The following is a 91193-nucleotide window of genomic DNA, read 5'->3' on the forward strand; positions in this document are numbered from 1 at the left end:
GATGGCAAAAACTTATTAGAAACCTCTATCAAGTCCAAAGGTGGAAGGGTTTCTAAACAGGGTACAGTTGCTACATTTAATGAATTAGATTTAGGGATAAAGTCTATAGAAACAGATAATACGGGAGATGCCACAGCAGTAGCAGGAGATATATTAAGTGGTAAAACTGCTTATGTGAAAGGGAAGAAGTTAACAGGTACTATGCCTAATAGAGGAAGTAAAACATTCAGTCCTTCAAAATCTAAACAAACAGCAGATAGCGGATATTATAGTAGTATCACAGTGAATCCTATATCAAACGGTTACTATGGTATTGGAGACATTTTGACATCGGATAAATTTGAAGTAACAGGACCTGATCAAGTATGGTCTTTTGCGTTCCCTGTTTCAAATGAAATTGTAAATGCAGTAGCAGTTGACAACGAGGGTAACGTTTATAGTGGAGATTATGGGATAGTAAGAAAAATATCACCAAGTGGTAAACAAATATGGGTTTTTACGGGACATTCTGGTTCTGTGAATTCAGTAACAGTTGATGATGAAGGTAACGTTTATAGCGGAAGTAGTGATAGGACACTAAGAAAAATATCATCAAGTGGTAATGAAATTTGGAAGTTTACAGGTCATACCGGTTCTGTGAATTCAGTAACAGTTGATGATGAAGGTAGCGTTTATAGTGGAAGCAATGATTATACAGTAAGAAAGTTATCTCCAAGTGGTAATGAAATTTGGAAGTCAGAGCATGGAAAAACTGTATTTTCAGTAGCTGTTGATAGGAACCGCAACGTTTATAGTGGAAGTGATGATGGGATAGTAAGACGCTTGCATCCAAGTAGCGGTAATGAAATTTGGAGATTTACAGGTCATACTGATAGTGTAAGGGCATTGGCAGTTGATAATAAAGGTAACATTCGTAACATTTATAGTGGAAGTAATGATTATACTTTGAGAAAAATATCACCAGATGGTAAGGAGATTTGGAAATTTACAGGGCATACCGGTACTGTAATGGCAGTAGCGATTGATAACAATGGTAATATTTATAGCGGAAGCGGTGATAAGACAGTGAGAAGGTTATCACCAAGTGGTAAGCAAATGTGGTCTTTCATGGAACATACCCAGCCTGTATACACAGTAGCGGTTGATAATGAGAATAACATTTATAGTGGAGGCTATGATAAGACATTAAGAAAAATAAGCGATATCAAGATTAAAATAATCAGGTAGGAGGAATTGAAATGAATTATCTATTTTATGAAAAAGAAACAGACACAAGAGCAAAGGTGATGCTGATTTATTATACAGAACCACCTCAAGAACTAATGGATAGAGGGAATTATATTATGGTAGAAAACTTAATTGAGCCTAATGTAATAGAGGGGAAAACTTCACTACCTTATTGCAATCCTCAAACTGGAGAGTTTTGGTATGAATATGTAGATAGACCACTTGCAGAAGAAGAAATAAATAGTAAAAAACTAAATGAATTAGAAGGTACTATAATGGAATTAACAACTATCATAGCTCAACTACAAGGAGGTAATTAATATGACCTTTACAGAAAACAGTTATTTGGTAAAGTTTTATATAAGAAAAATTAATGAAGGTACTATAAATAAAGATGATGTACCTAGTTTATATAATTTAAAAGAAGAAGTAAATAAATTGATATAACACCTAGAAGGGTGTATTTTTATGCCCTTCTTTACTAAATTTCAGGAGGTAGGAGATGAGCAATGAGGTTACAGTAGCATTAATAACGCTAGTTGGTTCAGCTATGGGAACCATTGGGGGAATTGTAGTCACAAGTAAATTAACAAATTTTAGATTAGAACAACTAGAAAAGAAAGTAGATAAGCATAATTCAGTAGTAGAAAGAACCTTTATTTTAGAAGAGAAAATGAAGGTGGCTAATCATAGGATTGATGATCTAGAGAAAGGGAGGGGTTAATATGGTAAGGATATTATTAGCAGCAGGACATGGAGCAGGACCCGCTCATAATAGAGGGGCTATTTACTTCAATGAAGGAGATAACAATTATATTTATAGTTTAGAATTAAAAAAAGAACTAGAAACTTACGAGAATATAAAAGTAGATTTATTAAGAAAAAATATAACAGATGATCCAACTTTAGCAGATAGGGCAAAAGCAGGGCAAGGATATGACTTATACCTTTCCATACACTCAAACGCCACTACAAATGATGATGTGAGAGGTACGGAGGTATGGGATAGTGTAGAAAAACCTAATGTGACACTTGCTAAATTAATATGCGATGCTACAGCAGAAGTATTTAATCACAGAAATAGAGGTGTGAAATATAAAGAAGGGCAAAAAGGTTATAATTGGTATGGCGAACTAAGATTCAATCAAGCCAAATCTGCTATGATAGTTGAAAATGGCTTTCATACAAATAAAGAAGATTGTTTATTCTTCAAAGATAGTCATAAAAAAATTGCAGAAATACAAGCTAGAGCAATAGCAAGTTACTATAGCTTAAAGAAAAAAGCTATAAAAGAAGATAAGCCCCATTGGGCAGAAGAACATTACAACAATCTTAAAAGTAGAATCAACATTACAGACAAGCGTTTTGACGATAAAATTACACGAGGAGAAGCTATGGCTCTTGTAGATAAAGCATTAGATTATATAGAAAAGGGAGGAAAATAATATGTTAGAATTTATAAAATTAAATTTAAGTTCAATCATGGTAGCTCTAGTTATAACAATAGGGCTACTTTTTATTTATAAAAGAGGTAAGAAAGAATTTGTTAGGCAAGTAGTGTTATCTTTAGTAGTGCAAGCAGAAAAGGCTCTAGGAAGTGGAACGGGAGAACTAAAGTATATGATGGTAGTAGAGAATGTATATAAAATATTGCCACCTATATTGAAATTATTAATATCTAAAAAAGAATTGGATACACTAATAGAGGATGGGGTTGTGTATTTAAAAGAGTACTTAAAGCAGGGGAAAGACCTATTGGGGTATGAGGATGAATATAAAAAAGTTAGTTTTTCAAGTGAATTACAAAGGAAGATTCAGTAGTAAGTAAAAGGTGATAACAACGAATCATTTTAACCTCTTATTAAAGACCAGGATTAATTTCTTGGTCTTTTTTTAATCTTAAAACTAAATTTTATACTATAACGACATATTTTATTATTAGATAGCATATTTATAGTAATGAGTAGGGTGGTGGTTGTAGACATTAAAAACATGTTTCTTCTGGCACAAATACATGGGTTGTATCTTTTTCTATTTTTCTATAGGAGACGTACTATTTTTAAAAAGACAATTGTTAAAAGAACAAAAAATAAGTAACACTTTTTAAACCACATCCTTTCACTAGACCTGGATTAAGTTCCAGGTCTTATTAATTTATATTATAGTAACGTTTTTGTCAGACTGGAATATACTTATAGTAGGAGAAAACATCAAGCGACCTTAAATACTAAGAACACGTTTGTTCCTATTTGAAATATAAAAATAAGTTTTTCCCTTCTTTCTATAGGAATTGTGTCAATTATTTATGATCACCTCTTTATCAATTAGGCTAGGATTAAGTTCCTGGTCTTTTTTTATTTTTTGAAACTTTTTTATTTACATGGGACATAAATGAGCAACAAACGGGCGAACATGGGCTTTTTTTGAATCGAACATATGTTAATATACTAATACAGATTATTTTAAAAAATGTATCTTATAATTTAATATACAGAGTAAAGGGTTACAAAGAATCTCACCTGTTTTTTAGGTGAGGTTTTTATTTTTCAAGATATAAAATCCGTACTGTAACAAATAGTATTTGACCTATGTAAAATATTATTTAACTTTTGTCAAAAAAATAGAGGAGTTTCGTGTATAATGTAGAAGTATTATTAATAATGTATTGCAATTTGCAATACATTATTAATACCAGGTAAATGATAGATGTACAAACTAACACCGACCCTTTTCTCATGTTTAAGTATTACTTTATAGGCAACACTCATATTATATACAGAGAGGAGTGGTGGTATGGGCAATGTTGTTTACCTTTTTAAAGGAGGGGACAAAATGCATAAGGAGATATCTGTTTTTGATGTCGCTAGTACTTTGTTGACTTTTGAAAAGATGACAAACAAGAAACTGCAAAAATTATGTTATTACGCACAAGCTTGGCATTTAGCGGTATTTAAGGAGCCGTTGTTTGGTGAAAAGTTTGAAGCTTGGGTTCACGGACCAGTATGCAGAGAACTTTATGGTGTTTATAAGGTTTATGGCTGGAATGACATAACACAGTCACACATGGGAAGTGTTATTTGTGATGAAGAAAAATTGGAATTTTTAGAAATGATACACGACACATACGAAGATTTCGACGGAGACGAACTAGAAGCTTTAACTCATTCTGAACTTCCATGGCAAGAAGCAAGGAAAGGGCTTGAGGAATGGGAACCATCCAATGAACTTATTAGCGAAGAAACTATGAAAACATTCTATTGGAACATATATGAACAAGCACAAAACGACTAAGAAAAAATTTAATCCTAAAACCTTTAAAGCACCTAAGCCAAGTAAACCACAAAAACAAAATAAAGAATTCCCTATTCCGGAAGAAGAATTAGAAAAAATAAAAGCTTTAAGTGATCAAAAACTAGTTTTTTCTTTTAGGTTTTTAGAGTTAAACCACGAAGCTTTCAACCTTGGTGGAACATGCAATAGATGGGGAAATGATTTATTTAATTTATTTAATCAATTATCGAAAATTACAAGGAATGAATTTGTAAACGAGCTAAGAGAACACTATCGAAGTCATACTCATTGTTGGGACGAGCTTGATTACAAGTATAATTTTGATGATGATTTTTTAGAACAAATAGAATGCAGGCAGGCTAGAATTTCTACAAGCAAAGGCGGCATTCACGGATTTATTATAGGAAATAGGTTTTACATAGTTTGGTTGGATCCTCACCATAATTTGTATCCTAGTGAGCGACATGGAGGGCTAAAGATATTTCAACACCCAAATACTTGTTGTGGAGATAGAGAATTAGAGATACAAGAATTGAAATCACGAATAAAAGAATATGAGGAGCTATTAGAAATAACCACTTGTCCAAATTAAAAATATAATGGGAGGTGGTTATTTTTATATTTTATCTTTAATTTATTGTACATGAAATCTACCTAATACATTAACCTTATACAAGCTTTTATACATACATTGATAGAATTACTATACTACATACACAAAACCTTTCTATAAGCCTATACAAGCCTTAAAACAGCATATCAATTATTTTACTATATTTTAGCAGGAATTATTAATTACTTGTTAAGAATAATTTTAGGCTTGATAAATTTATTTGGATTTAAATTTATTAATTTTATGATAAGATAAAGAAAGGGACTGTTTAGTCCCTATTTTGTTTGACGTCAAAAAATCGTCAAAAATAAATAAGTTAATATGGTTTGAAATAGTATTCTTATAAAGATATAATTATTTTTTAAATGGCTACTTTACTTAATTTGATGTAAAATAATATAAAATGATTTTACTTTTCAGCTAGATTTGGATTTATTTAGTATATCAAATTTTAAATTTAATTCAATCTACTAAAGGAGTTTTTAAAAACATAAAGAATAATAGTAGTAGAGGTGGTAGCTATGGAAGAAAATAAGAAAAAAGGAAATAAAAAGTTTAAAATATTCATTATTATCTTTATTATAGCAATATTGTTTTTTTCTCAAAAAGAGAATCAAGAAAAGTTAATAGAAATTTTGAATTCCTTAAAAATTAATCAGAAGACCCTTAAATTAATAGAAAGTTTTCCTGTTGAAGAAGATGTAAAAGATTTAGATTTACATGATAAAAGTATTATGAAATGGAGAGATAATAAGTTATCTTTTTTAGAACTAGATGGAACTTTATCTTGGGAAAAAGAATTTAACCTTGAAGAACCTTATATATTTTTTGGAGAAAAGTATATTTATGGAATAGATAAAAGTTCGGGAGATATTTATTTTTTAGATAAAAAGGGAGAGACTATAAATAGAGTTCAACTTAAAACTCAGATTTTCAATATAAAGGAAAGTCATAGTAATTTAATTTCACACATAAGAAATCTAAATATGGAAAGTATAAACATATTAGATAAAGATGGCAATCTAATAGGAAATAATCTTGTGAAAGATAAAAATATATTAACCTACTCAACTAATAAAGATGGATCTAAATATGTATTGTCTTTATTAAATTTAAAAGAAGGAGCTCTTAAAAGTCAAATAGAAATATTTGATATAAACGGAGAAAAATTAGCTTCTATAGATTTAGAAAAAGAGATAGTAATTAATTCAGAGTTTACAGATAATGAAGAAGTAATAATTTTAACAGATAAAGGGCTTTATTATATTAAGGACAATAAAATCTTATGGAAGAAACAATTTGATTTAATCAAAGATATCTACTTGGACAAAGATAAAATATATGTACTTTATAGCAATTATCTAGAGAGTATATATTTCAATGGAAGAACAAAAAGTAAGATGAGTTTTTCTGAAGAGTATAAGAAGATATTATCATCAGATAAACATATTTTTCTTTATGGAGATAAGTATATAGTTGGAATTCAGGATGAAAAAGAGATACTAAAATATGAATCTGATGAAAAAATATTGGGGCTTTATGGAGCAAAATCTAATTTAATGATTTGGAATCCAAATAAAGTTAATATATTTAGTATAACAAATAAAAAGTAAGTATAAACTTTAGGCATTGAGTAGATATTTGGTTATAAGGGTATATAAAATATAAATATTAAAGTATAATATTTATAATAGGTTTTACGGACTTTATGAGGAGGGATTGTATGGAGAGAAATAATTATTCTTTTGGGGTAATCCTCATATTTATAGGTTTTATGTTTCTATTACTAAATTTAAAAGTACTTACTTTTAATTGGATTCTGTTTATTTTAGCTATTGGTTTAATAATAGGTTACTATCTAAAAGAAAATATGGGGTATTTAACTGCTGGTCTAATTTTACTTGCTATATCTTCGGTATCCTTGCTGAATGAATATGTATTTACCAGTATTAATATAAAAGGGTTTGTTTTCTTATGGATATTTGGAATCATGTCTCTGGCATTATATTCAAAGCAAAAGAGTAAAGGACTTTTAATATTTGGAGTATTGTTACCTGCTTTGGGAACTTATAATTTAATTGAGGAAATAGCTAGAACAGATGTAGGATGGGTAATGTTTCTTTTATTTGCTATAGCTTTCTATATAGCTTATGTAGTAGGCTATAGACAAGAAGGAAATGACTGGCCTAAACATTTATCAATAATCATGTTAATTATTTCAGGTTTGTTTTTGCTATCATCTAAATCTTTACTTAAATTTGGATTTTGGAAGTTCATATCTTATCTATGGCCTATTTTACTTATAGGAATTGGTATAAAGATAATATATAATGTGATAAAATTAAAAAGATAATCCCACCATTCGGTGCATGTGATAAGGAAGTAATCTCAAATAAACATTGGATAGTCGGTAAACGGTATTGTAAATAAGCTGGAAATAGCAACTACAAACGTATTGGAGGCTAAACATATGAAAGAGATTACTTATTCACAAGTTGGAGACTACCTACTGTCGGATTTAGCTTTGCCTAAAACAGAACACGCCGCAATCGGTAAATACGGTATGCTGCGCCACACTTAGCTAAAAATGCATAAGCACGAATTGTATGCAAAGCTATTGTTGTCAGGAGAATTATATACTCATCTCGCCAAAGTGGATTTACTGGCAAGGAAAATGGTTCAGGATATTGTGAATCAAGCCATTCGAAAGAGAACTTTGCCGGACGAAGTCAACCCGGCAGCTGGAATGGGCAGGCGCAATGAACGAGCTGAAGCATGAAGCAGAGGAAAGTATTTTTTAAAATATAGTATTTAGGTAGTGTTAATGTAATTAAAACAAGTGCTTATCCGATTTAGATTGGATAAGCACTTGCTTTGTCTTGTATATTTCGGATAGAAGAAATATAATAGATGTATTGGAGGGAAAGAGTATGGATTATATAACGACCAAAGACGCCGCCGCTAAATGGGGCGTTACCGATAGAATGGTGCTTTATCATTGCACCTCCGGCCGAATTGACGGAGCAATAAAGATGGGGAATACATGGCTTATTCCTAAAGATGCCGTCAAGCCGGAGGACAAGAGATACAGGAGGGAAAGACATGCCAAATAGAGTTTTAATCATAGATGATGATACAGAGCTTTGCACATTGATGAAAAAATGTGTTACGCAAGAGGAATTGGAAGCCGATATTGCCTATACCGGCAGGGCCGGGTTATCAAAAATCGCAGAACAAAATGACGCATACTGCCTTGTGATTCTGGATGTTATGCTGCCCGGTATGGACGGATTTCAGGTTTTATCGGAAATACGAAAAAGCAGTACGGTTCCCATACTTATGCTGACAGCCAAAGGCGATGAAATAGATAAAGTGACCGGCTTGCGTCTCGGCGCGGACGATTACCTGACAAAGCCGTTTAGCATCAATGAGCTAATGGCACGAATGGAATCCCTGATACGGCGATACACAACTTTTAATCAAACTGCGCCGATGGATATTCTTAACCTCAAGAACATGGTGATTGATAAGGAAAACCGGACTGTATGCGTACATGGAGAGTCGGTTGACCTTACAGGCAAAGAATTTGATTTGTTGGCGTTTCTGGCCTCCAACAAAGGGCGTGTATTTACGAAAAAACAAATCTACACGCAGGTTTGGGAGGACGAGTATGCCTTTGACGATAACAATATCATGTCCTTTATCAGTAAGCTACGGAAAAAGATTGAGCCGGATGCGGAACACCCCTTTTATATTCTGACCGTACACGGCGTTGGCTATCGCTTTAATAAGGAGGCGTAGCGCATGAATTGGACACTGATTTTTCTTTTCGCCACCCTTCTATGTATTTGTATTATTGTCTATCTCGCAACGAAGTTCTGTCGTGTAAAAGAACAGCTTTCAATTATTAAAGCTGCCTTGGAGGATATAAAAAAAGGAAACCTCAACCGACGCATCCTTACAAGAAAAAACGATATGACAAAAACGATTTGCTACAACATCAATGAAATCGCCATCAACGATCAGGCACAGCTTATCAGACTCAAACAATCGGAGCAAGCCTATAAGCGCCTCATGACAAGCCTTTCCCATGATGTCAAAACGCCCTTAACTTCCTTAGTGGGCTATTTGGAGGCCATACAGGAAAAGATTGTGACGGAAGAAGAAAAAGAGGAATATATCGGAGTAGCTTTGGACAAGGCCCACCATCTGAAGGACTTTGTTGAATCCCTGTTTGAGTGGGTAAAGCTGGATGCCAAAGAGCAGATATTCCAATTTGAAATCTGTGATTTGAATGAGCTTTCCCGCAATGTTATAGCGGACTGGATACCGACGTTAGAGGATAAGCAGTTTACTTACGAAATTGACATTCCTGATGCGGAATACAGTATACGGTTAGACCGCAATGCCTATATGCGCATACTCAACAATTTGCTTCAAAATGCACTTTTGCACAGCGGAGGCGACAGAATCGGCCTTCAAATTTCCGAGAATGAAAAGCAAGCGAATATCATCGTAACGGATAATGGCAAAGGGATACCCCAAAAGGATCTCCCGCATATTTTTGAACGGCTGTATCAAGGCGATGAATCCCGCAGGACCAGTGGAAACGGTCTTGGGCTATCCATTGTTCGGGAGCTTGTCACCGTACACGGCGGCACGATTTGCGCAGAAAGTCCCCCCCATGGCAGTACAACTTTTACTATAACACTTCCGAAGGCCCTGTGACGATACAGGGCTTTCCTAATTGGGAATACAACAAGGTTTCCGGGACCCATCCGCAACCTTTGATTGTGTTGATGGGTAGGGTCTTATTTCAAAACAAGAAACAAGCAAGATACCGGCAAGGTTTTGGCAAGGTTTCTGCACTATACTGAAAAGTGGAAAGGAGAAAAGTTATGTGGACAATTATTCAGACGGAATTAGCAAAACTGAAACGCAAAAAAATGATGCTGGGTATCTGTATTTTGACAACGCTGCTCGCTGTTTTTGCGATTGAACGTGCTTGCAGTATTTCCAGAAGCAGCAGTTATATGGATAGCTTTGGGGATTTATATACACTGGCTTTCAAAAACCTTGGGATGGTTTATCTTCCCATTGTGCTTGGCATGTTCGCAACCTCATTATTCTTCGACGAACATAAAAACGATACGCTGAAAGAATTGCTGATTATCCCTGTTTCTAAAGCACAACTATATTTTTCTAAAGTCATAACTGTATTTTTGCTGTCCTTGGGACTGTGTTTGTACACATATGCACTTACGGTATTGGGCGGATTTATCGCGGGCGGTTTTCCAGACCTGAATACGCAAACAATCTGGCAGTCGTTCATTTTATTTGCCGAAGGCGGTATTCTTGTTCCGCTTGCCATGCTGCCCATCGTTTTTTTAGCCGTGCTGGGACAAAAAAGCTATCTCCTGCCGATTGGAGCAACCCTGCTGTATCTGCTTCCCGTCATTATTCTGCCTGCCCCTCTCATGGGCATTCACCCTTTGGCAAGCGCATTATGCGTTTACAGTTTTTCATCCCCGATGGCGGCAGATATGGTATACAGCTTATCGCAGGTGACGGAGGGAATATCATCGATTCCCGGATATGGAGTATGCCTAATCAGTATGGTGGTAGTCGGCGTTATATCCAGTGTGCTTTCCGTTGTAGCACTCAAAGAACAAAACCTTTGAATGGAGGAAAATTATGAAGAAAACTTTTGTATTATTGCTATCAAGCCTAATGATATTTTCGTTATCAGCCTGCCAGAAAGCGGTTGAGCCATCGGATGCTCCTGATGAAAATGTGATTATTCAAAATGCGACGGAATATTTTGAACAGATGTGTTCCGGTGATTTTGAAACAATTTATAACGCCTTACCGGAAGGCGTGAAAAAACAGACCAAATCCGCGCAAACCATACAAGATTCCTGGGATGAGGCTGTAACAAAGGCAGGCGGATTGCCAGAGGACAGTGAACCGGAAGTGTCCTGTTATCGCCCGGAGCATACGGAACAAATACGGGTAGAGTTTGTTATTCCCTGTGAAAAGGGCGATTTTAAGGTGTTTATCAACTATGACAGCAACGGTAATTTATATAATTACGTTGTCTGGAAAAATAGCTAAGAGAGGAAATCAAAATGGATAATCTTATGATTGAAACCCGGCAGTTGACGAAGGTATATGGGGAGCAAACTGCCGTAAATAAAGTAAATCTCCATGTGCAGAAAAGCCGCATTTACGGACTGCTTGGCCGCAACGGAGCGGGTAAAACTACCGTTATGAAAATGATTTTAGGACTTACTTCCGTTACCTCCGGCGAAGCCTATGTTTTTGGTCAAAACATTAAAGGCAACGAGAAACGCATTTATCCCCGTATTGGGGCAATTATCGAAACACCCGGCTTTTATCCCAATCTGACGGGGACGGAGAATCTTCAAATTTTTGCGAAACTGCGTGGGACCTCAAAACCGAATGCAGTTAAGGAGGCTCTTGAAGTTGTCGGATTGCCTTATAAGGACAAAAAGGTGTTCAGCAAATATTCCCTTGGCATGAAGCAGCGCCTTGGAATCGCCAACGCAATCCTGCATGACCCTGAGCTTCTCATATTGGATGAACCGACAAATGGACTTGACCCTATCGGAATTGCCGAAGTCAGGAACTTCATTCGGGATTTATGTGTGGAACGGGGAAAAACAGTTTTAATTTCCAGTCATATTCTTTCTGAAATTGCGTTGCTGGCCGATGATATTGGCATTATCCATGAAGGCGTTTTGTTGGAGGAAAGCAGTTTGGCGGAGCTTCAAAAGAAAAACAGCAAGTATATCCTGCTTCAAGTTTCCGATACAGCAAAGGCTGCTTTGGTATTAGAGCGCCAATTTCATGTGAAAGAATACTCGGTGCAGGATACCCATACGCTGCGGATCTATGACACGACCCTTGACATGGCTGAAATCAACAAAACGCTAATGCTTGAGAATATTTCTGTAACCAGCTCACAGCTTTGCAATGATACTCTGGAGGATTATTTCAAAAAGGTCACGGGAGGAGAAGGCATTGCTTAACCTTGTTCAGACGGAGTTTCTAAAGCTCCGGCGCAGAAAATTTGTCTGGCTAATGCTCCTTGCCGCTTTGCTCATGTCACTTGTTGCCATATTCTATTTTGGTGCGGCAAATACAGTAGAAATCACGCCTATGCAGTTTTACAAGTGGACGGCCTTTTCCTATACGCCTTGGATTATCCTTCCCCTTGTGCTTGGAATGCTCTGCACAATGTTGATGTACGATGAAAACCAAAATGATATGCTAAAACAGCTATGGATTATCCCTGTCAGCAGGATGAGATACTTTTTCAGCAAATTTATGGTAGTCTTGTTCTATTCCATCTGTTTTATGCTACTTACTGCCGTGAGTTCCATTTCGGCGGGGGTCATACCTGGAATGATTGCGTTTACAAGCGACAGCGTTTCTTTTTTATTCATCAAGTGTTTGGAAATCGGGATTTTAACACCCTTCGCTATGATACCTGTACTTACTGTCGCTGCTTCGCAGAAGAGCTATATCTTGCCGGTATGCGTGACCATCGTTTATACATTCCTTGGTTTTATTCTGCTCATGGTGAATATGTACGTCCACCCCCTTTCAAGCACAACGGCCATTTTCATGCGGAATATTTCGGGAGTTGTTATGAAAGAGCCGGTACATTTGGGTAAATCCTTCTTATGTATTGGCATATGGGCAGCAACCTCAACGATTTGGGCTAAGGTTGCTCTTAACACAGGAAAGTAGGTGGGTGAAATGAAAACATTATTATGGGCAGAGAGATTAAAACTAAAACGCTCAAGAATTCTATGGATTGCTGTCTTTTCTGGCATCATGGTAGCAATTATCGTATTTATGCAGGGACAGTTTCAATATTACGGTCAGCGTTATGTAGACGGAGCTACATGGTATATGACCGCGACACAGTCCTTGGGGAGCTTATATGTGTTCCCGGCAATCATTGCCCTGATCGGCAGCTATATGATTTGCAGGGAGGATCAAGATGATACGATGAAATCCCTTGTCCTTGTTCCTGTCAGCGTTTCCAAATTAGTGGGGGCAAAGATGATTGTCGCAGCGGTTTTTTCCGTTGCTCTGTACGCTTTCCTGTTTGCGGTTACATTTACCGTAGAGGCGGTACTTCATATCTCTTTGCTTGATTTGGGTACGGTGCTTGGCTTCGCAAAAATATATCTCTTAGAAGGAATTGGCCTATTTCTTGCGGTATCTCCTATCATAGCTATTGTATACAGGTTAAAAAAGGGATACTGGCTTGCTCTGATATTCGCCGAAGTGTATTCGTTCCTTGGTCTTTTTGTCGGGATGCAAAGCACAATGCGCTCTATTTATCCAATCACAGCGGTCTTTTGTGTGGCAGGTTATTATGAAACAACATCTGTTCAGTTTATTGTCAGCCTGTTCAGTCTGTTAATTTGCGGAGGTTTATCGTTATTGCTTTTACACGGACTGAATAAAAAACGTGCTATTTATTAAGTGCGTCGCAAAATGTATTTGTAAGGAAACTTCACCCGCCAAATAAAAAACGTGAGTTTAGCAGGGATTTCTCCATGCTCGAACAATCTATCCCTCCAAGCTCGCTGGTTTGGAGGGTATTTCTTATGCGCTAATACGAGGACAGCGCATCTGGGCAGCTGTCCGAGGAACGCTACGAAAAGCTGTCGGCGGACTACGAGGCCGAGCAAAAGGATTTGCAGGACAGGATTGCTGATTTACAAACAGAACTGGCCGCGGAGGAACAACAAGCTGAGGACACTGGACGGTTTCTGCAACGGTCAGGAAATACACGGACATACAGGAGCTTACGTCGACAATTCTCAACGAGTTTATCTCTAAGATCATTATCCATGCACCTGACAAGAGCAGCGGGAAGCGGAAGCAAAAGATTGAAATCGTCTACAACGGCGTGGGTATCCTGGACATCCCCGAACTGACCGATGAAATGTTACGCAGAAACAGAGAAACGGCATAGCCTTCCGGCTGCACGTTCCCTGTTAATAATACTTCCTTATGAACCGCCCTCTTTGGTGGGATTATTCTATTACAATTTCAACTCTTTCTCCATTTTTGCTATCTACATCTACTATCTTTCCAGTAGCACCACCTTTGATGGCATCAAATATTTCATTCATGTCTTTTTCGCTTAAACCAGCTTCTTTAAATTCAGGAGAGAATTTTCCAGCCAATTTAACTCCTAAATTTATTAGTGTAATAGGTAAAGTTACATTAACTTTAGTATCTTCATCAGGATCGAAAACTCTAATTTTTAACCATTTGGCACTACTATTAGACTCATTGATTTCTTCTTTGTTATTCTCTAAAGCTTCTAACAATGTAATACCTTCTTCTGGAGAAACTTTGCCTTCTTGAACCATATTAAGTATTTGAATTTTTTCTTCCTTTAACATAATTTTCACCCCTTAATATATTTTTATAGAACCATTAGAAGTTGAAGCTATAAACATCAGATGATTTTCTTCTTCTTTATAGGCGATACTATGAGCAACGATTTTTCTTATGCCTAATTTAGCTTGCTTATTAATCTTATATACTAAGTTAGGTATTTCTAAGTTAATGCTTCCAAGAGATGTTTCTAAATCAAAATAACTATTTTTTTCTACTTCTCCAATATTTGAATTAATGGAAGCATTTGAAGTAATTAGTTTAATTTCTTTAATCTTTTCCTCATCAATATCATCGCAAGTAATCTTTCCATTAGAAGTAGTTAAATTTAATATTTCACAACTAATATCATTAACGTCAATAGAACTATTAGAAGTACTTCCAATAATAGATAATGAAACTACATCTTCTATAACGATTCTTCCATTTACTGTTGAAACCTCTAAGTTTGTGCTATTTATATCTCTTAAGCTAATATTTGAATTGGTACTATTTGCTTTAATATTAGGAGAAGATACATCTTTTATACTGATTTTACCATTTCTGGTTACTAATAAAACATTGTCAGCAGCAATATCTGATATACCTATTGAAGAATTAGAAGTATCACATTTTAAAGTATTTAAATTAAAATCATCAATATCTATTCTGCCGTTAGACGTGGTTAATGATATTTCTTCATATTTTTTTTCTGGTAGATAAACTTCTAGTCTTATAGAAATATTGCTAGAAAAAGCAGGGCTAAATACTATTTTATTGCCATCTTCGTAAAAATTATAAAAAGTATCATTTTCGTTTAGTTTTCCATACTTATATTGGCAAGTAACTTTAATTAATAAGTTTTCTTGGTCCCAAGAGTTAACTATTATGTTTCCATTAACACCTCTAAAATCGATAATAGGATTTTCCATATGAGAGATATCTTTTTCTAGAGTTGTATTTATTGTTTCATAATTGCTTGTGAAATTAACTGAATTTCCCATATCCTTTAGACCACTAAACATATTGGATATTTTATTTCCAATATCAGAACCAAGGGTTTCAACCTTTTTACCTTGCTCCTTAATAACTTTTTCTATTTCTTCTACTTTCTTTATTGTTTTATCCATATTTATTAATCTATCTTTCTTTTCTTCAATAGGAGTGTCGTCAGAAAAAGTAACTACCTCCTCTAAAGCTTCCATTAATTTTACAGCTTCTTCGCTTGTAATTTTGCCTTCCTCCAACATGGATAGAATCATCATTTTTTCTTCTCTCATAACAACCCCTCCTATTCCTCTCCTTTAAGAAGCTTAACTGCTTCTTCAGAAGATATTTCTCCTTTATTTAATCTTTCTAGAATCTCTTTTTTATTTACTTCAGGAACATTATACTTAGGACTATATCCTAAAGATTCAATTACATTTTCTAACTTATTTCTTACAGTAGGATAAGATATGCCTAATTCTTTTTCTATTTCCTTTATATTACCTCTGTTTTTAATAAAGACTTCTACAAAGTTCTTTTGTTCATCTGTAAGCTTACAGAATTTACAAAGGGAAAAGCTACCTTCAATACTTGTATAGCAATTATGGCAACCAAGTCTAGTTACCTCTAATTCATCCCCACATACTGGACATTTACCTAAAACTTCTCTTTTCATAAATTCACCTTCTTTATATTTTAAAGTATAGAAATCTTAACTATTGTCCCATCTCCAGTTGATATATCAACTAAATCAAAAGGACCATGTTTTTTAAATTCTTTTATTAAATCTTTTATATCTCTACTATCTAATTCTTCTAGAAATCTCTTAGAATATTCGTCTAAGCCATCGGAGTTTTTTAAAGCTATAGACTTAAACTTCATTCCAATAGAACTTAAGAAAGATATTAACCAAAAAGGTATAGCTGGTAATCTTAAATTAGAATTACTTTTTTTATCAATTACTATAATTTTAATTTTAGATGCATTTCTATTATTTCTATATATAATTTTTCCTGTCTCTTCCACCAAAACCCCTCCTTAAAAAAATATATTTTAAAATCAAAATTATTTATATAATTTAATTAGGGTATAATAAAACTTAAAGCATCTTTTATTATTCTATCTTTAACCTAATAATAATATTAAAAATTAAATATGTCAATATCGAAATTAAAAATATTAATAAATAAATTAAAAATATTAAAGCATATATTAAAAAATTAAAATCAGTATTAGATTCATACTATAAAGGTTAAATATTATCTATATAAAATTAATTATTATAACATTTATCTATAGTTTTGTTGATTATAGTGAAAAATTAGTATAATATAATTAATTGAACAAATAGGAGGTAATATTGATGAGAATAGAAGTAGATGCTAGAGGTCAAGTTTGTCCGAAACCAGTTATTATGACTAAAAAGGAATTAGATAATTTATCAGAGGGCATATTAACTACTATAGTAGATAATGAAGTGGCAAAGGAAAATGTATCAAAGTTAGCGGGAAGTCTGGGCTATGAGTTTTCTGTTGATAAGGGCAAGGATAATGAATATTATATCCATATTAAAAAAGGTGAGGTTAATGGAGAGGTAAGTGTATGTATTCCTGATACTTTTAAAGATTTAACCATTGCTATTGGTTCTAATAAAATGGGTAGTGGAGAAGAAAAATTAGGAAATATTCTTATGAAAAGTTTCATATATACAGTAAGAGAAACCACACCATATCCTTCTTCTATAGTATTATTTAATAGTGGAGTTTATTTAACTTGTGAAGGATCAGAAGTTCTTGAAGACTTAAAGGCTTTAGCTGATGAAGGTGTTGAAATTCTTTCCTGTGGAACTTGTTTAGACTATTATAATATTAAAGACAAGCTTCAAGTAGGAGGAATAACAAATATGTACTCTATTTATGAAAAAATGAGAAATGCAAATAACACTGTAAATATTGGATAGGAGAGACTTATGAAGAAAGATGAATTTGGAGTTGTTACTTTTAAATCTACCCACCATGCTATTCAAGGAGAAAGTATATTTAAGAAAAAGGAAATAAGTTTTAGAACTATACCTACACCAAGAGAGATTACTGTTAGTTGTGGATTAGCCATTAAATTTGATTTATCTGCAATGGATAGGGTAAAAGAAATGATAGAAGGAAATGAATTAGATTTTGATGGAGTTTATAAATATGTAAAAAATAATGGAAACTATAGTGCAGAGAGAATCATTTAAATTGAGGAGAGAGGATCAATGGAGTGGTTGAATTATTTTCTTAATTTTTTTAAAAATGATATAGGAGAGTTAAATTTCTTAGGGAAGGCTGCTAAAATATTCATAATTTTTTTTGTTATTAAAATTATAGTAAGAATAATAAATACAATTATAGATAAATTTTTAGAAAAACAGAAAAAAACCAAATTTTCCATAGATGAAAGAAAAGCAAATACTTTAAATGGAGTATTAAAAAATATAGTAAAGTATGTCCTCTATTTTATAGGTTTTGTGATGGTGTTAGAAATGTTTGATATAAACACTAGTTCAATAATAGCTACAGCAGGAATAGGAGGATTGGCTATAGGTTTTGGTGCCCAAAGTTTGGTGAAAGATATAATAACGGGTTTCTTTATCTTATTTGAAGATCAATTTGCCGTAGGAGATTATGTAACTATTGGTAATTATGAAGGTATTGTGGAAGAATTAGGAGTAAGGGTTACTAAGATTAGAGATTTTTCTGGAGAACTCCATATTATACCCAATAGTAATATTCAGATAGTTACTAACAAAACTAGAGGTGCTATGAGAGCCTTAGTTAAAATATCTGTATCTTATGAAGAAAATATTGATAAGGTAGTTAAAGTATTGGAAAAGGTATGTGAAGAGGTAAAATCTTCTAGTGAAAGTATATTAGAAGGACCTACTATATTAGGAGTAACAGACTTAGGTGAATATGAGGTGGTTCTTACAATAGTGGCAAAGACAAAACCCATGGAACAATGGGCTGTAGAGAGGGAACTTAGGAAAAAAGCTAAAGAAGCCTTTGAAAAGGAAAATATTGAAATACCTTACCCAAAACGAGTAATATTTGGAGGTAAAGAAATATGATATTGAAATATGATGTAGGAGATATAATTACACTAAAAAAAGGTCACCCTTGTGGAGAAAATAAATGGGAGATTTTAAGGACAGGTGTGGATATTAAGTTAAAATGTTTAGGCTGTGATAGACAAATATGGATACCTAGAATAGATTTTGAAAAAAGGGTTAGAAAGATTTTAGTAGATGAAAAATGGATTAGTATAATTCACCATAAAGGGAAAGGTAGTGAAGAATAAGAAAAGCTATTTTCTAGCTTAAACCTTGCTAGAAAATAGCTTTTCTTATATTTATTTGATTAACCACACAAACCCCTAAAAATGATTATATATTTACATTAATGAACAAAATAAACCAATAAAGATGGACTGCTTCTTATTCTTTCTTTCATCTATATAGAGTACAAATGAAATAAGAAAGTTCCAATTATTTTAAAATAATTGGAACTTTTTCCAAACTTTTATACTCTATATAAGTGAATACAATTTAAGGGGGAATTTATATGTTAAAAAAAGTATGGGTTTTTATGATTTCTTTAGTATTGGTTTTTAGTTTAGTTCCAAGGTCTCACGCTAGTGGGATGGGTGAGAATCATTACACCAACAAAATAAATATAAGATATAGTATACAGGATCATAAATATATTGATTTATATAATTCGGAGATCTCAAATTTAGATAATAATCAAATAAAAATAAAAGTTAAAACTGTAACTAGTAGTAAGGTAGAAACTATAAAAATGGATGTTTATTTAGAAAAGTGGAATGGTAGCTCTTGGATTCAAATTTCTTCTTGGGATGGGAGCAAGTCTAATACAAATAGCTTTGAAAAAATAATTTATTATTCTGGAACTGCAAATTCAAAATATAGAGTAAAGACTACTCATACTGTTAATCACAATGGATATACGGAATCTGGTACGAGTGTATCCTCTTCTATAATAATAAGGTAAGTGTATAACAATAAGGTAGATGGAAGTAGTCACCCATCTACCTTATGCTATCAGCCATTTTAATCATATCTTCTTCTAGAGAGGTACCTTCTAATGTATATTTAACTTCATTCTTATCCCATAAAAGTATCTTGAAATCATTTTTAAAGAAAATAATATGGTAATCGGTATTACCTATTGATATTTTTTTAATATCTCCAGTACTTTTATTTATACTTATATCACTTGTATATTCTCCTAATATATTTTCTTCATGTAATTCTAATTTTTCTCCATCTTTGTTTTCATAAAAAATTTTAATATCTGTTATCAAATCACCTACAGTATAAGCTACGGCTTCTTTAAATTTATAACCTTCTGGTATATAAGTAGGCAGAGTATATTTGCTGTACTCATCTTCAATTATTTTATTTAATTCTTCAAAATTTAATTGAACTTCGGGTACTTCCATTAAAACTTCTTTTGGACTTTCTTCATTTGAAGAAATACTTATTTTATATGTGTTGTTTTCACCTTCAGATATATAGTATTTAAGAACTCTTACTAATCTGCTATTTACTATATGAGGCTTAAAAACTGTAAAGCTTAATATAACTATAGCTGCAACCATGGATATGTTTTTATAATATATAACTCTTTTTTGCTTCTTTTGTTCTTTTATGATTCCTTTTTTTATGTTTTTCCACATTTCGTCAGAGTTAGGAAGTTCTATGTTATCTAAATTGAGATTTAATGATTCGTCTAATAAACTGTCTATATTATCATCTTTCTTCATATACAACACCTTCTTTAAAATATATTCTTTTTAAACTCTTTTCTAATTTATCTTTAGCTCTTGAAAGTCTTGATCTTACTGTTCCTATAGGGACATCTAAAAATTCGGAAATATCTTCATAGCATAAATCTTCATAATAATATAGAATTATTACTTCTTTATAAAGTGGTTCTAAATCTGAAATAGTTTTCCACACCGTTTCTTTTAATTCTTCATCTTCTAGTATTTCATCAGGTAAATAAAAGCAATAATCTTCCGCTATTAAACTAAAAAATTCCTCATTTTCTACACAAATATCCCATCTTTTATTTTTCAATCTATTTCTACTAATGTTAGTGGTTATAGTACTTATCCAAGGACCAAATTTATTTATATCTTTTAATTTTTCAATATTAGTATAAGCATTAATAAAAGCTTCTTGTAAAATATCTTCTGCTTCTTCTTTATTGTTAGTCATGAATAGAGCTACTTTGTATACTCTCTTATAATTAGCTTCAAAGAGTTTTTTAAAAAGAATATCGTCTTTACTGTCTTTTTTAAAATTCATTTTATCACCTGCTAAGGATTTTAGTTTGTTATTACTTTGATATATTTCTATATTGGTAAAGATTATCCTTCTTGAATTTTTGTTTAATTTCTCTATTCATTTATATAGAGTATAGAGTAAGCCAAAAAGTTCCCAAAAATTAAAATAATAATTTAAAAGATTTTTAAAATCTGCTTAATATTAAGAAGTCTATATTTTCTTAAAATTCCCAATAAAAGAACTTTTAACTTTTAATATTAAATTGTAGTAAAATATTAGACAATTTAATATTATCATAGTAAACTATAGATACGAGGATTAAGAAGAAATCATAAGGAAAAGGTTTTCAAAAAAATGAGGGGGTGCTTTTATGGCATTGCAATATGCTAAACGTATGGATAATATTAAAGCCTCGGAAATTAGGGAGTTATTAAAACTAACTCAAAGACCAGAGGTAATTTCCTTTGCAGGAGGACTACCAGCACCAGAATTGTTCCCTATTGAAGAATTAAAAAGAATAGCAAAAGAAGTATTAGAAGAAAATGGGGCTAAGGCATTACAATATGGACCAACAGAAGGATATCAGCCATTAAGGGAAGAAATAGCTAAGAGAATGGAAAAGGTTCATGTAAGTACAAGTCCAGAAAACATATTAGTTACTAGTGGATCTCAACAAGGGTTAGACTTTGCGGCAAGAATATTTATAAACCCAGGAGATATAATCATATGTGAAAGTCCAAGTTATTTAGGGGCAATCAATGCTTTTAAGGCTTATGAACCTAAATTTATTGAAGTAGATACTGATGATAAAGGTATGGTTATGGAAGATTTAGAAGAAGTTCTGAAGAATAATGATAATGTTAAATTTATTTATGTTATTCCAGATTTCCAAAATCCATCAGGAAAAACTTGGTCTATTGAAAGAAGAAAGAAATTAGTAGAGCTAGCTAATAAATATAATGTAGCTATTCTAGAAGATAATCCTTATGGAGAGTTAAGATTTGAAGGGGAAATTAGTCCTGCAGTGAAACATTATGATACAGAAGGTAGAGTAATATTTTTAGGAACTTTCTCAAAAATATTTTGTCCAGGCTTAAGGCTTGGTTGGGTAGCTGCTGAGCCAGAAGTTTTAAGCAAGTTTATTATGGTAAAACAAGGGGCGGATTTACAATCCAGTACTATATCCCAAATGGAAGTAGCTAGTTTCTTACAACAATATAATATAGAAGAACACATTGAAAAAATAAAGGATGTATATAGAAAAAGAAGAGATTTAATGATGAAAACCATTGAAGAAGAATTTCCAGAAGGCGTTAAATATACTTACCCAGAAGGTGGATTATTTACATGGGTAGTATTGCCAGAACATATAAATTCAAGAGAATTAGCTGTTAAAGCTTTAGAAAAAAATGTAGCTTTTGTTCCAGGAGGTTCTTTCTTCCCTAACGGAGGTAATGAAAACACTTTTAGATTAAATTACTCAAATATGGATGAAAAAAGAATAGTTGAAGGAATAAAAAGGCTTGGTGCAGTAATAAAAGAAGCAATGGAAGCAGAATTAGCATAAAAAAAGTCCCTCAGATTTTGAGGGGCTTTTTTAAAATCTTGGAAAGGAGAGAAGTTATGGAAGTAGAAGTAAGAGCCACGCCTCCGATATCTTCTTTAATATGGTCAATAATAAGTTTGTTACTGATTATTGGAGTTGTTGTTTTTTTTATATATTTTTTTAGAAGAATGTTTCATGCGATGAATGATATTAAAAAGATAAGAGAAAATACAGATGAGATAATTAAATATATAAGTAATGATGAATAAAATTTTCCTTGAAGCCTATACTGATTAATGGTATAATACTTGGGTAAATCCTTGCTCTATATAAAGGTAGAGCCGATAGTCCATAAGGAGGTGAAACACATGAGAAAATATGAAGCTGTTTTAATCTTTGTACCTAGTCAAGAAGAAGAGAAAAGAGTTCAATTACTTGAAAGATTCAAAGGAATCATCGAGGCTGAGGGAACTATTTCAAACGTTGACGAGTGGGGAATAAGAAAATTAGCATATCCAATTAATGATATTGGTGAAGGATACTACATTTTAATGAACTTTGAAGGAACTCCAGAAGCGGTTAAGGAGTTGGATAGGGTTGCTAAAATTTCTGACAGCATTATGAGACACATGATTATCAGAGAAGATGAATAATCGGAAGGTGGTGTTATGATTGAATAATGTTGTATTAATCGGAAGGTTAACAAGAGATCCAGAATTAAGGTATATACCTATGTCTGGAACTGCTGTATCTACATTTTCTTTAGCTGTAGATAAAGGACTTTCTAAAGAGAAAAAACAAGAAATGGAATCAAAGGGACAACCTACAGCCGACTTTATTAACATTGTAGTATGGGGGAAAATGGCAGAAAACTGTGCTAATTATCTTGCCAAAGGTAGACTTGTTGCAGTTCAAGGTAGAATTCAATCAAGAAGCTATGATGGAAAAGATGGTGTTAAGAGATACATCACTGAAGTTGTAGCAGGAAATGTTGAATTCTTAGAATGGGGCGATAGCAACAATAATCAAGGCTTTGGTAACCAAAGTTCAGATTTTTCAGGTATAGAAGGTTTTCATCCCATAGAAGACGATGACATTCCATTCTAGAAGGAGGGAAAAAAGGTGCAAAGAAGATTTAAACCAAGAAAAAGAGTTTGTAGTTTTTGTGCAGATAAATCTGGTGCAATAGATTATAAAGATATAAATAAACTTAAAAAATATGTAACAGAAAGAGGAAAAATTCTTCCAAGAAGAATCTCTGGAAATTGTGCAAAACATCAAAGAGAGCTTACAATAGCTATAAAAAGAGCAAGACAAGTAGCATTATTACCTTATAGTGCAGAATAAGAGAGGATTTTCCTCTCTTTTTTATAACGAATAGGAAAGTTCTACTTTTTTTATTTTTTCAATGTAGGAACTTGTTCTGACCTAAATGAGTTTCAAAAAAAGCTACCTTGCAACGCTTCTTTAGAAGCTTTTTTTATAAATCATAGAGAATTATAGATTTCTTTAATGCGGATTTGATTTAAAGGTATTATAACAAAGGCTTCCTTGATTTAAAAGATTTCAATGGAAGCCTTTGTTATATATAATAATAGTATTGGGTATATAATATTTATAACGGGAAGGAGGAGCCGTATGAAAAAATTGACCACTAGTGATATTACAAAGACTGCAATATTGATAGCTTTAGCATTAACATTTCAAATGGGTTTAAGAGGTGCAGGTCAGCCTTTAGTTGGACCTTTAGTAAATTTTGTACTTATAATGAGTGTGTTTTTAGTAGGGAACTTTTCTGGAATTATGGTAGGGAGTATAACCCCATTAGTAGCTTTCATGTTTGGAATGATGAAACTACCCCCTCTAATTCCTTTTATAATAATAGGGAATATTTTATATGTAATTACTTTTAATTATTTTAGAAAAAGATTTTTTAAAGCAGAAGATATTATTAGTATAGTTATTAGTAGTTTGATTAAATTTGGATTTTTGGCAATTTCAGTTAGATATTTAGTGACTTTCTTTGTAACAGTTCCAGAACCAGTAGTAGCAGCATTTACATTACCTCAACTTTACACTGCTCTAATGGGTGGAGTGTTGGCAATATTGGTAAAACAATTTTTACCTAAACCCATGCTTAAAGATAATTAAGTTTACAGGTACCTCTTTATAAGGTACTTTTTGTTTGACATATAATCCTATACTTTGTATTATTTTAGTAAGGTATTGTTTTATCAATATATTTTGGGTAAAAAAGGTGGGAATAGGATGGAAACGAAAGACATAGATATTATTAAAAATGTAAGAACTATTGAATGGCTTAAAAGCCAATTATTGACTACAGTAGCTAATCTGTATGAAGTTTTAGCAAAAGGAGAAGAAGATACTAAAGAGAATTTGGAAAATGTTATCTCTGATATCATACTTCAATCTTATGTCCTTGGTAAAAGATTGGGATTAAGCTATAAAGATATAAACTCTACCTTAAAAGAAAATATTAAGTTAAACTTAATAGAAGACCATAAAATTGAAAGGTGGTATGGAGATTTAAGTTTATTGTTAGAGTTTATAACTTCCAACGAAGAATAGGAGTGAAAGTCTTGAATAATAAGGATACAATGTTAAAAGTTGTTTTTGAAAGTCTTGTGGTTATTTCCATAATGGCCATATATATAACTTTTGGAGTTCACTATTTACCATTGCTAATATTTTTATTTCCAGTTCCTTTTGTAGTTCTAGGAGTAAAAAACGGATTAAGTTATAATATAATAAGTATGGCGCTTACTTCACTTATAGTAGGGTTATTGGTTGATAAGATGTCGAGTATTTTCTTATTTATTGCTTTTGCTCCCTTAAGTATTGTATTAAGTTATGGAATCAAGAAAAGAAGAAGACCTTTAGAGATAATGAGCATATCTACAGCAACTTTTCTAGTAGCTCTATTGCTAATGATAGGTTTAATAGGGGATTTATCTGGAATTAATTTTGTTAATCAGTTAGAGCAATCTTTTATGCAAATGCTAAATACACAGCTAGATATGTTAAAAGATATGGGATTAACATCCTATGAAATACTAAAAACTAAAGATTTGTTAGAAAATGCATATAATTATATTATATTAATAATACCAACCATGCTAGTAATATTTTCACTAGTAACTTCTTATTTAAACTATTTATTATCTGCTATGGGTCTTAGAAAGATTGGATATGGGGTGGTGACTACACCTAAGTTTTCTAAGTTTAAACTACCTAATAATATAATACCTGGAATAGCAGTAATGTTTTTAGGAACTTTTTTAATTAAGAAGTTACAATTATTTTATTATGAAACTGTATTTGTGAATATTGTTGTGTTAGTTGGATTTATGTTTTTTATACAAGGATTATCAGTATTGGATTTTCTTCTGATAAAATCTAAGATGTTTCCAGTCTTAAGAGTATTATTATTATTATTTACTATAGTTGTAATGCCTTTAGGTTGGATAATAACATTAATAGGATTTTTGGATGTTATATTTGATATTAGGAAGTTTAAAAAAGCTTAGATCCTATAGGAGGATTGTTATGGGAAATAAAAATTTATTTAATTGGTCTGATACTAAAGTGTATTTAATAATTATAGGAGTATTACTTCTTATAATTGCTTTTTATCAACCGGTACTAGCTTTAATTGGAACTATTCTTTTGGGATATTTAATTTATTATTATGTTAAGAGTATTCATCAGAAAAAAGAAGAATTAACTAAATATATTGAAGGATTAACGGATGAATTCGATTCTGCTACTAAACATGCGATTTTTAACATGCCTTTTCCTTTAGTCATGGTAGAAGAAAATGGATCTATAAGTTGGTATAATACACCATTTTTAGAAATGATGGAAGAAAAGGATTTATTAAATGTTAAAATAGGAGAGTTAGTTTCTGGACTTAAGATAGAAGAAGTACTAAAAGATGAAGAAGGGAAACCTTTAGAAATAAGTTATAAAAACGACTATTATAAAGTCTATTCTAATATTGTAGATACAAAAAAGACAGCTAGTGCAAAAGATATGATAATTATGCTTTATTGGGTTAATAACACAAACTTTGTAAAGCTAAATCAAAAACATAAAGATGAGAGATTAATTGTATCTTTAGCTTATGTCGATAATTATGATGATGTAAAAAGCAGTACTTCAGAGGTAAATAGACCTTTAGTGTTGGCTGAAATAGATAAAAAACTTAATACTTATTTTTCAAGGTATAACGGAATAGTTAGAAAATATGAGAATGACAAGTATCTAATAATAATGGAAAACAATCCTTTCGAAGTTATACAGGGAAAAAAGTTTGATATATTAGATCAAATTAGAGAAATAAATTTAGGAAATACCATACCTATTACATTAAGTATGGGAGTAGGTGCAGATGGTAATAATCCTTTTGAAGCCTATGAACATGCTAGAGCAGCTATAGATATAGCATTAGGTAGAGGTGGGGATCAGGCTGTAGTTAAAAAAGGTAATAGCTTAAGTTTTTACGGTGGAAAAACTAAGGCTATTGAAAAGAGAAATAAAGTAAAATCTAGAGTGATAGCATACGCTTTAAGACAACTTATAGACCAATCAGATAAAGTGTTTGTAATGGGTCATAAAAATGCAGATATGGATTCTTTTGGAGCGGGTATAGGTATACTTAGAGCTACAAGTAATAGAGAAAAAGAAGGATACCTGGTATTAAAAGGAGAAAATCCTTCTATTAAAAATATTTATGATAGAATGAGAAGAGAGCAACCAGAGTTATTAGAGCAAATAATAACTCCAGAAGAGGCTTTGACCATAGCAGATAAATCTTCACTATTAGTAGTAGTAGATAATCATAAGCCTAGTTTTACAGAAGCACCAGAGTTATTAAATATAATAGATAAAGTAGTTTTATTTGATCATCATAGAAGAGGTGTGGAGTTTATAAAGGATCCAGTTTTAACTTATTTAGAACCTTATGCTTCATCTACCTGTGAATTAGTAACAGAAGTTTTATCTTATATGGGAGATAAAATTAATTTAACTAAATTCGAAGCTGATGCTCTATTAGCCGGTATAACTGTAGATACGAAGAATTTTAGTTTTCAAACAGGAGTTAGAACCTTTGAAGCTGCTTCATTGTTAAAGAGAGCAGGCGCAGATACTACTGCTGTAAGGCAGTTATTTAGGGATGATTTTAATACATTTTTATATAAAGCTGAAGTAGTAAAAGCTTCAAAAGTAGTATTTAATAAAATTGCTATTGGCAGATTGGAAAGAAACATGGAAGACTCTATATTAATAGCTGCTCAAGCGGCAAATGATTTACTAAATATCAATGGAGTAGAGGCTTCTTTTGTAATGACTTTAGTTGGTGAAAAAGTTCATATTAGTGCCAGATCTTTGGGTAATATTAGTGTGCAAATTATACTTGAGAGATTAGGCGGAGGAGGACACCTGACAAGTGCAGGAGCTCAATTAGAAGGAATATCAATGGACGAAACAGAAAAACTGCTTATAGAAGCTATTGATAAATATTTAAGGGAAGGTGACGAAGAATGAAGGTAATACTATTACATGATGTTAAAGGTTTAGGAAAAGAAGGAGAATTAGTGAATGCAAAAGATGGTTACGCTAGAAATTTTTTATTCCCTAAAAATTTAGCTATAGAAGCTACACCAGGAAATTTAAAGAAATGGGAAGAAAATAAGAAGCAAAAAGCAGAAAAAAAGAAGGAAGAACTTAACGAAGCATTAGAATTAAAGGCAAAAATTGAAAAATTATCTGTTGAATTAAAAAGAAAAGCAGGAGAAGGTGGAAAGCTATTCGGCTCAATAACTTCTAAGGATATTGCTGATGCTTTAATGGCTCAACACAAAGTAGATATTGATAAGAGAAAGATTGAACTAAAGGATAATATAAAAACTTTAGGAACTACTGTTGTAGAAGTAAAAGTTTATACAGAAGTTACAGCTAAACTAAGCGTTAATGTAAAAGAAGAATAATGGGGTGGTTAAAATAGAGAATCAACTTATTGGACGAGTTCCCCCCCATAGTTTAGAGGCAGAACAATCTGTATTGGGAGCTATGATAATAGATAAAGAAGCTATAAATACTACAATAGAAATAATTAGATCTGATGACTTTTACAAGGAAGCTAACAAGGAGATTTTTGAATCCATAGTTGATTTATTTAATAGAAATGAGCCAGTAGATTTGATAACTCTGTCTGAAGAATTAAAGAAGAGGGGAACTCTTGAGAACATTGGAGGAGTAACTTATTTAGCTAGTCTTTCAGGAGGAGTAGCTACTACCGCTAATACTAAATATTATTGCAAGATAGTAGAAGAAAAATCTATCCTTAGAAGACTAATAAAATCTTGTGATGAAATAGTAGGAAAAAGTTATGAAAATGCAGAAGAAGTTAATGCAATAATAGAAAAGGCAGAGAAAAACATATTTGATATTACTCAAGGAAGACATAGAGAGGGATTTTCTCCTGTAAGTGAAATTTTATTGGAAAGTTTTTCAAAGATGGAAGAAAAGGCAGCTAATCAAGGCGGATTAACGGGTCTTACTACAGGGTTTATAGATATAGATAATAAGTTATCTGGTTTACAAAAATCCGACCTAGTGCTATTAGCTGCTAGACCTTCTATGGGGAAAAGTGCCTTTATGATAAATATAGCTACTAATAGTGCTCTAAAGGCAAATGCTAGTGTAGCAATGTTTTCTTTAGAAATGTCTAAAGAACAATTAGTGCAGAGAATGATTAGTTCTATATCTCATGTAGATTTACAAAAAATTATTAGTGGTAAATTAGTAGAAGAAGAATGGATTAAGATAATAAACTCTATGGGTCCATTATCCCAAGCTAAAATATTTATAGATGATACGGCCGGGATCTCTCTAATGGAAATGAAAGCTAAATGTAGACGTTTAAAAATAGAAAAAGGATTAGACTTAGTAGTTGTAGACTATTTACAATTGATGCAGCTAGAAGGGAAGCAAGAAAGTAGACAGCAAGAAATATCTGCCATATCTAGAGGTTTAAAGGCATTAGCTAAAGAAATGGATTGTCCTGTTATAGCTTTATCTCAGTTATCTCGTGCTCCTGAACTGAGAGCAGATCATAGACCTATACTTTCTGACTTAAGAGAGTCCGGAGCAATAGAACAGGATGCAGACGTAGTTCTTTTCCTATATAGAGATGAATATTATCATGAAGATTCAGAGAAGAAAAATATAGGGGAAGTTATTATTGCAAAGCATAGAAATGGTCCTACAGGTACTGTAGAGCTAGTATGGAAAGGTGAATTTACTAAGTTCTTAAATAAAGAAAACATTAGAGAATAGTTATAACTACTCCTATATGGGTATAAATAAGTAGATATTTTTTTAGGAGGGTGTATTATGGTTGATAATAGAGTATTAGATATAACTGATTCTGTAAAATGGATAGGTATATTAGATCCAGGTCTAGTTACCTTTGATGTAGTCATGGAGACTAAATATGGAACTACTTATAATTCTTATTTTATAAATGCAGAAAAGAAAGCTATAATTGAAACTTCAAAGGCAACTTTTAAGGATATATATTTAAATAAGGTACAACAAGTCGTTAACTATGAAGAAATAGAATATATAGTATTAAACCATACAGAACCAGATCATTCAGGAAATGTGACTTATTTATTAGATTTAGCACCTAATGCTACAGTAGTTGGCAGCAGGTCAGCAATAAATTTTTTGAAGCATATGATAGATAAAGATTTTAAATTTATGATAGTCAATCATGGTGACGAGTTAGATTTAGGTAATAAAACTCTTAAATTTACTTCTGCACCTTTTCTACATTGGCCAGACAGCATGTATACCTATTTAGTAGAAGACAAAATTTTATTTACTTGTGACTCCTTTGGCTGTCACTATTGTAATGAGGATATGTTCGATGATCTAGTAGGAGACTTTGATGATGCTTTTGAATACTACTTTGACGTAATATTAAAGCCTTTCAGTAACTATATGCTGGAAGCTATAGATAAAATAAAAGACTTAGACATTAATATAATTTGTCCTGGACATGGACCTATACTTCGTTCTAATTGGAAGAAGTATGTAGATTGGTCTAAGAAACTAGCTGAAAATAAAGAAGAAAGAGAAGAAAAGCAGAAAGTATTTATTCCTTATGTATCTGCTTATGGTAACACTAAAAAAACAGCAGAAAAAATTGCTGAAGGTATTAAAATGGCAGGGGATATAGAAGTAGAATTAATGGATATAGAAATGGCTGATTTAATGAGTTTGGAAGATAAGGTAGATAAAAGTTCGGCTATTATCGTTGGAACACCTACTATTAATCAAAACACTCTTCTACCTATATATAATCTTATGGCAGTAATAAATCCTGTAAGAAATAGAGGAAAACTTGCTGGGGCTTTTGGATCTTATGGATGGAGTGGAGAAGCTGTGAAAATAGTTCAAGAAAACCTTAGAAATTTAAAATTGAAATTATATAATGAAGAAGGCCTAAAGATAAATTTTATACCTTTTGAAAAGTCTTTTGAAAGAGCTATAGAATATGGAAAAGGATTTGGGGAAAAGTTAATTGAAAATAAGAAATAAAGTAATTACTTCGAGGATTTTCCTCGAAGTAATTACTTTATATATAAAAGGGTGATGGAGTATGGAAATCAAAGGGAAAAGAGTGATAATAGCACCTTTAAAAATTGAAGATGTTTATTGTATGAGAGAATGGGGGTATCATGAGGATTCTTTACTGATGGATTATAATTTTCCATCCATGAATAATAGTGAACTTCATGGATGGTATAAAGTTAAAACCTTTGGAAGATCCAAAGAATATTATGGAGTCACTAACAGAGAAGGAAAACTAGTTGGATATATGGGAATTAAAAATATAAAGAAAATAAAGAAAGAAGCTACATTAGGTATAGTTTTTGATCCTAATCATATAAACAAGGGTTATGGGACCGAGGCTATAACAACTTATTTAAATTACTATTTTAACGAAATGAAAATGAAGACTCTCTTACTAGAAGTAGCGAAATTTAATAAAAGAGCTTTAAGGTGCTATGAAAAAAGCGGATTTGTAGTTATTGACTTATATCTAGATAAATTTTTCAATCAAGATATGGATTTAACAGATCCATACTATTTACAAGAAAAATCTTCTTTTGTAATAAAAGATGGAAAGATATATAATTATATTTACAAAATGAAAGTAGATAGAAAATCTTTTTTAAAAGAGAGGTAATTTTGTGGTAAACTATCAATTTGAAATAAAATTAGGACAACTTTTAAAAAGTTTATCTTATGCCTTAGATATAGCAGAGAATCGATATTATGGTCATTCAAGAAGAACCGCTTATATTGCTCATTCTATAGCAGCAGAGATGGGGCTTACTGAAGAAGTACTTACAGATGTCTATTATGCTTCTCTTATACATGATATAGGTATGGCTGGATTTTTATCTAATTATAGTGTAATAGATATACACTATAATGAAGACCTTAAAAAGAAACATTGTGATATAGGGTATAGAATATTAGATAAGCTACCTTTTAATGACAAAGTGAGGGAGTACATATTATATCATCATGAGGATTGGCAAGGCAATGGGTCTTATAAGCTTAGAGGAGATGAGACACCTTTAGGTGCTCAAATAATACATATAGCAGATTATTTTGAACTTTTCTTCGTAAGGAAGTACGATGAAATCCATGAAAATTACGACATAAACATAATAAAAAAATGGATAGATGTATATAGAGGTAAATTATTTAAAGATGAACTATGTGATGTGATTTTAGAGGTAATAAAGAAAGATAAATTTTATTTGGATTTAAAACCTGAAAACATTAATCAAGCTTTAGATATAATAGAACCTGGTAAGAATACTAATATAAATATTCATGGTCTCCATAATATTTCAGAAGCTTTTTCCATACTTATAGACAACAAAAGTAGATTTACTTATGAACATTCTCAAGGAATTTCACAGATTACTAGTAATTTTGCCACTTATTTAGGTTATAATCCTTTAATGATAGAGAAACTTACCATTTCAGCTAATCTTCATGATATAGGTAAGTTTGTTATACCTAGTAGTATTTTAGAAAAACCGGGAAAGTTAACTTCTAAGGAGTTTATGGTAATAAAATCTCATGCTTATTATACAAAATTAATTCTTAGACAAGTAGATGGATTAGAAGATATTGCAGAATGGGCAGGGAATCATCATGAGAAATTAAATGGAAAGGGATATCCAGAAAGATTAAATGAGAGAACTTTAACTATAGAGGATCAAATAATAGCTTTTGCTGATATATATCAGGCTTTAACAGAACATAGACCTTATAGAAGTGGGATGGAGCCTAAAAAAGCTATAGCTATAATGACGAATATGGCAGAAGAAGGTTATATATTAAAGGATTTATTACCTGACTTTAAACAGTTAGTATTATAGGAGTTGATTTTATGAATTTTACTATAGAAACTACAGATATGGATTTAGGAGATACGCCGATAGAGAATATATTTATAAATGACTTTATGCCCATGGCTAATGGAACCTATGTTAAAGTATATTTACTGGGTTATAAATATGCCCATGATAAGGATCAAAACATAGAGGTTAATAATGAAACCATAGCCAAGCATTTAGACATACCTCTAGATGACGTTTTAAGAGCTTGGGATTTTTGGGAAGGCAAAGGTATAATAGAAAAGATGCCTGTAGATATGAATAATAAATATAATTATAAAGTTAGGTTTCTTAATTTAAAGCAGCTTTACATAAAAAACAACTTCAATATTTTAAATGCCAAAGAAGAGTCGCCAAAAAAACCCTATCTTTGTACTACAGAAGATTTAATAGATGCTAACCAAATACCTGCTATAAATAGAATGTTTAACTCTATAGACTATATTATGCGAAGGCCTATTGTACCTATGGAGAAACAAAAAATTCTGGCTTGGATTCATGATTACAATATGAATCCAGATGTAATAGAAAAAGCCTTCTTTTATGCAGTGGAAAGAAAGGGAATTAGAAAGATAAATTATGTAGAAGGAATTATAAGAAATTGGTATGATCAAGGGCTTACGAATTTAGAAGCTATTACAGAGCATTTTAAATCACAAGATGAAAAATATTATAAATATGAAAAGGTTATGAAACATTTAGGTCTAGATAAAAGACCTATAACTCAAGGGGAAATGAAGGTTATAGATAAATGGTTTGATGAGTATGAATTTTCTATGGAGATGGTTCTTAAAGGCTGTGAGAGTTCTAGCAAGGTTTCTAATCCTAGTGTTAATTATATAGATGGAGTATTGACTTCTTGGTTTGAAAAACAAATAAAAACCTTTGAAGATATTGAAAAAAAAGATAAGCTTAAAGAGAAGAAAGATTATAAGGTTACTAAGACTGTAGAAAGAAAAAGTACTCCAATAAAGACTAGGTTCCATAACTTTGAACAGAGGACTTCTAAATATACTTCAGAACAGCTAGAGGAGATTGCACGTAAGAAAAGGGAAGAACATTACTTAAAAGCAAAAGGAGAAAGTTAGCCTATGTATAAAGAGATATTAAAGGAAATTTTAATGGAATACGAAAGGAAAAGAGATAGACAAGTTTATGACCAGAGAATAAGAATAGAAAAGGTATATAAAAAGGTACCTGCAATTAAAAGAATAGATGAGGAAATATTTAAAACAGGTCTTTCTATGTCTAAATTTATAATAGGTAATCCAGAAAGCTATAAGGAAAATCTTGAAAAGGTAAAAGAAGTAATGGAAGCCTTAAAGATGGAGAAAGCTTTTTTATTAACAGAGAATAATATTCCTTTAGACTATATGGACATAAAGTATGAATGTAATAACTGTAAGGATACAGGCTATTTAGAGAATGGAGAACAATGCAGTTGTTTAAAACAAGCTTTGGTTACTAGAGCTTATAAAATGTCTAACTTAGAAAATGTATTAAAAAAAGAAAATTTCCAAAACTTTAATATAAATATCTTTAAAAACGAGCCTTTTGAAGAAGAAAAAATGACACCTAGAGAGAATATGGTGGAGATAGTAGGCATAAGTGAAGGGTTTATCAATAACTTTGACGAAAATAATGGAGAAAATCTATTGTTTTACGGTACTACAGGCCTTGGAAAAACTTATCTTTGTAATTGTATTGCCAAAGCCTTACTGGATAAAAATAAAATTGTAATATATCAAACCGCTTTTACTATTTTAGAGATAATTGAAAAACATAGATTTAGCAAAGAAAATAACCGCTTTAATGATTATCAGTATAACTTATTATTTGAAGCAGATCTTCTTGTAATAGATGATTTAGGAACTGAAGTAGCTAATACATTCACTAATGCAGAGATTTTTAATATAGTAAATACTCGTCTTATTGGAGGTAAAAAAACTTTAATATCTACTAATTTAACTCCTAAAGAAATATCAGATATTTATACGGATAGAATATTTTCTCGTATACTGGATAAATTTATACCATTAAAATTTTATGGACCAGATTTAAGATGGGAATAAGGAAATCTGTCTTTGATTCTTTGATTTTGAGTTAAAGAATTGAAGGCAGATTTATTAAATATAAGTAAAGAAACAAAAAATAATTGATATGTTATTAAATTTATGGTAAAGTTTTTTGTGTTGTGTTTTAAATGCTGAAATTTTACTATAATAAAGGATAGGAGTTTATTAGACTATGAACAATGAATACGTCATTGAAAGAAAAAAGGTCATAACAAGACTATTGTCCATGCTGCTTATATTAACCATAGTAGTTGGTGTAATTTTGGGTATAGGCGTAAAGAGGATCAAAAAGGATGCTGAAGGACCAAAAGATTTATTGACTTTGGATTTTTCAAAAAGTAAGGGAGAATTTGTAAAAGCCAGTTTTGATAGAATGACTCCTTATTTTGCAGAATATGTTATGGAAAATACTGAAAAGGATATTGAGTTTTCAACAAAAAGACTCTATTTTTATTTAATTGATGATAAATTAATGGTGGTTCAAATTCCACATGCTGATTTTAGAGAATTTGATAAGCTTGTAGACTCGTCTAATAACGGAGAAATAGCTGTTGAAAATCCAATAGAGAGAAAAGGGAGGATTGTACCACTGAACTCCCAAGTAAAAGGAATAGTTAAGGATATATTATCATCAGAGCTAAACATAGAAAATGTCACTGAAGAAGATTTTAGTACATATATTTGGTCTGATATGATGGATGTAGATATTCCTAAAGAGATTGGTGAGGATGATACAGGACAAGTTATAAAGTCTATAGGTAGTATGTATCTATTTTTAGTCTTAATGGTAGCTGTAGTTGCCTTTTCTAGTCTTTCTAAATTAAAACGTAAATATAAAGAAAATGCATAATATCAGTAAAAAAATATTTAATGTGTTTATAAATATTAAATTAATAGAAAAAAATAAAAAATAAAACTGTAGAAATTTTCTACAGTTTTATTTTTTATTGGAGCTGGCGAGAGGAATTGAACCCCCAACCTACTGATTACAAGTCAGTTGCTCTGCCGATTGAGCTACGCCAGCATAGATATTAACTTTTTACTGCACAATTTATTAACTGCTAGAAGTAACCGAATCCCACTAAGCGATGTACACAAAATCGAAATACATGATTTTGGTCCCCTGCTTATGCCGATTGAGCTACGCCAGCATAAATGTTTATTTTAAAATGGCGACCTGGAAGGGACTCGAACCCTCGACCTCCAGCGTGACAGGCTGGCATTCTAACCATCTGAACTACCAGGCCATTTAAATTTAGCAGTCTCGCAACACAAATTTGTTCACTCCCTTTCGGTCGTGCAAATTTGATGCTCGTTGCGTTTGACCTACCATCAATTCGCTACGCTCATTGGGTTAGGTCATAATGGTGGGCACAACAGGGCTCGAACCTGTGACCCCCTGCTTGTAAGGCAGGTGCTCTCCCAACTGAGCTATGCGCCCATAATTTAATGGTACTTCGTACACTCCTGATTATATGTACTATAGGTTAAATAAAAGTTGGTGACCCCACCGGGAATCGAACCCGGGTTACCGCCGTGAAAGGGCGATGTCTTAACCGCTTGACCATGGGGCCAGATTAAATTTGACTCAATAAAAACCAATTTTATTATACTATGAATTTTAAGGCTTGTCAATATAAATTTTCAACTAAATTAATTTAGTTGAATTTTAAGCTAAATACTAAAATAAAAATCATATTCAATGTATAATTAATTATAACATGTTTTAATATAAATGGGAAAGGAGAATATCTATGGATGCACAAGATAGAAGGGAAGAAATTTTTAAGGTGCTAAATGAATCTAAAAATCCTATTAAAGGGACTGAGCTTTCTCAGAAATTTCAAGTCAGTCGACAGGTAATAGTTCAAGATATTGCTTTGTTAAGGGCAAAGGGAGAAAATATAATAGCTACGCCACAAGGCTATATTATTCCCGACACATATGGTAAAAGTAGAATACTGAAAACAATAGCTTGCAATCATGAAGGCTATGATGAAATAGAAGATGAATTAAAAACAATTATTGATATAGGTGGAAGAGTAATAGATGTAATCGTTGATCATCCTTTATACGGAGAAATAAGAAGTTTGCTTGAAATTGGTTCTAGATTAGAATTACAACAATTTATGGATAGTATAAAAGAAACTAATGCAGAACCTTTATCGTCTTTAACAGGTGGTATTCACATTCATACTATTGAGGTAGAGAATGAGGAGATTTTTAAGAGAATAAAAGAGGCCTTAATGAGGAAAAAATACTTGATAAATGAAGATTAAGATGATATATTATATCTACAAGTGACAAGACAGATGTAATTACACTGAAAAGAGGTGCTACATTGGAAAACAATGAGTCAAATAAAAAAGGCAGCATAAAGGATTATTTTATTAAGGTTTTTAATGGCATGGCTTTAGGGCTTTTTTCATCTCTTTTAATAGGATTAATAATAAAGCAGTTAGGTACACTCTTTAAGATGGAGATTATAATTAATTTTGGATCCATCGCTCAAATGCTTATGGGACCAGCCATAGGTGCTGGTGTAGCCTATAGTGTTGGAGCACCACCTCTTGGAATCTTCGCTTCTGTAATTACAGGAGCTATAGGTGCTGGAACCATCAATTTCCAAGGAAATCAAGCATTGGTAAAGGTAGGTGAACCTGTGGGAGCTTTGGTAGCTGGTCTTTTAGGAGCAGAAATATCAAGGTTAATAAAAGGAAAGACAAAAGTAGATATAGTATTAGTCCCCCTATCTACAATAGTGATAGGAGGATTAGCAGGATATTATATAGGTCCAGTTATTAGCTCTGTTATGACTCTTATAGGAAAATTAATTAATTTAGCTACAGAACTTCAGCCTATACCTATGGGAATTATTATATCTGTACTTATGGGGATAGTATTGACTTTACCTATAAGTAGTGCAGCTTTAGCTATTTCTTTAGGACTTAGCGGTCTAGCGGCAGGTGCTAGTACTGTTGGATGTGCATCTCAAATGGTTGGCTTTGCCATAGCTTCTTACAGAGAAAATGGATTTGGAGGTTTTATTGCTCAAGGGTTAGGTACTTCTATGCTTCAAATCCCAAATATAATACGGAATCCAAGAATTTGGATTCCTCCAATAGTTACTTCAGCCATATTAGGACCAATATCTACTGCTGTTTTGAAAATGGAAAGTAATATGATAGGTGCAGGAATGGGGACTAGTGGGCTGGTAGGGCAGTTTGCAGTAATAGACGTAATGGGATTAAATCCAAAGATTTTTTCTATGATACTTTTTATGCATTTTATTTTACCTGGAGCTATCAGTTTTTTAATTTCAGAATGGATGAGAAAAAGTGGGTATATAAAATCAGGAGATATGAAGTTATAAAATAATGAATAAACAAAAACACTAGATTTAATATTAACTTTAAATCTAGTGTTTTTGTTTCACAAAACTTCATAGTTAAGTTATAATATAATAAGTTTATATTAAGGATAAGTCGAGGAGTGTTAAAAATGTTTGATTTAGATGCATGTGTGGCGTTTATAACAAATAAAGCAGCTAAAAAAATGGCTGATGAATTTAATGATAGGTTAATGAAACTTGGAATTACAAGAGTTCAATGGATAGCTTTGTTTTATTTAGGAAAATACGATGGGATCAGTCAAAAAGAGTTAGGAGAGCTAATGGACATTAAAGAATCTACAGTTGCTAGATTAATAGATAGGATGGAAAAAGAAGATTATGTTTGTAGACTTAAAGATAAGGATGATAGAAGAATCACTAAACTTTATTTAACAGAGAAAGGGAAGAAATATAGACAAGAATGTTTACCAGAAGGGGAAAAAATGGCAGAAATTTTCACAAAGGGTATTTCTCAGGAAGAACTTGATATATTCATGAAAGTAGTAGATAAAATATTGTCTAATATAGGTCAAGAACTTTAAAAAGTAGTTGACTTTGTTAAAATACTTGCTATACTAATTATTAGTATAGCAAGTATTTTAACAAGGGGGAATTATGATGTCAAAAAGTCCAAGAGAGTATTTAGATGAGTTTATGAACGGTTTACAAGCTGTAGGTGAAACAAATGAAAATCATGCAGGGGCTTTTATGAACCTATTAGGAACTACCTATGAATCTGGAGCCCTTGATACGAAGACGAAAGAGTTAATAAGTGTTGGAATAGCTGCTTATAATAGATGTGAATATTGTATAGTTTTCCATGTTTATAAAGCTTTAGAAAGTGGTGCTACTAGAGAAGAAATAATGGAAGCAGCTATGGTTTCTGTAGCTTTTGGTGGAGGACCTTCTATGGCTTACTCATCTACTCTGCTTAGAGCTAGCATCGATGAATTTGAAAATGATTTCAAATAATCTATGTAGAAATAAGGAGAGATAAAAATGATTATTGAAGTTAAATTTGAAGGTTTAAATGGAATAAAAAAAGGTAAAGTAATGAAGATATATAAAGAAGTTGGGGATACTATAGAACCTAACGATTCTTTATTTTCAATAGAAGAAAATAAAAAGACATTAGATATTGAACCAAGCATAAAAGGTGTTATAAAAGAGATTAAAATAAAATCAGGAGACAATATTAAGATAGGTGATGTTTTAGCATTAGTAGATGGAGAAAAAATAGAAACTAAGAAATCAGAGTCTTCTTTTGATTATTTTAAAGGTTTAATAACTCCTAAAAAAGAAGAAATAGAAACTAAAGTTACTATTATAGGATCAGGACCTGGTGGATATGTAGCAGCTATTAAATTAGCTCAGTTAGGAGCTGAAGTAGTCCTTGTAGAAAAGGACAAGGTTGGAGGAACTTGTTTAAATAGAGGTTGTATTCCTACAAAGGCATTAGTACGTTCAGCAGATGTTTTTAAAAACATTAAAGAAAGTGAAGCCTATGGCTGTAAAGTAGAAAACTATAATTTAGATATTGGACAAGTAATATCTAGGAAAAATCAGGTTGCTTCTCAATTAGGAGAAGGAATTAGCTATTTATTAGAAAAGAACAACATAAAATATGTTAAAGGTTGCGGAGAAATTCTAGACCAAAATACAGTTTTTGTAAAAACAAAACATAGAGAAACCACTATAAAAACAGAGTATATTATTATTGCGACAGGGTCTACTACTACGAAGCTGCCTATACCTGGTATAGATTTAGATAATGTTTTGGGAAGTACTGAAATAATGGAAATAGATGAACTGCCAAAGGAAATGGTTATTATTGGTGGTGGAGTAATAGGCATGGAATTTGCCTTTATATTTAATACCTTTGGGACAAAGATATCTGTAGTTGAATATATGGATAAACTTTTACCTAATTTAGATGAAGATATATGTCATGAAATCGAAGAGATAGCAGAAAATAAAGGAATAAATATTTATACTAATTCAAAGGTTGAAGAAATAATAAGAGATGAAAATAATAAAGCTATAGTAGGATTTACTAATAATGGTGAGAAGAAATATATTTCTACAGAAAAAGTATTAGTTTCTATAGGTAGACAACCTTATCTAGATGGATTAGGCATAGAAAAATTAGGTTTAGAATTGAATACAAATAAAAAAGGAATCAAAGTAAATGAGAAATTGATGACAAGTATATCTAATATATTTGCCATAGGGGATGCTACTGGAGGAATACAATTAGCTCATGTAGCTTCTGCTCAAGGAATAGTTGCTGCTAATAATATAATGGGTATTGAAGATACAATGGATTATAGCATAATTCCAAGTGCAATATTTACAGATCCAGAAATAGCGAGTGTAGGAATTGATGAAAAATATGCTAAGGAAAATAATATTGAAGTAGAGATAGGAAAGTTTCCTATAGCTTCTAATGGAAAAGCTTTAACTTTAGGTGCTTCGGAGGGATTTGTAAAAGTAATTGTTGATAAAAATTCTAAGAAAATCCTAGGTGCATCTATTATAGGCCCAAATGCCACAGATTTAATTAATGAAATATCAATAGCTATGACAAATGGACTTAAAGCAGAGGATATAACTAAAACTATACATCCTCATCCAACTACATCAGAATCTGTATTTGAAGCTTTATTAGCTGCAAGTGGTGCTTGTATACACAATTAAATGTATAAATTTTAGTATTAATTAAAAAAATATCCTAATTATAGGTAAATTAGTAAGAATTAAAGTTTTAATTTACTGTAACTGGGTATATATATTTTGGGAGCAGAACTCCCTTTTAACAAAAGATAAAATATTAAAAAACAAAAGATGAAAATGGACATTAAGATTACTTAGTGTCCATTTAAAATTAATTTTAATATTTTTAAATATACCCTTGACAATTTTTTAAATCATGGTATAATATCATTTAAAATTTAATATTTTAGCGAAGAAGGGAAATAGTAAATAATAAAGTCTTTTTAGAGAGCCAATGGCCGGTGAGAATTGGTAAGTCTTTTTATTGAATCCATCCTAGAGCTAATGAACTTACAAGCGAACCGAAAGGTTAAGTAGGGTGGCAACGCGGGTATACTCTCGTCCCTAATATAGGGATTGAGAGTTTTTTTATTTTTGAAAATAGGAGGGAAAATTAGTATGCTTGATATTAGAAGAATAAGAAAAAACCCTGAAGAAGTTATTAAAGCATTAGAGAAAAGACATGGAAATTTTCCAATTGATAAAGTTCTAGAATTAGATGAGAAAAGAAGAAGCTTATTAGCTGAAGTAGAAGAAATGAAGGCAAAACAAAATGCAGTATCTAAGGAAGTACCAAAACTTAAAAAAGAAGGTAAAGATGTATCAGAACTTTTAGGAGAAATGAGAACTTTATCGGATAAAATTAAGGAATTAGATGGAGAAGTAAAAAACATTGATGAAGATTTAAAACATAATTTACTCCAAATCCCTAATACTCCTAATGAGTCAGTAGTAGAAGGAAAAAGTGACGAAGATAATATAGAAATACGAAAATGGGGTGAGCCAAGAAACTTTAATTTTGAACCAAAAGCTCATTGGGACATAGGGACAGAGTTAAACATTCTTGACTTTGAGACTGCTTCAAAATTAGCTGGAGCAAGATTTACCTTATTTAGAAATAAAGGAGCAAGACTTGAAAGAGCTATAACAAACTTTATGGTGGATTTACACACTACTGAACACAACTTCATGGAAATGGCTACTCCTTTTATGGTAAACAGAGATAGTATGATTGGAACAGGTCAGCTTCCAAAGTTTGAAGAGGATATGTTTCATTTACCAAGTAAAGACTATTTTCTAGTTCCTACAGCGGAAGTGCCTCTAACCAATATTCATAGAGACGATATACTAGAAGAAGAAATGTTGCCAATTTATTATACTGCTTATACTCCTTGCTTTAGACAGGAAGCAGGTTCTGCAGGAAGAGATACGAGAGGTCTTATTAGAAACCATCAGTTTGATAAAGTCGAGTTAGTTAAATTTGCATTACCAGAAAAATCTTATCAAGAATTAGAAACTTTAACTACTAGTGCAGAAGAGGTTTTAAAAAGATTAGGCTTACCTTATCGAGTAGTAATGCTTAGTACAGGAGATTTAGGTTTTTCATCTGCAAAGACTTATGACATAGAGGTATGGATGCCGAGTTATGGAAGATATGTAGAAATTTCAAGCTGTAGCAACTTTGAAGATTTCCAAGCAAGAAGAGCCAATATTAGGTTCAGAAGACAAGAATCAGGAAAAGTTGAATATGTTCATACTCTAAATGGTTCTGGTTTAGCTGTAGGAAGGACTTTAGCAGCTATTTTAGAAAACTATCAACAAGAAGACGGTTCTGTCATAATCCCTGAAGCTTTAATACCTTATATGGGAGGAATAGAAAAAATAGATAAGTAATGAATGAAAAGATTGGGTAAAATACTCAATCTTTTTTGTGTTCTAAAGGAATTTTAATATTTAAGTAGAATATTAGGAATATTAATATATAAAATAATTAGTGGGGGTGAAGTTTTGAAAATAAAGAGAAAACTTTGTTTAATATTAATATTTGTTCTTATATTATCTTTAGCAGGATGTAAAAAAGGGAAAGCTTTAAGTGAAGACAATTTAATGCTAAAAGATTACAATGGGATAGATATAAACAAGATAAACGAATATAAAATAGAAGTAGAATTAAATGAAGAGGAAAAATCTTATACTGGAAAGCAATGGGTAACTTATGTAAATAATACTGGCATAGATTTAAAAGAAATATATTTTCATGTATATCCAAATGCTTTCAAGTCTTTAGACAAAGCTCCTATACTATTTAACCAAGGAGAAGGTATGGAACCATTGGAATATGAACCTGGATATATGGATCTAGAAAAAGTTTTAATGGATAAAGATAATTTGAGATTTAATATACAAGGGCAAGATGACACTATATTGCATATACAATTAAATAAACCTTTAAAAAAGGGGGAAAAGGCTACTATTTATTTTAAATATAAAGTATATCTGCCTACTAGTAAGGATCGTTTTGGTTATGGAGAAAAAGCGATTAACTTTGGAAACTGGTATCCTATAGTTTGTGTCTATGATAAAAAAGGATGGAATTTAGATCCTTACTATAGTATAGGAGATCCCTTCTATAGTGATATAAGCAATTATAAGGTAAATATTACAACACCTAAAGAAGTGGTTGTAGCTGCTAGTGGAAATATTCTTTCAGAAAAAATAGAAGGGGATAAGAAGACTTATATTATTGAAGGAAAGCTTTTAAGAGATTTTGCTTGGGCTGCTAGTAAAGATTTCATTGTTAATGAAAGAAAGGTTGGAGACACATTAATAAGACTATATACTTTAAAAGATAATGATTCTATGATAGAATATAGCCTTAATGTAGGAGAAGAATCTATTAGTTTGTTTAGTAGACTATTTGGTAAATATCCCTATAGTCAATATTCCATAGTAATAACTGAATTTCCTTCTGGCATGGAGTATCCAGGATTAGTCTTTATTGGAGATGATTATTTCTATAATTCCTTAAAGAGTATATTGGAAAAAATAATAGTTCATGAAACAGCTCATCAGTGGTGGTATGGCCTAGTAGGGAATAATCAAGTAGATGAGGCATGGTTAGATGAATCTTTGGCTACTTATTCGGAAGTAATTTATACAAAGGAAGTATATGGTGAAAAAGAAGGAGAAGAGTATTATAATCAAAATATTAAGATAGGTTATGATCACGGAGTTAAATATTTGGGAGAAAATGGAGTAGTTAAAAAACCTTTAAATGAATTTACTGGCTGGGATGATTACGGTATACTAGTTTATACAAAGGGAGCTATATTTATAAATGAAATCAAAGAAGAATATGGAGAAGAAACCCTCTATGATATATTAAATAAATATTTTCATACCTATAAATTTTATAATGCAACAACAGAGGATTTTATAAAAATATGTGAGAATGTCACTAAGGATTCCTTTAAAGAAAAGGTAGATAGGTGGCTATTGGGTGGAAAATAAAGTGGGGGGAACATATACCCTCCACTTATATTTTATTATCTATTAAATAAGATATCCAATAAGAAGAGAACAATAGTCTATAGTAACTTTGTATAACAACTATGTGGCTATCCTTTAATATTAAGTATCTAAGCATCTTAAGAAATAATTAATAAATTAGTAAATAGAATAGGATATAATTAAACTTGAGATATTTAAATAGAAATTTGTAAGAATTATTAGGGGGACTGGAAGTGGAAAAAAAGAATATTTTAAGAAGGATAATAACAATAATTTTAATAATGTTTATTTCTATGAACAATGTAGCCTTCGGAAGTATAGGGATAGAAGGAGAACTTACAGCTTATTTATTAGGGGATTGTGAAACGGGAGAAATTTTAGAAGGATTTAATATAGATAAGCCTATAGAAATTGCTAGTATTACTAAATTAATGTCTTATTTAGTAATAATGGATGAAGTCACTAAGGGAAATATACTTTTAGAAGATCGAGTTTTTATAGATGAAGATATTGCAAGTATAAAGGGGTCTAGTTTAAAAGTAGAAGTAGGAGAAGTCTTTTCTATAAGGGAGTTAATAGAAGCCGCCATGGTGGTTTCTGCCAATGATGCTACATATGCTTTAGCTAAGAAAGTTGCTGGCACAGAGGAAGCTTTTGTAAAACTAATGAATAACAAAGCCAGAGAACTAAACCTTGAAAATGCTATATTTTTTAACTGCACAGGGTTACCTGTAAAGGATTTGGATATACAAAATGTAATGACTACTAGAGAAATTTTTATATTATCCCAGCACATTATAGACAAGTATCCAGAAATATTAGAGATATCTAAATTACCTTTTATAGAAATGGAAAGCAGAAATTATGTTGAAGGGAATACTAACCCACTTCTTGCAGAAATAGAGGGAGTAGACGGTTTGAAAACTGGTTTTACTAATAAAGCCGGATACTGTTATGTATCTACTTTCGGAGTTAAAGGAAAAGAAAAGGAAACTAAGGATTCTAGGTTTATAGGTATAGTAATGGGAACTAAAGGTTTTGATGAAAGAAAAGAACTAGGAAAGACATTGGTCCAATATGGATTAGACAACTACTCAAACAGAATAATTTTAGATGAAGATATACCTTTAGATACTTTAATTTTTCCTAAAGGAAATCCTAAAGAAATAGAAATATACCCTAAGCAAGGTTTTACAAAGCTTATAAAAAATGATGAAAATATAGAAGTTAGTTTATCATTAAATGATAAATTGAAACCTCCTATTAAAAAGGATCGTACTATAGGTAAAGTGACGGTATATAAGGATGGAGAAATTATAAGGGAAGAAGAAGTTATAGTAAAAGAAAAGGTGAAGAGGGCTAATCCCTTTATCTTGCTAGGCAGGTTTATTGAAAATATATTTTTGAAAATTAAAGGAATATTTTCTTAAAGATTCATCATCTAGGGCAAACTCATATAAATTTTTAGGGCGTATCACTTTCATTTCTATAGATTAATACTTATAGTTTAATATGAAAGCAAAAGAAGAAAGGGGAGGGGACTTAACTTGAATATAGATATTTCATATGAAATTCCAAATGCAGAAGAATATAATAATTTAAGGATAATTTCAGGGTTGAGCCCTAAGGATGAAGCAGCATCAGAAATAGGATTAAAAAATTCTATTTTTATGATTAGTTTGAGGGATTCTGGTAAATTAATTGGTATGGGAAGAATCATAGGAGATGGCGGATGCTTTTATCATATAGTGGATATCGCTGTAGCCCCTTCTTATCAGGGCAATGGATTAGGTAATTTAATTATGTCAGAAATAACTAAATATCTAGATGATCATGCATCAAAAGATTCTTATGTAAGCTTAATTGCCGATGTTCCAGCTGATAGATTATATAAAAAGTTTGGATTTGATTATTCGGCACCAAAGTCTGTTGGCATGGCAAAAAGATATTAGAATTAACATTATCTAATACATATATATGGTAAATAATATATAGAAAACTACCCTAAGGATATTAGAAAGTATAATTTTCTATATATTCAATTATATATGATGGGAATGTCTGTTTTGCTATTTGTCCCCTTAGTCAAATTGACAATTTTCCTAAAATGGTGTAAAATATATTAGTATAAAATTTATGCATCCGTAGCTCAGTAGGATAGAGCGGCGCCCTCCTAAGGCGTGTGTCGGGGGTTCGATTCCTCTCGGGTGCACCATTTTGGTGATTGATATGGACGAGAAATATATGAAAGTTGCTTTAGAAGAAGCTAAAAAGGCTTATAGCACCTACGAAGTACCGGTAGGTGCTATAATTGTTCACAAAAACAAGATTATAGGAAGAGGATATAATAAAAGAGAAACTCTAAAAGATCCTACTGCTCATGCAGAAATATTGGCTATTAAAGAAGCAAGTGAGTATTTGGGAGGATGGAGGCTAATAGACTGTACTATGTATGTAACATTAGAACCTTGTCCAATGTGTGCTGGAGCTATAGTTAATTCTAGAATAGATAAATTGATTATAGGAACAAGAGATTTAAAGATGGGCTGCTGTGGTACTGTAGAGGATTTAACTAATCATCCTAAATTTAATCATAGGTTAGAAGTTATCTTTGGAATTTTAGAAGAAGAATGTAGCAATCTTATGAGAGACTTTTTTAAAGAGCTTAGAAATAAAAAATAGCAAAGGAGTGTTTTATAATTTCAAAAACTTAAATAAATTGAACATTCTTATTATTATAGTATATGTAAGAGTAGTTTTATGTTATAATATGAGAGTAAAATAGAGGGATGTCTATCTATAAGGTAGAATGAAGGAATTGGAATTTAGTTTTAAGGTGCTATTTTACCAACATTAAAAATTCAATAAACTTGGAGAGATGTCCGAGAGGTTGAAGGTGGCGGTCTCGAAAACCGTTGTACAGTGTAAGCTGTACCGTGGGTTCAAATCCCACTCTCTCCGCCAAGAATGAAGAACAAAAAAGATAACACTGTGGTTTCCCACAGTGTTATCTTTTTTGAGGAAGCCACTTTTAAAGATAAACTTGTAAAACTGAGGATAACACTAGGTATTCTTTATAAAAGTAAAACATTTATTGTCAATATTTTAACGATATATATTGCAAGAAATTAGACAACCTTACGAAAAAAATAGGTGAAAACGTATACTTATAACATAATTATCGCAAGAATGGCATATTATTGAAATACAATTGACAATTATTTAATTATTCAGAAAATTCCTTGACAAAGTATTGAAAAGACGTTATATTTGTAATAATAAAAAAGTAAAGGAGGAATAGGAATGACCAACAACAATGGAAATTCTCTTGGAGAAACCAAGGGAAGAGAAAGCTTTAAGAGCAGCTTTGGTTTGTTGGCAGCTGCTGTAGGGTCAGCTGTAGGATTAGGGAATATCTGGAGATTCCCTTACATTACTGGTGTTAACGGAGGAGGAGCTTTCTTAATTATTTATTTATTTTGTGTTGTAGCTATAGGACTGCCCGTTATGCTAGCTGAATTTGTAATTGGTAGAGAAGGAAAGAAAGATGCTATAGGTTCTTTTAAGTATTTAGCCCCGGGCAAAAAGTGGTATATATCTGGAGTGCTAGGAGTATTGGCAGCTTTTTTTATACTTTCTTTTTACGGTGTTATTGCAGGTTGGACTTTAGAATATATCGTTAGTGCAGCTGGTAATCAGTTTGCTGGAAAGAGTGCTGCAGAAATTGGAGGATTTTTTACTAGTTTTATTTCAAGTCCTATTAAGCCCATTATTTGGCAAGTTGTATTTATGAGTATTACAGCAATCATTGTGGCTACAGGTGTTGAAAAGGGAATTGAAAAGTTTTCAAAATTGATGATACCTTTGCTATTATTAATCATTATTATTCTTGATATTAGAGCCCTTACATTACCTGGAGGAATGGCAGGAATTGAATTCTTATTTAAACCAGATTTTTCTAAAATAAATGGAAAGGTAATTTTGGCAGCTTTAGGTCATGCCTTTTTCTCCCTAAGCTTAGGTATGGGAATTATGATTACCTATGGTTCATATATACCTAAGGAAGAAAAACTGGGGAAAACTGCTTTAAAGGTATCTATAGCAGATACTTTAATAGCACTGCTAGCAGGAGTAGCTATATTTCCTGCAGTATTTGCCTTTGGCATAGCTCCTGATTCAGGACCGGGTTTGGTATTTATAACTTTGCCAAACGTATTTGCCCAAATGCCAGGAGGATATTTCTTTTCAATAATGTTCTTTTTGCTTTTAGCATTAGCAGCCTTAACTAGTACTATTTCTCTGCTAGAAGTAGTAGTAGCTTATATAATTGAAACATTTAAGATGGAAAGAAAGAAAGCTACATTAATTTCTGCTACATTGATAACTTTAATTGGTATGGTTGCTTCTTTATCAAACGGTAATTTGTCTTATATTCAAATATTTGGAAAGAACATATTTGATTTTATAGACTATTTAACTGCTAATTATTTCTTGACTACGGGAGCATTTTTAAGTAGTATATTCTTTGCTTGGAAATTAGATAAGGAAGTAATAAAAAATCAATTAACCAATCAAGGTGCTTTTCAGGTAGACTATATAAAGGCTTTCTATTTTCTATTAAAGTTTGTTGCACCAATAGGTATAATCTTTGTATTCTTAACAGAAGTAGGTTTGATATAAAGAGTCTGGGCATAGCCCAGACTTCTTTTTAAAAGGAGGGAGTTTGATGGAAAAAAGAGAAAGTTTCAAAACTAGCTTTGGAGTTTTTGCTGCTGCTGTTGGTTCTGCTGTAGGATTAGGAAATATATGGAGATTTCCCTACATTGTAGGTGAAAATGGTGGGGCAGCATTTATATTAGTCTATCTTTTATGTGTAGCTATTATAGGATTACCTGTTTTACTATCAGAATTTATAGTTGGTAGAGAGGGAAAGCTTAACGCTATAGGTTCTTATAAAAAGGTAGCTCCTAATACTAAATGGTATCTAAGTGGGGTCTTAGGGGTAATGTCGGCTTTCTTAATATTATCTTTTTATAGTGTTATTGCTGGATGGACTTTAGAATACGTGTTTAAGGCAATAACTAATCAATTTGTCGGAAAAAGCCCTGTAGAAATAGAAAGTATGTTTACATCTTTTATAACAAACCCTGTAAAATCTATAGCATGGCAATTACTTATTTTAACAATAACTTGCTATATAGTAGCTACTGGAATAGAAAAAGGCATTGAAAAGTATTCTAGCATATTAGTACCTGCTTTAGTTGGAATAATAATTATTTTAGATATAAGAGCTTTAACTTTACCAGGAGCTTCAGAAGGAATGAAGTTTTTATTTAAGCCAGATTTTTCTAAAGTTAATGGGAAGGTAATATTAGATGCTTTAGGACATTCTTTCTTTTCTTTAAGTTTAGGAGCAGGAACTATGATTACCTATGGCTCATATATTAAGAAGAATGAAAACTTAGGTACTTCTGCTTTAAAAATTGGCATTGCTGACACTTTAATAGCTATTTTGGCTGGAGTGGCTATATTTCCTGTAGTATTTGCTTTTGGGATTCAACCCAATAGTGGTCCAGGGTTAGTGTTTATAACTCTACCAAATGTATTTCCAAAGATACCAGGAGGTTATATATTTTCAGTATTATTTTTTGTATTATTAGCACTAGCGGCTGTAACTAGTACCATATCTATGTTGGAAGCAGTAGTTGCCTATGCAATGGAAAGGTTTAATATAAGTAGAAAGAAGGCATCTATTATTACCACTATTTTAATTGGAATAGTAGGTATATTTGCAGCTTTATCTAATGGGCCTTTATCTCATATATTAATATTTGAAAATACATTCTTAAATTTCTTAGATAAATTAACTGCAAATTATTTTATGACCATTGGATCTTTAATTACTATATTATTTGTTGGTTGGAAATTAGATAAGAGTATTATTGAAAATCAGATTACTAATGAAGGAATTCTTAAATCCAGTTATCAAGGTACCTATTACTTTATAACAAGATATATTTCTCCTTTAGCTATAATTATAGTATTTTTGGCTAGTATAGGAATAATCTAGTATATATTATGTATGTAAAAAACAGAGGGAATTTTTTTTCTCTCTGTTTTTTTATAACTCATATAAGCCTTTGTTTAAAAACTTATGGTTTTCTGATAATATAATATGAGTAGAGAATAAAATAAGAAGGTGATGGAATGGAATTATTAAACAAAACACTTAAAGCAATAGCTTCCCCTAATGAAGAATCAAAGATAAAAGCCAAAGAGGTTTGGGACAACCTTGTTAAACCTATAGGTAGTCTTGGTTCTTTAGAAGAAATCACTATTAAAATAGCTGGAATGACTGGTGAAGTCCACAACAAAATCAACAGGAAAGCTATAGTAGTAATGTGTGCTGATAATGGCGTAGCAGAAGAAGGAGTAAGTGCTTGTCCTCAAGTATTTACAATGCTTCTTACAGAAAGTATGGTAAAGGGGATTACAGGGCTTGCCGCTTTATCTAAATTTACTAATACAGATATAACTTTATTGGACATTGGATTAAAGGGAGATATAGATCATCCTAAGGTAATTAATAGAAAAGTCGCATATGGAACTAAAAACTTTACTAAGGAATCAGCTATGACCTATGAAGAAGCAGTTAAGGCTATAGAAATTGGTATAGAAGTGGGAGATACACTGTATAGCCAAGGGTACGATATATTGGGAACTGGAGAATTAGGAATAGGAAATACTACTACTAGTGCTGCTATTTTAAGTGTTTTCTCTGGACTAGACCCAGATATAACTTGTGGTAAAGGAGCAGGTCTTACTGATGAGCAGTTTAGTCTTAAGAAAAAAACCTTAATGACGGGATTAGAATTAAATAAACCCAATAAAGAAGATCCAATAGATGTAATATCTAAGGTAGGCGGTTTTGATGTAGCTGGAATGTGTGGACTCTTCCTTTCAGCGGCGAAAAATAGAAAACCTATAGTAATAGATGGATTTATTTCTTCAGCAGCAGCTCTTTGTGCAGTAAAGTTAAATCCAATGGTAAAGGAATATATGATTCCTTCTCATCTTTCTAACGAACCAGGAGCAAAATATATGATGGAACAATTGGGATTGAAACCTATGTTAAATTTAGGTATGAGATTAGGAGAAGGTTCAGGTTGTCCATTGGCTTTTCAAGTAATAGAAGCTGCTTTATTTACAATGGATAATATGGGAACATTTAAGGAAGCTTCAATAAATAGTGAAGTGTTAGTAGATATAAGAGAATAAATAAAAAGGTGATAAAAATGATAACCCTAGTAACTGGTGGTGCTAGAAGTGGTAAAAGTACTTTTGCAGAAAGTATATTTGAAAATAAAGAAGATGTAGTCTATATTGGAACCTCTAGAATAATGGATAAGGAAATGATGGAGCGGATAAATCTACATAAAAAAAGTAGACCCGAGTATTGGAGAACATATGAAGGAAACTATGATTTAATACAAGCTCTTGGAGATGAAAAAAATTATTTACTAGACTGTATAACAGTACTAACTTCTAATATAATGTTTGATATTACTCAGGATAAGGAATATATAGATTATGAACTTCAAAGAGAAGTAGAAAACTGTATAATTGAAGAAATAAAAAGCCTTATAGAAGAGGTAAATAAAAGAGATTATAATCTTATAATGGTAACTAATGAGGTAGGAGATTCCATAGTTCCAGAACATCATATTAGTAGAGTATTTAGAGATATTCAAGGAAGGATAAACCAAAGAATAGCTTCTTTATCTGATCAGGTTTATTTGGTATGTTGTGGTATACCAGTGAAGATTAAATGATAAAAGGGCTAATATTGTCTATACAGTTTTTAACTAGAATACCTATAAATATAGCCATAGACTTTAATGAGGAAAACTTGGCGAGGAGTACTTTCTTTTTTCCTCTAGTAGGAGCTATTTTAGGCAGCATAGGTGGATTAACATATTATTTATTTTCCTATATAAACAAGGATTTAGCATCTTTTTTAGCAGTAATAGCAATAATTATTGGTACAGGAGGTCTTCATTTAGACGGATTAGGAGACACCTTTGATGGGTTCTTTTCCAATAGGAATAAGGAAAGAATACTGGAAATAATGAAGGATAGTAGAATTGGAACCTTTGGAGTAATAGCTGTAGTTTTAGATATACTTTTTAAATATATTTTAATATCTAACTTTAAAAGTCATATACCTTTAATATTAATTCTTTCTCTATCTAATAGCAGACTTATGGTGTGTCACAAAATGGCATGTAAAGAAGTAGCAAGACCTGGAGGTCTTGGAGATATGTTTTATAGTAGTGGACCAAAGAAGTTTGCTATAATGGGAGGGATAGTATATGTCTCAATTATTGCTTTTTTAAATCCTGTATTTTTAATACCTTTAGTTTTCACTTTCATAATAGGAGAAATTATAAGTCATACCTCTTATAAAAAAATAGGAGGTTTTACAGGAGATGTATATGGTGCTACCATAGAAATAGGAGAGATTGCATCTTTATTAGCATTTATGGGGGTGTTAAAATGGATATAATCTTGGTTCGTCATGGAGAAACGGAAGAAAATGCTTTAAAAAACTTCAGTAGAAAAGATGTCCAATTGTCCCAAAGAGGAAGAATACAAATCGAAAATACTAGAAAGTATATAGAAACATTAGATTTTAAAAAGGTATATGTGAGTCCTCTAAATAGGACTATTGAAACTATGGAGATTCTTGAATTAGAAGGAATTAAGGAGAAGAGAATACAAGAAGTAGATCTTGGTCTCTTTGAAGGCAAAAACTATGAAACCTTAGAAAGAGAATTTCCTGAAGAAACTAAGCTTTGGAATGAGGATCCTGTAACTTATGCAGTTCCCCAAGGTGAAAGTATAGAAGGTGCTTATTCTAGAGTTAAAGAATTCCTAGAGGAGTTAATTGAAAGAAATGAAAACGTATTACTAATATGCCATGAAGGAATTATTAGAATAGCTTTAAGTTGGGTATTTGATAGACCTGAATACTTTTTTAAGTTTAAAGCAGAAAACGGTAGTATAAATATTATAACTGTCCATGAAGGATATAAATATATAAATAAGATGAACTATATAAATTATTAACATCATACAACAAAAGAGAAAATATTATAATACAAATGATAAGGAGAATACTATAATGGAAATTGAAATTTTCTTAGAGAGGATAATACCCTATATTACTGGATCTCTAGAAACTGTAGGGGTATTTATTATCGTTTTAGCTTCTATAAAAACTTTTTACCAGTTTGTAAAAGGCGGTTTCAATTTTGACGATGAAGAAATTAAGATGGAGCTAGCTAAAGCTTTGGCTTTCAGCTTAGAGTTTAAATTAGCTGCCGAAATACTTAAGACAGTAATAGTAAGGACTTTAGATGAGTTTATTATTCTTTCAGCAGTAGTTATTTTAAGAGTAATATTAACCTTCGTTATTCATTGGGAAATCAAAAGTTCTGAAACTAATGATGAACCAAATGGTAATGGAAAGAGTTCAATACCAAAAAAGAAGGGAGAATAAGAATAGCTATGGAAAATATAAAAGATTTATCTAAGCTATTTGAAGGAATACCATATGCAAAATTAGGATTTGCTCCAACGCCTCTTTATAAAGCAAAACGAGCTTCGGAAGAATTAGGAGTAGAAATTTATTTTAAGAGAGATGATTTAACAGGACCAAGTGTATTTGGTGGAAATAAAATAAGAAAACTAGAATTTTTAATGGGGGACGCTTTAGAGAAGAAAGCGACTCATGTAATTACTCATGGTGCAACTCAGTCAAATCATGCTATGCAAACTGCTACAGCAGCCAATATATTAGGATTAAAACCTATATTATATCTCGTGGCTTTGGTTGAACCAGATGAATCAGATTTAAAGAGTAATTTATTTTTAAATAAAATCCTTGGTGCAGAAACCAATATTATAAGTTTAACCGGTAATATGACAGAAGAAGATGGAAATAAAATTGGCGATGAAATGGCAGAAAAGAGAAAGGCAGAGTTGGAAAAGGAAGGTTATTTTGCTTATGATGTGCCTATAGGCGGCTCTACGTCTATAGGAGCTTTGGGATTGGTTAAAGCACTTATGGAATTACCAGCTCAAATGGAAGAACAAGAAATAGATAAATTTGATTATATATTCTTATCTACAGGAAGCGGTGGAACTATGGCAGGAATCCTTGCAGGTAGGGAAATTCTTAATTGGGAGTCAAAAATAGTGGGCATTACTGCCAGCCCTAAAGGAGAAAAATATAAAGATAAAGTGGTATCTTTAACAAATGATGCTTTAAAATTATTAAAACAAGATTTATCTGTGACAAGAGATGATTTTATAATAGACAATGATTATATTGGAGAAGGATATGAAATTCCTACAGAAGAAGCTTCCAATGCTATTAAATATTTTGCAAGAAAAGAAGGAATACTATTTGATCCAGTATATACAGGAAAAGCAGTGGCTGGATTATTAAATTATATTGAAAAAGGATTAGTACCAAAGGGAAGTAAAGTATTGTATTATCATACTGGTGGAGGTACAGGATTATTTGCAGAAAAAGAAATAGTTGGAAACTTAATTGACTAGTAGGAGGTTGAAAATGGAAAGACCAGTAATAATTGATTGCGATACGGGGACAGATGACGCTATAGCCCTTTTGTGTGCCCATAGATGTAAGGATTTAAATGTAGTAGCTATAACTACCGTAGCAGGAAACACTTATTTAGAAAACACTAGTCAAAATACTTTGAATTTAGTAGACTATATTGACTGGGATGTACCTGTAGCAATAGGAGAAAGTAAACCTTTAATGAGAAAATTAGTTACAGCTGATTGCCATGGTACTAAAGGTTTTGGAGATGTAGTTTTAGAAAAGTCTAATAGAGAATTCCATCCAATGGATGCTTGTACCCTTATTTATGAAATGGCTAAAAAGTATGAAGGACAATTGGAAATAGTAACTATAGGACCTATGACCAATATGGCTATGTGTCTACTTAGGTATCCAGATATAAAACCTTTAATAAAAAGAATAACTTTCATGGGAGGAGCCATGATAGGAGGCAATACTACCTTAGCCGCAGAATTCAATATATATGCAGACCCAGAGGCAGCTAAGATAGTTTTTGAATCAGAAATACCTTTAACTATGGTAGGCTTAGATGTGACACAAAAAGCAGTACTTTCTCCAGAAGATAGGGAGTATTTTAATATGTTAGATAATCCTCATGCAAAATTAACAGTTAAATTATTGGATTATATGTTTAAAAGAGCAGACTTATTTGGTCAAGAGGATGCAGTAATGCATGATGGATTAGCAGTAGCTTCTTTGGTATTGCCAGACCTTTTAAAGACTGAAAAATATTATGTAACAGTAGAAACAAAAGGCCATTATACTACAGGACAAACGGTAGTAGACTACTACAATTCAACTAAAAAGGAAGAGAATATAGATATAGCAGTAGACTTAGATGTCGATATGTTTAAAGAATGGGTTAGACAATTAATAGGGTACTAAAAGAGGATATTAATATCTATAATATAAAGATATAATGAAATTACCACCATGTTAATTTTAAATAATATGGTGGTAATTTCATTATTAAACTCAATATATAGTAGTTTATTGTAAATTTATTCTAGTGTAATATAATATAATTATATAAATTATTTAATAAACAGTTGAGAGGTATATTATGATTAAAATAGGAATTGATTTAGGAACAACTAATAGTTTAGTATCGTATTGGACAGAAGATGGACCGGTTATTATTCCAAATTCTCTAGGAGAGCATTTGACGCCTTCTGTAATAAGCATAGATGATAATGGTGAAGTACTTATTGGTAAAATTGCAAAGGAAAGGCAGGTAGTTCATCCAGAATTAAGTGCTTCTGTATTTAAGAGAAATATGGGAACTAAAAAAGTTTATAAACTTGGAGATAAAGAGTTTTTACCAGAGGAGCTATCTGCCCTTATATTAAAAGCATTAAAAGAAGACTCAGAACATTTTTTAGGGATACCCGTTACAGAAGCTGTAATAAGTGTGCCAGCATATTTTAGTGATGTCCAAAGAAAAGCTACTAAAAGAGCAGGTGAGCTGGCAGGTTTAAAAGTAGATAGATTAGTTACTGAACCAACAGCAGCAGCTTTGGCTTATGGTTTACATAATACAAATTCAGAAACTAAATTTTTAGTATTTGATTTAGGCGGTGGTACTTTTGATGTTTCCATTCTAGAGTTTTTTGACAATATTATGGAAGTTCGGGCTGTTGCAGGGGATAATTATTTAGGTGGAGAAGATTTTACTGAAGCATTGGAAACTTTGTTTTTAAAACACCATAATTTGAATCGGAAGGATTTAGACGATAAGACTTACTCTCTATTAAGAAAGGAAGTAGAGGCAGCTAAGAGAGCTTTATCTGAAAATAAAGTGGTTACCATCAATTGCCCTATTAATGGAGAAGAATTATCCTATGATATAAGTATAGAAAATTATGAGAGGGCTGTAAAAGGTCTATTAAATAGATTAAGAGAACCAGTGGAAAGAGCATTAAGTGATGCTTCTTTAAAGATTTCAGACATAGAATCTATATTATTAGTAGGTGGAGCTACTAAATTACCTTTAATTAGACAGTTCGTAAGTAAGTTATTTGGAAAATTAGCTTATATAAATATTAATCCTGATGAGGTAGTTGGTCGTGGAGCAGCTGTACAAGCTGCTTTAAAGGGGAAAGATTCTGCTTTTAAAGAGATTATACTTACAGATGTTTGTCCTTATACTCTTGGAACGACTATTTCTGTAAAAAAATCTTACGGATACTATGAATCTGGTCACTTTCTTCCAATTATTGAGAGAAATACTACAATACCTGTCAGTAAAGTTGAACGTTTGTATACAATATACGATAATCAGAAAACAATTAATGTGGAAATATTACAAGGAGAATCTCGTTTGTCCAAGGATAATATATATCTTGGAGAATTGAATATACCAGTTCCATTAGGTAAGGCAGGAGAAGAGGCTGTTGATATTAGATATACTTATGATATTAATGGCATATTAGAGGTTGAAGTAACAGCAGTATCTACTGGTACAAAACGTAGTATCATTATTGAAAAGAATCCCGGGTATATGAGTAAGGAGGAAATTGTAAATAGAATGGAAAGTTTATCTCATCTAAAGATTCATCCTCGTGAAAATCATGAGAATAAGCTGACCATAACAAGAGGAGAAAGGCTTTTCGAGGAAAATTTAGGTCCCATTAGACAAGAAATAAGCAGACTTTTAAGTGAGTTTGAAGATGTACTTGAAAGACAGGACTTAAAAGAGATACAAGAATTTAGAAATAGGGTTAATGAAATATTTGATACTATTGATAACAAGGGGGACTTTTAATTGGATTGTTTTGAAATATTAAATATTGATGAAACTAAGGATACGAAGGAAATTCGTAAAGCTTATTCTAAATTATTGACACAATATTCACCAGAAACAGATCCAGAAGGTTTTCAACGATTAAGAGAAGCTTATGAAGAAGCTATTTCAAGAGCAAATGAGAGTGAAGAATCTAAACAGATATTATCTCCTATAGATGAATTTATGAAGGACTTTGAAGACAATTATAGATCTTTTGATAAAAGGCTTAGTGTTGAGTGTTGGAGAGAACTATTAGAGAGGGATATTTGTTATAACATAGATACATCAAAGGAAATAAGTGATAGAATACTAGCTTTTATTATGGATAATTATAATTTTCCCTATGAAATATGGAGATTATTTGATAGCTACTTTTCTTGGAGCACTAAGAAGGATAGACTATATAATGATTTTCCTACAAACTTCATTGATTTTATAGTATATAAAATTAATACAAAAAATATATTTCGTTATGAAGAGCTAAAGGAATGTAAAGAAGATAAACAAGATTTATTTATTACAGAATATAATAGAATTTATAGTGCCCTAGATGATTACGATCTATATACTGCTAAAGTATCAATTGAAGCTGCGAAGGAAATTTGTCCAAACCATCCAGACTTATTAATACTAATTGCTAGAAACTTAGTAGCTAAAGGAGGACTTAAAGAAGGAGAAAGATTATTTACAGATATAATAAACAATAATAAAGATGATTTAGATGCCTACTTCTATAGAGGAGATCTATACTTTAGAGTGGGGAAAATAGAAGAGGCTTACGATGATTATAAAATGGCATTAGATATAAAACCAGATTCTCAGGGGATTCTATATGCACTAGGAAAAACATGTATTATTTTAGAGAAATATGAGGAAGCAATAAAGTTATTTGAAAAGTTACAGGAATATACTCCATATAATTCAGATATTAGGATAATTTTAAATTCTGCTTATAATTTTTATATAGACAAGCTATTAGAGTATATGGAACAGAACTCTATGGATAAGCAGTTAAAGTACAAGTTAGCAGAAGCTTATTTTAAAACCTCTAGAACAGAAGATAGTTATAATATATTAAATGGGCTAATGCAAGACAATGATTTTACTAGTGAAATGTATTGTTTATTCTGTCAAGTGCTAATAACATTGAACAATAAGGAGTTAGCTTATACTACTGTTTGTAAAGCATTGGACTTATTTGATGAAGATCATAAATTAAACTTCCTTAAGGCTGACCTTTTAGAGGAATTTGGAAAATATGAAGAAGCTCTTTTACAATATGATAAAATTATAAGTTTTAATAAAGACGATTCTACAGCGTATAACAATAAAGCATATCTTCTTAATATCTTAGGCAGATATAATGAAGCCTTAGAATGTGCTAATATGGCGATAGAGATAGATCCTAATATAGCTCATGGATATAAAAATAAGGCAATGGCTCTTTTAGAATTAGAATTTTATGAGGATTGTTTAAATGCTTGTGAACAAGCTTTAAATATTTTCCCTTATTTAACAGAAGTTTATGTAATAAAGATGAGAGCCTTTATTGATATCAACTTATATGATGAAGCTTTAAGAGTTTACAATACTGCAAGTGATTTTGGGCTTACAGATAGTAAATTATACTATGAAAAGGCTAGGGTCTTAAGAATGTTGGAAAGATTTGAAGAGTCTATTAACTTCTGTGATCTTGCTATAGAATTAGATGAAAATAATGTAGATTGCTATTATTCTAAAGGACTTTGCTATTATTTTAAAGAAGATTATGATGAGGCTATAGAATGTTTCAATATTGCAATAGACCATGATATCAATCATGGAGGTGCTTACTATTACAAGGTTAATAGCTTAATGCATTTATCGCGAGAAGAAGAAGCTTTAGATATATTGGATGAAGTATTTAATTCTGATGTTCCACACCTTGACAGTTTCTATAATTTAAAGGGATCAATAATGAGATATTTGGAAAATTATGAGGAGGCGGTTATTCAATATAGGAAGGCTATTAGTTATGATCCAAATATAGCAAAGTATTATTATTTATTAGGATATTCCTTAAATGAATTGGAAAGGTTTGACGAAGCTATTGAACCACTAGAGAAAGCTATTGAGTTAGATTCAAATGAAATAGATTGGCATGTAGATATAAGTCATTCTCTATATAAAATTGATGAGTTTGAAAGATGTATAGAATATTGTAATAGAGCAATAGAAATTGATGAGGAATATGATATCCCTCATCAGAATAAAGGCTGGGCATATTATAGATTAGGGAAGATAGATGAGGCAGAAGAGGCATGTAGCATTGCCCTAAAGCTAAATGGTAACAATTATAATGCACTGTTATTAAAACTTAGGATTTTACAAGATAAGAGCTTATATGAAGATGCACTTATAATGTGCCATAGGTTATTAGAAATCAATAAAAATGATGAAGAAGTAAAGGAAGTCAAAGAGGAAATTCTTAAACAAATTAGAACTGATAAAAAGGAAAAGAAGGGATTATTTAAATCTTTATTTAAATAATAATAGAATATAAAAGATGAGGCGGAAGTTAAAAGTTAAGTTGTGAGTCTAGCTTTTGATTTCTGTCTTTATTCTTTTTTCGTTGTATAATTCATACATAGTATAAAAAACAACATTATATTACGAAATCTCATTTTGTTTTCTACATCTTCATAGTAATATATAGTTATATCGAAGAAGGGATGTGGAAGATTTATGGAAAACGTTACCAAAGTAAAAAAACCTTCTTTACTCTTAGCATTAGTGCCTTTTATTTGCTTAATATGTTTTATGCTTTTGGGTGTCCTAGTACTGAATGCAGAACCACAGATAGCACTTATTTTAACTAGTGTTATTACAGCACTCATAGGAAAATATTTAGGATACTCTTGGGGAGATATGGAACAAGCAATGATTGATTCTAATGCAATGGTTATGCAAGCAAACTTTATTATAATGATAGTTGGCTGTTTAATCGGAGTATGGATGGCAGGAGGGATAGTACCAGGGATGATTTTCTATGGTCTAAGACTATTTACTCCAAGTATGTTTCTATTTTTATTACCCATGGTTTGCTCAATAGTTTCAGTATCTACAGGTAGTGCATGGAGTACTGCAGGGACTATGGGGATTGCAGCTATGGGAATAGGTGCGGGGCTAGGAATACCACCAGCAATAACAGCAGGTGCAGTAGTGACAGGTTCTTCTTTCGGAGATAAACTTTCTCCATTATCAGACAGTACTAATTTAGCGGCAGGAATAGCAGGGGTAAATGTATTTGATCATGTAAGACATATGTTATATACAACTGTGCCTAGTTATATTATATCTATAATAATATTTGGAATTATAGGTTTAGGATATAAGGGGACCGTAGTAGATACTGGTCAGATAAATGGAATATTGTCAGCAATAGATGCAAATTTTAATATTTCTCCTTTAATATTTATCGCACCCTTATCAGTAATTTTAATGATAGCCTTTAAAGTTCCAGCGGTGCCAGGAATGGTTGGTGGAACAATGGTTGGACTAGTATTTGCACTTTCCCAAGGGTATCATTTAAAGGAAATACTACCTTTTATGTTTCATGGGTTTGAAATAGCTACAGGAAATGAAATGGTAGATATGCTTTTGAATAGAGGTGGTATGCTTCAAATGATGGAAACCATTTCTTTAGTGATCTGTGCCCTAGCTTTTGGAGGAATAGTTAAGAAAATAGGATGTCTTGACACTATTATTAAAGTAATACTTAGATATTGTCAGAGTAGAGGTTCAATAATATTTGCAAATGTTGCAACTTGTATTGCTATGAATTTTTTAGCTGCTGACCAATACATGGCAATAGTGATTCCTGGGCAAATGTACAAACCAATATATGAAAAGTTAAATTTGCATCCAAAGAACTTATCGAGAACTTTAGAAGATGCAGGTACCTTGACTTCAGGACTTGTACCATGGTCTACCTGTGGAGCAGTATATTTAACAACTCTGGGAGTTAGTGCTTTTCAATATGGTAGGTATCACTTTCTTGGACTAATAAATCCAATCGTAGCAATAATATATGGATTTACTGGATTTGCTTTGGCTGGATTAGATGAAAGTAAGCCAATTAAAAATAGTATAAACGAATAAAAAAGATTCTATATACATATTAGTTTTAAGCATTAGCAAAAAGGTTTTAAATTCAATCATAGTAATGGGATTTTATTTCTATTTAGACAAATAGATGTTAAACTACAACACTATACCAGTTTAAAGCAACATTGAAAAAATGAATTTTTATAAAAGTATATCTAAATTTTATTAAAATTTTTATAAAAATCCTTAATATTTCCTTAAAATTTTTCATATATCTGATATAATAGTAGATATATGAGAGTATAAGCTAGGAGGGATTTAATGAAAAAGCTTTTAACAGGTAACGAAGCTATTGCGAGAGGTGCCTATGAAGCAGGATGTTTAGTTGCCACTGCTTACCCAGGGACACCGAGTACTGAGATCCTTGAAAACGTTTCCAAATACGAAGAGATATACTCAGAGTGGTCCACTAACGAGAAGGTAGCATTAGAAGTAGGTGCTGGTGCCTCTATAGCTGGTGCTAGATCTTTAGTAACTATGAAACATGTGGGTTTAAATGTAGCTGCTGATCCTATGTTTACTATTGCATATGAAGGTGTTAACGGTGGACTAATAATAGTAACTGCTGACGAACCAGGTATGCATAGTTCACAAAATGAGCAAGATAATAGGCTTTATGCTCCTCATGCTAAGGTAGCAATGGTAGAGCCATCAGATAGCCAAGAATGTAAGGATTTTGTAAAACACGCTTTTGAAATTAGTGAAACTTTTGATACTCCAGTAATATTTAGGGTGACAACTAGGGTTTGTCATAGCAAGGGTATAGTAGAATTAGGTGAAAGGGAAGAAGTAGGGGTTAAAGAGTATACCAAAGATATAAGAAAGTATATAATGGTTCCCGCTAATTCAAAGGCAAAACATATTGAAATAGAAAATGAAAGAATCCCCAAACTAAGAGAATATTCAAATACAACTCCATTAAATAGAATTGAATGGGGAAATAGAAAAATAGGAATTATAACCAATGGCATATCTTATCATCATGCTAAGGAAGTTTTTGGAGATAATGCATCTTATTTAAAAATAGGATTTAGTTATCCACTTCCAGATAAACTAATAAAAGAGTTTGCAGGAGGGGTAGAAAGTTTATATATTATTGAAGAAAATGAGCCTTATATAGAAAACTTTGTAAAGGCTATGGGTATTCCTTGTACTGGTAAGGAAATATTCTCTCTTTGTGGAGAGATTAGTCCAGAAATCATTAGACAAGCTATGTTAAATGAAGATAAGAAAGAAACTTATTCTTTAGATTTAAAAGTACCATCAAGACCACCAGCTCTATGTGCTGGATGTCCTCATAGAGGTATATTCTATGCTGTGAGTAAATATAAGAATAAAATCGTAGTAACCAGTGATATAGGCTGTTATACTTTAGGTATGGCACCACCTTTAGGTGTTGGAGATACGGTAATATGTATGGGTGCTGGCATTACAGCAGGTATAGGTTTTGATAAGGTTAATACAATGGCTAATAGGGACAAGAAGGTATTTGGGTTTGTTGGAGATTCAACCTTCTTTCACTCAGGAATGACTGGTCTTGTTAATGCAGTTTATAATGGCACTAATATGGTAATGGTTATATTGGATAATAGAATTACAGCTATGACAGGACATCAGGAAAATCCAGGTACAGGGAAAACGCTATCTGGAGTAGAATCACCGATGGTAGATATAGAAGGACTAGTCAAGGCTATTGGAATAAAAGAAGAAAACATTAGAGTGATAGACCCTTACAATATGGAAGAAAACAACAAAGCCGTAAAGGATGCTATAGAAGCTACAGAACCTTTTGTAATAATAACTAAACAACCTTGTGCTTTAATTAAAGATGTACAAAGAGCCAGAAGAGGATTACATTGTGAAGTAAATCAAGAAACATGTAGAAAGTGCAAAACTTGTTTAAGGATAGGATGTCCTGCTATTTCCTTGAAGAACAATGTAGTGAGCATAGATACATCCTTATGTAATGGATGTACAGTATGTCTACAAGTTTGTCCATTTAAGGCAATAGAATATTGTGGAGAAAGTAGGTGATTCTGTGGTTAAAAGTTTGCTTTTAGTTGGTGTTGGAGGACAAGGTACCATACTTGTATCAAGAATCCTTTCAGAAGGGTTAGTAAATGAAGGATATGATGTTAAAATGTCGGAGATACATGGGATGGCTCAAAGGGGGGGTAGTGTTACTACCCAAATCAAGTTTGGAGAAAAAGTACATTCTCCTTCTATAAATGTTGGCGAGGCTGATGTATTAGTAGCTTTTGAAAAAGTTGAAGCTGCTAGACATATAACCCAACTTAAAAAAGGCGGTACTTTAATAGTCAATGATGAAGAAATGTATCCTTTACCAGTTTTAGCAGGATTAGAAGAATATCCAATGGGAGTCATAGAAGAATTAAACGATAAAATTGAAAACATAAAAGTGATAAATGCAAGACATATAGCTGAAGAATTAGGGGAAACTAGAGCACAGAACATAGTAATGCTTGGTACTACAGTTAAAGCATTGGGTATTGAAAATATTGATTGGATTAAGCTAATAAAAGAAAATTTACCAAATAGAGTTCATGAAGTTAATGTGAAAGCTTTTGAACAAGGCTTAAATTTATAGATCTCCTTTTAAAGTATGGCAGTAGAATATTCTACTGCCATACTTTTTTAAAAATATAATTCCAATTGAAAAGTATCTTATGATATTATATAATAATAAAAATCAAAAAGATGCATTAGATGCATTTGGAGGAAAGAGATGAAAGAAAGTTACGAAAAATATACAACGGCTTATATAATGAATCATTTCAATGTATCTCGACAGACCTTATATAACTGGATAAAACAAGGATTAATTTCGGAACCGTCTAGAGATTGGCGAGGGTGGCGTATATGGACAGAGGAATCTATTTATGAAATTCAAGATGTAATATTAAATAAAAAGAGCAAAGATTATAAAAACAATAATTTTCTTGAAGTTAATGAACTGTATATAAATAATAGAAGATATTTAGGAAGTAAGTATAAATTATTGCCATTTATAAAAAATGTAGTTAAAGATCAATGTGGTCATGTGAAAACTTTTAGTGATGTATTTGCGGGTACTGGTGTAGTTGGACATGCCTTTAATAAAGTGGATACTAAAGTCATAGTTAATGATATCTTATATTCTAATTATTTGTCATATATTACTTGGTTTAGTGATGAAAAGTATGATTCAGTAAAAATTAATAAGTTAATTAATGAACTTAATCATATTTCTTGTAGTAAAGAAAATTATGTATCAAGAAATTTTGGAAATAAATATTTTACAATGGATAATGCAAAGAAGATTGGAGCTATAAGACAGGAAATAGAGTTAATTTCTCCAAGTTTAAGTTTTAGAGAAAAGGCTATATTAATTACTTCTTTGATTTATGCCATAGATAAAGCAGCTAACACTTGTGGCCACTACGATGCCTTTAGAAAAAAGATGGATACAATACAACCTTTAAAACTTCAAATACCAATCATTAATGATAAGTTAAATAAAAACAATGAAATTTATAGAGAAGATGCGAATAAACTTGTAAGAACAATCTCTAGTGACTTAGTGTATATAGATACCCCTTATAATTCCAGACAATATTCGGATTCCTATCATCTATTGGAAAACATAGCTCAATGGAATAAGCCAGAGGTCTGTGGAGTAGCTAAGAAAATGATAGATAGAAGTCATATTAAAAGCAGCTATTGTACTATGAGAGCACCTCAAGCCTTCGATGATTTAATAAATAATATTGAAGCAAAATATATATTAGTTTCTTACAGTAACATGACTAACAAAGGAAATGGAAGATCTAATGCTAAGATTAGTGATGAGGAAATAATTGCGTCTTTAGAAAAAAGAGGAGAAGTTATAATATTTGATAAAGATTTTCAGTGTTTTACAGCGGGAAAAACCTATATAAAAGATCACAAAGAAAGACTATTTTTATGTATATGTAAAAAGGGAAAAAAGTTTTAATTATAACAAACTTAAAATTACTAGTTGTAAAGAAAAATCTCATCAGATTGGTGGATTCCTATGAAAAATAAAAGTCTATTATTAAAGATTATAATATCTATAATTTTAATAAGTTTTATTTTGGTGATCTGTGTAAACATGGATTCAGATAAAATTCAAAAACTACCTATAAACCAGCAAGAAACCGTAAGGATCGGAGCAATTCCAGGTCTTCCTCCCTATTGTTTCTTAAAAGATAAAAACAATCTTATAGGATATAATATAGACGTTATGTATTCCATAGCTCTTGAACAGGGTATACCCATAGATATAGTAGTTTTAGATAAAGATAAAGCACTAGAAGAATTAAAAGAAGGAAAAATTGATGCAGTTTTAGGTCTTCAATATAGTCCTGATTTAAGCCAAAGTTTAAAGTTTTCTAAGCCTTTTATTATAAATAAATTTAGTATATTTATAAAGCACTCTAATAATAAGATAAGAGGGATTGAAGATCTCAGACATAAAAAAGTATCTGTTTATAAAGATGATCCAGCTTTAGAAAGATTAAAGAATATTGAAGGTATTCGCCTTTTTACTACAGAAACTCCAGAAGATGCAATGCTGCTTTTAGCTTATGGGATGACAGATGCTTCTGTTATTAATAGACTTACAGGTATGTATTATCTTATGGACTCTAAATATAACAATAAGATTAAAATAATTGGAGAACAAGTAGATACCTTACCTTCTAGTATAGCAACACTAAAAGAAAATACGGAACTAATAGAAACCTTTAACCAAGGGTTAGAAACTTTAGAAAAAAGGGGAACATTGGAAATCATAAGAAGAAATTGGTTGGGAGAAAGTATCCCTAAGTCTTTAAAAGTTTTAAAGCAAGTGTTAATATTAATAGTTACTATTGGAACTATAATAACCTTTGTAGCTATAATATTTTATAGAGTCAATAAGATATTAAAGAAAGAAATTGAAATAAGAACTAAAAAAATTGAAGAAGAGGCTGGCTTTAAAGCTCAGATTATAGAAAGCCTATTTGATGGCTTAATAACCATAGATACGGAAGGAAGAATATTAGGTCTTAACTCTAACGTAGAAGATATCATAGGAGAATATGAAGAAGAATTAATAAATCAAAATATAAAAGAATCCTCATTAGCCAAACTATTTAATTTAAATCATATAGAATATGTAATTAGAAATAAAACCAAGTTAATACAGTTAGAAAAAAGCTATGTTTATAATGGAGAAGAAAAAATTGTACACTATAATATTACACCTATAAAAAATTCTGATGATGAGATAAAGGAAATTACTCTTACTTTTAGAGATGTAACAGAAGAAAAAAAGATAATGAATAAACTAGCCATGAAGGACAAGATGGAAACTGTAGGAAGACTTACAGCTAGTATTGCTCATGAAATAAGAAATCCCTTAACTTCTATAGATATGTATATAAAGCTACTACCTGAAAAAATTGACAACGAGGATTTTAGAAATAGTTTAATTAGAGATATTCCTAAAGAAATATCTAGACTTGATAATATAATAAAAAATTTGCTAGATTATGCAAAACCATTGCCTCCAAGAAAGCAATTGTTTTCAGCGAAAAAGGAAATGGATTCAATATTAGGGCTAGTAGCAAATCATGTAAATAAGAAGGATATAAATTTAATTGTTAACTTAAAAAAAGACATGATGATTTATTTTGATATACAACAATTTAAACAGATTATGTTAAACTTAATAATAAATTCAGTAGATGCTTTAAATGAAGTTCATGAACCTACACTAGAAATAAGTGGATACGAAGAAGGTAGATTGGTGATATTTGAAATAAAGGATAATGGACAAGGAATACCAAACAATATTAGAAATAATATATTTGAACCTTTTTTTACTACTAAGGAAGAGGGTTATGGACTAGGATTATCTATAGTAGATCAGCTAGCGAAAGAAAATGATGCTGAAATATTCTTGGATTATAACTATAAAGAAGGAGCCAAGTTTGTTTTGGTCATAGAAGGTTATATAGAAGATCAATGCCTTTTAGAAAGGACGGATAGCACAGATGAAGAAGTTATTTATAATTGATGATGAAAAGTCTATATGTAATGCATTAAAATATGCCTTTGAAGATGAATATGAAGTTTTTATGGCTAATAATATGGATGAATTTAATAAAATGATTAAGGGGAATAGACCATCCTTGGTCTTATTAGATTTAAGGTTTGGAAGCATATCTGGGCTAGATTTATTGGAAAGGATAAAAAAAATTTATCCTGATGTAGTAGTTATAATTATGACTGCTTATGGTACAATAGAATCTTCTATACAGGCTATAAAGAAAGGAGCCTATGACTATATACTGAAACCTCTAAACTTAGATGATCTTAGGGAATTAGTGAAGAAAGCAGAACAATATCAAAATATTCATAAAAAAATAATGTTGGATAATTACTCTTTTGAAGAAGAAAAGGATATTGGGATTATAGGAAAAACAGTGAAAGTTAAAAAGGTTTACGAAATGGTAGAGAGAGTAAAAAATTTAGATGTAAATGTTCTGATACAAGGAGAAAGTGGGACTGGAAAAGAACTAGTTGCTATGGCAATTCACTATAATGGAACTCGAAAAGATAGACCCTTTGTAGCCGTAAACTGTGGTGCTATTCCAGAACATTTAGTGGAAAGTGAACTCTTTGGGTATGAAAAGGGAGCCTTTACAGGAGCGAATGAATCTAAAAAAGGTCGCTTTGAATTAGCCAATAAGGGAACTCTTTTCTTAGATGAAATTGGAGAAATGAATCCGTACTGCCAGGTAAAACTATTAAGAGCCCTCCAGCAAAGAGAGATTTTTCCACTAGGAGGAACGTCTTCAAAAAAGATAGACGTTAGAATAATTGCTGCTACTAATAAAGATCTTTCTAAGGAAGTAGAAGAAGGGCGGTTTAGAAAGGACTTGTTTTTTAGATTAAATGTAGTGCCTATATATGTACCTTCACTAAACGAAAGAAAAGAAGATATTCCGCTACTTGTAGAACATTTTATTAAGAAGGCTAATCTTATGTATAATTTGAGCATAAAGGAAATTACAGAGGGAGCTCTAGAAAAGCTTAAAAGTCATAATTATATTGGCAATATAAGAGAATTGGAAAACATAATATATAGAGCTTGCATCTTTTCTTCTAAAGGATTTATTGATGAGACTTGTATTCCAGATCTTAGTCCTCTAGATGAAGTTTATTATGACGAAGATATTATACCAATAAAATTAGGCACTAAATTAGAAGAAGCAGAAAAACAGCTTATAATAAATACCTTAGATTACGTTGATGGCAATAAGGCAAAGGCAGCAAGAATTTTAGGTATTAGTGAAAGAAGTATTCATTACAAAGTAAAAAATTATTTTGATTAAGATGAATAGATGAAAATATTTCATGCCATGCAAAATTTGCATGGTGCTTCTAATTTATTAATGCAATTAAACAAGAATTGTTATGTTAAGAAGGTGACAATATGGGAGACTTAATAAAATAACTGAAATTTATAATAATTGGCACAAATTTTGCAAGAATTATGAATGGATAAAACTATTAAATAGTCTAGGAGGGATTTAGTTGAAACGTAAATTATTTTCATTATTACTTGTTATAGCCATGATATCAACTTTATTAGTTGGTTGTGGTGGAGATAAAAATGCTACAAACAATACTCCATCCAATGATGCAGTGAAGGGATCAGATAAAAGTGTTGTAAGGATGGCTTTATGGAGTGCTCCAGCAGGTATTTTTAATCCTGTACTACTTGGAGATGACTATGATGGAGCAGTAGCAGGATTAATCTATGAACCTTTAGTTGAAATGAATCCAAAGTTTGAATTTGAAAGTGGTTTAGCAGAAAAATGGGAGATTTCAGAGGACTCTAAGTCTATAACTTTTTATCTAAGGAAAGATGTAAAATGGCATGATGGCGAACCATTTACATCTGAAGATGTAAAGTATACTTTTGAATTCATATCAGATCCAGGATATGCTGGAAATAAATTCTCTCAAATTTCAGCTATATCTGGAGCTAATGATTATAAAGAAGGCAAATCAGAGTCTATTAAAGGTATAGAAGTTATTGATGATCATACTATAAAGATTACTACAGATGAAGTATTTGCTCCATTCCTAGATAAGATTGCAGGTATAGATGTTATTCCTCAACATATTTGGAGTAAGATTGAAGTTAGCAAAGCTTTAGAATCAACAGATATTTTAAGAAACCCAGTAGGAACAGGACCTTTTAAGTTTGAGAAGTTTGTTCCAGATCAATATGTAACAGTTGTAAAAAATGAAGAATATTGGGCTGGTGCTCCAAAAATTGATAGTATAGTTCTTCAAGTGGTTAACCAAGATACTGCTCAAGCGCAAATGTTAAGTGGAGAAATTGACTTTATGCAATTATCTAGTATGAATCCTGATGACTTAGCTTTATACGAAGATGCAGGAATTCAAATTCAAGAAGTATTCTATACTTCATTCCAACAAATGGGCGTTAATGTTAGAAATCCACTTTTAGCAGATAAAAAAGTTAGACAAGCATTAACTTACGCTATAGACAGACAAGGCATTGTAGATTCATTACTTCATGGACATGGAAATGTTGCAAATACAACTTACCCTCCATTTTTCTGGTCATATCCAGGAGATGAAGCTATTAATACTTATGATTATAGTCCAGAAAAAGCTATAGAAATACTTACAAAAGAAGTTGGCTGGGAATATAAAGATGGAAAGATGTATGCAGATGGTAAGCCAGTTAAATTCTCATTAGTATATCCTACTGGAAATAAGGCTAGAGAATTATCAGCTCCTGTAATACAAGAAAATCTTAAAAATATAGGAATTGAATTAGATCTTCAAATAATGGAATTTGCAACAATGGTAGCAAAAGTTAAAGATGAAAAAGCTTTTGATTTATTCTTACTAGGTAGCGGTATAGGTGCAGATCCAGACGTTAGAAATAACTTTAGTACTGAAGCTATAGAGACAGGAAGTAATTATATGGGTTATTCTAATCCTGAATTAGATAAGTTATTTGAAGAAGGCGTTAAGTATATTGAAATTGAAAAACGTAAACCAATCTATTTTGAAGCAGCAAAGATTATAAACGAAGACATGCCAGTTATTTTCTTATATAACTGGAGTGAAGGTCGTGCTATAGCACCAAAATTAAAAGGAGTTCAATCCTTTGCATTTGGTAATTATTACAAAGTAAATGAATGGTACATTGAGAAGTAAAAAATAATTAGGGAAGATGGCTTAGGCTGTCTTCCTAATAATTATATAAAGTGAGGAATGATTTATGAAACAATTTATTATAAGACGATTACTTATCATGATACCAGTGTTTATTGGAATTTCCATGATTATATTTGGACTTATCCATTCTACACCTGGAGATCCTTATATAACTATGTTAGATCCAAATATAACAGAAGCAGATAGGGAAGCAATGTTAAACTCTATAGGCTATTATGATCCACTACCTGTAAAGTATATTAAGTGGATTGAAAGAGCTATAAAAGGTGACTTAGGCTATTCCATTAGATATAAAGAACCTGTTGCGGACGTTATTTCAAGGAGGATAGGCAATACTCTATTGTTATCAGTAACAGCTTTAGTTTTAAGTGTTTTGATTGCTGTACCTTTGGGAATTGTTTCTGCTACAAAGCAGTATTCAGTATTTGATTATGTAGCCACAATCCTTGCTCTTATAGGATTATCTATACCAGCTTTCTTTTTTGCACTGGGACTAATAAAAGTATTGGCTTTTGATTTAGGAATTTTCCCCATATCTGGGATAGAAACAACTGGAGCTAATTACACTGGTATGAAAAGGGTTTTAGATGTTTTACATCATATGGCTCTTCCTATAATAGTGTTAACTTTTGTTCAAACAGCATCTTTAATGAGATATACAAGATCTTCTATGTTGGAAGTAATACAACAAGATTATATAAGAACGGCAAAGGCTAAAGGTCTTTCAGAGAGAGTTGTTATTTATAAACATGCTTTAAGAAATGCAATGATATCTATTGTTACCCTAATAAGTCTATCTCTAGGTGGACTGCTTTCAGGAGCTGTATTAACAGAAACAGTTTTCGTTTGGCCCGGAATGGGAACTTTGGTATATCAGGCCATATTAAATAGAGATTATCCTTTAGTAATGGCAGGTACTATGCTTCTAGCTCTCTGTGTACTATTTGCTAATTTACTAGCTGACATAATGTATGCAGTTGTAGACCCTAGAATCAGGTACGAATAAGTTAGAAAGGAGGCTATTGTATGGCAAATAATATTGCAAATAAATCTTCTAATATAAGTAAAGTACAAGGAGAGGAAGGAACCTCTCTTTGGAAAATTGGAGCCAAAAGGTTAATAAAAAACAAACTGGCTGTATTTGGAATAGTAGTACTGTCGATTTTAATTATCTTATCTGTTCTAGCTCCAGTTATAACCCCTTATGATAGAGATGAAACAAATTTAACTAACACCTATCAAAAACCTTCAAAGGAACATTGGTTAGGTACTGATGAATTAGGAAGAGATGTATTTACTAGATTAATCTATGGAGGAAGAGTATCCTTGAGTGTAGGGCTTGTGTCTACATCTATTTCTGTAATAATAGGAGTACTTTTAGGAGCCATAGGCGGCTACTATGGGAAAGTAGTAGATAATATTATTATGAGAATAGTAGATATATTTATGTGTTTCCCATTTTTCATAATGGCTATAACTATTGCTGCTATTTTAGGACCGAGTATTTGGAATGTAATGATTATATCGGGGATTCTTAGCTGGCCTAGTATAGCACGTATAGTTAGAGCCGAAGTTATGACAGTTAAGGAAAGAGAATTTGTTGAAGCTTCAAAAGCTTTAGGGCTAACTCCTATAGAAATTATTTTTAGACATATACTTCCGAATGTTTTAGCGGTAGTAATTGTTTATACTACATTGGGAATAGCCAGTGGTATTCTTTCTGAAGCAGGGTTAAGTTTCTTAGGATTAGGAGTTAAGCAACCTCAACCAAGTTGGGGTAATATGCTTTCAGCAGCTCAAAATCTTCGTTCCTTAAGGCTTCACTGGTGGTTATGGGTTCCACCTGGATTGTTAGTGTTTATCACCATCCTTTCAATAAACTTTTTAGGTGACGGTTTAAGAGATGCGCTAGATCCAAAGCTTAAGCATTAGGAGGTGTAGCAATGGATAAAAATATTTTACAAATAGAAGGATTGGTTACTGAGTTCTCAACATCAGAAGGTAAAGTAACAGCAGTAAACAATATAGATTTAAATATAAAAAAAGGTAAGATAATGGGTTTAGTAGGAGAGTCAGGCTGCGGAAAGTCTGTAACCTCTTTATCTATAATGAGATTGGTACCTAAACCTTATGGAAATATATCCAAAGGAAAAATTCTATTTAAAGATAAGAATCTTTTAGACCTAAATGAAGAAGATATGAGAAAAGTTAGGGGAAATGATATATCTATGATATTTCAAGAGCCTATGACAGCTTTGAACCCTGTATTTACTATAGGATACCAAATTGGAGAAGTTTTAGAACTCCATTTAGGCTTAAAAGGAAAGGAAAATTTAAATAGGTGTATAGGACTGTTAGAAAAGGTCGGTATTCCAAGACCCGAAAAAGTAGTGCATGAGTATCCACATCAATTAAGTGGCGGTATGAGACAAAGAGTTATGATAGCTATGGCTTTAAGTTGCAATCCAGAACTTTTGATTGCTGATGAACCTACAACAGCATTAGATGTTACCATTCAGGCCCAAGTTTTAGAAATAATGAAGGGCCTTTCAAAAGAATTGAATACAGCTATACTGTTAATTACCCATGACTTAGGAGTAGTAGCAGAAATGTGCCATGATGTAGCAGTAATGTATGCAGGGAGAATTGTAGAAGAAGGAAATGTTAAGGATATATTTATGAACCCTATGCATTATTATACAAAAGGGTTAATGGCATCTAGACCTAATTTAGTCAAAAAAGGGGAAAGACTTAAATGTATTCCTGGTATGGTTCCAAGTCTTCATAATATGCCAAAAGGATGTGCCTTTGAGCCTAGATGTTCTAATCCAATGGATATTTGTAAAGAAAAGATGCCTGAGCTTATAGAATATGAAAATGGTCATAAAGTAAGATGCTGGGCAGTTGAAATGGAGGGGAATAGAAACCATGGAAGATAGAATATTAGAGGTGCAATCTTTGAAAAAGTATTTCCCCATAAAAAAAGGAGTATTTTCGAGAAAAGTTGGAGATATAAAAGCTGTTGATGATATATCTTTTTATATTAATAGAGGCGAAATATTTGGTCTCGTTGGAGAATCAGGCTGTGGAAAATCTACAACAGGAAGGACCATATTAAATTTATTGGAACCTACAGGAGGTTCTGTAACTTTTGATGGTAGAAGAATCTATGATGTTGAAGAGAACTATCGTTTATCTACAGAAGAAATGGCTCTTATGAGAAGAGATATGCAGATGATATTCCAAGACCCCTATGCTTCTCTAGATCCAAGGATGAGTGTAGGAGCCATTGTAACTGAAGGAATGTTGAAACATAAAATTTATGATAAAAAGGAAGCTATGGAAAAAGCTAAAGAGTTACTAGAATTATGCGGATTACCAGCTTCTAGTATAAAAAAATACCCTCATGAATTTAGTGGAGGGCAACGTCAAAGAATAGGTATTGCCAGATCTTTAGCTTTAAATCCAAAGTTTATAATAGGTGATGAACCTATAGCTGCATTGGACGTTTCTATTCAAGCTCAAGTTCTGACACTTATGCAGGATTTGATAGAACAGTTCGATTTAACTTGTTTATTTATATCCCATGATCTATGCGTAGTAAGGTATTTCTGCGATAGGATTGGAGTAATGTATCTTGGATCCTTTGTAGAAGTAGGAACTAGTGATCATCTATTTGAAAACCCAATGCATCCCTATACTCAAGCTTTATTATCAGCTATACCAAAATCCATGCCTATAGAAGAAAAACAAAGAATTATATTACAAGGCGATGTACCTAGTCCAGCAAATCCGCCAAAGGGATGTAAATTTCACACTAGATGTCCCTATGTTAAAGATATATGTAAAGAACAGGTTCCTGAAACTAAGGAACTAGAGACAGACCACTTTGTAAGTTGTCATTTATATTAGAGAAAGAAGGTGGAGTTAATGAACTCTAAAAGAGTAGATGACACACCAAAGTTTACTTTTAAGGATATAGTTGCCTTAGTAATAGCGACTTATCAAATTATACTACCTAGGGTAATTACATTAATTATTTCAATAATTCTTATTGGTTTAGGCTTAAAAATTTTTTTAAACTAAATATTCCCTAAGGAGAGAACTCACTTAAAATGGGCTCTCTCTTTTTTTATAACGAATAGGAAAGTTCTACTTTTTTCTTTTTTTCAATGTAGGAACTCGTTCTGACCTAAATGAGTTTCAAGAAAAGCTACCTTAATAACGCATCGATAGACGCTTTTCTTATTTCCCATCATAAGATTTTGTATCAAAGTCATTATAAGAGTGTTTATTAAGATAATTTTTGTCGACTTCAACAGCTTTATATGTTTTGTCTATATACTCAAAGGTTAGTTCGTTATTTTTTATGCCCTCAAATATAGAACCTTTAGATGTAGAATTTAAATTATCTTTTTCAGGTTCTTCTAAGACTTCTTGAACCAATAATTTATCTTTCTTATAAAAGGTTGTCCTACGGACTTCATTAAGATCATTGATACTTATTACCACATTTTTTTCTTTATCACTTTTGATTGTCTTGGTTATCAACGCACTGCCATTTTCAAACATGTACATTCTATAATCATTACCAAGACTAAAGTCGGGTGCATAAGAATAAGAAATAATAAAAAACATAAATAGCATAGTCATAAAAAGAATGGTATATAGATCTTTTAAAATATTACTCTTCATGTAAATCCCCCATACATTAAAATATTAAATATATCTTAATCATATACCATTAGTTTCGTTTTATCAAAAGAATAAATTTACCTTTAACCAGGGTTTTCCATAAAATAAAAGACGAGAGGATGTCTTATTAAGATATTCTCTCGTTTTGTTTTTATCAATGTAAAAATCGAAGATAATCAAAGGATATAAGAGAGATAAAGAGAGAAAATTGGATATGCTAAAAGCTATGAGGAGGGATAAGACTATTTAAGTCTATATCATCTTAAATAAAAAATGCTCCAATTTACAATATCTGTGAAAGGAGTATAATAATAAAATCGAGGAGTGATGAATATGGAAGATGTCATTAAGAAGATAGTAAATATAGATAAGGAGACAATAAAGATAAAAGAAAAAACAGAAGAAATCATTAATAATAAAGAAAAAGAATTAAAAGAAGTTTTACAAAACCTTGAGAAAGAGCATTTAGAAGAAGGGAAACTAGAAGGAGATAAAAAATATAAAGAAATAATAGAAATAGGAAAAAAAGAAACCGAAGAGCTCCGAAAAGAAGAGGAAAAGACCCTAAAGAATATAGACAATTTATATAAGGGAAAAAAGGATGAACTAATAGAAGAGTTATTCCATAGCTTATTTAAAGATAAAGAATAGAGGGATAACATGGGAAGTGAAAGAAGATTTGCAGCTATAAACACTAAAATTAGAGTTTTAAAATCTAAGTTATTAACCAAAAAAGACTATATAAACTTAATAAAAAAAGATAAAGTAAAGGATCAAATTTCTTATCTAAAAGAGAATACAGTTTATAAAGATGTTTTAGAAGATACAGGAGATACAGAAAACATTCAAGAAGTAGAAACACAACTAAAAAAGTATTTAATCTATCAATATGAAAAGTTAATTCCATATTTTACAGGCGAGTATAGGAAGTTATTTAAATCCATACTTTTAAGGTTTGAAATAGAAGATCTAAAACTTTATTTGAGGGCTTTAGGTAGAAAAGAGGATTTAAATAAGATAAAAAAAGCAACTCTTTTAAAGGAATCTTATTCTAATATAAATTTTGATAAGCTGTCTAAATCAAAAAATTTAGAGGAGTTTATTGAAAACTTAAAAGGAACCCTCTATTACAATGTGCTAAAACCTTATAGTAAAGAAGAATATAAGAGAATTTTATATTATATGGAGATGAATTTAGATAGACTTTATTTTAACCTATTAAAAGCTCAAAGTTTAAAGTTAGATAAAAAAGACAGTTTACTATTTGGAGAAATATTAGGAAAAAATATTGATTTATTAAATATTGAGTGGATATATAGAGGGATTAAGTTTTATAACCTTTCATCGGAAGAACTCATTAACTATACCTTGTCTAATGGATATGAATTTAACTATGAAGCAATTAAAGAAATGTGCTACTCCAAGGAAGAAAGATTAATAGAAATAGTATTATCAACTAGATATAACTTCTTATTTGATACAGAGAAAGATGTGGATTTATATATGGAAAGAAGAATAGAACGATATCTTTACTATCAATTTATAAATGCATTTAAAAAAGGAAAGCTAGACATCACATTGTCTATAGCGTATATGCACCTTTTAGAATATGAGATAAGAGATATTATATCTATCCTAGAAGCTAAAAAATATGACTTATCTTTAATGGAAACGAAGGAATACTTAGTAAGGAAAATTGAAGGAAGTGATGAATAATGGCTGTTGAAAAAATGACTATGATGAATGTCATAGGTAATGTTTCCTATGTAGATAATGTGCTAAAAGATTTAATTCTTTCAGGAAAAGTAGACTTAGTAAGTGCCTTATCTCAAATTGAAGAAAATAGTTTTGTATTTAATGTAAACGATAAAAACTTAGAAAAAGCTATTGATTTGAACTATATTAGTACTTTTCCTAAAGACAAAGCTTATGAAGATCTTCTTAAAAAAGGGGAAGAATTAAAGGAAATTTTGAATATTAAATCCGATGTGAATAAATCCAGTTTTAAAGAAGAGCTAGATTTTTCTAAGATTTCTTTAGAACTAAATAATATATATGATGAAATTAAGAAGCCTTATGAGAACTTGAGACTGCTTAAAGAAGAACTTTCTAAAATAGAAAAGTTTTATAACAACTTTTCCTTATTAAAGGATCTTAAAATGTCTATAGATGATCTAAGGAATCTTTCTTATTTTGATTATAAGTTTGGGATTTTATCTAAAGCAGACAGGATAAAGCTTAAAAAGAATTATGAAAATATATTGGCTATTATACTCCATACTGGAAGCAGTGAAGAAGGAGAAGTTTATTTAGTAATGTATCCTTCAAGTTTACGAGAAGAATTAAATAGAATATTAAGGTCTTTAAATTTCAAAGAAATTTTACTTCCAGAAGAATATACTGGAACACCTATGGAAATGTTAAGGTATTTAGAAACTAAAAAGATAGAAATAGAAGATAAGATAAATGAATTAGAGAAAACCATATTAAAATTAAAGGTTAAATATGAAGGAATAGTTGCAACCTTAGTAAATTTACTTTATATAAAGGAAAAAATAGAAGACTCTAAAGAATATATGGCTAGATCTAAAAAATTCTTCTATCTTTCTGGCTGGGTATCTAAAAAAGATATTAAGAAAATGGAGGAAATTTTAAATAAGTATGAGGGGATTCTTACTATGTATAAGGGAGAAAATGAGACCTTGGATTTAACTCCTCCAACAAAGCTTAGAAATATTAAGCTTTTTAGACCCTTTGAATCTTTAGTGAGAATGTATGGAATTCCTTCTTACAATGAAATAGATCCAACTCCTTTTCTAAGTCTATCCTATATGTTTTTGTTTGGAGCTATGTTTGGAGATCTAGGTCAAGGGTTTATATTACTATTGGGAGGCATTCTTCTAGCCAAGGTAAAAGGCAATAAAGTCTTTGGAGGACTTCTTGGAAGGTTAGGATTAAGCTCTATGATTTTTGGAATTTTATATGGTGCAGTTTTTGGATTTGAAGATATAATACCTGCTTTACTAATAAGGCCTTTTGAAAACATAAATACGGTTCTTGCTGGAGCTGTAGCTATAGGTATTGGTCTTATACTTATTAGCTATGTTTACGGTATTATAAACAGTGTTAAAAGAAAAGACGTAAAAGAAGGACTCTTTGGCAAAGATGGATTAGTAGGATTATTATTTTATTTATGTTTATTAATTCTTATTGGAGGAAAATTATTGGGAAGAACTATACTTCCTATGGAAATAGGTGTAGCAATAATATTACTATCCATAGCCTTAATGATATTTAAAGAGCCAATATCCAACTTAATTGTTGGAAAAAGACCTCTTCATGAGGAAGATATATCTGGATATTATATTGAAAGTGTATTTTCTATTATAGAAACTTTATTAAGTATGCTAAGTGGTACAGTATCTTTTATAAGGGTTGGAGCTTTTGCATTAACCCACGTTGGATTGTTTATAGCCTTTGAAACTATAGGAAAACTAATAGGAACTACTGCTGGGAATATAATAGTTTTAATCTTAGGAAACATTATAATTATAGGATTAGAAGGATTAATCGTATTTATACAAGGTTTGAGACTTCAATACTATGAACTATTTAGTAGATATTATAAAGGTGAAGGAAAAGAATTTAAGCCTGTAAATATAAAATAATAGGAGGAATTTAACATGACATTTATTTTAATATCAACAACAATAATGGTTTTACTAACTATAGGAACTGGAATGTTTATGATGTATAAAGAAGTAGAAGGAAATAAAAAGAGCCTAAAGAAGATTTTAAGAGTAAACTTGTTTGTATTCTTACCTTTGTTAATTGGTGCAATTATAACTTTAGTGCCACAAGCTATATCAGCTGAAACTGCTAATCCTTCATCTTTTTCAGGTCTTGGATTTATAGCAGCTGCTTTATCAACTGGTCTTGCTACTATAGGTGCTGGTTATGCTGTAGGTGTTGTAGGATCTTCAGCTTTGGGTGCTGTATCTGAAGATGCAAGTATATTAGGTAAAACTTTAATCTTTGTAGGTTTAGCTGAAGGTATTGCTATTTATGGTCTTATAGTTTCAATTCTAATTTTAGGAAGGCTATAAAAATGAAATCTTTTTTAATTAGTGATAATAAGGATACTTTAGTAGGTCTTAGATTATCAGGAATAGATGGTGTCCTAACAACATCTAAAAAGGAAATAAATGAGAATTTTAAGAGAACTCTTGAAGATAAAGATATTGGAATAATCATCCTTACAGAAAATGTTTTTAATGAAATTAAAGAAGAAGTATTAGAGGTAAAGATTAATGAAAATACTCCACTAATTGTAACCATTCCTGATAGGACTGGTTTAAAGGATAAAAATTTCATTATGAGATATGTAAAAGAATCCATAGGCATAAAAATTTAGGTGGTGAAGCTATGATTACCCTTGAGGATAAATTAGATATATTTTATAAAATTGTTTTAAAGGATGAAGAAGAAAAGTGTAAGAAAACCTTAGAAGAATTAGAAGAAAAAAATAATAACATTATAAAGGAAAAGAAAGAAGCTTTAGAAAAAAGAAAAAAAGAAATAATAAATAGAAAATTTCAGTTAGGTGAAATTCAAAAGAATGAAATGGTTTCTAAAGCTAGACAGGATAATAGGGAGAAGGTTTTATCAAAAAGGCAAGAAACTCTTGAGGATCTAATATTTTCTTTAAAAGAAAAAGGAAGGCAATTTACTTCTTCTAAGGAATATAAAACCTATTTAATAAATAACATAGGAAAAGCTATGGACAATATGCAAGAGAAGGAAATTATTTTAGAGATAAGAGAAAAAGATAAGGATAATTTTGGAGAAGATATATTGTCTTTAGGAAAGGGAAAAGGAATAAATGTTATATTGAATATTGCTAAAGAAGATATAATTGGTGGCTTTATAATTTCTGATAGAAATAGAACTTATAACTTAGATAATAGCTTTAAAACCATTATTGAAGAAAATAAATATTTAATAGGAAAAACTCTCTATACATCCATAGAAGAAGCGGGTGATTTATATGAATAAGCTAATAGGAAATATTACTATGATAAATGGTCCTGTTATATTGGGTGAGAACATGACAGGATTTAAGATGAGAGAAATGGTTTTAGTTGGAGAGAAAAAGTTAATTGGAGAAGTTATATCCATAGATGGAGATAAAGGTACTGTTCAAGTCTATGAAGAAACAGAGGGTTTAAAGAGGAAAGAAGTCATCCTTTCTACAGGAAAGCCCCTATCCTTAAAATTAGGACCAGGTATGCTGGGGAATATGTTTGACGGTATTCAAAGACCTTTAAAGAAAATAAGAGATGACTTTGGCAGCTTTATTCCAGAGGGTATAGGACTTATTTCTATAGATGAAGAAAAGTTGTGGGATGTTAACTTTACAGCTAAAGAAGGAGATCTCTTAAAAGAAGGAGAGATATTTGCTACTGTAGAAGAAACTTATCTTATAACCCATAAACTTCTTGTGCCAGTAGGCATAGAAGGAAAGGTTATTAAGGTAAAGGAAAATGGCAAATACAATATTGAAGAAGAACTCGTTGTAATAGAAGATAGCTTTGGGAAAAAACATTCCTTGAAGATGTACCAAGAATGGCCAGTTAGAATCCCAAGACCTGCTAAGGAAAGATTGCCTATAAATAAATTATTGGTTACGGGGCAAAGAGTATTGGATATATTTTTCCCTATAGCTAAAGGTGGAACGGCTGCTATTCCAGGAGGATTTGGTACTGGTAAAACTATGACTCAACACCAATTGGCAAAATGGTCTGATGCAGACATTATAATATATATCGGCTGCGGTGAAAGAGGAAATGAAATGACAGAAGTATTAGAAGATTTTCCTGAACTAATAGATCCTAAAACCAATAGACCTATAATGGAAAGAACTGTTCTTATAGCCAATACTTCTAATATGCCAGTAGCAGCTAGGGAAGCTAGCATTTATACAGGAATTACTATAGCTGAATATTTTAGAGACATGGGGTATCACGTAGCAATAATGGCAGACTCTACTTCTCGTTGGGCTGAAGCCTTAAGAGAAATTTCTGGTAGATTAGAGGAAATGCCAGCTGAAGAAGGTTACCCTGCTTATTTGCCTTCAAGATTGGCTCAATTTTATGAAAGAGCTGGTTATGTAAATTCTCTTTCTAACAAGGAAGGTTCTGTAACCATAATAGGTGCTGTTTCTCCTGCCGGTGGGGATTTTTCAGAGCCTGTTACAGAGAATACGAAAAGATTTGTTAATGTATTTTTAGCATTAGATAAGGAACTAGCTTATTCAAGACATTATCCGGCTATAAATTGGCTAAACAGTTATAGTGGTTATATGGAAATGCTTAAGAACTATTATGAAATGGAATTAAATGAAGAGGTAGAAGGACTTAGAGGTAAAATGCTGCGACTTCTCTTTGAAGAAAACAAACTTCAAGAAATAGTTCTTTTAGTAGGAGAAGATGTTCTCCCTGATGATCAAAGACTTATACTTGAAATAGCTAAAGTTATAAAAATAGGATTTTTGCAACAAAATGCTTTTCATAAAGAAGATACCTATGTACCTTTAAAAAAGCAGCTTGAAATGTTAAAAACTATAGATTTATTATATGAAAGGGGACTTAAAGCCATAAAGAAGAACATACCAATTTCTAAAGTTAGAAATGGAGAACTTTACGGAGATATTATTAAGATGAAGTATACTGTTCCTAATGATAGCTTAGAAAGATTAGAAGAGCTTAAAAATGAAATAAATGATTTTTATAATACATTAGAATTAGATTATTCTAAATAGCAGGTGAGACTATGAAAAAAGAATATTTAGTGCTGGATAAAGTAGAAGGAGCTTTAATTGAACTTTCTAAAGTTCATGAAGTTGGTTACGGAGAAATTGTTCAAGTAGAAAGTAAAGATGGAGATAAAAAACTAGGAAGAGTTATTAAGATAGATGGAGATAAGGTAGTCGTTCAAGTTTTTGGTGCAACGTTAGGATTATCTGTAGAAAACACTAAAGTTAGTTTTGAAGGAAGACCTTTTGAAATTCCTTTAACAAAAGATATTTTAGGCAGAACCTTTAATGGAGTCGGTATTCCTATAGATAAAGGTGGAGATATTTACTCTGATAAGTTTTATAATGTTAATGGCAGACCTATAAATCCTGTATCTAGAGAGTACCCAAGGGACTATATTCAGACAGGAGTATCCTCTATTGATGGACTTATAACTCTTATTAGGGGACAAAAACTACCTATATTTTCAGGAAGTGGATTGCCTCATAATGAATTGGCTGCTCAGATAGTAAGACAGGCAAAGATTAAAGTAAAGGGAGAAAAAAAAGAAAATTTCTCCATAGTATTTGCAGCCATAGGGGTAAAACATGATGAAGCATTTTTCTTTAAAGAAGCTTTCAAAAAGGCAGGAGTTGGACATAAGGTAGCTATGTATATAAACTATGCTGATGATCCTATTATGGAAAGGATTATAGCTCCTAGATGTGCTCTTACAGCAGCAGAATATCTAGCTTTTGAAGAAGATCAGCATGTTCTTGTAATAATGACGGATATAACTAGTTATGGTGAAGCTTTAAGGGAAGTTTCTTCTTTAAGAGAAGAAGTACCAAGTAGAAGAGGATATCCTGGATATCTTTATTCTGATTTAGCTAGCCTTTATGAAAGGGCTGGTATGTTAAAGGATAAAAAAGGGTCTGTAACATTGATTCCTATTTTAACTATGCCTAATGATGATATAACTCATCCAATTCCAGACTTGACTGGATATATTACAGAAGGACAGATAGTATTATCAAGAGAGCTTCATCAAAAGAATATCTATCCTCCAATAAATGTACTGCCTTCATTATCTAGATTAATGAAAGATGGTATAGGTGAAGGATATACTAGAGAGGATCATCCTGATGTTGCTAATCAATTGTTTTCTGCCTACTCTAAGGTTCAAGAAGTTAGAGCTTTGGCCCAAATAATAGGAGAAGAAGATTTATCCTATAAAGATAAAAAGTATATGAAGTTTGGGAAAGCTTTTGAAGAAAGATTTGTTACTCAAAGTTTTAACGAAAATAGGGATATGACAGATACTCTAAGTTTATCTTGGGAGATTCTATCTCTATTACCTGAGGAAGAATTAGATAGATTAGATCCAGCCTTAATAGAAAAGTATATGAAATAAGGTGATAATATATGGCAGTATATAAGATGACACCTACAAAGGCTAATTTAATAAAGGCTAAAAATTCTCTTCAATTTTCTAAGAAAGGTTATGAGTTATTAGATAGGAAGAGAACAGTCCTTATTAGAGAAATGATGACTTTAATAGATAAAGCCAATGAACTGGAAGAAAAAATTGATGTTAAATTTAAAGAAGCCTATAATGGATTGAAGTTGGCTAATATTACTATGGGAGCTGAAGCTGTGGAAGAAATAGCTCTATCCATTGAAAAGGAAGAGGATTTTAATATATTATTTAAATCGGTTATGGGAATAGAAACTCCTTATATAAAATATGATGATACTCCTTTTTCTACAGAATATGGATTCTTTAGAACCAATCCAGCCTTTGATAAAGCTGTGTTAAATTTTATAGATATTAGAAAGATAATATATGAATTAGCAGAAGTAGAAAACTCTGTATATAAACTAGCAATGGAAATTAAAAAGACTCAAAAAAGAGCAAATGCTTTAGAAAAAATTCAAATTCCGAAGTATGCTAAAACTATTAAATATATTGAAGAAGTACTTGAAGAAAAGGAAAGAGAGGACTTCTTTAGACTTAAAAAGGTTAAAGGGAAATAAGTCACCATTTTGGTGGCTTATTTTTATGGCTAAAATCATAGATATATTATATATTAATAAGGATTATTTACATAATATGAAGGATATGGTAAAGTCATATTAAGAAGTAGATATAAATTTTTTTAAATTGGGTATAATACTAACAGGTGAAATCTCATATAGCATTAGCAATGGACTTAAAAGCAATACTTTACAAATTAGTTTTGTATGATATAATAAAATTACAAAAGAAAATACCATTAGGCGAATCAAATTATCAATTAAAAGCCCTCAGGAGTGCGAGTTCTGAGGGCTTTGCCATTATCTTTTGTTGAGAATGTTTAGAATTAGATTTATAATTGATAAAATTTTGTAAATAGCATTGATAATGGACTCAAGAGTTGTTTCTTTAATTTTTCGATGAATTTTTTCCATCAGGCTCCTCAAATTATCACCTCCTTCATTTTATCGAGGAGGCAATTAATTAAAGAGACAACTTGCCATATTATACCATATAATAATTAATTTAGAAACATTAGGAAGACATACTGTTATAAAGAATATCTGGTATTTTGCCTAGTTTTTTTATTAATTGAGTTAATTTGATTTTTTATATCTTATAGGATAATGAAAATAGTTTATATCTAAATAAAAAGAATGCTATTTCATAATGATAAAAAGTATATGGAATTGGGGAAAGTTTTTGAAGAAAGATTTGTTTCTTAAAAAGGTTAAAGGAAAATAAGCTACCATTTTGGTGGCTTATTTTTTCATATAGTTTTTTATCATTTTTTAATAAATAGTGGTGTGTTGCTAGTTGCTCGGAGGGTAGGTATTTTACGACAGATCAGGTATATGAAAACTTTTTATAGCTACTGCTTGACAATAGATGAAAAAAATCTTACAATAAAAACATAACACAAACAGACTGTCGGTATGTTTTTGGAGGAAATTATGAATAGAGAAGAAAAGACAAGAAATACTAAAGAAAGAATAATCAAAGGCGCATTTTCACTGTTTGCAACAAAGGGATATGAAGCTACCACAACGCAGGATATTATAGACATTACCCAATTATCTAGAGGGGCAATGTATCATCATTTTAAGAGTAAACAAGATATATTAGAATCTGTCACAAAAGAAGCCCAACTTCAGATAAATGCTTTTTTAGAAGAGTTAGTTGCAGATGGTTCGCTAACTTCTAAGGAGAAGATTTCCAAGATAATTGAGTACAATGCTAATAATGATATTCAAAAGCAATTAATACATTATAATTGGATGGAAAAGATTCCTTTCGCACTACTGGATGAAATACGTAGCTTGAACGATATCATTGCTCCTTATATATCTCAAATAATAGAGCAAGGTGTTGAAAATAATGAATATCAATGTGACTATCCACAGGAGTTAGCAGAAATTCTTGCATTATGCATAGATATTTGGCTTGACCCCGTGCTATTTAAGAGAAGATATGATGAGGTATGCAGCAGACTAGATTTTTTACTATTTATGTTAGAAAGAATCAATATGCCTATCATTGACTCAGAAGATATAGAGAGGATTAAAGGTTTGTATAAACAATTTTTCAAGTAAAAATTGTTTGTATTACTTTCGGGAAGGAAGATGAGTAATTATGCAAATTGAAATAGGAAAAAAAGGAAGGAAACTGAAAATATTAATGATAAATCTACCTTTTTCTGGGCATATAAATCCTACGTTGGGGTTGGCAAAAGAATTGGTCGAACAGGGGTGCCAAGTAACTTATATCCTAGCGCCTGAATGGAAAGAGAAGGTGATTCTTACAGGCGCGCAGTTTGTTCCCTATGATAATTATCCTGAAACGCTAAGTTCATCTCAAAAAGAAATTAAAAGCTGGCAGGCTGCTTATGATACTGCCCTTCGTATAGGAACAGATTATGACTGTATTATTTATGAAATTTTATTCTTTCCGGGAAAAGGCCTAGCGGATAGATTACAAAAGCCATCTATTCGGCTTTTTTCCACCTTTGCACTAAATAAATCAGTAATTGATATGTTTGCTAAGACTGGTGGTCTTTATATGACCAGTATTTTTAGATTTCGATTATTATATCAGGTATTTTCACGAGCTATTTGTAAAAAGTTCAAATTAGGAACACATGATATTGTGGATGAAATTGTATCTAATTCTCCAGATTTGAATTATGTTTACACGGTTAAGCGCTTTCAGGTGCTCAATAGTGAATTCCCTGACAGAAGTTTCAAATTTATAGGTCCTTCTATTACCCCGAGAATCAGCACTATAGAGATATCCTTTGACGAAATAAAAAATCCTATCATATATATATCTCTTGGTACACTACTCAATAATTCTATTTCTTTTTATAAAAAGTGCTTTACAGCATTTGAAAATGAAGATGTTACAGTCATTATGTCTATAGGAAATACCATTTCCATAGAGAAGCTTGGACAGATACCCATTAATTTTATGGTTTACCCCTTTGTTCCACAATTAGATGTTTTACAACATGCTTCTTTGTTTATTACTCATGGTGGAATGAATAGTGTAAATGAAGCAATGTATTACGGGGTTCCCATGTTAGTTGTACCGATGGGAAATGACCAACCGACGGTTGCAAATAGAATTGCTGAATTAGGGATAGGAAAACGAATGAATCGAAGAAAGCTATCTCCTGAAAGCTTAAAAAGTGCTGCATTCAACATATTAAGTAATATAAAATACAAAACAACAATAGAAACTTTTAAGTGGGATATGATCAATGCAGGCGGTAATAGCCTTGCCACCTATGAGATAATTGATTATATACGTAACAAAAATGGCTAATTAGCATGAAAATTCTTCAACCCAAGAAATATGTAATTTTCTTTGATTAAAGAATTCTATGCCCATTATTCTTAATCTCTTCATTCAATTTCAAACCTAAATCCCTTGTTTTGCATTCATATAATAAAGACATTTTTTCTTCAATATGTAAACCTTATTTTATAAAAAATTTAAAAAATAAATGTAAGACCCAAACATTAGGGCCATTAGTATATGTGAAGGGATAAATATTTGAAATTTAAGGGCAATAACTTGAGAATGTAAAATAAGAAAGGGAAAGTACTAAAATTGTTATTATTATACTAGCAGCTACGCTGCTTATCAGTTGTATTCCAAATGTTATTAGATTTAGTAATGAATCTATTAATATAGATAAATATGATTCAATTCTAATTTATTATTATAAAATAATAGAAATCGTATATCAAGAAAAATAGAAAGGGATATGATATATGAAGAAAACGCTGATTTTATTTTTTGTTAGCTTAGTACCTCTGATTTTTCTATGGTTTGGATTTAATCTTAGTGTACATTATATACAAGGTGTTGAACTTTTAGCAAATCCAATTGTGTTATTTTCAATAATAATAATCTTGTTTTCACTATGTTATAGCGGAAATAAGGTGGATATTGTAAATTTAATTGGATTAATATCCTCAATAATTTTACCATTAGCATATATTTATGAGTTTTTCACATGGCATTATACTACAATTACTGGGGAGATAAATTTCAGCGTAAGTATAAGAACTGCACAAATTGGATTTTATCTTGGCTTACTTACCTCTATTGTTTTCGCCATTTATTATATAATTATGTATAGAATGAAAATAAAATCCTTATTAGAATAATAAAAATAGTCTATATCTAAATAAAAAGAATGCTATTTTATAGATAAATTATTTTTGTTAGGGAAGAGCAATTCTTTTTATATATTTGTTTGATAAAAATTTCAATGTCATCTTTCAACAAATATAAGATATAATTTATATAATTATACGCTACTCTAAGGTTCAAAAAGTTAGAGCTTTGGCTTAAATAATAGAGGAAGAAGATTTATCTTTAAAGATAAAAAGTATATGGAATTTGGGAAAGTTCTTGAAGAAAGATTTGTTTCTTAAAAAGGTCAAATAAAAATAAGTCACCAAAATGGTGACTTATTTTTATGCCTAAAATGTATAGAAATATTATATATTAATAAAGATTATTTACATAATATGAAGAATGTGGTAAAGTCATATTAATATTAAGGCATTTTTTAAAATTGCTGTTTTATCTTATTTAAATTGCCTTGTTCTATATTGAGGTGGATAAGATGGATAAATTAGAAGATAGCTTCTATGAGGAGATATGTGAAAAATATTTTAAAGATGTTTATCAGTTTTGTATATATTTAACTAAAGGTAATAGAAGTCTTAATCATATAGTAGAAGAATGTGTACAAGAAACGTTTTTAGAAGCAAAAAAGCAAATAAAAAAATTAAAAAACCATCCTAATGTTAAAGGTTGGTTATATGTAACGTCTAGAAATATGATAAATAGTTCTATGAGAAAATACTATACTAAAAATAAATATGAAATACCTATATATGACGAGGTCGCTTGTTCTTTGACAAGTGTTGAGGAGGAATTAGAAAATATAAATGAGTCTGGAATGGATATAGATAAGTTAAAAGTAGATATTATGAAACAGCTTAAGGATGAGGAATATGAACTATATATAGATTGTTTTGTTAAAAAGATGCCTATTAAAGAAATAGCCGAGAAATATAATATTTCTATTTCTGCCTCATATACAAGAATTCATAGATTGAGAGTTAAAATAAAAAAGATGGTAGAAAGATATTTTTATATGTAAAGTAAATGTATATTATGTATGGAAAGATAGAATTTAATATAAAACAAAAATAGGAGATTAAGATGGATAATTTAATTGTTAGAGAATGTATATATGAAGACTTGGATAATATCATATCTTTACAACATCAATGGCATAATGAGGAAATAACTTATGGGTTTATCCCAGCTGATAAGAATTATTTAGAAACAAGGCTTGGAAAATATTTTCTTGTTGCTGAGGTAAATAATGAGATTGTAGGTTTTTGCTATGGAGCAATTCATAGTGCTGATAATATGCCTGTAATTAATAATGGGCAGCTATATATTGAAATAGAAGATATTTATATATCACTAGAAAATAGAGGGACAGGCATTGGTAGTACTTTGTTAAATAAAATTTTAGAAGTTGCTAAAGAAAATGGAATTGAAAGATCTTTGATTTATTCGTCTACAAAAGATCTAGATAATATCATTGAGTTTTATAAAAAGCATGATTATAAGACATGGTATATTCAAATGTGTAAGTAATTTATATATTACAAATTATCATTTATATAGAAAAAGAGGTGAGATTTTATTGGAAGTTTGGCTTATGGGACAATCTTTCATTAAGGATAATTATGAAAAATACTGAGAATTCAATATCAGGCGATGTGGGAAATGATGAATTTCTAGAAATTATCTTATCTAAAGAAAGCGATGCTGATGTTAGAGAAAAGATATACAATATCACTTATACTGCACTTAAAGATGACGATATAAACATAGATACAGATTTAATTGACGAATGTGTAAAGACTGTTGCAATTATTGATGGGATAGAACCAATTTCAGAAGCAAAAGTTCAACAAATGCGTGAGAAGGTTGATAAAATGTATGAACAGGAAGTACAAGCAAATAAGAAGACAAAGTTTTCTATTAAATTTTTTGGGAAAATTGCAGCGATTTTACTACTTGTATTTATAATAACGAGTTTTGCTGTAAATGCTAATAGATATAATATTTTTAAGATAATATCTGACTGGAGTAATGAAACCTTTTATTTAAATATCAAGGGAAGCGATCAGAAATCAGAAAATGAAAGTAAATCTCTCAATAATAATATTTATTGTAATATTGATGAAGCAATAGAAGGTATTGTTTCTGAACCTATAATCCCTTCAAAGATACCTGATGGTTTTGATTTAGAGTATATAGAAAGAATTAATCTTTCAGAAAAAGCTCTTCTTACTTTAAATTATATAAATGAAGATAAAGAACTGTTAATTTATTTGGATATTTATAATGAAGAAAAAGATGAAGATATTGATAATAATGTTTTAATTGAAAAAGATGATACAGAAGTAGTAGTTTATAATAAAAATAATATAAACCATTATATAATGAAAAACAATGGTAAAGTACAAGGAGTTTGGATATATAAAAATGTGGTTTATACAACTTGTGGAGATATTTCTATAGAAGAAACAAAGAAAATTATTGATTCAATTTATAATAAATGAAATAAAAATAAGGACTAAGGATGATATGATACTTCCAAAGTAGACAGTCTAATTAATTAAAAATAGACTATCTACTTGGAGGTATTTTTTTATGGGGAGAAAAGCAAAGTATAGCAAAGAAATAAAAATACAGGCCTGTA

Annotated in this window: 97 protein-coding genes, 6 tRNA genes, 1 pseudogene and 1 other annotated feature; of the genes and pseudogenes, 93 read left to right on the top strand and 11 right to left on the bottom strand. The window is 31.3% G+C overall.

Annotated features, from left to right (window positions below):
- From KQI42_RS14915 to KQI42_RS21850, 21 genes and pseudogenes are all read left to right on the top strand, one after another.
- On the top strand, positions 1 to 1227 hold a 1227-nt coding region (locus KQI42_RS14915; RefSeq protein WP_216521023.1), incomplete at its 5' end, for a WD40 repeat domain-containing protein.
- Between the two features lie 11 nt (positions 1228 to 1238).
- The gene (locus KQI42_RS14920) at positions 1239 to 1547 is read left to right on the top strand and encodes a hypothetical protein (protein ID WP_216521024.1); all 309 of its coding nucleotides are present in this window, start codon (positions 1239 to 1241) and stop codon (positions 1545 to 1547) included.
- A 1-nt stretch (position 1548) separates the two neighbouring features.
- Entirely contained in the window at positions 1549 to 1674 is a 126-nt protein-coding gene (locus KQI42_RS21450; protein ID WP_281420470.1) for a hypothetical protein, read from the top strand.
- Between the two features lie 55 nt (positions 1675 to 1729).
- Complete coding sequence (locus KQI42_RS14925) at positions 1730 to 1951, top strand: hypothetical protein (RefSeq protein ID WP_216521025.1); 222 nt, start codon at positions 1730 to 1732, stop codon at positions 1949 to 1951.
- A 1-nt stretch (position 1952) separates the two neighbouring features.
- On the top strand, positions 1953 to 2672 hold the full coding sequence (locus KQI42_RS14930) for an N-acetylmuramoyl-L-alanine amidase family protein (RefSeq protein ID WP_216521026.1): 720 nt from the start codon (positions 1953 to 1955) through the stop codon (positions 2670 to 2672).
- Between the two features lies 1 nt (position 2673).
- Positions 2674 to 3048, top strand: coding sequence for a hypothetical protein (locus KQI42_RS14935; protein ID WP_216521027.1), 375 nt, complete (start codon positions 2674 to 2676; stop codon positions 3046 to 3048).
- 972 nt (positions 3049 to 4020) lie between these two features.
- Positions 4021 to 4518, top strand: coding sequence for a Panacea domain-containing protein (locus KQI42_RS14940; protein ID WP_216521028.1), 498 nt, complete (start codon positions 4021 to 4023; stop codon positions 4516 to 4518).
- The gene (locus tag KQI42_RS14945) at positions 4496 to 5110 is read left to right on the top strand and encodes a hypothetical protein (protein WP_216521029.1); all 615 of its coding nucleotides are present in this window, start codon (positions 4496 to 4498) and stop codon (positions 5108 to 5110) included. Before KQI42_RS14940 ends, KQI42_RS14945 begins: the two co-directional genes overlap by 23 nt.
- Positions 5111 to 5652: 542 nt before the next feature.
- Positions 5653 to 6744, top strand: a complete 1092-nt coding sequence (locus KQI42_RS14950) for a DUF5711 family protein (protein WP_216521030.1) — start codon at positions 5653 to 5655, stop codon at positions 6742 to 6744.
- Between the two features lie 110 nt (positions 6745 to 6854).
- Complete coding sequence (locus KQI42_RS14955; RefSeq protein ID WP_216521031.1) at positions 6855 to 7484, top strand: hypothetical protein; 630 nt, start codon at positions 6855 to 6857, stop codon at positions 7482 to 7484.
- Positions 7485 to 7601: 117 nt separating this feature from the next.
- Positions 7602 to 7712 carry a TnpV protein gene (locus tag KQI42_RS14960; RefSeq protein WP_216521032.1) on the top strand — a complete coding sequence of 37 codons (111 nt, stop codon included), beginning with the start codon at positions 7602 to 7604 and terminating at the stop codon, positions 7710 to 7712.
- Between the two features lie 6 nt (positions 7713 to 7718).
- Entirely contained in the window at positions 7719 to 7910 is a 192-nt protein-coding gene (locus KQI42_RS21845) for a TnpV protein (RefSeq protein WP_216521033.1), read from the top strand.
- Positions 7911 to 8061: 151 nt separating this feature from the next.
- Entirely contained in the window at positions 8062 to 8244 is a 183-nt protein-coding gene (locus KQI42_RS14970; RefSeq protein WP_216521034.1) for a helix-turn-helix domain-containing protein, read from the top strand.
- A complete protein-coding gene (locus KQI42_RS14975; protein WP_216521035.1) occupies positions 8234 to 8932 on the top strand; it encodes a response regulator transcription factor in 699 nt (232 codons plus the stop codon). Before KQI42_RS14970 ends, KQI42_RS14975 begins: the two co-directional genes overlap by 11 nt.
- A 3-nt stretch (positions 8933 to 8935) precedes the next feature.
- Positions 8936 to 9859 carry a sensor histidine kinase gene (locus tag KQI42_RS14980; protein ID WP_216521036.1) on the top strand — a complete coding sequence of 308 codons (924 nt, stop codon included), beginning with the start codon at positions 8936 to 8938 and terminating at the stop codon, positions 9857 to 9859.
- 170 nt (positions 9860 to 10029) lie between these two features.
- A complete protein-coding gene (locus tag KQI42_RS14985) occupies positions 10030 to 10812 on the top strand; it encodes an ABC transporter permease (RefSeq protein ID WP_216521037.1) in 783 nt (260 codons plus the stop codon).
- A 13-nt stretch (positions 10813 to 10825) separates the two neighbouring features.
- Entirely contained in the window at positions 10826 to 11245 is a 420-nt protein-coding gene (locus KQI42_RS14990) for a DUF3887 domain-containing protein (protein ID WP_216521038.1), read from the top strand.
- Positions 11246 to 11259: 14 nt separating this feature from the next.
- Positions 11260 to 12183: an ABC transporter ATP-binding protein gene (locus KQI42_RS14995; RefSeq protein ID WP_216521039.1), complete on the top strand. Its 924-nt coding sequence runs from the start codon at positions 11260 to 11262 to the stop codon at positions 12181 to 12183.
- On the top strand, positions 12176 to 12907 hold the full coding sequence (locus tag KQI42_RS15000) for an ABC transporter permease (protein ID WP_216521040.1): 732 nt from the start codon (positions 12176 to 12178) through the stop codon (positions 12905 to 12907). Before KQI42_RS14995 ends, KQI42_RS15000 begins: the two co-directional genes overlap by 8 nt.
- Positions 12908 to 12916: 9 nt before the next feature.
- Positions 12917 to 13654, top strand: coding sequence for an ABC transporter permease (locus KQI42_RS15005; RefSeq protein WP_216521041.1), 738 nt, complete (start codon positions 12917 to 12919; stop codon positions 13652 to 13654).
- Between the two features lie 304 nt (positions 13655 to 13958).
- Positions 13959 to 14150, top strand: a pseudogene (locus KQI42_RS21850) (DUF4368 domain-containing protein); the annotation flags it as partial.
- Between the two features lie 61 nt (positions 14151 to 14211).
- Here KQI42_RS21850 and KQI42_RS15015 read toward each other — a convergent pair.
- From KQI42_RS15015 to KQI42_RS15030, 4 genes are read right to left on the bottom strand one after another with little or no spacing between them, the layout of a single operon-like run.
- Positions 14212 to 14586: an SHOCT-like domain-containing protein gene (locus tag KQI42_RS15015; RefSeq protein ID WP_216521042.1), complete on the bottom strand. Its 375-nt coding sequence runs from the start codon at positions 14584 to 14586 to the stop codon at positions 14212 to 14214.
- A 12-nt stretch (positions 14587 to 14598) separates the two neighbouring features.
- The gene (locus tag KQI42_RS15020; protein WP_216521043.1) at positions 14599 to 15840 is read right to left on the bottom strand and encodes a DUF4097 family beta strand repeat-containing protein; all 1242 of its coding nucleotides are present in this window, start codon (positions 15838 to 15840) and stop codon (positions 14599 to 14601) included.
- A gap of 11 nt (positions 15841 to 15851) precedes the next feature.
- Complete coding sequence (locus KQI42_RS15025) at positions 15852 to 16223, bottom strand: DUF2089 domain-containing protein (RefSeq protein ID WP_216521044.1); 372 nt, start codon at positions 16221 to 16223, stop codon at positions 15852 to 15854.
- 20 nt (positions 16224 to 16243) lie between these two features.
- On the bottom strand, positions 16244 to 16573 hold the full coding sequence (locus tag KQI42_RS15030) for a hypothetical protein (RefSeq protein WP_216521045.1): 330 nt from the start codon (positions 16571 to 16573) through the stop codon (positions 16244 to 16246).
- A gap of 337 nt (positions 16574 to 16910) precedes the next feature.
- On the opposite strand from KQI42_RS15030, the gene yedF reads away from it, so the two are divergent.
- From yedF to KQI42_RS15055, 5 genes are all read left to right on the top strand, one after another.
- Positions 16911 to 17507, top strand: a complete 597-nt coding sequence (yedF, locus tag KQI42_RS15035) for a sulfurtransferase-like selenium metabolism protein YedF (protein ID WP_216521046.1) — start codon at positions 16911 to 16913, stop codon at positions 17505 to 17507.
- A 9-nt stretch (positions 17508 to 17516) separates the two neighbouring features.
- The gene (locus KQI42_RS15040) at positions 17517 to 17783 is read left to right on the top strand and encodes a putative Se/S carrier protein (RefSeq protein ID WP_216521047.1); all 267 of its coding nucleotides are present in this window, start codon (positions 17517 to 17519) and stop codon (positions 17781 to 17783) included.
- An 18-nt stretch (positions 17784 to 17801) separates the two neighbouring features.
- Positions 17802 to 18653, top strand: coding sequence for a mechanosensitive ion channel family protein (locus KQI42_RS15045; RefSeq protein ID WP_216521048.1), 852 nt, complete (start codon positions 17802 to 17804; stop codon positions 18651 to 18653).
- Positions 18650 to 18883, top strand: coding sequence for a DUF951 domain-containing protein (locus KQI42_RS15050; protein WP_246566650.1), 234 nt, complete (start codon positions 18650 to 18652; stop codon positions 18881 to 18883). Before KQI42_RS15045 ends, KQI42_RS15050 begins: the two co-directional genes overlap by 4 nt.
- Positions 18884 to 19146: 263 nt before the next feature.
- The gene (locus tag KQI42_RS15055; protein ID WP_216521049.1) at positions 19147 to 19596 is read left to right on the top strand and encodes a hypothetical protein; all 450 of its coding nucleotides are present in this window, start codon (positions 19147 to 19149) and stop codon (positions 19594 to 19596) included.
- A 37-nt stretch (positions 19597 to 19633) separates the two neighbouring features.
- Here the strand turns inward: KQI42_RS15055 and KQI42_RS15060 are convergent, their stop codons facing one another.
- Both KQI42_RS15060 and KQI42_RS15065 read right to left on the bottom strand, forming a co-directional pair.
- On the bottom strand, positions 19634 to 20371 hold the full coding sequence (locus KQI42_RS15060) for a DUF4367 domain-containing protein (protein ID WP_216521050.1): 738 nt from the start codon (positions 20369 to 20371) through the stop codon (positions 19634 to 19636).
- Positions 20358 to 20918, bottom strand: coding sequence for an RNA polymerase sigma factor (locus KQI42_RS15065; protein WP_216521051.1), 561 nt, complete (start codon positions 20916 to 20918; stop codon positions 20358 to 20360). Before KQI42_RS15065 ends, KQI42_RS15060 begins: the two co-directional genes overlap by 14 nt.
- Before the next feature lie 349 nt (positions 20919 to 21267).
- Here KQI42_RS15065 and KQI42_RS15070 point away from each other — a divergent pair, with 349 nt between their 5' ends.
- The 17 genes from KQI42_RS15070 to KQI42_RS15150 all read left to right on the top strand — a co-directional run bounded on the left by KQI42_RS15070 (position 21268) and on the right by KQI42_RS15150 (position 35882).
- Positions 21268 to 22464, top strand: coding sequence for an aminotransferase-like domain-containing protein (locus tag KQI42_RS15070; RefSeq protein ID WP_216521052.1), 1197 nt, complete (start codon positions 21268 to 21270; stop codon positions 22462 to 22464).
- Positions 22465 to 22520: 56 nt separating this feature from the next.
- A complete protein-coding gene (locus KQI42_RS15075) occupies positions 22521 to 22712 on the top strand; it encodes a hypothetical protein (RefSeq protein WP_216521053.1) in 192 nt (63 codons plus the stop codon).
- A gap of 99 nt (positions 22713 to 22811) precedes the next feature.
- Positions 22812 to 23096, top strand: a complete 285-nt coding sequence (rpsF, locus tag KQI42_RS15080; protein ID WP_216521054.1) for a 30S ribosomal protein S6 — start codon at positions 22812 to 22814, stop codon at positions 23094 to 23096.
- A gap of 19 nt (positions 23097 to 23115) precedes the next feature.
- Positions 23116 to 23550: a single-stranded DNA-binding protein gene (locus tag KQI42_RS15085; protein WP_216521055.1), complete on the top strand. Its 435-nt coding sequence runs from the start codon at positions 23116 to 23118 to the stop codon at positions 23548 to 23550.
- Between the two features lie 15 nt (positions 23551 to 23565).
- Positions 23566 to 23790 (top strand): 30S ribosomal protein S18, encoded by a 225-nt coding sequence (rpsR, locus tag KQI42_RS15090; protein WP_216521056.1) that lies wholly within the window; start codon positions 23566 to 23568, stop codon positions 23788 to 23790.
- Between the two features lie 291 nt (positions 23791 to 24081).
- Positions 24082 to 24594, top strand: a complete 513-nt coding sequence (locus KQI42_RS15095; protein ID WP_216521057.1) for an ECF transporter S component family protein — start codon at positions 24082 to 24084, stop codon at positions 24592 to 24594.
- 117 nt (positions 24595 to 24711) lie between these two features.
- Entirely contained in the window at positions 24712 to 25032 is a 321-nt protein-coding gene (locus KQI42_RS15100) for a MazG-like family protein (protein ID WP_216521058.1), read from the top strand.
- Positions 25033 to 25043: 11 nt separating this feature from the next.
- Positions 25044 to 25991 carry a YybS family protein gene (locus KQI42_RS15105; protein ID WP_216521059.1) on the top strand — a complete coding sequence of 316 codons (948 nt, stop codon included), beginning with the start codon at positions 25044 to 25046 and terminating at the stop codon, positions 25989 to 25991.
- Between the two features lie 19 nt (positions 25992 to 26010).
- Positions 26011 to 28011 (top strand): DHH family phosphoesterase, encoded by a 2001-nt coding sequence (locus KQI42_RS15110; protein ID WP_216521060.1) that lies wholly within the window; start codon positions 26011 to 26013, stop codon positions 28009 to 28011.
- Positions 28008 to 28454 (top strand): 50S ribosomal protein L9, encoded by a 447-nt coding sequence (rplI, locus tag KQI42_RS15115; RefSeq protein ID WP_216521061.1) that lies wholly within the window; start codon positions 28008 to 28010, stop codon positions 28452 to 28454. The genes KQI42_RS15110 and rplI overlap by 4 nt, the downstream gene beginning before the upstream one ends.
- 13 nt (positions 28455 to 28467) lie before the next feature.
- Positions 28468 to 29805: a replicative DNA helicase gene (gene dnaB, locus KQI42_RS15120; RefSeq protein WP_216521118.1), complete on the top strand. Its 1338-nt coding sequence runs from the start codon at positions 28468 to 28470 to the stop codon at positions 29803 to 29805.
- A 57-nt stretch (positions 29806 to 29862) separates the two neighbouring features.
- Positions 29863 to 31074 (top strand): FprA family A-type flavoprotein, encoded by a 1212-nt coding sequence (locus KQI42_RS15125; protein WP_216521062.1) that lies wholly within the window; start codon positions 29863 to 29865, stop codon positions 31072 to 31074.
- Positions 31075 to 31135: 61 nt separating this feature from the next.
- Entirely contained in the window at positions 31136 to 31726 is a 591-nt protein-coding gene (locus tag KQI42_RS15130; protein WP_216521063.1) for a GNAT family N-acetyltransferase, read from the top strand.
- Positions 31727 to 31730: 4 nt separating this feature from the next.
- Positions 31731 to 32939 (top strand): HD-GYP domain-containing protein, encoded by a 1209-nt coding sequence (locus KQI42_RS21710; protein ID WP_216521064.1) that lies wholly within the window; start codon positions 31731 to 31733, stop codon positions 32937 to 32939.
- Positions 32940 to 32950: 11 nt separating this feature from the next.
- Positions 32951 to 34045 (top strand): DnaD domain-containing protein, encoded by a 1095-nt coding sequence (locus KQI42_RS15140; protein ID WP_216521065.1) that lies wholly within the window; start codon positions 32951 to 32953, stop codon positions 34043 to 34045.
- A 3-nt stretch (positions 34046 to 34048) separates the two neighbouring features.
- On the top strand, positions 34049 to 35029 hold the full coding sequence (locus KQI42_RS15145; RefSeq protein ID WP_216521066.1) for an ATP-binding protein: 981 nt from the start codon (positions 34049 to 34051) through the stop codon (positions 35027 to 35029).
- A 175-nt stretch (positions 35030 to 35204) separates the two neighbouring features.
- The gene (locus KQI42_RS15150; protein WP_216521067.1) at positions 35205 to 35882 is read left to right on the top strand and encodes a DUF6709 family protein; all 678 of its coding nucleotides are present in this window, start codon (positions 35205 to 35207) and stop codon (positions 35880 to 35882) included.
- A 98-nt stretch (positions 35883 to 35980) separates the two neighbouring features.
- On the opposite strand, the gene KQI42_RS15155 is transcribed toward KQI42_RS15150, so the two are convergent.
- The 4 genes from KQI42_RS15155 to KQI42_RS15170 all read right to left on the bottom strand — a co-directional run bounded on the left by KQI42_RS15155 (position 35981) and on the right by KQI42_RS15170 (position 36606).
- A tRNA-Thr gene (locus KQI42_RS15155) sits at positions 35981 to 36056 on the bottom strand.
- A gap of 146 nt (positions 36057 to 36202) precedes the next feature.
- Positions 36203 to 36279: transfer RNA gene (locus tag KQI42_RS15160), tRNA-Asp, on the bottom strand.
- Between the two features lie 118 nt (positions 36280 to 36397).
- Positions 36398 to 36473 (bottom strand) — tRNA-Val (locus tag KQI42_RS15165).
- A 58-nt stretch (positions 36474 to 36531) separates the two neighbouring features.
- Positions 36532 to 36606: transfer RNA gene (locus KQI42_RS15170), tRNA-Glu, on the bottom strand.
- 180 nt (positions 36607 to 36786) lie between these two features.
- Between KQI42_RS15170 and KQI42_RS15175 the strand changes: the two genes are divergently transcribed.
- The 35 genes from KQI42_RS15175 (at position 36787) to KQI42_RS15345 (ending at position 75469) form a co-directional block, all read left to right on the top strand.
- A complete protein-coding gene (locus KQI42_RS15175) occupies positions 36787 to 37311 on the top strand; it encodes a transcription repressor NadR (protein ID WP_216521068.1) in 525 nt (174 codons plus the stop codon).
- A gap of 62 nt (positions 37312 to 37373) precedes the next feature.
- Complete coding sequence (locus KQI42_RS15180; protein ID WP_216521069.1) at positions 37374 to 38405, top strand: PTS sugar transporter subunit IIC; 1032 nt, start codon at positions 37374 to 37376, stop codon at positions 38403 to 38405.
- A 128-nt stretch (positions 38406 to 38533) separates the two neighbouring features.
- The gene (locus KQI42_RS15185) at positions 38534 to 38965 is read left to right on the top strand and encodes a MarR family winged helix-turn-helix transcriptional regulator (protein WP_216521070.1); all 432 of its coding nucleotides are present in this window, start codon (positions 38534 to 38536) and stop codon (positions 38963 to 38965) included.
- Positions 38966 to 39041: 76 nt separating this feature from the next.
- Entirely contained in the window at positions 39042 to 39395 is a 354-nt protein-coding gene (locus KQI42_RS15190; protein WP_216521071.1) for a carboxymuconolactone decarboxylase family protein, read from the top strand.
- Positions 39396 to 39422: 27 nt separating this feature from the next.
- Positions 39423 to 41120, top strand: a complete 1698-nt coding sequence (gene lpdA / locus KQI42_RS15195; RefSeq protein ID WP_216521072.1) for a dihydrolipoyl dehydrogenase — start codon at positions 39423 to 39425, stop codon at positions 41118 to 41120.
- Positions 41121 to 41379: 259 nt separating this feature from the next.
- Positions 41380 to 41545, top strand: a binding site (T-box leader).
- Between the two features lie 49 nt (positions 41546 to 41594).
- Positions 41595 to 42869, top strand: coding sequence for a serine--tRNA ligase (gene serS, locus KQI42_RS15200; RefSeq protein WP_216521073.1), 1275 nt, complete (start codon positions 41595 to 41597; stop codon positions 42867 to 42869).
- 114 nt (positions 42870 to 42983) lie between these two features.
- Complete coding sequence (locus tag KQI42_RS15205; protein WP_216521074.1) at positions 42984 to 44486, top strand: M1 family metallopeptidase; 1503 nt, start codon at positions 42984 to 42986, stop codon at positions 44484 to 44486.
- A 233-nt stretch (positions 44487 to 44719) separates the two neighbouring features.
- Positions 44720 to 45916 carry a D-alanyl-D-alanine carboxypeptidase family protein gene (locus KQI42_RS15210; protein ID WP_216521075.1) on the top strand — a complete coding sequence of 399 codons (1197 nt, stop codon included), beginning with the start codon at positions 44720 to 44722 and terminating at the stop codon, positions 45914 to 45916.
- 117 nt (positions 45917 to 46033) lie between these two features.
- Positions 46034 to 46438 (top strand): GNAT family N-acetyltransferase, encoded by a 405-nt coding sequence (locus tag KQI42_RS15215; RefSeq protein WP_216521076.1) that lies wholly within the window; start codon positions 46034 to 46036, stop codon positions 46436 to 46438.
- 186 nt (positions 46439 to 46624) lie between these two features.
- Positions 46625 to 46701 (top strand) — tRNA-Arg (locus KQI42_RS15220).
- A 5-nt stretch (positions 46702 to 46706) separates the two neighbouring features.
- A complete protein-coding gene (gene tadA, locus KQI42_RS15225) occupies positions 46707 to 47168 on the top strand; it encodes a tRNA adenosine(34) deaminase TadA (protein ID WP_425519788.1) in 462 nt (153 codons plus the stop codon).
- A 190-nt stretch (positions 47169 to 47358) separates the two neighbouring features.
- Positions 47359 to 47450 (top strand) — tRNA-Ser (locus KQI42_RS15230).
- Positions 47451 to 47789: 339 nt separating this feature from the next.
- Positions 47790 to 49166: a sodium-dependent transporter gene (locus tag KQI42_RS15235; protein WP_216521077.1), complete on the top strand. Its 1377-nt coding sequence runs from the start codon at positions 47790 to 47792 to the stop codon at positions 49164 to 49166.
- A gap of 46 nt (positions 49167 to 49212) precedes the next feature.
- Entirely contained in the window at positions 49213 to 50556 is a 1344-nt protein-coding gene (locus KQI42_RS15240) for a sodium-dependent transporter (protein ID WP_216521078.1), read from the top strand.
- 137 nt (positions 50557 to 50693) lie between these two features.
- On the top strand, positions 50694 to 51764 hold the full coding sequence (gene cobT / locus KQI42_RS15245; RefSeq protein WP_216521079.1) for a nicotinate-nucleotide--dimethylbenzimidazole phosphoribosyltransferase: 1071 nt from the start codon (positions 50694 to 50696) through the stop codon (positions 51762 to 51764).
- 17 nt (positions 51765 to 51781) lie between these two features.
- Positions 51782 to 52318, top strand: coding sequence for a bifunctional adenosylcobinamide kinase/adenosylcobinamide-phosphate guanylyltransferase (cobU, locus tag KQI42_RS15250; protein WP_216521080.1), 537 nt, complete (start codon positions 51782 to 51784; stop codon positions 52316 to 52318).
- A 14-nt stretch (positions 52319 to 52332) separates the two neighbouring features.
- A complete protein-coding gene (cobS, locus tag KQI42_RS15255; RefSeq protein ID WP_216521081.1) occupies positions 52333 to 53052 on the top strand; it encodes an adenosylcobinamide-GDP ribazoletransferase in 720 nt (239 codons plus the stop codon).
- On the top strand, positions 53043 to 53615 hold the full coding sequence (locus KQI42_RS15260; RefSeq protein ID WP_216521082.1) for a histidine phosphatase family protein: 573 nt from the start codon (positions 53043 to 53045) through the stop codon (positions 53613 to 53615). Before cobS ends, KQI42_RS15260 begins: the two co-directional genes overlap by 10 nt.
- Before the next feature lie 55 nt (positions 53616 to 53670).
- A complete protein-coding gene (locus KQI42_RS15265; RefSeq protein ID WP_216521083.1) occupies positions 53671 to 54048 on the top strand; it encodes a DUF1622 domain-containing protein in 378 nt (125 codons plus the stop codon).
- Positions 54049 to 54056: 8 nt separating this feature from the next.
- Complete coding sequence (locus tag KQI42_RS15270; protein WP_216521084.1) at positions 54057 to 55112, top strand: 1-aminocyclopropane-1-carboxylate deaminase/D-cysteine desulfhydrase; 1056 nt, start codon at positions 54057 to 54059, stop codon at positions 55110 to 55112.
- Positions 55113 to 55125: 13 nt separating this feature from the next.
- Positions 55126 to 56043 carry a nucleoside hydrolase gene (locus KQI42_RS15275; protein ID WP_216521085.1) on the top strand — a complete coding sequence of 306 codons (918 nt, stop codon included), beginning with the start codon at positions 55126 to 55128 and terminating at the stop codon, positions 56041 to 56043.
- A 178-nt stretch (positions 56044 to 56221) separates the two neighbouring features.
- On the top strand, positions 56222 to 57922 hold the full coding sequence (locus tag KQI42_RS15280; RefSeq protein WP_216521086.1) for a molecular chaperone HscC: 1701 nt from the start codon (positions 56222 to 56224) through the stop codon (positions 57920 to 57922).
- Positions 57923 to 60472, top strand: a complete 2550-nt coding sequence (locus tag KQI42_RS15285; RefSeq protein ID WP_216521087.1) for a J domain-containing protein — start codon at positions 57923 to 57925, stop codon at positions 60470 to 60472. It abuts the gene before it with no gap.
- 195 nt (positions 60473 to 60667) lie between these two features.
- Positions 60668 to 62083, top strand: a complete 1416-nt coding sequence (nhaC, locus tag KQI42_RS15290) for a Na+/H+ antiporter NhaC (protein ID WP_216521088.1) — start codon at positions 60668 to 60670, stop codon at positions 62081 to 62083.
- 267 nt (positions 62084 to 62350) lie between these two features.
- Positions 62351 to 64123 carry an indolepyruvate ferredoxin oxidoreductase subunit alpha gene (gene iorA, locus KQI42_RS15295; RefSeq protein ID WP_216521089.1) on the top strand — a complete coding sequence of 591 codons (1773 nt, stop codon included), beginning with the start codon at positions 62351 to 62353 and terminating at the stop codon, positions 64121 to 64123.
- Between the two features lie 4 nt (positions 64124 to 64127).
- Complete coding sequence (locus KQI42_RS15300; protein WP_216521090.1) at positions 64128 to 64697, top strand: indolepyruvate oxidoreductase subunit beta; 570 nt, start codon at positions 64128 to 64130, stop codon at positions 64695 to 64697.
- Positions 64698 to 64835: 138 nt separating this feature from the next.
- Positions 64836 to 66083 carry a DNA adenine methylase gene (locus tag KQI42_RS15305; RefSeq protein ID WP_216521091.1) on the top strand — a complete coding sequence of 416 codons (1248 nt, stop codon included), beginning with the start codon at positions 64836 to 64838 and terminating at the stop codon, positions 66081 to 66083.
- 60 nt (positions 66084 to 66143) lie between these two features.
- Positions 66144 to 68171, top strand: coding sequence for a transporter substrate-binding domain-containing protein (locus KQI42_RS15310; protein WP_216521092.1), 2028 nt, complete (start codon positions 66144 to 66146; stop codon positions 68169 to 68171).
- Entirely contained in the window at positions 68149 to 69492 is a 1344-nt protein-coding gene (locus KQI42_RS15315; protein WP_216521093.1) for a sigma-54-dependent transcriptional regulator, read from the top strand. Before KQI42_RS15310 ends, KQI42_RS15315 begins: the two co-directional genes overlap by 23 nt.
- A gap of 202 nt (positions 69493 to 69694) precedes the next feature.
- On the top strand, positions 69695 to 71362 hold the full coding sequence (locus KQI42_RS15320) for a peptide-binding protein (protein ID WP_216521094.1): 1668 nt from the start codon (positions 69695 to 69697) through the stop codon (positions 71360 to 71362).
- Between the two features lie 64 nt (positions 71363 to 71426).
- Positions 71427 to 72389 (top strand): ABC transporter permease, encoded by a 963-nt coding sequence (locus KQI42_RS15325; RefSeq protein WP_216521095.1) that lies wholly within the window; start codon positions 71427 to 71429, stop codon positions 72387 to 72389.
- A gap of 20 nt (positions 72390 to 72409) precedes the next feature.
- A complete protein-coding gene (gene opp4C / locus KQI42_RS15330) occupies positions 72410 to 73315 on the top strand; it encodes an oligopeptide ABC transporter permease (protein ID WP_216521096.1) in 906 nt (301 codons plus the stop codon).
- 11 nt (positions 73316 to 73326) lie between these two features.
- Complete coding sequence (locus KQI42_RS15335; RefSeq protein WP_216521097.1) at positions 73327 to 74322, top strand: ABC transporter ATP-binding protein; 996 nt, start codon at positions 73327 to 73329, stop codon at positions 74320 to 74322.
- Complete coding sequence (locus tag KQI42_RS15340) at positions 74312 to 75295, top strand: ABC transporter ATP-binding protein (protein ID WP_216521098.1); 984 nt, start codon at positions 74312 to 74314, stop codon at positions 75293 to 75295. The genes KQI42_RS15335 and KQI42_RS15340 overlap by 11 nt, the downstream gene beginning before the upstream one ends.
- 18 nt (positions 75296 to 75313) lie before the next feature.
- Positions 75314 to 75469, top strand: a complete 156-nt coding sequence (locus tag KQI42_RS15345) for a hypothetical protein (RefSeq protein ID WP_216521099.1) — start codon at positions 75314 to 75316, stop codon at positions 75467 to 75469.
- 159 nt (positions 75470 to 75628) lie between these two features.
- Here KQI42_RS15345 and KQI42_RS15350 read toward each other — a convergent pair whose 3' ends face one another.
- A complete protein-coding gene (locus KQI42_RS15350; protein WP_216521100.1) occupies positions 75629 to 76078 on the bottom strand; it encodes a hypothetical protein in 450 nt (149 codons plus the stop codon).
- Between the two features lie 333 nt (positions 76079 to 76411).
- Between KQI42_RS15350 and KQI42_RS15355 the strand changes: the two genes are divergently transcribed.
- From KQI42_RS15355 to KQI42_RS15425, 15 genes are all read left to right on the top strand, one after another.
- Positions 76412 to 76729 carry a hypothetical protein gene (locus tag KQI42_RS15355; protein ID WP_216521101.1) on the top strand — a complete coding sequence of 106 codons (318 nt, stop codon included), beginning with the start codon at positions 76412 to 76414 and terminating at the stop codon, positions 76727 to 76729.
- Positions 76730 to 76738: 9 nt separating this feature from the next.
- Positions 76739 to 77794, top strand: a complete 1056-nt coding sequence (locus KQI42_RS15360; RefSeq protein WP_216521102.1) for a V-type ATPase subunit — start codon at positions 76739 to 76741, stop codon at positions 77792 to 77794.
- Positions 77794 to 79746 (top strand): V-type ATP synthase subunit I, encoded by a 1953-nt coding sequence (locus KQI42_RS15365; RefSeq protein ID WP_216521103.1) that lies wholly within the window; start codon positions 77794 to 77796, stop codon positions 79744 to 79746. The genes KQI42_RS15360 and KQI42_RS15365 overlap by 1 nt, the downstream gene beginning before the upstream one ends.
- Positions 79747 to 79761: 15 nt before the next feature.
- Positions 79762 to 80184 (top strand): ATP synthase subunit C, encoded by a 423-nt coding sequence (locus tag KQI42_RS15370; protein WP_216521104.1) that lies wholly within the window; start codon positions 79762 to 79764, stop codon positions 80182 to 80184.
- Positions 80185 to 80186: 2 nt separating this feature from the next.
- Entirely contained in the window at positions 80187 to 80492 is a 306-nt protein-coding gene (locus tag KQI42_RS15375; protein ID WP_216521105.1) for a V-type ATP synthase subunit F, read from the top strand.
- An 11-nt stretch (positions 80493 to 80503) separates the two neighbouring features.
- The gene (locus tag KQI42_RS15380; protein ID WP_216521106.1) at positions 80504 to 81133 is read left to right on the top strand and encodes a V-type ATP synthase subunit E; all 630 of its coding nucleotides are present in this window, start codon (positions 80504 to 80506) and stop codon (positions 81131 to 81133) included.
- Entirely contained in the window at positions 81126 to 82898 is a 1773-nt protein-coding gene (locus tag KQI42_RS15385; protein ID WP_216521107.1) for a V-type ATP synthase subunit A, read from the top strand. Before KQI42_RS15380 ends, KQI42_RS15385 begins: the two co-directional genes overlap by 8 nt.
- An 11-nt stretch (positions 82899 to 82909) precedes the next feature.
- Positions 82910 to 84286 carry a V-type ATP synthase subunit B gene (locus KQI42_RS15390; RefSeq protein ID WP_216521108.1) on the top strand — a complete coding sequence of 459 codons (1377 nt, stop codon included), beginning with the start codon at positions 82910 to 82912 and terminating at the stop codon, positions 84284 to 84286.
- A gap of 11 nt (positions 84287 to 84297) precedes the next feature.
- Positions 84298 to 84909 (top strand): V-type ATP synthase subunit D, encoded by a 612-nt coding sequence (locus KQI42_RS15395; protein ID WP_216521109.1) that lies wholly within the window; start codon positions 84298 to 84300, stop codon positions 84907 to 84909.
- A gap of 933 nt (positions 84910 to 85842) precedes the next feature.
- The gene (locus tag KQI42_RS15400; RefSeq protein WP_216521110.1) at positions 85843 to 86481 is read left to right on the top strand and encodes a TetR/AcrR family transcriptional regulator; all 639 of its coding nucleotides are present in this window, start codon (positions 85843 to 85845) and stop codon (positions 86479 to 86481) included.
- A gap of 40 nt (positions 86482 to 86521) precedes the next feature.
- Positions 86522 to 87712 (top strand): macrolide family glycosyltransferase, encoded by a 1191-nt coding sequence (locus tag KQI42_RS15405; RefSeq protein WP_216521111.1) that lies wholly within the window; start codon positions 86522 to 86524, stop codon positions 87710 to 87712.
- A gap of 452 nt (positions 87713 to 88164) precedes the next feature.
- Positions 88165 to 88563, top strand: coding sequence for a hypothetical protein (locus tag KQI42_RS15410; RefSeq protein WP_216521112.1), 399 nt, complete (start codon positions 88165 to 88167; stop codon positions 88561 to 88563).
- A gap of 464 nt (positions 88564 to 89027) precedes the next feature.
- Positions 89028 to 89570, top strand: coding sequence for an RNA polymerase sigma factor (locus tag KQI42_RS15415; protein WP_216521113.1), 543 nt, complete (start codon positions 89028 to 89030; stop codon positions 89568 to 89570).
- A 62-nt stretch (positions 89571 to 89632) separates the two neighbouring features.
- Complete coding sequence (locus KQI42_RS15420; RefSeq protein ID WP_216521114.1) at positions 89633 to 90079, top strand: GNAT family N-acetyltransferase; 447 nt, start codon at positions 89633 to 89635, stop codon at positions 90077 to 90079.
- A gap of 92 nt (positions 90080 to 90171) precedes the next feature.
- Positions 90172 to 91053, top strand: a complete 882-nt coding sequence (locus KQI42_RS15425; protein ID WP_216521115.1) for a DUF4367 domain-containing protein — start codon at positions 90172 to 90174, stop codon at positions 91051 to 91053.
- The last annotated feature ends 140 nt before the right edge of the window (positions 91054 to 91193 follow it).

The organism is Tissierella simiarum (assembly GCF_018917865.1).
Taxonomy (GTDB): domain Bacteria; phylum Bacillota; class Clostridia; order Tissierellales; family Tissierellaceae; genus Tissierella_C; species Tissierella_C simiarum.

Excerpts from the sequence above, each read along its gene's own strand:
- KQI42_RS14920 (WP_216521024.1), top strand. The coding sequence starts at position 1,239 with ATGAATTATCTATTTTATGAAAAAGAAACAGACACAAGAGCAAAGGTG.
- KQI42_RS21450 (WP_281420470.1), top strand. The coding sequence starts at position 1,549 with ATGACCTTTACAGAAAACAGTTATTTGGTAAAGTTTTATATAAGAAAA.
- KQI42_RS14925 (WP_216521025.1), top strand. The coding sequence starts at position 1,730 with ATGAGCAATGAGGTTACAGTAGCATTAATAACGCTAGTTGGTTCAGCT.
- KQI42_RS14930 (WP_216521026.1), top strand. The coding sequence starts at position 1,953 with ATGGTAAGGATATTATTAGCAGCAGGACATGGAGCAGGACCCGCTCAT.
- KQI42_RS14935 (WP_216521027.1), top strand. The coding sequence starts at position 2,674 with ATGTTAGAATTTATAAAATTAAATTTAAGTTCAATCATGGTAGCTCTA.
- KQI42_RS14940 (WP_216521028.1), top strand. The coding sequence starts at position 4,021 with ATGGGCAATGTTGTTTACCTTTTTAAAGGAGGGGACAAAATGCATAAG.
- KQI42_RS14945 (WP_216521029.1), top strand. The coding sequence starts at position 4,496 with ATGAACAAGCACAAAACGACTAAGAAAAAATTTAATCCTAAAACCTTT.
- KQI42_RS14950 (WP_216521030.1), top strand. The coding sequence starts at position 5,653 with ATGGAAGAAAATAAGAAAAAAGGAAATAAAAAGTTTAAAATATTCATT.
- KQI42_RS14955 (WP_216521031.1), top strand. The coding sequence starts at position 6,855 with ATGGAGAGAAATAATTATTCTTTTGGGGTAATCCTCATATTTATAGGT.
- KQI42_RS14960 (WP_216521032.1), top strand. The coding sequence starts at position 7,602 with ATGAAAGAGATTACTTATTCACAAGTTGGAGACTACCTACTGTCGGAT.
- KQI42_RS21845 (WP_216521033.1), top strand. The coding sequence starts at position 7,719 with ATGCATAAGCACGAATTGTATGCAAAGCTATTGTTGTCAGGAGAATTA.
- KQI42_RS14970 (WP_216521034.1), top strand. The coding sequence starts at position 8,062 with ATGGATTATATAACGACCAAAGACGCCGCCGCTAAATGGGGCGTTACC.
- KQI42_RS14975 (WP_216521035.1), top strand. The coding sequence starts at position 8,234 with ATGCCAAATAGAGTTTTAATCATAGATGATGATACAGAGCTTTGCACA.
- KQI42_RS14980 (WP_216521036.1), top strand. The coding sequence starts at position 8,936 with ATGAATTGGACACTGATTTTTCTTTTCGCCACCCTTCTATGTATTTGT.
- KQI42_RS14985 (WP_216521037.1), top strand. The coding sequence starts at position 10,030 with ATGTGGACAATTATTCAGACGGAATTAGCAAAACTGAAACGCAAAAAA.
- KQI42_RS14990 (WP_216521038.1), top strand. The coding sequence starts at position 10,826 with ATGAAGAAAACTTTTGTATTATTGCTATCAAGCCTAATGATATTTTCG.
- KQI42_RS14995 (WP_216521039.1), top strand. The coding sequence starts at position 11,260 with ATGGATAATCTTATGATTGAAACCCGGCAGTTGACGAAGGTATATGGG.
- KQI42_RS15005 (WP_216521041.1), top strand. The coding sequence starts at position 12,917 with ATGAAAACATTATTATGGGCAGAGAGATTAAAACTAAAACGCTCAAGA.
- KQI42_RS15015 (WP_216521042.1), bottom strand. The coding sequence starts at position 14,586 with ATGTTAAAGGAAGAAAAAATTCAAATACTTAATATGGTTCAAGAAGGC.
- KQI42_RS15020 (WP_216521043.1), bottom strand. The coding sequence starts at position 15,840 with ATGAGAGAAGAAAAAATGATGATTCTATCCATGTTGGAGGAAGGCAAA.
- KQI42_RS15025 (WP_216521044.1), bottom strand. The coding sequence starts at position 16,223 with ATGAAAAGAGAAGTTTTAGGTAAATGTCCAGTATGTGGGGATGAATTA.
- yedF (WP_216521046.1), top strand. The coding sequence starts at position 16,911 with ATGAGAATAGAAGTAGATGCTAGAGGTCAAGTTTGTCCGAAACCAGTT.
- KQI42_RS15040 (WP_216521047.1), top strand. The coding sequence starts at position 17,517 with ATGAAGAAAGATGAATTTGGAGTTGTTACTTTTAAATCTACCCACCAT.
- KQI42_RS15045 (WP_216521048.1), top strand. The coding sequence starts at position 17,802 with ATGGAGTGGTTGAATTATTTTCTTAATTTTTTTAAAAATGATATAGGA.
- KQI42_RS15050 (WP_246566650.1), top strand. The coding sequence starts at position 18,650 with ATGATATTGAAATATGATGTAGGAGATATAATTACACTAAAAAAAGGT.
- KQI42_RS15055 (WP_216521049.1), top strand. The coding sequence starts at position 19,147 with ATGTTAAAAAAAGTATGGGTTTTTATGATTTCTTTAGTATTGGTTTTT.
- KQI42_RS15060 (WP_216521050.1), bottom strand. The coding sequence starts at position 20,371 with ATGAAGAAAGATGATAATATAGACAGTTTATTAGACGAATCATTAAAT.
- KQI42_RS15065 (WP_216521051.1), bottom strand. The coding sequence starts at position 20,918 with ATGAATTTTAAAAAAGACAGTAAAGACGATATTCTTTTTAAAAAACTC.
- KQI42_RS15070 (WP_216521052.1), top strand. The coding sequence starts at position 21,268 with ATGGCATTGCAATATGCTAAACGTATGGATAATATTAAAGCCTCGGAA.
- KQI42_RS15075 (WP_216521053.1), top strand. The coding sequence starts at position 22,521 with ATGGAAGTAGAAGTAAGAGCCACGCCTCCGATATCTTCTTTAATATGG.
- rpsF (WP_216521054.1), top strand. The coding sequence starts at position 22,812 with ATGAGAAAATATGAAGCTGTTTTAATCTTTGTACCTAGTCAAGAAGAA.
- KQI42_RS15095 (WP_216521057.1), top strand. The coding sequence starts at position 24,082 with ATGAAAAAATTGACCACTAGTGATATTACAAAGACTGCAATATTGATA.
- KQI42_RS15100 (WP_216521058.1), top strand. The coding sequence starts at position 24,712 with ATGGAAACGAAAGACATAGATATTATTAAAAATGTAAGAACTATTGAA.
- KQI42_RS15110 (WP_216521060.1), top strand. The coding sequence starts at position 26,011 with ATGGGAAATAAAAATTTATTTAATTGGTCTGATACTAAAGTGTATTTA.
- rplI (WP_216521061.1), top strand. The coding sequence starts at position 28,008 with ATGAAGGTAATACTATTACATGATGTTAAAGGTTTAGGAAAAGAAGGA.
- KQI42_RS15125 (WP_216521062.1), top strand. The coding sequence starts at position 29,863 with ATGGTTGATAATAGAGTATTAGATATAACTGATTCTGTAAAATGGATA.
- KQI42_RS15130 (WP_216521063.1), top strand. The coding sequence starts at position 31,136 with ATGGAAATCAAAGGGAAAAGAGTGATAATAGCACCTTTAAAAATTGAA.
- KQI42_RS15140 (WP_216521065.1), top strand. The coding sequence starts at position 32,951 with ATGAATTTTACTATAGAAACTACAGATATGGATTTAGGAGATACGCCG.
- KQI42_RS15145 (WP_216521066.1), top strand. The coding sequence starts at position 34,049 with ATGTATAAAGAGATATTAAAGGAAATTTTAATGGAATACGAAAGGAAA.
- KQI42_RS15150 (WP_216521067.1), top strand. The coding sequence starts at position 35,205 with ATGAACAATGAATACGTCATTGAAAGAAAAAAGGTCATAACAAGACTA.
- KQI42_RS15175 (WP_216521068.1), top strand. The coding sequence starts at position 36,787 with ATGGATGCACAAGATAGAAGGGAAGAAATTTTTAAGGTGCTAAATGAA.
- KQI42_RS15185 (WP_216521070.1), top strand. The coding sequence starts at position 38,534 with ATGTTTGATTTAGATGCATGTGTGGCGTTTATAACAAATAAAGCAGCT.
- KQI42_RS15190 (WP_216521071.1), top strand. The coding sequence starts at position 39,042 with ATGTCAAAAAGTCCAAGAGAGTATTTAGATGAGTTTATGAACGGTTTA.
- lpdA (WP_216521072.1), top strand. The coding sequence starts at position 39,423 with ATGATTATTGAAGTTAAATTTGAAGGTTTAAATGGAATAAAAAAAGGT.
- serS (WP_216521073.1), top strand. The coding sequence starts at position 41,595 with ATGCTTGATATTAGAAGAATAAGAAAAAACCCTGAAGAAGTTATTAAA.
- KQI42_RS15235 (WP_216521077.1), top strand. The coding sequence starts at position 47,790 with ATGACCAACAACAATGGAAATTCTCTTGGAGAAACCAAGGGAAGAGAA.
- KQI42_RS15240 (WP_216521078.1), top strand. The coding sequence starts at position 49,213 with ATGGAAAAAAGAGAAAGTTTCAAAACTAGCTTTGGAGTTTTTGCTGCT.
- cobT (WP_216521079.1), top strand. The coding sequence starts at position 50,694 with ATGGAATTATTAAACAAAACACTTAAAGCAATAGCTTCCCCTAATGAA.
- cobU (WP_216521080.1), top strand. The coding sequence starts at position 51,782 with ATGATAACCCTAGTAACTGGTGGTGCTAGAAGTGGTAAAAGTACTTTT.
- KQI42_RS15260 (WP_216521082.1), top strand. The coding sequence starts at position 53,043 with ATGGATATAATCTTGGTTCGTCATGGAGAAACGGAAGAAAATGCTTTA.
- KQI42_RS15265 (WP_216521083.1), top strand. The coding sequence starts at position 53,671 with ATGGAAATTGAAATTTTCTTAGAGAGGATAATACCCTATATTACTGGA.
- KQI42_RS15270 (WP_216521084.1), top strand. The coding sequence starts at position 54,057 with ATGGAAAATATAAAAGATTTATCTAAGCTATTTGAAGGAATACCATAT.
- KQI42_RS15275 (WP_216521085.1), top strand. The coding sequence starts at position 55,126 with ATGGAAAGACCAGTAATAATTGATTGCGATACGGGGACAGATGACGCT.
- KQI42_RS15280 (WP_216521086.1), top strand. The coding sequence starts at position 56,222 with ATGATTAAAATAGGAATTGATTTAGGAACAACTAATAGTTTAGTATCG.
- nhaC (WP_216521088.1), top strand. The coding sequence starts at position 60,668 with ATGGAAAACGTTACCAAAGTAAAAAAACCTTCTTTACTCTTAGCATTA.
- iorA (WP_216521089.1), top strand. The coding sequence starts at position 62,351 with ATGAAAAAGCTTTTAACAGGTAACGAAGCTATTGCGAGAGGTGCCTAT.
- KQI42_RS15305 (WP_216521091.1), top strand. The coding sequence starts at position 64,836 with ATGAAAGAAAGTTACGAAAAATATACAACGGCTTATATAATGAATCAT.
- KQI42_RS15310 (WP_216521092.1), top strand. The coding sequence starts at position 66,144 with ATGAAAAATAAAAGTCTATTATTAAAGATTATAATATCTATAATTTTA.
- KQI42_RS15315 (WP_216521093.1), top strand. The coding sequence starts at position 68,149 with ATGAAGAAGTTATTTATAATTGATGATGAAAAGTCTATATGTAATGCA.
- KQI42_RS15325 (WP_216521095.1), top strand. The coding sequence starts at position 71,427 with ATGAAACAATTTATTATAAGACGATTACTTATCATGATACCAGTGTTT.
- opp4C (WP_216521096.1), top strand. The coding sequence starts at position 72,410 with ATGGCAAATAATATTGCAAATAAATCTTCTAATATAAGTAAAGTACAA.
- KQI42_RS15335 (WP_216521097.1), top strand. The coding sequence starts at position 73,327 with ATGGATAAAAATATTTTACAAATAGAAGGATTGGTTACTGAGTTCTCA.
- KQI42_RS15340 (WP_216521098.1), top strand. The coding sequence starts at position 74,312 with ATGGAAGATAGAATATTAGAGGTGCAATCTTTGAAAAAGTATTTCCCC.
- KQI42_RS15345 (WP_216521099.1), top strand. The coding sequence starts at position 75,314 with ATGAACTCTAAAAGAGTAGATGACACACCAAAGTTTACTTTTAAGGAT.
- KQI42_RS15350 (WP_216521100.1), bottom strand. The coding sequence starts at position 76,078 with ATGAAGAGTAATATTTTAAAAGATCTATATACCATTCTTTTTATGACT.
- KQI42_RS15355 (WP_216521101.1), top strand. The coding sequence starts at position 76,412 with ATGGAAGATGTCATTAAGAAGATAGTAAATATAGATAAGGAGACAATA.
- KQI42_RS15360 (WP_216521102.1), top strand. The coding sequence starts at position 76,739 with ATGGGAAGTGAAAGAAGATTTGCAGCTATAAACACTAAAATTAGAGTT.
- KQI42_RS15365 (WP_216521103.1), top strand. The coding sequence starts at position 77,794 with ATGGCTGTTGAAAAAATGACTATGATGAATGTCATAGGTAATGTTTCC.
- KQI42_RS15370 (WP_216521104.1), top strand. The coding sequence starts at position 79,762 with ATGACATTTATTTTAATATCAACAACAATAATGGTTTTACTAACTATA.
- KQI42_RS15375 (WP_216521105.1), top strand. The coding sequence starts at position 80,187 with ATGAAATCTTTTTTAATTAGTGATAATAAGGATACTTTAGTAGGTCTT.
- KQI42_RS15380 (WP_216521106.1), top strand. The coding sequence starts at position 80,504 with ATGATTACCCTTGAGGATAAATTAGATATATTTTATAAAATTGTTTTA.
- KQI42_RS15385 (WP_216521107.1), top strand. The coding sequence starts at position 81,126 with ATGAATAAGCTAATAGGAAATATTACTATGATAAATGGTCCTGTTATA.
- KQI42_RS15390 (WP_216521108.1), top strand. The coding sequence starts at position 82,910 with ATGAAAAAAGAATATTTAGTGCTGGATAAAGTAGAAGGAGCTTTAATT.
- KQI42_RS15395 (WP_216521109.1), top strand. The coding sequence starts at position 84,298 with ATGGCAGTATATAAGATGACACCTACAAAGGCTAATTTAATAAAGGCT.
- KQI42_RS15400 (WP_216521110.1), top strand. The coding sequence starts at position 85,843 with ATGAATAGAGAAGAAAAGACAAGAAATACTAAAGAAAGAATAATCAAA.
- KQI42_RS15405 (WP_216521111.1), top strand. The coding sequence starts at position 86,522 with ATGCAAATTGAAATAGGAAAAAAAGGAAGGAAACTGAAAATATTAATG.
- KQI42_RS15410 (WP_216521112.1), top strand. The coding sequence starts at position 88,165 with ATGAAGAAAACGCTGATTTTATTTTTTGTTAGCTTAGTACCTCTGATT.
- KQI42_RS15415 (WP_216521113.1), top strand. The coding sequence starts at position 89,028 with ATGGATAAATTAGAAGATAGCTTCTATGAGGAGATATGTGAAAAATAT.
- KQI42_RS15420 (WP_216521114.1), top strand. The coding sequence starts at position 89,633 with ATGGATAATTTAATTGTTAGAGAATGTATATATGAAGACTTGGATAAT.
- KQI42_RS15425 (WP_216521115.1), top strand. The coding sequence starts at position 90,172 with ATGAAAAATACTGAGAATTCAATATCAGGCGATGTGGGAAATGATGAA.